Here is a 115,343-nt window from a genome sequence, read left to right as displayed (position 1 = left end):
TCGCGCACGTCGTCGGGCCGGATGCCCGCGAAGTCCAGCAGCGCCCCGTACATCATCCGCTCCCCCGCCCTGTCGGACACGGCGGGCAGTTCGGCCAGGTCGGCGACGACGTAGGAGTCCAGCAGGACCAGGCGCTCCACGCACTCACCCAGGCGCTGGAGTTCGGTGGCCATGGCGTGGGCGACCAGCCCGCCGAAGGACCAGCCGAGCAGTTGGTACGGGCCGTGCGGCCGGATCCGGCGGATCTCGGCCAGGTAGTCGGCGGCCATCTCCTCCACGCTCCCGGCGAGCAGGTCCGTCCCGTTCAACCCCCGATCCTGCAGGGCGTAGAGGGGCTGCTCGGCGCCGAGGTGCCGGGTCAGCGCCGCGTACATCCAGCCCACGCCGCCGGCCGGGTGGACGCAGAACATCGGGGCCCGTCCGCCCTCGACGCGCAGGGGCAGCAGGGTGTCGAACGCCGGGTGCACGTCCTGCGCGCCGATCAGGGCGGCCGACCGGTCCCCGCTCGACGCGGTGCCGGTGGCGGCCTCGTCGGCCGCACCCAGGTCGCTCACCGGGGTGTCGGGGGCCGCGACGACCGTACGCAGGACCGTCAGCAGCCGGTCCATCAGCGCACGGGCCTCGTCCGGGGTGAACGCCTCGGTGCGGTGCAGGAGGTTGACGTCGGTGCCCCCGTCGCGGGGCAGCACCATCAGGGAGAGCGGGTGGTGACCGGCGGACTCGGTGGTGGCCCCGTCGACGCGCACGCCCGGCAGGGCCCGCGCCGCCTCCGGGTCCGCCGCCGGGAAGTTCTCGTACACCACGGCCGTGTCGAAGAGTTCGTCGAGGCCGACGGCGTCGAGCAGGCGGGACAGCCCGAGGTGGCCGTGCGGCATCAGGCGGGCCTGCTCGGCCTGGACGCGGCTCAGCAGCGCGGCCACCGTCTCCTCGGGCCGCAGCCGCACCCGTACCGGGAAGGTGTTGATGAGGAAGCCGACGACGGACTCCACCCCCGGGAGGTCCGGGGACCGCCCCGAGGTGATCGACCCGAACACCACGTCGCCGCGGCCGGTCCGCTCGGCGAGCAGCAGCGCCCAGCAGCACTGGACGACGGTGTTGACGGTGACGCCCAGACGGGCGGCGGTGGCCGCGAGGCGGTCGGTCTCCGCGGGGTCCAGCCGGTGGATGAGCCGGTTCGGCCAGGTGGCGGCGGCGCCGCTGCCGGAAGGGGCCAGCAGGGTGGGTTCGACGCCGGTCAGGTGCTCGCGCCAGGCGGTCAGGGCCCGCTCCTGGTCGAGCCCGCCGAGCCAGGCCAGGTAGTCGCGGTAGGGGGTGGGTTCGGGCAGCGCGTCCCCGTTGTACAGCGCGAACAGCACGGGCAGCAGCAGTTGGTTGGACCAGCCGTCGAGCAGCAGGTGGTGGCTGACGATACGGAGCTGGAAGCGCTTCGAGCCGAGCCGCACCAGGGTGAACCGCAGCAGCGGGGGGTCGGCCGGGTCCAGGCGGGTGGCCCGTTCCTCGGCGGTCAGCCGCTCGCCGTGCTCGCGCCGGGCCTCGGGGCTCGATGCGGAGAGGTCCAGCTCGTCCAGGAGCAGTTCGCGGCCGCTCAGCACCTGTACGGCGGGCCCGGAGGGCGGCCGGACGAAGGCGGCGCACAGGTTGGGGTGGCGGCGGCCCAGGTCGCGGATCGCGCGCCGGAGTGCCGGTACGTCGAGGTCGCCGGTCAGGTCCAGGGCGAGGCGCATGACGAAGGCGTCCTCGCCGTCCCGCTGGGACCCGCGCGGGAACAGCAGCGCCTCCTGGAGGGGGGACAGCGGCAGCACGTCCCGGTGGCCTGGGTAGGCCGTGGCGAGCCAGCGGCGTCCCTCCTCGGTCAGGGGCACCGGTCCGGTCCCGGTGGCCCCGGACGGGCGGGGCCGGGGCGCGGCGGCCACCGCTTCTCGCGGCAAGGGCTCCCGTGCTTCGAACGTGGGCGGCACGGACGGGCCGGCGGCGTCGCCCCGGGGGCCGCCGGTGAGAGCTGCGGCCAGCCCGGCGGGGGTGGGGCTGACGAACACGTCCTCCGTGGACAGCGCCAGGCCCCGCCGACGCGCCTTCCGTACCAGCCGGATGGAGCGGATGCTGTCGCCGCCCAGCGCGAAGAAGCTGTCGTCGGCGCCGACGTCGGTGCGGTTCAGCACCTCGGCGAACACCTCGCACAGCACGTCGACCGCCTCCGGCCGGCCTGCCCGCACCACGGGCCGCTGCGGCTCGGCGGCCACCCGTCGGCGCAGCGCCTTCCGGTCGGCCTTCCCGTTGGGGGTGAGGGGAAGGCTGTCCAGCACCTCGAAGGTGGTGGGGACCAGTGCCGCCGGGACCTCGCGGGCCAGGGCGGCCCGTACGGTGTCGGGGTCCAGCCGCGCACCGGGGTCGGGCTGGAGGAAGGCGGCGAGGGTGTGGTCCCCCACGTCTCCGCCCTCGGTCGCGGGCACGGCGACCACGGCGGCCGAGGCCACCCGGGGCAGGGCGCACAGGCGTGCCTCCAACTCGCCGGGCTCCACCCGGTGGCCCCTGACCTTCACCTGGTCGTCGGCACGGCCCCGGTAGGTCAGCACCCCGTCCCGGTCCTGGACCACCAGGTCCCCGGTCCGGTACATGCGGGTGCCGTCGGCAGCGAAGGGGTCGGCCACGAAACGCTCGGCGGTGTGCCCGGGACGGCCCGCGTAGCCCCGGGCCACGCCGTCACCGGCCACGTACAGCTCGCCGACCGTGCCGGGAGCCACCGGACGCATCTCGCGGTCCAGCACGTGGCAGCGGTGGCCGTCCACCGGTGTGCCGATCGGAGGGTCGTCCTGCGCGTCGGGGTCGCAGCGCCAGGCCGTGGCGTAGACGGTGCACTCGGTGGGGCCGTAGGCGTTCCAGACGGTGGCCCCGGGGTGGCGGCGGTGGATGTCCCGAACCAGGTCGGCGGGGACCCGTTCCCCGCACAGCACGTAGTGGTCGGCCCGCTCGTCGACCCACTCCGCCTGCCGCACCCGGCGGTAGACGGACGGGATGGCGACGATGAGGGAGCCGGACCAGTCCTTCCGTTCGGTGAGGGCCAGCAGGTTGCGCACCAGGTCGACGGTGCCGCCGGCCACCAGGGTGGCAAGCAGTTCCACGACCGAGACGTCGAAGCTCGCCGAGGCGGCGCCGAGCACGCGTGACGAGGCGTCGCCGCCCAGCTCGCGCCGCATCCACGCGAGGAAGTCGAGGACGTTGCGGTGGGTGACCACGACGCCCTTCGGCCGCCCGGTGGAGCCGGAGGTGTAGCAGATGTACGCGGCGTTGCCGCCGGCCGCCGGGCGGGTCCCCGGAGGCGTCGCCCGCTCGGTCCCGGCGCCCTCCCCGGGGGTGGACGGGTCGTCCACCAGCACCACGTCGGGGGCTCCCGAGGGCAGCCGGGCCGCCGACGCGGTGGTGGCCACCACGTGTGCCGGGCGGCTGTCGGTGAGGAGGAAATGGGCCCGCTCCGGCGGGAGGGAGGGCTCCACCGCCACGTAGCAGGCGCCGGACTTGAGCACCCCGAGCACCGCGACGGCCAGCTCCACGCCCCGGTCCAGCCACAGCGCGACCCGGTCCTCCGCACCCACGCCCCGCGCCCGCAGGGTCCGCGCCAGCCGCTCGGCGCGCAGGTCCAGCTCCCGGTAGGTGAGCCGGTCCTCGCCCGCGCGCACCGCGACGAGGTCGGGAGTGGCGGCGGCCCGGTCCTCGATCGCCCGGTGCACGGTGGCGGGCGCCTCGGTCGCTGCCTCGGCCCGCTCGTCGCGGCGGCCGGGAACGGTCGTCGTGGGCGGGTGCGGGTCGCCCGGGGCCAGCAGGGCGGTCAGCGGGGTCTCCCGGCTGCCCTCGGCGGCGACGGCGCGCAGCACGTCCAGATAGTCGGCGGTGAGCGTGGCGGCGGTCCGCTCGGTGAACAGGTCGTCGCTGTACTCCAGGCAGGCCGTCATCTCGTCCTGGCCCTCGCGGTCCTCGGTGACGAGGGTGAGGTCGAACTTGGCGGTGCCGGGAGGCATCCCGCTGAAGAGGTTCTCCTGGGTGTGGCGGGTGTCGAAGAAGTCGGTCCGGGCGTCGCCCACGTGCTGCACGGGCGGGAGCTCCTGGTGCACGTAGAACACGTCGAACAGCGGCTCGCGGCCCAGGTCGCGTTCGCCCACCAGCGCGTTGACCACCCGGTCGAAGGGCACCTCCTGGTGTTCCAGCGCCTCCAGGACGACGCCGCGCACCTGTTTGACGAAGTCCCCGAACGAGACGGCGGAGCCCAGGTCGGCGCGGAGGGCGACGGTGCTGTTGAAGAAGCCGATGAGGCCGTGGACCTCGGGACGGGTGCGCCCGGTGGTGGGGCTGCCGATGACCAGGTCGCGCTGGTCGGTGTGGCGGGCGAGCAGCAGGTAGAGGCAGGAGAGCAGCACCGTGAAGAGGGTCGCGGACTCCTGCGCGGCGATCCGGCGCAGGCGTCGCACCAGGTCCGCCGGCACGGTGAAGGTGTGCAGCCTGCCGGTGTAGCTCTTGCGGGCCGGCCGGGGGTGGTCGGTGGGCAGCCGCAGCGGCTCGACCCCCGCCAGCCGCTGCTTCCAGTACTCCAGTTCGCCGCCGAGGGCGCCGGAGTCCAGGAGCTGCCGCTGCCAGTGGGCCCAGTCGCGGTACTGGACCGGCAGCGGGTCGAGGCGGGGTTCGCGGTTCTCCCGGTGCGCGGCGTACAGCTCGGGCAGTTCCCGCTCGAAGATCCTGGGCGAACCGCCGTCGTTGACGGCGTGGTGCATGGTCACGTGGACCACGTGCTCCTGCGGACCGGTGCGGATGACCTGCAGCCGTACGAGGGGGTCGTTCTCCACGTCGAAGCGGTGGTCCGCGGCGCGGCGCACCAGTTCGCGTGCGGCGGCCTGCGGGTCGGGGCGGTCGCTGACGTCCGAGAAGCGGAAGAACTCCGGGCCCAGTTCGGGCCGGACGCGCAGAGTGGGTACGCCGTCGTCGTCGACGAGGTTGGAGCGGAGCACCTCGTGCCGCCGCGCCAGCCCCTCCCACATGCCACGCACCGCGTCGACGTCCAGGTCTCCGCTGATCCGGCTGACCATCGGGAGGTTGTAGAGGGTCGTGTCGGGGTCGAGCTGGTGGTGGAACCACATGCGCTCCTGCCCGAAGGACAGGACCCGCTCGTCGGTGGGTGTCACCGGGGGGACGGTCGTCCGGCGGCCGCGGGAGAGCGCGTCGACGAAGCGGGCGAGATCGGCGACGCGGGGGTGGTCGTAGGTGTCGATGAGCTTGAGGCGGTGGCCGAACCGCTCGTCCACGCGCTGGACGAGCTGCATGGCGATGATCGAGTTGCCGCCCAGGGAGAAGTAGTCGGCCTCGGGGGTGACGGGCGTGCCCGCGCCGAGGAGTTCCTCCAGGGTGCGGCACAGCCACGCGGTGGTGTCCTCGGACTCCGGCGCCAACTGCTCGACGGGCCGGGGCGCTTCACCGGCCGGGAGCGGTCCGGTCCCGGACGCCGGTCGGTCGGCAGGCGTGGCGGTAGCGGTCTCCGGGACGTCCGGCGCCGGTGCGGCGGGCGGGACGGGCGGGGCGGCGGTGAGCGTCCGGGCCGGTGGGGCGGGGGCGGGCGTCGCCCAGCAGGGGATGCCGAGGACGGGGTGGCCCGGCAGCCGGTGGCGTCGCGGCGGGCGGGTGGCGTCGGCCGGAGTGGGGGCGACCGCCTGCCAGTCCAGGTCGACGCCGAGGCGGTACAGGGCGCCGAGGACACCCAGCACGCCGTGGCGCGCGTCCAGCGGAATCACCTCGACGGTGCCGCGCTCGTCGGAGCCGGGCTCCGCCAGGGTGTCCGCCCGCCCGGCGGCCGGGTCGGGCGCCACGCACAGCACCGGGCGGCCCCGGGAGCGCAGCTTCGCCACCTCGGCGGCGGTCCGCTCGGGCGGCGTACCGCCGTCGGCGCCCAGCACGGCGGCCAGGCTCACCCCGCAGCGGCGGAGTTCGGCGGCCGTCCCGGTGGCGGCCCTGCCCTCGGCGTCGGGCAGCAGGACGACGCGGGGCGGCCGCGCGGGGGCGTCACGGGTGCCGTCCTGCGCGAGCCAGGTCGCCTCGGCGGCCAGGCGCACCGCGAGTTCCTCGGTGTCCCGGGCCCGTACGGCGACGCGGTGGGCGTAGTGGTCGCGCCCCTGGTTGAGGGTGAACGCGATGTCGGCCAGCGGCAGGCGTCCCGCGCGCAGCGCGGTGGAGAGGCGGGCGCACAGCGCCGCCAGCGCCTCGGGGGTGCGGGCGGAGACGCCCACCAGGTGCGGCGCCGGGTCGTCCGCCGGGTCGTCGGGTTCCTCCGCGCCGTCCTCGGCGGGCGGTCGCTGCACGACGCAGTGGGCGTTGATGCCGCCGAGGCTGAACGAGCTGACCCCGGCCAGGCGAGGGGCCTCGCCCCAGGAGCGGTGGGCGCCGACGACCTCCACCCCGAGGTCGGCGGGGTCGACGCCGCCGGTCGCCCGGCGGAAGTGGACCGAGGGGTACAGCTCCCCGTGCTTCACGCCGAGGATGGCCCTGACCAGTCCCGCGACGCCCGCCGCATGGTCCAGGTGGCCGATGTTGGCCTTGACCGAGCCGATCGGCACAGGGGTGTCCCGGGTGCCGAACACCGCGGCCAGGCCCTCCAGTTCGACGGCGTCGCCCAGCGGGGTGCCCGATCCGTGCCCCTCCAGGTAGCCCGCGTGGACGGGGTCCACCCCCGCCGCGGCCCATGCCTTGCGGATGGTCCTGCTCTGTACGACGGCGCTGGGCGAGCTGATCGTGGCCACGGCGCCACCGTTGTGCAGGACCGCGCTGCCGCGCAGTACCGCGTGGATCGGGGCGCCGTCGGCCCGGGCCCGGGCGACCGTGGTGAGCAGCAGCACGGCCCCGCCCTCTCCGGGGACGGCGCCGTCGGCGTCCGCGTCGTAGGCCCGGCACCGCCCGCTGTCGGACACCAGCTCCGGCATCGCGTCGGCCTCCTCGGCCGGAAGGCCGCCGGGGCGCAGGCTCACCCCGCCGGCGAGCGCGTACCGGGCGTCGCCCGAGGCGATCTCGCGGCAGGCGTGGTGGACCGCGAGCAGGGAGCTGTTGCAACCCGTGTCGACCGTGTAGCAGGGGCCGGTCAGCCCCAGCACGTGCGCGACCCGGGCCGGTGTCCCGAAGGCCATGTTGCCCAGGGCGGCGAGCGTGCCCGGGTCCGCGGCGGCGGCACGGTAGGACGACGGGGAGGAGGTGAGGACGACGGCGGTGTCGTTCGCACCGAGGTGGCGGGCGGAGTATCCGGCGTCCTCCACCGCCTGGTGGGCCAGCAGCAGGGCGAGGCGCTGCTGCGGGTCCATCACCGCGGCTTCCCGGCGGGAGAGCCGGAACAGGCCGTGGTCGAAGGTGTGGATGTCCCGCAGGTGGCCCATGGGCAGATAGGCCGCCTCCGGGTCGAGTCCCGTCGCCTCGGCGCGGCCCTCGGGCAGGGGGCCGACGCTGTCGCGGCCCGCGCACAGATTGGCGCGGAACTCCGCCAGGTCGTCGGCGTCGGGAAAACGCACGGCCAGTCCCACCACGGCGATCGCGTCGTCGGGGATGTGGGTGGCGTCCTGGCCGGTCGCGTCGCCGTCCTGCCGCGTCCGTCGTTCTGTCGAGCCGCCGTTGTTCGGCACTGTGTCCCCCGCTGTCTCGCCCACCGGAGGTGGGGTCCGCTCTGCTTCGGTGTCGGGCCGTCTCACTGAGGTGTCGGGCGGGCGCCCGCCGCGAGGAGCGCGTCCGCCTGCTCCGGTACGCGGTCCAGGTCGAAGAGCTGGCCCACGCGCAGCGCGCCGGGCCAGCGCGTCTCGAGGCACAGGTGCAGTTCCACCACGCTGCGGGAGTTGCCGCCCGCGTCGAAGAAGCTGTCCTCGGGCCCGAAGTCCTCGTGCCGCAGGACCCGGGCCCACATCGTCGCGACCTCGCGGGACAGGGCTTCCCGCTCGTCCCCGCCCGGGCCCGAGGCCGGGCCGCCGCCGCTGCGCGGCGTGAGAAGGGCGAGCAGGGCGGCCTCGTCGACCTTGCCGGAGGGTGCCAGCGGCATCGAGCCGAGGGTGATGTACTCCTCCGGTACGGCGTCGGCGACGAGGCTCGTGCGGCAGTGGGCGATCAGTTCCCGCGGTCCGGGCAGTGCCACCGCGTCCTCGGCCGGGGTCCAGAACGCGACCAGCCGCAGGGCGCCGTCGTCTCCCGGGACCCCCAGCACGCCGGCCTGGCGGACCGCCGGGTGGGTCTCCAGGACGGCCTGGACACCGTGCCGTTCCACGCGGATTCCGCGCACCTTGAGCTGGCCGTCGGCCCGCCCGCGGAACTCGATCTCGCCCTCCTCCCCGATCAGGACGAGGTCCCCGGTGCGGTACATGCGCGAGCCCGGCCGCGAGGAGAAGGGATCGGCGACGAAGCTGCCCGCGGTCCGTGCGGGCCTGCGGGCGTATCCGCGGGTGACCTGCGGTCCGCCCACGTACAGTTCGCCTACGACGCCGGGCGGGCAGGGCTCCAGCCGCTCGTCGAGCACGTGGACCGAGGTGGCCCCGGAGGTGCGGCCGACGGGCACCGTCCGGGGGGAGTCGTCGCGCAGGGTGTGCCCGAGGACCGACACGGTGGTCTCGGTCGGGCCGTACTCGTTGCGGAGCCGGGTGGTGGGAAGTGCGGCGCGGTGCTGTGCGACGAGCGCCGGGGGCACGACCTCGCCGGCGACGACGACCTCCCGCAGATGGGCGCCGGCGCCCGCGAGGTGGGGCAGCATCAGCCGGTAGTACGAGGGCGGGCAGACCATCTGCGTGACCTGCCGCAGGAGGACCAGTTCGGCACAGGCCCGGGCGTCGCGCAGGGCGGTGTGGTCCGGCAGCACGGCGGTGCCGCCCGTGCAGAGCGCGCCGAAGGTCAGCATCAGCGCGCCGTCCCAGGCGAACCGGCAGGCCGAGAAGCGGATCCCGCCCGGCTCGTCACCGCGGGCGGCCACCAGCGCGGACAGGTTGTCCCGCCCCACGACGATCGCCTTGGGCTCCCCGGTGGACCCGGAGGTGGTGATGGCGTACGCCGGGGCGCCCGGCGGTACCTCCGTCCAGGGCCCGGGTTCGGTGGCCCCGCCCTGCGGGACGGACCGCCCGAACTCCGCCAGGTCGAGGACGGGCAACGGCACGGGCGCCTCGTCGGCCAGCCGCGCCACCGCCTCCCGTACGTCGGGGTCCGCCGCCCCGTCCCGGACCACCGCCCCGCACTCCAGATCGCGGGTCAGCGCGGCGAGGCGCTCCGCCGGATGGCCGGGCTCGGTGACGCACCAGGCCGCGCCCGCCCGCAGCGCGGCCACCATGCCGACCAGGGTGTCCGCGCTCTGGCGCAGGTGGAGCAGGACGGTCTGACCCGGGCGCACCCCGAGTTCCCGCAGCCGTGCGGCCAGCCTGTCGGTGGCCGCGTCCAGCTCCCGGTAGCTGAGCTGCTCCCGGCCCACCACCACCGCGGTGCGCTCGGGGTGGCGCCGCAGGGCGTCGCGCAGCTGGTCCACCACGTCGTGGGCGGTCATGGCGATCACCGGGTCTCGTAGGAGTGGAAGCCGTGGCCGCTCTTGCGGCCGCGGTGTCCCCGGTCGACGAGGTCCCGCAACAGGGCAGTGGGCTCGAAGCGGGGGTCGCCGGTGGTGTCCCGCAGGACGACGAGGGAGTCCAGCACGGTGTCCAGGCCGATCAGGTCGGCGGTCCTCAGCGGTCCCATGGCGTGTCCGAAGCAGTCGGTGAAGACGCGGTCCACGGTCTCGGCGTCGGCGGTGCCCTCCTCCACCCGCGCGGCGGCGTCGTTGATCATGGGCATCAGTACCCGGTTGGAGACGAAGCCCGGGGCGTCGCGCACCAGATGGGCGCGTTTGCCGATGCCTTCCAGCAGGCCGAGGACGGTCTTCAGGGTCTCCTCGGAGGTGCGGGCTCCCCGTACCACCTCGACCGCGTCCTTGAGGTGGGCGGGGTTCATGAAGTGGGTGGCCAGGACCCGGTCGGGGCGCCCGGTGTGACCGGCGAGGATCTCCACGGGGATGGCGGAGGTGCAGGAGGCGATGACGGTGTGCGGGGCGCAGGTGGCGTCGAGCGTCCGCAGGATCTGCTCCTTGACGGCCATCCGTTCGGGCCCGCACTCCACCACCAGGGCCACATCGGCGAGTTCGGCCGCCTCCGTCACCCATCGCACCCGCCCGAGGACCGCGGCGGGCGGAGCCTCGGGCGCGGGCCGGCGCAGCAGCCGGGCGGCCCGGATGCCGGCCCGCAGCCGGTGCTCGCCGTCCGCCAGGGCCGCCGGGTCCGGATCGTGGAGCGTGACCGGGTGGCCGGCCTCGGCGAAGCTCTGCGCGACCCCGGCCCCCATGGTGCCCGCGCCGACCACGCCGATCGGCACTCGGCGCGGTGCGGCCGGGACCGGCCCGCCCCGCTCGTCGGCGACGGCGCGGTCGCCGCGGCGGTCGGTGCTACTCATCGGAGCCTCCAGACGGGATGACGAGCCGTACGTGGTCGGGAACGGCGGGCGGAGCCGCGCCGGGCGGGAACTCCAGCACCAGCGGCTCGCCCTCCGCGGCCGGGCCGGAGCCCGCCCGCGGCCGGAACCCCGCGAAGCGCAGGTTGACGAGCATCGCCCGGTTCACGGGCGTGGGGACGAACTCGGCCTCGGGCCGACGTCCTTGGGCCAGGGCCCCGCGCACCACATGGCCGATCAGGGCCGGGCCGATGCCCCGGGACATCACCCGGCAGGAGAGCAGCAGCAGGCGCAGCACGGTCCGGTCCCCCACTTGTTCGGTGACCACCAGCCCGACGATGCCGTAGGAGCCGTAGACGTCCTGGAGCTGCGCCACCATGACCCGGTGGTCCGGTGAGCGGCTGAGCTGCCGCAGCTCCGCCAGGTCGTAGGTGCGGCCCGTGGTGTTGAGCTGGTGGGTGCGGACCGTCAGTTCGTGCGCCCGGGCGAAGTCCCCCTCGGTGGCCTCCCGCACGGTCAGTTCCAGAGCGAGGGAGGCGAGGAAGTCCCCCGGCGCCCCCTCGTACGTCTCCTGGGCCCGGCGGCGGCTGCTCTCCGCGCGGTACATCTCCCGACGCCTGCGGGACTCCTCCGTGAGGTGCTCGGGGCGGAACTCCGGCAGTTCGGGGAAGGACGGGATCCGCTCCGGCTCGTAACAGCGCACGCGGGGGTGGGCGGAGGCGACCTCGGCGCGCTCCACGGGGTCGTTGTCGACGAAGGCGAGGCTGTCGATGCCGATGCCGAGCACCTCGCTGACCCGCCGCACCGAGGCGGACTTGGCGCCCCAGCCGATCTCCACCGCCGTGAACAGCTCCGCCAGCCCGAGGCGCGCCAGGTGGGCGGTGGCGGTGGCGTGATCGCCCCGGCTCGCCACCGCGTGCAGCACACCCCGCTCGTCGAGGGTGCGCAAGGTGCTCAGGGTGGCCTCGGCGGGCCGGGGGTCGTCCCCCTCCAGCAGGGTTCCGGCCCACAGGGTGTCGTCCAGGTCCCACACCAGGCACTTGACCGTGGCCCCGGGGGTGTCCGCCGTCATGCCGTCGCTCCGTTCGCGCGGGGCGTCGCAGGGACACCGAGGTCCCGGAACAGCCGGTCGGCGATGTGCATCTCGGCCACGTGCTGTGCTCCTTCGATGATCTCCATCACCTTGGCGTCGCGGAAGAATCTCCCGACCCTGCTGTCCGGGGCGCACCCGGCCGAACCGAGGATCTGCACGGCGTCGCGGGTGACCGTCGCGGCCGCGTCGGCGGCGGCGTACTTGGCGAGGATGGTCTCGTGCACGGCGCGGCTCGGCTCGTCCGTCCGGGCCCGCGCCGCCCGCAGGCAGAGCTCGCGCGCACCGGCGGCGGCGACCGCCGAGCGGGCCAGGCAGGCGCGCACCAGTTGGTGGTCGGCGAGGGGCGTTCCCCCTTGTACGCGGGTCCCGGCGTGGGCGACCGCGTCCCGCAGGCCGGCCTCCGCCATCCCGACGCAGCCCCAGGCGACCGTGTGGCGCCCGTGGTCCAGGACGGTGGCGGCGACGTGGGACAGCCCGAGACCGACCGGGGCGACGAGGTGGTCGCGGGGTACCCGCACCGCGTCGAAGGCCAGGTGCGCGATCCGCGCGGCCCGCATACCGAGCTGTCCGGTGACGGGCTCCCTGGTCACCCCCGGCAGGTCGCCCTCCACCAGCACCGCCGCCAGGCCCCCCGGAGCCCGGCCCAGCACCAGGAAGACGTCGGCGAACTGCCCGCAGGTCACCCACCTCTTGCGGCCACTCACCACGAGGTGGTCGCCGTCCTCCTCGACCGTGGTGCCCAGGTGCGCCAGGGCGCTGCCCGCCTCCTGCTCCGTGGCCGCGAACCCGGCGACCACTTCCCCGGAGGCCAGCGCGGGAAGCCAGTTCTTCCGCTGCTGGGCGGTGCCCCAGCGACGCAGCCCCGCGGCGACCATGCCCTGCACGGTGACCAGCCCCCGGACCGAGCTGCACACGCCGCCCAACCGAGCACAGATCTCCCCCACTTGACGCGGGTCGGCGCCGGCGCCGCCGTACTCCGCCGGTACGTCGGGAGCCAGCAGCCCGGACCGGGCCAGGTCGCGCGCCACCTCGGCCGGCAGTCCTTCGGACCGGTCCCACTCCGCCGCCGGCAGCGCCCAGCGCCCGGCCAGCTCCTCGGCCGCCCTCTCCAGGGCCGTCGCGGTCTCAGGCGAAGGAGTCATCGCCGGGCACCAGCTCAAAGTGGCCCTTCTTGGCCCGCACGAACCGGGCGATCCGCGCCGCGGTGCGGAAGCTGTCGAGGTCCAGGTCCTCCACCTCGACGGTGACCGCGAAACGCTCCTCGACGAAGGTGACGAGTTCGAGCGCGAACAGTGAGTCCGCCAGGCCGAGGGCGAAGTAGTCGTCGTCCGGCTCGACGGGCCGCCGCAGGGCCTGGGTGAGGAACTCGGTGACCTGGTCGGTGATCTGGTTCACGCCGTGGACTCCTGGGGGCCTATCTGGACCAGCAGCAGGCTCCAGGCCGCCACCGGACTGACATTGATCAGCACGGCGTGGTCGCCGTCGGAGAGCCGGCCGTCCTCCAGGGCCGACCAGAGGTTGAGGAAGACGTCGTTGGGGCCGAGGTGACCATGGGTGCGCAGGTTCTCCCGGCAGGAGGGGAGAAGCGCGAGGTCGAGGGATTCCTCGGTGAAGGTGTGCCCGCCGACGGACAGGTTCTGGCTCACGAATCCGCGCATGTCCGCGCGGGTGAGCCCGTTGCGCCGCAGCAGCCGGTCCAGCAGGGACCTGAGCCTGTTGCGGGTCTCGACGGCGAGCCGGAAGGAGTAGGTGCGCCGGTCCGTGCACTCCTCGCGCCACTGCGACGGGTGCCGGTCCCGGTAGTCGACGTGGAAGAGGTCCCAGTACCGTCCGTCGGTCTCCTGCACCTGGTCGCGGATCCGGATCCGCCCCTCACGGCCCAGCAGCAGGGCCTGCCCGCCGTCGCCGTTGACGGTGACCGGGTGCCGGTAGCGGTGCTCGGAGACGGGCTTGCTCCCGTGGGCGACCAGCACCGGTCCCAGCTCCGGATCGGCGGCCAGCAGCCCCCGGGCGGTGAGCAGGGCCGGGGTCACCGAGACGCAGCCCAGTCCGCCCACGGTGAAGGTGAGCGCGTCGGTGGCGCCCAACAGTTCCTGGAGACGGGTGGCCTCGGAACTGAGCAGCGTCCCCGGCGCACGCTGCTCGACCACCAGCAGCGCGCCCAGATCGGCGGCCGCGACCCCGGTGTCCTCCAGTGCCCGGCGCGCGGCCCGTTCGGCCAGGGTGGTCGCGTCGGCTTCGTCCACCCCGACGGTGTCGATGCCCAACTGCGTACAGGCCGCCCGTTGTTCGGGGGGCAGCGCGGAGAGCATGGGCAGCTCCGCCACTTTCAGCGAGCCCGGGGGAAGGTAGGAGGCCACCGTCCTGACCGCGAGCGGCGCGAACGGCGCCCGTGCACCGGAATGGGTCACTGGCTCTCCCTCCGTGAGGTGGCTGGCTTTCGCCCTCAATTCCAGTCACGCCACCACACCCCTTCAAGGAGTTTTGGGCATGGTCGAACCGCGGCGGCGCGGGGAGGGGGTGCCGCTCCGGGCGCGTCGGCGACCGCCGCGGACGCGTGGCGATGCTCGGCCGCATCGGACGCCTTCCAGCCGTCGGCCTCGATGGCGCGGCCCCTTCCATGGGCCGTAAGGACCATCGAGTGACGCCGTTCGACGGATGCGGCGGAAGGACAACGGCATCCGATCACCCACCGGCAATTCATGTGCTTGAGCCACTGGCTACGACCCGTCAAGGGTGAACGTTCGCCGGACCGCCTCGCACAGCGGGGAGACAGCCGTATTCCGTGGTGCGTACGACATGTGTTTGAGTGCGGCCTCAGGAGCTGAACAGGCCGGGATTCTCACGAACGTATTCGGCCACCCCCGTAGGAGGTCGCCCGGTGACCTGCTCGACCCCTTCCGCCTTGCGGTCGTATCGATTCTCCGCGTGGAGGCGGGCCATGGTGGTGATGTGCTGGAAGGCATGGTCGGGCAACCCCAGCGGTCTGAGATCGTCGTCGATCCACTCCTGCAGGGGAATGTCGGTGTACCCGACCGGTCGGCCCAGAACGGTCGAGACCTCCGCCGCCATGGCGGCGATGTCCTCCGAACGCGGGCCGGTCAGCTCGTAGATCCTGCCGATGTGCGGGGCCGGGTCGGCCAGGATCTCCTCCACGACCGCGGCCACATCACTGGCTGCCACGGGGGAGGTCTTCGCCCGGCCGAAGGGCAGTCTGATGATTCCGTACTTCGCGATCGAGGAGAAGCCGGCACGGAACAGAGGGTTTTCCAAGAACACGGTGGGTCTGAGCTGCACAACGGGCAGGCCCGACCAGTCGAGGACCTGCTCCACCAGCCACTGCTGACGCTGCTGCACGGACTCGGAGCTGCTGGTGAGGTCCATCTCGGAGACAGTCAACTGCGACATGTTCACGAATGCTTCCAGGCCCCCGTGCGCACGCGCGACGGCCGCCGCCGTCAAGGCGGCCTGCAGATACTGCGCCGACACACTCATGCCGAAGTACATGCGTGCACAGCCGGCCAGGGCATCGGCTACGTCGCCCGCGCGCGTCAGGTCCCCGACGACGACCTCGGCACCGGTCGCACGCAGCGCCTGCGCCCGCCCGTCGTCGCGACGCACCATGGCCCGGACGGGCAGGCCACGTCGTCGAAGTCCCTCGACCACGGATCGTCCGACCGCGCCGACACTGCCCGCCGCGCCCGTCACCAGAATCGGCGGCACGCCGACTTCTCGGGTGCGGTTCATAGCCGCAGCCTGCGATGCGCACGACCACGGCGCAACCGGAGCCCGGCGCGCCCCGGTGCTTGGCGGACCCGGGCGGTGAGCACGCCGAGGTCCGATTCAGCATTCCCACGCCCGGCCGACACGCCTCCCGTCTCGGCGCTCGTCCGCCACCGCGCCGTACGACCGCGGCGATCCGGCGATTTCGGTCTTGCCGGTGGACCACCCGGTGGGCCTGCCGCCCGCGTCCGGGAGGTCCCGCTCGGCGGGCCGAAGCACAACATGGCGGCCCTGGAACGCGCCCGGCGGACGTCCGCACCCGCCTCGGTGAGGCTGCGGGCGACCAGTTCGCCCGCGAAGGGTTCAGCCGCAGAGCTCGCCGGCAGCAGCGGAACCGACCTCACCCGCCCGTGGCGAAGCCGGGGAAGAGCGTCATGCCGCCATCGACGTAGAGCGTCGCACCCACGACGTAGTCGAAGAGGTCGGAGGCCAGCGCCGCCACGGCCGTGGCAATGTCCTCCGGATCGCCGACGCGGTTGTAGGGGATGAAACGAAGCAGGTCGGCTTCGGCCTCAGGAGAATCCCAGGCGCTGCGGTTGATCGGGGTGCGGATCGCCCCAGGAGCTACGGCGTTGACCCTGATCTTGTGGGGTGCGAGTTCCTGAGCCAGGGTTTCCATCATCAGCATGACACCGCCCTTGGACGCCGCGTAGTTGACGTGCCCGGCCCAGGGAATCATCTGATGGACCGAGCTCATGCAGATGATCTTCCCTGCGGACTTGGACACCTCTGGTACGACGCCACGGCGCAGGAACTCCTTCGCCGCCTCGCGGGCGCACAGGAACTGGCCGGTCAGGTTGACGTCGAGGACCTTCTGCCACTGCGACACGGTCATGTCGATCGCGGCGGCATCGCGTTGCAGGCCGGCGTTGGCCACAAGGATGTCGATCGTGCCGAGTTGGCCGACCATCCTGGAGATCATCTCGACCACTTGGTCCTCTTGGGAGACGTCCGCCTCGTGCGCGTAGGACCGCACACCGAGATCCTCGATCTGCCGCACCACGTCCTGGGCCGCTTCGCCACCGGAGACGTAGTTGACCACGACGTCGGCGCCCATTCTCCCCAGGCCGATGGCCGTGGCCCTGCCAATGCCGGAGTTGGCTCCCGTGACCAGCGCCTTCTGCCCCTTGAGCAGCGGATGCGAGCTGCCCCGGCCCCCTTCACTGACACTGCTGCCCACCGGCTTCTCCTTCTCCGCGCTGATCTCACGGAACGGAAGCACCGGCATCAGGATCGGGTCGGGAGACGACGCCCGCACCTGGCCCGTCTGCAGCACAATTGTCAGGCGAACGGCTCAGCCCTTCCCGTCGCCCGCCCGCGGACGCCGTCCGTTGTCGTACGGAGCGTCCTCGGCGCTGATCGTCATGGTCCGTCCAAGGGGGCGTCGAAGTTCTCCGTGCGCTGCCGGTCGAGGGCATCGTCCAGCGTAGTGGCGGCCATGATCAACGACAGATGGGTGAACGCCTGCGGGAAATTGCCCAGTTGCTCACCGCTGGGGCCTATCTCCTCGGCGAACAGACCGACATGGTTGGCGTAGGTCTGCATCTTCTCGAAGGCGTATCGCGCCGGGCGCAAGCGCCCAGCACGGGCGAGGGCGTCCACATAGAGGAAGGTGCACAGGCTGAAGGTGCCTTCGGAGCCACGCAGTCCGTCGGGGGATGCCTCGGGGTCGTAGCGGTGGACAAGGCTGTCCGACACGAGGGTGCGTTCCATGGCGTCGAGCGTGGACAGCCAGCTCTCCGTCTTCGGAGTCAGGAAGCCGACCCGGGGGATGAGCAGCAGCGCGGCATCGAGGACTTCGCCTCCGTAGTGCTGCACGAGAGCCTGCTCCTTCTCGTTCCAGCCACGTTCCATCACCTGTTCGAGGATGGCATCACGAGAGGCGGTCCATCGCACCGTGTCGGCAGGACGGCTGTACTCGGCCGCCAGGCGCAGCCCCCGGTCGAAGGCCACCCAGGACATCACTCGGCTGAAGGTGAAGTCCTTGCGCCCGCCGCGGGTTTCCCACACGCCTTCGTCGGGCCGGTCCCAGGAGTCGGCGAGCCAGTCCAGTGTCCGGGCGACGTTCTTCCAGCCGTGATAGCCGGTCCGCATGGTGATCTCGCCGCCCTCGGCCAAGGCGTAGAGCGCCTCGCCGTAGATATCCAGCTGCAACTGATCGGCGGCGCCGTTGCCGGCCCTCACCGGATACGAGCCGCGATAGCCCTCGAAGTGCGTGAGCTCCTCCTCCGTCAGCCGAGGATCTCCGTCGACGCGGTACATGATCTGCAGCGGTTCGCCTCCGGTGCCCTCACGAGCTCGGAAACGGTCTCCCAGCCAACGGGTGAAGCGCGCCGCTTCTTCGACGTACCCGAGGTCGAGCAGGGCCCGCACCGACAAGGAGCCGTCGCGGATCCAGGTGTACCGGTAGTCCCAGTTGCGCTCCCCGCCGACCTGCTCGGGCAGCCCCATGGTGGCTGCGGCGATCGGAGCGCCCGTCGGGGCGTAGGTGAGCAGTTTGAGGGTGATGGCCGATCGGTTCACCACGCCCGGCCAGCGCCCGCGGTACCGGGAGCCGCGGACCCAGCGCTGCCAGAATTCCACCACGTCCCAGAACTGCCCGATCACGCCGTCCGGTGTCGGGGGAACCGGGGGCCGGCTGTCCACGGTGTCGACGGTGAACACCGCGGCGGCCACCTCCCCCGCGTTCAAGGTGACGACGCCCCGCACGTCCTTGCCGTCCGGCTGCAGGGGGAATGTGCTCTGCGCGTACGCGGTGACACCCGGGGCCCGGAAGGTGGCGGTGCCGTCGCGGAGGTCCAGCGAGTGGTCGGCCCGGCCGTAGTCGAACCGCGGCCGGCACTCCAGCACGAAGCGCATGCTGCCACGCACTGCCCGCACTCCGCGGATCAGCGTATGCCGGTCGGTGGCCCTGCCGGTTCGGCCCGGAGGCATGCAGTCGAATATCTCCCCGACCCCGTCGGGGGACAGGAACCGCGTCACCAGGACCGCGGTGTCGGGATAGTAGAGCTGCTTGCACGTGGCGTTCCCGGCCTCCGGAGCGAACAGGAAATGGCCGCCGCGATCATGGTCGAGCAGGGCGGCGAAAATGCTGGGCGAGTCGAACCGGGGGGCCGCGAACCAGTCGATGACCCCCTGCGAAGAGACCAGGGCAGCAGTCTCCAGGTCGCCAACGATGCCGTGGTCGGCGATCGGCGGGTAGCGGTCCATCGTCCTTTCCCCTTTCCGGGGTCCCTCCTCCACTGTCGCCCTGGTCTGCCGGGGATGCCAGGGATGGCACCGCACGGACCGGGTACGCGAGCGGCGCTCGGGATGTGGGATCGCCGACGCCCTGGCTCAAGAGGTGCGGGCGGCTGGGCACAGCCGCGTCGCCACGGGGTGCCCCCTTCCTTCCGATCGGGTCGAGGACGCTCCGATCGGGTCGAGGACGCTCGCCCCGGCCTCCGCCGAACGACGGCACTTCGAAGACACGGCTCCTCACCCGATCGGTGCCGATACCGCGCATGGAGGGCGACTCGGCGTAACGATGGCCGTGGTCCCTGGGTTCGGCGAGTGGCCCGCTTCGTCGGCCCCCGATCCCCCTACCCGTGAGGAGGCCGCCTTGGGACATGCGGTCGGCGATGTACTCGGCCTCGCGGCCGGTGTCACGATCAGCCCACTCCCTGTCGTGGCCGCCATCCTCCTTCTCACCACCCCACGGGGGCGTCTGAACGGCACCCTGTTCTCGGTCGGCTGGATCCTGGGCCTGGCACTGCTGGGGGCGATCATGCTCGTGGTGGGCGGCCCGGGCGACGCCTCCACGAACAAGCACCCGGCCACCTGGGTGGGGGCCCTGAAACTCGCCCTGGGCGTGTTGCTCGTCCTGTTCTCCGCACATCAGTGGCGACACCGCCCCACCGACCCCACAGAGGCTCGTCTGCCGAAGTGGATGACGGTGATCGACCGTTTCACTCCGCCCAAAGTGCTCGGGCTGGGGCTGCTGCTGTCGGCAGCCAACGCGAAGAACGGCCCCCTGACCATCGCCGCAGGCGCCTCGATCAGCGCAACCGGAATCTCCGTACCGCAACAGATCGGGGCACTCGCCATCTTCGTGTTCATCGCCTCACTCGGAGTCCTCGCACCACTGGCCGTCCATGTGTTCGCGGGAGAGCGCGCCAAGAGCATTCTCGGCACCTGGCGGAACTGGGCCGCCCAGCACAACGCGGCCGTCATGGCCGCCCTCTTCTTCGTCCTCGGACTCAAGCTGCTCGGCGACGGCGTCAGCATCCTCGCCACCTGAGTGGGCCGTGACCTGAGTGGCCGTGTGTGGGGGCATGCCCGCGCCGACGACTTCGAAGGGAACGAGGGCGCCTTCTCCGTCTGCTCCTTCCGGTGCGTCCGGGCGCTCACCCGCACCGGCGATCTGCGCGCGAGGAGACCAGCCGCACCGCGGAGCAACCGAACGTCTTCCCCGGGGCGTTCACACACCCGGGACTCACCGGCGCCGCGTTCTGCCTCGACGGGCCGCGGCCCGACGACCGACCCGGCAGCGCCCGGCGAGCGGTCGTCGTGCGAGCCCGCGACGCTCGGCTCATGCTGGAAGAAAAGGGGGCGCGGCGACAGAGGGAGTGGTGGGGATGCGAACCGTTGTGGACCTCACGCGCTGTCAGGGCTATGCACAGTGCGTTTTCCTCGCACCAAAGATGTTCGAACTGCACGGCGAGGAAGGATTGCTGTACGCCACAGCTGTCCCCGACGACCAGGTCGAACACGTGCGCCAGGCTGCGGCGGCCTGTCCGGTCCAGGCCATCCTCGTCGGTGAAGAGGTGAATCCCGATGGCCGCCGGTGATCTTCGGGAGGGCCGGATCGTACTCGTCGGTGCGTCCCTGGCCGGGCTGAGGGCCGCGGAGACGCTGCGCGAGGAGGGCTTCACCGGCTCCCTCACGGTGGTCGGGGACGAGCCCCATGCACCCTACGACCGGCCGCCGCTGTCCAAGCAGGTACTCCTCGGCCAAGCGACGGCGGACACCACCGAACTGCCTCTGCGCCGGGACCCGGACGCCGAATGGCGGCTGGGAACGGCTGCCACCGGGCTGGACCCTCTGGAGAAACGGGTGCTGCTGGCGGACGGAGAGTCACTGCCGTACGACCGGCTGCTGATCGCCACGGGAACCCGGGCGCGGCCCTGGCCCAACCCGGCGGAGGGCGCTCTGGACGGGGTGTTCACCCTGCGCACGCGTGAGGACGCCGCAGGGCTGGCCGAGCGGCTGGACGCCGGGCCGAAGCGGGTCCTGGTGATCGGTGCCGGTTTCACCGGCTCGGAGATCGCCTCGGCCTGCCGGGAACGCGGACTGGACGTCACGGTCGCCGAACGCGGCGCCGCCCCGCTGGTGGGCGCACTCGGTGGCACCCTGTCGAAACTCGCGGCCGTCATGCAGCGCAACCACGGCGTGGACCTGCGCTGCGGGGTCACCGTCACCGCCCTGCGCGGGAACGGCGGCTTCACCGGCGCGGACCTGTCCGACGGCACGCGTGTCGAGGCGGACGTGTGTGTCGTGGCGCTGGGGGCGGTACGCAACGTCGAATGGCTGGCCGACTCCGGACTGGCGGCGGGCCCGCGCGGGATCGCCTGCGACGCCGGGTGCCGCGCCTTCAACATGTACGGCATCGTCACCGACGACATCTTCGTGGCCGGCGACGTCTCCCGCTTCCCCCACCCGCTCTTCGGCTATCAGATGCTCTCCCTGGAGCACTGGGGCAACGCGGTCGAGCAGGCCGAAGTGGCGGCCCACAACATGATCAACCCGGGGCCCAGGCAGCGCCCGCACCTGGCCATCCCGACATTCTGGTCGACCCAGTTCGGGCTCAACATCAAGTCCGTGGGCGTACCGACCTTCTCCGACCACGTGGTCATCGCGCAGGGCTCCCTGGAGGCGCGTCGTCTGGCGATGGTCTACGGCTACCAGGGGCGGGTCACCGCCGCGGTCACCGTCGACATGGCCAAGTCGCTCGACTACTACCGGTACCTGATCGAGACCGCGGCCCCGTTCCCGCCCCCGCCCGGGGCGCTGGACCGTGCGCTCGCGGCCGACGTCCCGATTCCGTCCGACGTACCGGACCCGAAGGGGTTGTCCCACGGCCCCACCGTGGCGCTCACCGGATACCTGCCCGACCGCCGACTGACCGTGCTGCGGCCCCCGCGCTGACCCCGTCCAGTCCCCTGACGAGGAGCCACCATGGCCTCCGAGACTCTGCTGGCCCGGATAACCGACTACGCCAGCCGCCCCGACCCCTACCCGCTGTATGCGGAACTCCGCGCGGCCGGTCCCGTCGTACGGCAGGCGGACGACAGCTACCTGATCGGCACCTACCACGAGGTCGCCGCGCTGCTTCACGACCCACGCATGAGCGTCGACCCCCGTACCCGTGGCGAAGTGACACACAAGCCGCCGTTCCTGCGGCTCGACGACCCGGAGCACCACCGGCTGCGCACGCTGGCCATGCGGCCCTTCGGGCCGCCGCACAGCCCGGGCCGGGTCGACGCCATGCGCGGCGAGATCGACCGGCTCACCCAGGACCTGGTGGCGTCCTTCGAGGCAGGACGGCAGATCGATGTCGTCGACGACTTCGCCTACCCGCTGCCCGTCACAGTGATCTGCCGTCTCCTCGGCGTCCCCCGCGAGGACGAGCCGTTGTTCCGGGCGTGGTCCGATGCTCTGGTCACAGCAGCCGATGTCCGGCCCGGCCAGGACACCACCGAGGCGGACAAGGCCGGCGAGCAGGCACGGATCGAGATGGGCGGATACCTGGTCGGCCTCGCCGAACAGCGCCGCGGCGGTCCGGGCGACGACATGCTCTCCGCCTTCGTCAACGAGCCGGATCCCGAGCTGCGACTCACCCAGGAAGAACTCGCGGAAACGGCCGTACTGCTCCTCATCGCCGGACACGAGACCACCGTCAACCTGATCACCAACGGGGTACTCACCCTGCTGCGCCTGCCCGAGCACCTCGAGCACCTGCGCCGCGACCCCGGCCTGCTGCCGGGAACCGTGGAGGAACTGCTGCGCTACGAACCCCCCGTCCACATGCGCGAACGCATCCCTCACTCCGACATCGACGTCGCCGGCACCACGATCCCCAAAGGCGCGTCCGTCGTCCTCGCCCTGGCCTCGGGCAACCGCGATCCCATGAGGTTCCACGAGCCCGACCGGTTCGACCCCACGCGCCCGGACAACCAGCATCTCGGCTTCGGCAGCGGCATTCACCTGTGCTACGGCGGTCCCCTGGCCCGTATCGAGGCCCAGGCCGCACTCGGCGCGCTGCTTCCCCACCTGGGCGCGGCGCGTCTGGTCCAGGACCCGCCTCCCTACCGGCAGAACGCCATGCTTCGCGGTCCTCGGCACCTCCCCGTTCAGCTCTGATTCCGGCCCCTGCCCATGTGACGGCCCGTGCCCATCCGACGGCCCGTGCCCATCCGGCCGGGCGAGCTCGACGCCTGGGGCGCCCCGAGGGGTCGGGGCCGACAGGTGCCCGACGACCGTCAGAAGGCGTGCCGAGCCTCGACGAGGGGCCGGTGTGTCCACCGGGCCCCCCTGGCCCCCTCGTCGCGCCTCATCCAGACCAGGTGGCCGCCGCCCGCGTGCGCGGCCCGGGCGATGCGCTGCACCAGCTCTTCGCAGCGGTCCGAGGCCTCCCCCTCCGCGATGCCGTGGGCAGGGAGCCCGGCCCGCACGTCCTGGCGGATCACCTCCGGGCTGCTGAGGGTCACGTTCAGGAACGAAGGCTGCTTCGCGTCCCACCACACCTGCACGATGGTGTCGGCCCGCACCAGCCGTACGCCGAGAGCCTCGCTGCGCAGTTCCACCCAGACATCCGCGACCGCCATCAGCCCCGGCCTCCGGACGATCCGCCGGATCTCCGCAGGCCGATCGCTTCGGCGACGTCCGGGGCTTCGGCGACATCCCGGGGAGGGCTCCCGCACGGACGGCGGGCCTTCTCCGCGATCCCGCCGGGTACCCCGGGCTCGGGGCAGGGGACGGACTCGGTGAGCCCGGTCTCCGGCCGCGCCGACCGCCGCGGGAAGTGCTCCATGTCGACCGGCCCGCCCCGACGCGTCGTCCTCCACGGGTGCGCGTACCTCTGCGCCCGGTCCTGCGGGCGGCTCGCCTCGCCGTCGTGCGGACCGCTGGCCTCCTGCGTGCCGAGCCGTGGTCCTACCCTCACCCGCCGCAGCCGGTGGTGCCGCCCGGTGGAAGGCCGCCGGTGGACCCCGATCTCCGCGCCGCTGCCGCCGGAGTCCACCACCGGCCCCGGATCGGGACTCACCGCGTCCTCGGCGGCGGCTGCGGCTGAGGCCCGGTCGATGCCGCCGACCGGACCGCCGGTCCCCGGCCGCACGTGCCCGGCCCCGCCGCCGCGGTGCTCCGGCACGTCGAGCACCACTCCCGGCAGCGGCCCGCCCGGGGAGGCGAGCTCTCGCTCCCGCAGCTGCTGCGAGTCCCGGCCGTACCGGAGGAACTCCTCCCGCCCGAACTGCTGCCCGTGGTCCGTCATCGGCACCTCTCCCCATCTCTTCGTCGACCGGCCACGACCTCCCGTTCGTACCGACCGCGCAGGACCCTCGTGGCACTCCGGGCGCCCCGGGCGGCCGTCCCGATAGTCGGCGCCCCTCCCCCCGGTTCCCGGCGCGGACCGGGCCCGGATCAGCCCTGCGGGTGAACAGGTTCCCCCAGGAAGCGCGACGGGAGGACTCGTCTCGGCAGCGCTTCGAGGCGGCGGCGCGACTACCCGGTGATCGCGCGTGCCCTGCTGTTCGACTTCCCTACGCCGCGCGAGCTCGCCGCCGAGCTGATGCGGCGGTATGCCGCCGAGGCACTCGCTGTAGGCGCCGCGTCCGACGGCCCGGCACCGCCTGCGGGCGCCCGGAATCGACCGCCGGGCGACGGCGCGGGGGGCGATCCGCAGGCGGACGCTCGGCCGGGCGTCCGGGCGCAGGCCGTCGACGCACCACACGCCGAGGGAGCTGCGGACTCCCTGGGCGCGCTCTTCCGTACGGCGTGTGCCCGGGGACAGAACTGGGACGGCATGGCGCTCCTCACCATCGCCGCGCGCCTGCGCCCGGTCTTCGACGGGACCGGAGCGCCCGGTGCGACGCTCGAACCCGTCATGCGGGCGGCGGGCGGCGCGGGGGTGCGGCTGCTCTGCTCCCCCGCGCTCAGCGCGCTCTCCGGACCGCAGGAGTACGCGCGCCCCGGTGCCGGGCTGCGGGGGCTGCGGCCGGTTTCCGCGCTGCGGCACCCGGGATTCGAACCCCGGGAGGCTCTGCCCGCCACACTCGACGCCCTCGTCACAGCCCAGGCCGCCGCCGTCCGCGCAGCCTCGGCCGAAGGCCGCCCGGTCCTGCTGGGGCGGTCGGCAGGTGGCTGGGTGGCCCATGCCGTGGCCGAACGTCTGGAGTCCGGGGGCGCCGCCCCGGCGGCCGTGGTCCTCGTGGACACCTATCCCCCCGTCCACGCCGACCGGGGGCGGGCGCACTCGGCGATGACGTCGGACATGCTGCGCCGGGCGGCGGAATTCGCCTCCGCGGAGCCCGACCGGCTCACCGCCATGGCCCGGTACTTCGAGCTCTTCAACGACTGGAAGCCCGCGCCGCTCGCCTGTCCCACCCTGTACGTACGGGCCCGGGACCCTCTGCCCGGCACCGAGTCCGCGCCGGGCTGGAGCCTGCCGCACGCCGAGGTCCCCGTGCCCGGGGACCACTTCACCGTGCTGGAGGAACACGCCCGTACCACCGCACTCGCCATCCATCGATGGCTCGGCGGCCGGGTCTGAGGACGTTCCGGAGAGGCAGGGGTGCGGGTGCGGAACAGCTCCGTCCCACGCACCCCGCGCCGGCCGTCCTCACGACCGGTGCCCTTCGCCGCGCGCGCCACGACGGTCGACGGTGCAGGGAGGCGCAGAAGTCTCTTGTGCCCGGCGATCCTCCTGGAGTGGGCTGTCCCGCATGAAGAAGAGAAGCATCGCGGCACTGACCGCGGCCCTGACCGTGGCGCCCCTTCTGGTGGCGGGCGTGCCGGGGCAGCGTGCGGTGGCCGCGGACTCCGGTGCCGACGGCCCCTCGTCCCCCACCGAGTCGACGCTCCTGCGCGGAGTGGACCTGGAGACGGTGACGATCCCCGAATTACAGGCGCGCATGAAGCGCGGGTCCCTGACCTCCTCGGAGCTGACCCTGTCGTACCTGCGGCGGATCAAGGCCGTCGACCCGAAGATCAACGCGGTGCTGCGCACCAGCCCGACGGCCCTGCGCCAGGCTGCCGCCAGCGATGTCAGGCATCGCCTCGGGAAGGTCCGCGGCCCGCTCGACGGCATCCCCGTCCTGCTGAAGGACAATGTGAACACCCGCGACATGCCGACGACGGCCGGGTCCCTGGCACTGGCCGGAAGTCCGCCGGCCACGGACGCGGACCTGGTCGGAAGGCTGCGCGCGGCAGGCGCGGTGATCCTCGGCAAGGCCAACCTCTCCGAATGGGCCAACTTCCGCGCGGCGAAGCCGACGTCGGGCTGGTCGGCGGTGGGCGGGCAAACGAACAACCCGTACGTCCTGGACCGGAATCCGTGCGGCTCGTCCTCCGGTTCGGCCGCCGCACTCGCCGCGTCATTGGCGCAGGTGGCGATCGGCACCGAGACCGACGGCTCCATCGTGTGCCCGGCCGGGATGAACGGGGTCGTCGGCCACAAGCCCAGCCTCGGACTGGTCAGCCGGTCCGGCGTCGTCCCGATCTCCGCCGAGCAGGACACGGCCGGCCCCATGGCACGCAACGTCATCGACACCGCGATCACCCTCTCGGTGCTCAGCGGTCACGACGCCGCGGGCGCCGACGGTGCCTTCGGCCCCACGGACGCGGCCACGCGCCCCGACGGCCTGCGCGGCAAGCGGATCGGCCTGTGGCGGCTCCCCTCGCTCGGCGCCGAGGTGGACGCCCTGATGACCCGGACCGCGGCACGACTGCGTGCCGCCGGGGCCCAGGTCGTCGAGGTGACGCCCCCGTACCAGGACAGGCTCGCCGAACTCGAGTTCCCGGCCCTGCTGAGCGAGTTCCGCCGGGACATCGGCACCTACCTGGCCACCCGCAACGGACCTCACGACCTTGCCGAGCTGATCGAGTTCAACCGCACGCACCCGGCCGAACGGACCTGCTTCGCCGGCCAGGAGTTGTTCGAGCAGGCCCTGGTCGCGCCGCCGACCACGGATCCGCGCCACCGGGCGATGCGCGCCGAGCTGAAGGACCTGTCCCGGCGGTCCATCGACGAGACCATGGCCGCCCACGACCTGGACGCCATCGCCTCCCCGGCGAACCCGCCCGCCTGGACGACCGACTGCGCGCGGGGCGACAACGACGTGATCCCGTCCTCCACCCCGGCCGCCGTCGCCGGGTACCCCTCGCTGTCCGTCCCCGCCGGGTTCGTCGGCGAGTTGCCGGTCGGCCTGCTCCTGATGGCCGGCGACCACCAGGACGCCGGTCTGCTGTCACTGGGGGCGGCGGTGGAGCAGCGGCTGGACGCCTGGCGGGCACCGCGGTACCTGCCCTCGGTGACGTCCGACACCACCCGGTGAGGCGGTCGGTGACGGCTCCGCCGGCTGTCGGCCGATGCCGCCACCGTACCGCTCGCTCTTTCGGGACTCCGGTGACCGCTGCCGAGCGCGGCGGTTGCCGGAGCGTGCGTTCTGTGGCGAGCAGCCGGATGAGCCGTTCGCAGTTCCGGTGAACACTCCCACCAGTGGGACCGGGATGCGCGCGTTTCGGTGGGACGGAGGAAGCGAGACGGACCTCATGTCCAGAGCTGTTCGCCGAGAATCCCGGCGGGTGCGGCGCCGGGCAGGACGTAGGCCACGGCCGAGGCCCGGTGCTGGAGGAAGGGGTTGAGGGCGTCGCGGGCGGCCAGACGGTTCTGGACGCGGGTGAACTGGGCGGGGTCGCGCATGAAGGCGCAGAAGAGCAGGCCGCGGTCGGTCGGGCCGTCGTCGTAGCTGTAGCTGCGGCGGAGCATACGGGCGCCGCCGTCGAAGCGGGGGCTGGCGAGACGCACATGGGCGGTGGCGGGGATGACGTAGGAACCGTCGGGGTTCTTGGCGAAGATGTCCGGCTCGTCGTGCTCTGCGGTACCGCTGAGCGGGACGCCGTCGCGGGCGCGGCGGCCGATCACCTGGTCCTGCTGGTTCTCGGGGAGGGCCGCGAAGCCGGTCACATCCATGCGGATCCTGCGGTAGACCAGAACGGTGCCGTCGCGGTGGGCTCCGGACGGGCCCCAGACCCACTGCTCGGCCGCCGCGTGATCGGGGTTGGCGGTGCCGTCCTTGGAGCCGAACAGGTTGCGCGGGGTGATGCCCGGGGCCGTGTGGGGCATGAAGCCGGACTGGGTCCAGCGTGGTACGGCGCCGGCCGTGTGCGCGGCCCGGTCGGCGAGCTCGGCGACGACGGTGAGGGTCCAGCGGTCCGCCGCGCACAGTTGGACCAGGAGATCGCCGTCGCTGCGGTGCGGGTCGAGACGGTCGCCGGGGAAGGCCGGCAACTCGCCGAACGAGGAAGGGACGTTGAGGCCGAGCCGGGCGGCGAGGGCGGGGCCGATGCCGACCAGGGAGGTGAGCCGGGACGCGCCGCCGTCCTGGAGTCGCGGGTCCGGCGGGGTGTCGGAGGCTGCGGCGGCGAGCGTGCGGGTCAGCGCGCCGAGGACGCCTCGCAGGGTCTTCCGGTCGGTCGCGGCGGAGGTCCGCGGGAGGTCGAAGGAGAGCAGGTGTGTCGCCGGTTGCTGGGGCGCCATGACGCCCGCCTGTCGGGCGCCGTGGAAGGGAATCGCGCTCTCGGTCGGCGGGGCGCCGGGGGTGGCACGGTCGGCTGTCCGGTCCCCCCTCGCCAGTTCGTCGGCCGCCGCACCGATCCCGGCGGCGAGCACCGCTCCGCCGGCGAGCAGTGCCCGGCGCCGCCCGAAACGGGTTGCCGCGGGCCGGGATGAATCCTGCGCATTTCCCTGTTCGGTGGGCATACGCCTATTGGAGACGATAAAACAACTGCCATGCAAATCCTGTCTGCAGAAGGCCTGTTGATGCGTTGGGCTGTCCCGTCGGCGGTGTCCCGGGCGGCACTGCGTCTGTCGGTGCTGGTCGCCTCGGTCGCGATGGCGGCCACCGGATGCTCCGATACGGGGTCGACGTCCGCCGATGCGCGGCATCCGGCGGGGAGCGTGCTGCGCGTTCCGCAGGACTTCCCCTCGGTGCAGCAGGCGGTGGACGTCGCTCGTGAGGGCGAGACGGTACTGGTCGGCCCGGGTGTGTACCGGGAGAGCGTGCGCGTCACCAAGCCCCGCGTGGTGCTGCGCGGAACGGACCGCAACAAGGTGGTCTTCGACGGCGGTGTGCGTCTGGCCAACGGCATCACCGTGACCGGCGCCGGCTCGGTGGTCGAGAACCTCACCGTGCACGGCTACCTCGCCAACGGCGTGCTGTTCACCGGCGTCACCGACGAGCGGTTGCAACGGCGCGGCGCCGGCGGCTCCGCCTACGACCCGCTGGACACCTCCCGCTTCCCCGCCGTCCGGGGCTTCCGCGCGACCCGGGTGACGGCGTACAACAACGGCCTGTACGGCATCTACGCCTTTGACGCGCGCGACGGCGTGATCGAGGACTCCTACGCCTCCGGACACGCCGACTCGGGTATCTACGTCGGCCAGTGCAAGCCCTGCAACACCGTCGTCCGCGGCAACACGGTGGAGCGCAACGCGGTCGGCATCGAAATGACCAATGCCTCGGACGACCTGTCGGTGCTGGGCAATCTCGTCGCCCGCAACCGGGTCGGCGTCACGGTCAACTCCAATGACCTGGAGGCCCTCGCCCCGCAGCGCGGCGCGGTGATCGCGGGCAATGTGGTCGCCGACAACAACGCCGCCGACACGCCCCAGCAGGCGGACGGGGGCTTCGGCATCGGCATCGGCATCGGCGGTGGCACCGGGAACCGCGTACAACGCAACCTGGTTCAGGGCAATCGGGCGGCCGGAGTGGTCGTCACCGACCCGCCGGGGCATCCGGCTAGCGGCAATCGTGTCGAGGACAACCGCGCCACCGGCAACGGCGTCGACCTCGTGCTGGCCTCGGTCGATCCCGGCAACTGTTTCGCGGGCAACCGGCCGGCCACTCAGAGCCCGGACCGCCTGGAGCGTCGCGCGGGCTGCGGCAGCCGCGGCCGGGGCGGGCTGCCCACCGGCCGCACGGCGCCGGTGCAGGCGCCGCCCGGCATCCCGTTCAGCCAGGTGCCGGCCCCGCCCGCCCAGCCGTCCATGCCGGACCCGACAGCCCCGGGCAGCCCGGCCACCGGCCTGCCGGGGGCGGTCGACGCGGCCGCGTACCCGCTGCCGAAGAATGTGGACACCGTGCCGCACTCGAACTGAGAACGGTGTCCCGGCGGACTCGGTGCCCGCTTCGCCATGCCGCCCCGGAGGGTGGGTCGAGGAGGGCCGCCGGCAGCCGCGGAAGCCGAAGCTCGTGGGCACGGAGATGTCAGCCGGTGTTCCACGGCGTCTCGGGGAGCTTCGCGCGGCCGTCGCGTCCGGAGAACTCCACGGTGGTCGGCGTTCCCAGGCCCGAGATCCGCATCGTCACCCGCCGCAGGCCGCCGTCGGCGTCGACCCAGTACGTCAGCGGAGACCGTTCGCCGTCCGGCCCCGCTCCGGGCGTGGCGCCCTGGGCGCGTGGCCCGGCGAACCGGTCGTAGCTGCGGCCGTCGATGCGCTCGCGCTCCAGCCAGCGAGCTCCGGACTGCGCGAGCAGCAGCGGGTTGTCGGGACGGTCCGCGCCGAGCGCGACCAGCAACCGGAGCCCGGCGTCCAGGGGATCGGTCGTGTAGGAGCGCGTGGACCAGCCCGAGCGCGGGATGTGCTCGGCCTGCTGCCAGGGCGGGCTTTTGTCGCCCTCCCGCGCGGGGGCCAGGCCGAGGCCGCCGCTGTCCCAGACGATCAGGCCGTGGTCGAGCCGCCCGGCCGCGGGCCCGGCGGATCCGGAGGTCCCGGTGGAACCGGTGACCTGATAACTCCCCACGGCCCTGTGGGTCCGGTAGTCCACGACCCCCTTGACCCGCACCACCACTCCGCCGCCCTCGGTGGCGGTGAGGGTCACCGCCACGGGACTGGCCTGGTACAGGTTCAGCCGCGACAGCGCCAGCCTGGACGCCTCCTCCATCGTCACCGGCCGCTCGGTGGTGCCGTCGGAGAGGCTCCGGTAGGCGGCCAGGCCGCCCGCCGCGGCGCCGCACACCGCGAGCGCGATCAGTGTTCTGAACCAGCGGGTCCGACGCGGCGTACGGCCGCTGGTCTTCCTCTTCCGAGCCATGCAGTCGCTTTCTCTCGTCGGTCGGTCACACAGGAGGGCGGGCTCGCGAACCGCTGGTCCGCGAACCCGCCCGATCCGGCCCGGAGGGTCACCGGTACCGGCTGCCCCTCTCGGGGTCCAGGCCCTGTCTTCCAACTGCCGTCGTTCGGCCGGAGGCCGCGCCGCGCGTCGTCCGGTGCGTGCTCTCGGTGTGCCGGTCGGAAGCCCTCGTACTGGACGTACTCGGGTTTTCGGCCGGTGCGGCGAGAGGGCGTGCCGGGCGTCGCGCCGGGGCGAACGTTGCCTGATGCGGCACTAGCTGTACTGCGCCCTTCGCCTGCGCACCAGGACGACCAGCGCCGCACCGAGGACGGTGAGCGCGGCACAGCCGGCCAGGGCCAGCGGAACCATTTGGCTCATGCCGGTGGCTGCCAGACCCGAGTTGGGTGCGTGGCCCGGTGGACCCGGTTCACCCGGTGCGCCCGGCGCCCCCGGCGCCCCCGGTGAACCCGGTTTGCCCGGTACCGGTGTCGTCGGTGTCGGCGTCGGGGTGGTGCCGGGCAGCCGGTGGTTGACCGCTGTCACCGAGACCCCGGCGTCGAGATTGTCGGTGGTCAGCACCAGCGGCCCGAACACCGCCACGTCGGGTGCGGCGTACCCTGCGGGCGGGCTGACTTCCTGCCAGTAGTACGTGCCCGGTGCGCCGGTGCCCTGACAGACTCCGTCGGTCCCGGTCGTGCAGGGCTTGCCGACCCGCGTGTCCGGTTCCGCCCCGGTGGTCTGCAAGTCGTCGGAGCCGTTCGTCTCCTTCCACAGCTGGAACTTCGCCCGGGCCAGCGGCTTGCCGTCCTGGTCGTGCTTGACCAGGCGCAGCACTCCCTCCTGTTGTCGGAAGCCGAAGTCGTAGGTGTGGTCGTTCTCCCCCGGCCCGCCCGTGGTCAGCGCCCGCTCCGGGAACTTCGCGTCGCGCGGGACGATGCCCTTGGAGTCGATGAAGTGGTTGTCGCCCACATCCGCGTCCGTGGGCACCCACTGGTGCAGCGGCCCGTCCTTGGCGTAGTCGGCCGGATTGTCGAGGCGGATGGTGTACTTGGTCCTCGGGTGGAGGCCGCCGGTGACATTGGAGTCGTCGAAGTAGTACTCGCCGCGCGCCGTCGTCCTGGTCGTCCCCACGAGCTTGCCCGACTCGTCGTACAGGTTGACGGTCGCGCCCACGACCGGGCGCTGGCCCGGGTTCTGGATGCCCTTGCGCTCGGGGTCGTACCAGACCCGGTTGCCGATCTGGAGCGGGGCCTGGTCGCAGAGCACCTCCAGGTCGCCCATCGAGGCGCCCTTGCCGAACGGGGCCACGGTCCCCGGCGGGTTGAGCCGCAGGCCGAACTTCGGGTCCTGCTTGCCGTCACGCTGGAGGAACGATGTGCCGTACCCGAGGGCGGTGTGGTTGGGGTCGAAAGCGGAGGTCGCGATGGTGTTCTCGGCCTTGGAGAGCGCCATGCCGGCGAACGCCGTGTTGCGGTGACCACCCCAGCTGGTGTCGAAGAACCGGGTGCCCCGAGGGGACAGCCCGCAGCCGTTGTTGGTGTCCATCACATACATGTCGTTCGCCGGGCAGGCCTTGTTCAGGTCACCGCCCGACATGACGACGGCGGCGGAGCCGGGCGTGGGGCCGGCCGGTGCGCGGTCGCCGAAGCGGTCGCGGAAGGCCAGCAGCATCGTTCCGTCGGTCTCGAAGGCGATCTCGCCCAACTCCGGTTCGGGGTTGGCGATGGTAGAGGCGCCGCACGGACGGCCGTTCTGCGAGACCGGGTAGGTGTTCGTCCACGGGAACCAGCCCGCGCCGTCGCATGGGCCACCGCCGACCGTGGACTGGCGCGGGTAGTCCAGCGGCTGGTTCAGCACGGCCTTCTGGAAGGCGCCGGTGGCGAGGTCGAAGGGCAGAACCACCGCGCGCAGGTCCGAGACCTTCCCGGTGGACTCGCCCGAGCAGACCCCGCCCAGGTAGCCGGTGCCGTCCTGCATGCCCAGGCCGAAGGGGCGCCAGTCCCCGGCCGCCGGGCAGCCCGGGTCCGGGATCGCGTGGACGGCCTTCGGCGCCGCGGCGGTGGGCACGGTGGCGTCGTAGCGGTAGAGCTTGCGGTTGTTGAGGTTGACGACGAACAGGTCCTTGCCGTCATCCGTGATCTTGATGCCGCCCAGACTCTCCTTGCCGGGCACGGCGAGGAACGCGTCGTCGGTACCCGGGCCGTGGGCCGTCGTCCCCGCGTCCGGGACGACGGTGAACAGGGAGGTCTTCTTCCGCGCGGGGTCGGTCACGTAGATGCCCCCGGCGCCGCCCGGACCGTAGTCCGTGGTGCGCTTGGCCACCGCCGAGGAGAACACCCGCTTGTCGGCCTTGTTCCACGCGATGCCGAACAGCGTGCCGGTCTCGGCGTTGGTGGCGATGTTCGTGACGTTGACGTCGACGCCGTCCTGGCCGCGCGCGTCGTACGGGAAGGAGACCAGCGTGCGCTGGTTCCCGCCCTCGCGCGTGGTGGGCTGACAGGTCGTCATCAGCGGTGCGTTCTTCTGGCAGTAGTCACCCGGACTCCACAGCCCGGTGGTGTACGCCACGTCCTTCCCACCGGAGAGGTCGACGAACTCCTCGTTGCTGCTCAACTGGTTGGGCGCACCGTCCAGACCCTGGCGCGAGGCGAAGGCCGGGAACAGCACACCCGGTTTCGGATTCACCACCTGAACCCGGTACTTGCCGCTGGTGGCCTCGCCCGCCGCCGGAGTGAGTGTCACGGTGCCGTCGGCCGCCGTGACCCCCTCGGTGCCCACCCCGTCGTCGTCGGTGAGGGTCACCTTGACGCCCGCGATGCCCGGTTCCAGCGCGGGCTTCCATACGCCGCTGGTGTCCACGGCCCGGATCACCCGGACCGTCACCGATCCGTCGCCCGCCTGCGAGTACGCCGCAGGCGCCACGGCTAACGAGCCACTACCGATTCCCAAGGCGAGCACGGCCAGACAGCCAACGGTGCGGCGGCCGAGCATGCCCGGCCGCCGCCGACGCGGCTCGGGCGCGGCTCCCTTCACTTGTTCATTCTTAGATCTCATCCCCTGCTCTCAGCGTTCGGAAGGGCCTGATGCCCTGCTCGTGAGGGAGTACATAGAGATGCGGAGAACCGCCTCGCGAGCGATCTTAGAAGGGCTTTGGGCAAGATCGTGCCGGAATGACGAACTCGGCATACCGGTAGTTCGGTACGGTATACCGATAGTTCCGCACGGTCGCTGCTGGGACTGTCGTCATCGGGCGAGCATCGTCGCGGGCTCGGTAAAGGCCACGACGCCCTGCCCATAAGCGAGTTCGTCATCGGCAGGGCTGCGGCGGGCCCTCGCCACAGCGGACCTTGTGTCACGCCTACGGGCGGTGCGAGGACCAGCACCCTGCGCCTACCGGCCCGCCGTACTCGGTGATCTGCGTACCGGACCTCGAACACCGACGACACGGCCCAAGTGTGCGAGACCGTGTTCTGTGGAGTGGTGACGCCGAATCAGGAGGCCTTCGGGGAAATGAGGGCCGTACGGCATTCGCGCGACTTCGCACGGACCCTCGCGCCCCGCGCGAGGGGCTCGCCCTCTCGCGGTGGAGGCGGAGTCAACCAGGGCCATATGAAAGGGAGTTGCCGCTTCGCAACCGTCGCCCTCGAAGTCGTACCGACAGGTATTGCAATCGCCGCAGACATGACAAGATCTGGCCTGTCCTCTTGCCCTCCCCGCTTTCGGAGTCAACGATGCGTCGCAGTGTCCGGGCCGTGCTGGCCCTCTCCCTCGCCGGACTGGCGGTCATGGTCCCGGTCGGATCGGCACAGGCCGACACCGTGGTGAGGGTGTCCGTCCCCAGTGGTCTGCCGCTCAACGTACGGTCCGAGCCGCGCCTCGGTGCCCAGGTGGTCGGCAGCCTCGCCAACGGCAGCAAGGTGACGATCACTTGCTACGGCCGGGGCGACAGCGTGCAGGGCATCGGCGGTGCCACCAACATCTGGAACAAGGTGTCGAGCGGCGGCTGGGTCAGCGACGGCTTCCTGGAGACCGGCTCCAACAACCCGGTGGTGCCTCCCTGTTCCGGCGGCGCGCCGTTCAAGCTGCCCTACTCGGCCGGCCGGGCGTACACCGTGACCCAGACCCCGGGTTCGGGCTACTCGCACAACGACGACTACAACCGGCACGCCGTCGACTTCGCCACCCCCACCGGCACCCCCATCGTGGCCTCGGCCGCGGGCACCGTCTACTTCGAGGGCTGGAACGGCGCCGGCGGCATCATGGCACTGATCGACCACGGCAACAACCGGTGCACCCAGTACGCCCACCTGAGCTCGACGATCATCGACAGGGGTAACCGGGTGGCCCAGGGCCAGCAGATCGGCACCTCCGGCGCCACGGGGAACGTGTCGGGCCCGCATCTGCACTGGAACGTCGTGTACTGCGACAGCCAGCGCAGCCGCGAGATCCCCAACTCCGTGGAGACCGGCACCAACTATCCCACCGGTTCCGCGCCGGTGAGCCGCAACGGCTGACGATCCGCCGACCCCCGTGTCGGTCACCGAGTTGTCGTGGTGGAACGGATACGTGATCGCCGCCGGAGCCCGCCGCCCTTGCGAGGCGTGCCGGGTCGGCGGCCTTCTCCCGTCGGCGCCCCGACCGCTCGCGGGGCTTCTCCCCGGCGCGACTCACGGCCGCGTACACGTCGCGCCCGCTATTCCGCGGCCGGGACGAGGGACTGCTCGGTCCAGATGGTCTTGCCGCGCTGACCGTAGCGGCTGCCCCAGCGGGTGGTCAGCTGGGCCACGAGGTACAGGCCGCGGCCGCCCTCGTCGGTCCAGCGGGCCCGGCACAGCCGTGGCTGGGTGTTGCTGGGGTCGGAAACCTCGCAGATCAGCACGCTGTCGCGGATGAGCCGGAGGGCGACCGGGCCGCCCGCGTAGCGAATGGCGTTGGTGACCAGTTCGCTGACGACGAGTTCGGTGGTGAAGGCCAGGTGGTCCAGGCCCCAGGAAGCCAGTTGCCCGGTGACGGCTTCCCGGGCCTCGGTCACGATGGCGGGATCGGCGGGGAACTGCCAGACGGCTGTCGAGTCCTCCGGCAGCGCCCTGGTACGAGCGAGCAGCAGGGCCACGTCGTCGCGGGACGGGGCCTCGGCGGCCCGGGAGAGCAAGGACCGGCCGACCCCGTCCAGGGACGGTGATCCGCCGCCGTCGCACAGCGCCGCGAGACCGTCCGCCAACTGCGACACCCCGTCCTCGATGTCCTGTCCGCCGAGGGTCACGAGCCCGTCGGTGTACAGGGCGAGGACGCTGCCGGGCTCCAGCCTGAGGTTCGTGACCTCGAACGGCATGCCCCCCACCCCGAGTGGCGGGCCCGGGGCGATCTTGATCGCCCGGGTCGTGCCGTCGGGGCGGAGGAGTACGGGTGGTGGATGTCCGGCGCTGGCCACCGCGCACTGGCGGGTGACCGGGTCGTACATCGCGTACAGGCAGGTCGCGCCCACGGCGTCCCGCTGGGCGGGACCTGCCTCCTCGGCGAGCTGCTGGACCAGGTCGTCCACGTGTGTGAGCAGCTCATCGGGCTCCAGCTCGAGATCCGCGAGGGTCTGCACCGCCGTACGCAACCGCCCCATGGTCGCCGTGGCGTGCAGACCGTGACCGATGACGTCTCCCACCACGAGCGCCACACGCAGCGACGGCAGCGGGATCACATCGAACCAGTCGCCGCCGATGCCGGCCCCGCCCCCCGCCGGCACATAGCTGCCCGCCGCCTCGACCGCGGGGATGTCCCTGGTGGCACGGGGAAGCAGGCGCTGTTGCAGTGCCACGGCCGCGCGGTGCTCCCGGGTGTACCGGCGGGCGTTGTCCACACTCAGCGCGGCACGGGAGGCGATCTCCGTCAGCAGCTTCCGGTCCTCCTCGACGAAGGGATCGGGGTGGTCGGTTCGCCAGACCACCACGGCGCCGAGCAGCAGACCGCGCGCGAACAGAGGGGCGTAGAGGACCGAGTGGCCGTGCTCGGGGACGAACAGCGGGGCCAGTTCCGGTCCCAATTGCTCCCTCGCCTCCTGTACGGAGGCCAGGACGGTCTCGCCGCACCGCAGCTTCCGCAGAACAGGCGGGTCGGGCAGCGGGGGAACCGGCTTCCCCGGTTGCAGGAGGCTGCTCGGCACGGGGCCGGTGGCCGAAACGATCGCGGCGCGGCGCAGGTACCACAGTCCGGCGCCGGCCAGCTTGGGCGGCTCGTCGCCCTGGAACATGGCGTCCGCGAGTTCCACCCAGGCCATGTCGCCGAAGGCCGGGACGAGGACCTCGGCCAGATCCTGGGAGGTGCGGAGGACGTCCAGGGACGTGCCGATCCGCTCGGACGCTTCATGGAGCAGGTCCAGGTGTTGGTGGTCCCGCTGCCGGGCGGTGGTGGGCGTGAGCATCGTGGCGACACCTGTCGGGCACCCCTGCGCGTCCTCCAGCCGGAAGGCGGACAGGAACCACTGTCTGTCGGGCACCCGTGGGGCCCGCACCCGCTGCTCCCACCCGATCAACGGCACACCGGTGTCCAGGACTCGGCGCAGCGCCGACTCGACCTCGTCCGCGTTCTGCGGGGAGAGCACCTCCCACAGTCGGCCCCCGAGGAGCCCGGACGACCCGCCGGACGCCCTGGAGGCGGCGTTGCTGCGCTCCGTGCTCAGATCCGGACCGTGGATGCCGACCTCGATCCGGTTCTGGGCGAACAGTGCCCGCACAAGGGCGGTGTCCTGATTCCACATGTCCAGATGCCTGGCGGGGAGGGCCAGGACGAGGCACTCCGACGAGCCCTCCATCGGCACCGTCCGAAAGGCGACCTCGAACCGGTGACCGGAGCGGCTGCGGAGCGGCACCCGGCCCGTAGACGGGATCCCGGTGCCTCCGGGGCGGCCCTGGCACCGTCCGCCGGAGGGGTCGGCGAGCAGGTCGCACACCGAGGAGCCGCGGACCTCCTCGGCCGTGCGCTCCAGCAGGTCTGCGGCCGCCCGCGACCAGCGCAGCACGACGCCCCGGTCGTCGAGCACGGCCGTCGCGATGTCGTCGAACGAGAACGACCGACCCCAAGCGTCATCGGTGGATGCGCCCATCCCGCTGTCCTCGCCTCTGCGGAGTTACTTAAAGGTAAGTACATTGTGGACAATTCCGACGCATGCTGCTCCGTCAGCGGGAGCGTGAAACGTTCGTTGCGACTCCAGGCCGTGGCTGACTCGGCGATGACCAGCGACAACGTCGCCGGGGTTGAAAGCAGTCCATGAATGCGCCGAGCAGGTCGGGCGGCGTAACTACCCCACGGCCCTCGGTGCGGACCACCGGCGGACCGTGGCCGCCCTCGGTGAGGGGCGGGCGGACCGGGCCGATGATGGCGGCGATCCACGTCATATGCGGCTGGGGTATGTTCCGCGCTCGCGGTGGGCCGCGCTCGGGCCGTCCACGAGCCGGGCCGCCCGCCCTTCGGCCGTGCGAAGGTGTCCGAGACCGGGGCCGGCTCTCGGCCGGCCCTTGAGCCGCGCGAGTGATCCGCCTCGCCCGGCCATCGCCTGCATTTCGCCCGACCTGATCCAGGACCGGGGCGTGCCGGTCCTGGCGGAACACGCGAAGGCACCGGAGAACAGCGGAGCCATCGCCGTCATCCGATCGTGTAAGGGCGCATCATCTCGTTGTCCTCGTGTTCGAGCATGTGGCAGTGCCAGACGTACCGGCCCGGCCGGTCGAACGTCGCTTTCAGCCTCGTGACGCCGCCCGGGTAGGCGATCACCGTGTCCTTGAAGCCTCTCTCCCACGCTTCGGCGGGTTGCGCGGGGCGGCCGGCCGTCTGTCGGCCGAGGACCTGGAACTGCACCTCGTGGACATGGATCGGGTGGGCGTCCTTCGTGAAGTTGTGGATCTCCCATACCTCGGTCGCCCCCAGTGCCGGGTTCTCCGTGACGGGGTCGCCCCAGTGCATCGGCACGGCGGCGCCCTTTCGGTCCAGGGTGCCGAGCAGCATCCGCCGGGGACCGATGTGCGGCAGCGAGGCGGAGTTCTGCTCGCTGAGGGAGAGCCGCCGGACACGGCTCGCCTCCCCCAGCGGCTCGAACGGCGGAAGCGACAGCCGACCGGGAGGCACGGTCCTGTCCGGCGCCGTGAGTGTCCCCGTCACAAACTTCATGATCTGCCCGGTGGTGGCCGGGTCCGCGGGGGAGAAATCGGTCCCCGCCTTCCCGCCCTGGAACGCCGCGTCGGGCCCCTCGTTGATGAGGTACAGCTCCGTCCCGGCCGTGAGGGACGTGAAGTCGACGACGACGTCGGCGCGTTCGGCGGGAGCGATGAGCAGTTGGTCGAGCTGGACCGGCGCCGGGAGGAAGCCGCCTTCGCTGCCGATCTGCCAGAACGGAAGTGCGACACGCGCGGGCCTGTGGGCGAGCGGGTGGGTGGTGATCTTCAGGATCAGGTACCGCGAGTTGCACCCGTTGAGGAGCCGGAAGCGGTACCGACGGGGCTCGACGCGGAGAAACGGCCAGGTTCTGCCGTTGGTCACCATCGTGTTGCCGAAGAGCTCCGGATTCCAGATCGGGGGAATGTCGCTGCCCGGGATGTAGGGTCCGCCGAACCCGTCGAAATCGCGGCGCCCGGCCGGGTAGTGGAGGCTGCCGTCGACATGGAACGAGCGGTCCTGGACGACGACGGGTATCTCGTAGTACTTCCGCCCGGGCGGATCCCCGGGCCGGGGCGCGGGACCGGGCAGCACCCCTTCGGGAAGGTCGGCGGGACCTCCTCGCAGGAGGTAGAACCCGGCCAGCCCGGCGTAGACGTTCAGGCGTGTGACGCCCAGGGCGTGATCGTGGAACCAGAACGTCGAGGCCCGCTCCTCATTGGCGTACTGGAACACGGCCTCGCCACGATTCCAGACCTCGCCGAACCGCTCTTCGAACTTTCCCTTGAACTCCTCGTAGAAGGAGCCGACCTCGGCGTACCCCGCAGGAACGTCGAGCGCGTCGGGAAGGTACCAGGCCTCGGTGTAGCCATCGTTCTCCTCGGTGTTCAGCCCGCCGTGCAGATGCGTCACGATCGGCACGGGGCCGGTGTACGGTCCGGGCGTCGAGCGAAACACCGGACTCGCGTCCCGGCCCCGGGATCCACCCGGAGGGTTCGCCCAGTGCAGTGTGGGGTCGACGGGCAGCAGATGCGGCAGGTACCGGCCGTCATGACTCCGCAACTGGTTCCGCCACCTCACGCGCACGGGCGTTCCCGACCGGGCCTCGATGGTGAAAGCGGGGTAGTGGAAGGTGCCCGGATGCCCGGTGGAGCCGTATCCCCACACTGTTGTCGCGGGCAGACCGGGTGGCAGCACCTGCTGCCGGAACTGCCGCACGCCGATGACGTAGTTCTCGACCGGAGCACCGAGGGCGCCACGCATCGGCGGCATGACGGGCGGGACGACGAGAGGCTCGACGTACTTGCCCACCTCCCGAGGATCGAGGACGTCCCCTCGGGACGCCGTCCACAACCTCGGACGAGCGGTACCGGCCGGAAGGAGCGCGGCCATTCCTCCGACCGCCGCCTGGACAACCCTGCGTCTCGTGACCATCCGTACCCTCCGGTATGCCTCGGACCGGCCTCTTCACCGTCGTCCTCCCGGCCCGGCCCCGCGGCTCCCCGAAACCGACGGCACGTGCCGGGCTTCATCAGGCTGCCTCAGACGACCCGGGCGCGCGTTGCCGGAGTACTCCGGGCGAAGGACTCCCAGGCCCTGTCGTCGAAGTGCCGGCGGTCGGCCGGAGGCCGGACCGCGCGGCGTCCGGCGGGGCGATCGCAAGGCGGAGGCGTCCTCGTACGTCCCGTACGAGGACGCCTCCGAAAACACCGCGAGCCAGAGGTCTCCCCTGGTCGGGCGAAGCCGAGAGCCTGGGGATGTGGCAGGCGTCGCACGGCGGGTGGCAGTTCGATGGCAGGGCCCGACACCGTCGGCGCCCCTCTGCGCGGTACGGGCAGTTGCCGCGCGGGGCCGGTCCCGCCGGTCGGGTGTCGGCGCGAGCAGACCGGCACGACTGGCCCGATGGGGTGACCAACGCTCCGGGCCGTGCAGCGTCGTCGGCGGGGGCTCGACTCTGCGGGGTGCGCCCCCCGCACGGGCTCTCCTCACTCTGCTCGGGCAGGCGATCCGGCTGTGCTGTCACGGGGATTCGGCTCCCGAGGCCGCGGGGTTTGCGTTGCACGCCCCCGGCCAGGGTGGATTCGTCCGACAGCACACCGGCCACCCCGGTGTCACGAGAACAGCGGTTACCCGCGCACCTGAACCAGCGCGTGCGTGCCGCTCGTACGCCACGCGGCACCGGAGCGCTCGAGGGTGTCCGAGGTCGCCTGATCCAGACCGACGATCACGTCGGACTTCAGCGTGCGCAAGGCCGCGACGGCCCCCGGAAAGTGCGCGGTACGGACGGCGAAGGGCATGGTTGTGCCCCACAGTCGATCGCCCACCAGGCGGCGGTAGTTGAGGTCGCCCTTGAGGATGGTGAGCGTGACGTCCGCGAACTGCTTGCGGAGGTCTTCGGGCATCTCCTCGTACGGCAAAGGGGCACAGAAGAACGGGTGGGTGCGAACCTCCAGACGTCCCGTCGCCGTGGCCCTCCACAGTCGGCCGCCGATCCGGCCGGCTTCGCCCGGCGCCTCGGTGAGCCGTCGGAGGCAGTCGACCACGTCCGCCGTCATCGCGTCGGATACGTAGTACGGGTGGGGCTTGACGTGAAGCACGACCCGCTCGGCATGCCGGTGTTCGAGGAGGTGGTCGACGAGGATCAGGTCCGGGATCAGCTCGCGCCCCGCGTTGTCCGCCACCACGGCGGTGGTCGAAGACCCTCCGGCAGGCAGGAGCTGCCACAGCGACGCGCTGTCGTCGGCGACCAGCGCGGACGCGGCGGCCGCACCGGCCGTCGGCTCCCCCGCCGAGACGCGGAAGCCGAGATCCGCACGGTTGCCCCAGAGCGAGGCGCGGAGCAGGGCCGTGGCCCTCTCGTCGGTCGACGCGTCCGCGAGCGCGTCCAGGGCCCGCAGTTCCTCCTCCACCGCCTCGCCCCGCAGTTCGGCCCGTTTGAACGGCGCGAAGGGGTCGACTCCCTGCCACGGCCCGGTGCCGAAGTACCCGACCGCGCCGAGGAGCCTGCGGTAGAAGTAGCTCTCCGCCCACAGGAAGGGGACGTCGTACCAGGAGCGCCCGAAGTGCCCTCGCCCCCACTCCGCCCACTGCTCGCGGTCGTGGACCTCGGGGCCGAGCGGCTCCACGACGCCACCGGTGATCTCGTCCAGCAGGGCATCGAGGGCCTCGTGCTGCCGGCGTCCGTACGGGAAGGCCGCTCGTACCTGCCGGATGATGGCAGGGTGGCGCCCGGCAAGGACACCCCGGGCGAACGAGCCGGGCTCGTCGCTCTTGATGACCGGCGGTTCTGCCGCGACGGCCGGGCCGGGCCCCGCTCCGTCCCCGTCGCCTGCGGCGAGGGGGCCTCTGTCTCCCATGTGTCCAGCCCTTCGCGAATCGTCGGCCGAAGAGTCGGGACCCCGACCGTCGGCTCCTCCAGGTGTGCCACATGGGCTCGACCGCCGACAACACGGGGCGAGTTCCTCTCACGCGTCCGTTGCCCGAGCGTGTCCCGCGCTTCACGGGACCGTTGCCCTGCCGATGTCTTGCCATGACCACCCTGCGCAGCAAGGGACTTCGCGCCGCCTTGGGAAAGGTCGAGCTCAAGGGTGGGTTCGCACGGCGACGCCGGTGCCGCCCGTGCCCCCGCCCCACCGAGCACCGCGTACAGCCGCCCCTCCGCGGCGGCGACGTCGGCCGTCCCGTTCACCTTCCGCCGCCCGCCGGAAGGTGAACGGGGCACCGCACGGCGGAAGCCCCCGATCCGTACCGGAGTTCTGCCTCCGAACCCGGCTCCCGTTCCGCGTCGAACCTCGACGAATGACCGAGCAACACGGAAGAACACTGTCCCGCGTCATGGCGGCGCCGGCGGGGAAGTGAAGGTGAGCGGTGAAACCGCTCGACCCTGGACCTCTTGCTCACGGAGCGGGCCTGCGAACACCCGGTCGTCGGCGTCGTCCGCCGCCTGGGTCCCGGAGATCACGGAGCGTCTGTCCGCCTCGCTTCGAGGCTCATGAGAACGGACCACCACGAGAGCGGGGCCCGGCCGAGGCCGGTCAGCGCACTGCCTGACGATGCCGCTCGTCCAGCCAGTCGTACCAGTCCGGCATCCCCTCTCCCGTGGTCGCCGAGACCCTGAGCACCCGCAGGCCCGGGTTGACGGACATGGCGTACTTCTCGCACTGGTCGGGGTCGAAGTCGACGTACGGCAGCAGGTCGATCTTGTTGATGATCACGAGGTCCGCGACCGCGAACATATGGGGGTACTTGATCGGCTTGTCCGTCCCCTCCGTGACCGAGATGATCACGGCCCGACTGCCTTCCCCGAGGTCGAAGAGTGCGGGACAGACCAGGTTTCCCACGTTCTCGACGAGGACCAGCGATCCGGGCCTCGGGGCGAGGGCCGTGAGCGCGTCCCGCGTCATCTCCGCGTCGAGGTGACAACCCGCACCGGTATTGATCTGTACGACGTCACCGCCCGCGGCCCCGATGCGCTCGGCGTCGAGCGTCGTCTCCTGGTCCCCCTCGATCACCGCGACCGAACGACCCCGGCCCGTGAGCTCTCTGACGGTGCGTTCGAGGAGGGTGGTCTTGCCCGCGCCGGGTGAGCTCATCATGTTCACCGCCACGATGTCCCGTTCGGCGAGCCAGACACGGTTCCGTGCGGCCAGGTCCTCGTTCTTGGCGAGCACCCTCTGTTCGAGCGTGACGGTCTCCCCGTCGGGCGTGACGGTCCCGCCGCCCCCGGTCGCCCCGTCGGCGGCGGCCGACGGGGTGAGCGGCGCGGGTCCCCGCGCGAGGTCGTGGCCGTGCCCGTCGTGGCCGTGCCCGCCGTGGTCGTGGCCGTCGTGGCCGTGCCCGCCGTGGTCGTGGCCGTCGTGGCCGTGCCCGCCGTGGTCGTGGCCGTCGTGGCCGTGCCCGTCGTGGCCGTCATGGCCGCGTGTCTCGTGGTCATGACCGTGTCCGTCATGACCGCCCTGAGTGTGGCCGCCGTTCGGGTGCGCGTGCGGTCGGGTGAGTCCGGTGATCCGGGTACCTCCGCCGCTCTCGCCGCCACCGTCCGCACAACCGCAAGTACCGCACATGCCGTCAGCCCACTCTCATAGAGACGATCTGCAACTCCCGGCCCGACGTGACGTCCACGTCGGAACTGCCGCACGGACACAGCAATACAAGATCGTTCAAGAGGAAGTCGGTCTCACACGCCCGGCAGTGCGCCCTTCCGGGCACGTGATCGATCTCCAGGAGCGCGTCCTCCGCGGCCGTTCCCGCGGTCGTCAGGTCGAAACAGAACCGCATCGCTTCGGGCACCACGGCGGTCAGTATCCCCACCCTCACCCTGACGGCCCGTACCGGCCTTCCGTCGGCGCGCTCGCACACCGCTTCGACGATGCCCTGCGTGATGGACAATTCATGCATCAGCGCCTCGCTCCGCCTCACTCTCCGGAATTCACTCACGTGGACGCGACCACCGAGAGGAAAGAGATTCCCCGCCGGAGAATCTTATGTTGACAGGAGATCGCGGCTGCTCCTAGATGGTAACAATTCGCGTGACGCCGCATTCACCACATGTGGCAGCACTATCCCCACGTCCGAGACCACATTCCTCACGTCCGACAGCGAGCGGTTCGAAACCGGAAGGCAGCGGGCCATGCCGACAGAAGCAGCGATAAAAGCGGAGAACACTCTCATCCACGTGCTGTGGATCAACGCGGGGCTGAGCTGTGACGGGGATTCCGTCGCCCTGACCGCCGCCACGCAGCCCAGCATCGAGGAGATCGCGCTAGGCGCGCTGCCCGGGCTGCCGCAGATCGCCGTGCACTGGCCACTCATCGACTTCGAGAGCGGGCCGCACAAGGGCGCCGACGACTTCATGGAGTGGTTCTTCAAGGCCGATCGCGGCGAACTGGACCCGTTCGTCCTGGTCGTCGAGGGGTCGATCCCCAACGAGCGGCTGCACGACGAGGGGTACTGGTGCGGCTTCGGCAACGACCCGGCCACCGGACAACCCGTGACCACCAGTGAATGGCTCGACCGGCTGGCCCCCAAGGCCACCGCGATCGTGGCGGCCGGCACCTGTGCCACGTACGGCGGCATCCACGCCATGGCGGGCAATCCGACCGGCGCGATGGGGGTGCCGGACTACCTGGGCTGGGACTGGAAGTCCCGGGCCGGCGTGCCGATCGTGTGTGTCCCGGGTTGCCCCATCCAGCCGGACAACCTCTCGGAGACACTCACCTACCTGCTCTACATGGCCACCGACCAGGCCCCGATGATTCCCCTCGACGAGGCGCTGCGCCCGGTCTGGCTGTTCGGCAGCACGGTGCACGAGGGATGCGACCGGGCCGGCTACTACGAGCAGGGCGATTTCACAACGGAATACGGCTCACCCGAATGCATCGTGAAACTCGGCTGCTGGGGCCCCGCCGTGAAATGCAATGTGCCCAAGCGGGGCTGGATGAACGGCATCGGCGGCTGCCCCAATGTCGGTGGAATCTGCATCGGCTGCACCATGCCGGGATTCCCTGACAAATTCATGCCGTTCATGGACGAGCCACCGGGAGCTCGGCTCTCGTCGAATTCAGTGAAGCCGTACGGCTCGACGATGCGACGGCTCCGGGGCATCACCACGCACACGCTCGACCGCGAGCCCAAGTGGCGCAAGCGCGGCAAAAAACTGACGACCGGGGCCACGCGCACCTGGTGACCGCGTATTCATGAACCGGCCCGGCCGGAAACGCACCGACACGGAAGAAGAGGCGGCCCCATGACGGCGATCAGCCAGGGCAAGGACGAACTGGTGGAGATGGCGTGGGATCCCATCACCCGGATCGTCGGAAGTCTGGGCATCTACACGAAGATCGACTTCAAGCAGAAGACCGTAGCCGAGTGCCGCAGCACCAGCTCGATCTTCCGCGGCTATTCGGTCTTCATGAAGGGCAAGGACCCGCGCGACGCCCACTTCATCACGAGTCGGATCTGCGGAATCTGCGGCGACAACCACGCCACGTGCTCCTGCTATACGCAGAACATGGCGTACGGGGTGAAGCCGCCGCACCTCGGCGAGTGGATCGTGAATCTCGGCGAGGCCGCCGAGTACATGTTCGACCACAACATCTTCCAGGAGAACCTGGTCGGGGTCGACTACTGCGAGAAGATGGTCGCCGAGACCAATCCCGGTGTGCTCGAACAGGCCAACCGCACGCCTTCCCCGCACGCGGGGGACCACGGCTACCGGACCATCGGCGACATCATGCGCTCGCTGAACCCCTTCACCGGTGAGTTCTACCGCGAGGCCCTCCAGGTCAGCCGGATGACCCGCGAGATGTTCTGCCTGATGGAAGGGCGTCATGTCCATCCGTCCACGCTCTACCCGGGCGGGGTGGGCACGGTCGCGACCGTGCAGCTGATGACGGACTACATGACCCGGCTCCAGCGGTACGTGGAGTTCATGAAGAAGGTCGTGCCCATGCACGACGACCTCTTCGACTTCTTCTACGAGGCCCTGCCGGGCTACGAGCAGGTGGGAAACCGTCGTGTCCTGCTCGGCTGTTGGGGCTCGTTCCAGGACCCGGAGCACTGCAACTTCTCGTACGGGGACATGACTTCCTGGGGCCGGAAGATGTACGTGACCCCCGGTGTCGTCGTCGACGGGAAGCTCGTCACCACCGACCTGGTGAAGATCAACCTCGGCATCCGCATCCTGCTCGGCTCCTCCTACTACCGGGACTGGGAGGAGCAGGAGATGTTCGTGACGAACGACCCGCTCGGCAATCCGGTCGACCGGCGCCACCCCTGGAACCAGCACACCAACCCGCAGCCCCAGAAGCGCGATCTGGACGGCAAGTACAGCTGGGTCATGTCGCCGCGCTGGTTCGACGGCAAGGACTACCTCGCGCTCGACACCGGCGGCGGTCCGCTGGCCCGGCTCTGGGTCACCGCCCTCGCGGGCCTCGTCGACATCGGATACGTCCGGGCCACCGGCAGCAGCGTGAAGATCAACCTCCCGAAGACCGCGCTCAAGGGCCCGGTCGAGCTGGAGTGGCACATCCCGCGATGGAGCAACACCCTCGAACGCAACCGGGCGCGCACCTACTTCCAGGCGTACGCCGCCGCCTGTGCGCTGCACTTCGCCGAGAAGGCGCTCACGGAGATCCGGGCCGGCCGGACCCGGACGTGGGAGAAGTTCGAGGTGCCGGAGGAGGGCATCGGCTGCGGCTTCACCGAGGCCGTGCGCGGAGTGCTGTCGCACCACATGGTGATCAGGGACGGCAAGATCGCCAACTACCACCCGTACCCGCCGACCCCGTGGAACGCGAGTCCGCGCGACACGTTCGGGACGCCCGGGCCCTACGAGGACGCGGTGCAGGGCCAGCCGATCTTCGAGGAGAACGACCGGGAGAACTTCAAGGGCATCGACATCATGCGCACGGTGCGCAGTTTCGACCCCTGTCTGCCGTGCGGCGTGCACATGTACCTCGGCAAGGGCAAGAGGCTGGAACTGCTGCACTCCCCCACCCAGTCCGCGGGCAGTGAGTGACGTGGCGGAACCGCAGACGTCCCCGCCCCCGGCCTCCGAGCCCTGGCGGACGACCGGCGAGCGCATCGAGAGCCTGCTCACCGCGTGTGCGGCGGGAGGGACCGCGGCCCGTGAGCGCGGCGAGGAACTGGTCCGGCTCGTGACCGACTTCTACGGCGCCGGACTCGAACGGCTCCTCGACCTGGTCCACGCGCACGGCCGGTTGGACGACCCGCTCCTGGCCGCCCTCGCCGCCGACGACCTGGTGGCCGGCATGCTCCTGGTGCACGGGCTGCACCCGTACGGCGTGGAGGACCGGGTCGAGAGCGCGCTGGAGAGCGTGCGTCCGTATCTCGGCTCGCACGGCGGCGATGTGGAGCTGCTCGGGGTCACGGACGACGGAGCCGTACGGCTGCGGTTGCTGGGCACCTGCGACGGCTGCCCGTCGTCCTCCGCCACGCTCGCGCTGGCCGTGCGCGGCGCGGTCGAGGCGGCGGCACCGGAGATCACCACGATCGAGGTCGAGCCCGCGACCGGGAGCGCGGGGACCACCGCTGCTCCTGGGCCGTTGGTGGCGGTGGACTCGCTGTACTCCCGGCTGCGCGAGGCAGGTCCGCCGGACGGCGGCGGCGAGGACGCCGGCGCGGTCTGGGAACCGGTCCCGGCCCTGGTCGCGCTGGGCTCCGGCGAGGCCGAACGGCTCAGCGTCGGCGGATTCCCCCTGATCGCCTGCCGGATCGGCACCGAACTGTTCGCGTTCCACGACCGGTGTGCCCGGTGCGAGCGGCCCATGGAGGGTGCGACGCTGGCCCGGCGCCTGGGCGGTGGTCCGGGCGACGGAGTCCTGCGCTGTGCCGCCTGCCGCGCCCACTACGACGTCCGGCGGGCGGGCGCCTGCCTCGACGCGGACGCCGCCGGGGCGCATCTGGACCCGCTGCCCCTGCTGGTGGACGGGGCCTCCGCCTCGGTCGCCGTGCCGTCCGCACCCGTGGCCGCCCCGTGAGCGCGCCCGCGGGCCGTTCCGGGTCCCCGGCCGCGGTGCTGCTGCGGATCGGCCGTGACCGTCCCGAGCCGGTCACCGGCGAGCGCTGCGAGATGTGCGCGGCTCCGGCCGCCGAGGAGCACCGGCACGTGGTCGACCTGGAGAGCCGCGCCCTGATGTGCTGCTGCCGGTCCTGCCATCTGCTGTTCACGGACGAGGGGGCACGGCAGCGCTATCGCGCGGTCCCCGACCGGTATCTGCGCTTCGAGGGGTTCTCGCCGGACGCGCGGGCGTGGGACGCGTCGCGGATCCCGGTGGGCCTGGCCTTCCTGTTCCGCGACTCCACGCGGGACCGCACCGTCGCCTTCTACCCCGGCCCGGCCGGGGCGACGGAGTCCGAACTGCCGCTGGACGCCTGGGCGGCGCTGGTGGAGGCCGACCCCGCGTTGTCGACGGTGCGTCCCGATGTCGAGGCGCTCCTCGTCCGCCGGAACGACGGGGGTGGTCGTGAGGGCGTGTCCTCGTGCCACCTGGTGCCGATCGACGCCTGCTACGAACTGGCCGGCCGGCTGCGCACGTTGTGGCGGGGATTCGACGGCGGCCGGGAGGCGCACGCCGCGCTCGACGCGTTCTTCGAACGGGTCGACGCCCGCAGCAGACCGGTAAGCACGGAGCGGACGGCCTCCGGGCCCGCGGGCAGGGGTGGTCCCTCGTGAACGGGCCGGCGTCCTGCGGACTGGAGTTCTCGGTACGCGACATCGTCGCCGAGCCGTACACGGCGGTGCCGCAGCTGACCGCACGGTTGAGGATCGAGGACGGCACGGGCGAGCGGATCCACGCGATCGTGCTGCGCTGCCAGGTCCGCATCGAGCCGCAGCGCCGTCCCTACGACCGGGCCGAACAGGACGAGCTCCGGGGCCTGTTCGGCGGGCGGGAGCGGTGGTCGGGCACGCTGCGCCCGTTCCTGTGGATGCGGTGCGACACGACGGTGCAGGGGTTCACCGGCTCCACCGAGACCGACCTCGCGCTGCCGTGCAGCTACGACTTCGATGTCGTGGGCTCGCGCTATCTGCATGCGCTCGGGGACGGGGCGGTGCCGCTCAGTCTGCTCTTCTCGGGCACCGTCTTCACCTCGGGAGGAGGCCGCGCCGGATTCGGCGTACGGCAGGTTCCCTGGGACTGCGAGGCGCGCTATCACCTTCCGGTCGACGTGTGGCGTCAGGTGATCGCGTCCCACTTCCCGCATTCGGGCTGGATCAGGCTGGATCACGACGTCCTCGCCGACTTCGCCCGTTTCCGGGAGCGGCGCGGGCTGATCAGCTGGGACGAGACGGTCCGCATGTTGTTGTCGCAAGCGGGCGGCACCGCCGCCGATGACCTCGACGAGGTGGTCCAGTGACCCGGACGAATCCCACGGCTCCGGCGGATCACGATCCGGTGCGCCGGATCGCCGACGCGGTGCTGTACGAGGGCTATTTGCTGTACCCGTACCGCGCCGGCTCCCACAAAAACCGGTCCCGCTGGCAGTTCGGTGTGCTCGGGCCGCCCTCGGCGGCACCCACGAGCTTCGCCGAGGATCCGGGCATGGCGATGGAGTGTCTGCTGTCCGTCCCGCCCGGCCCGTCGCCCGCGGGCGACGTGGCGGTCCGGCTGCGCTTCCTCCAGCACCAGGTGCGTCAGGTGCGCAGGAGGGAGGCGGACGGCGGTCACACCGACGTCGATGAACTCACCGTGGACGGCGTGGCGTTCCTCAGCTGGGACGAGGCGGTGGAGCGGGAGGTGGACCCGGGGCCGGTCCCGTTGACCGGCTCGACCGATCGCCTCTGCTCCGTGCCCGGCGGCGAGGAGTGCGAACCGATCACGGACGCACGGGGAGTGACGGTAGGTCAGGTCGTTCGCCGCCGCGAGCCGCTGCTGGCCAGGGTCCGCACCCGTACGGCCGAGGACGACGGATTCCTGCGGCTGTCGGTGTCGGTGGACAACGAGCACGCCATGACGGCCGCCGACAAGGAGTCCGCCGTCCGTGCCTCGCTGCTCGGCACGCACCTGCTGCTGCGGGCCCCGCGCGGCGCGGAGTTCGTCTCCCTGCGCGAGCCGCCGGACGCGGCAGCCGCCGCGGCGTCGCGGTGCGAGCAGCGGCGGTGCTGGCCGGTCCTGGCGGGGCCGAAGGGTTCCGCGGACACGGTGCTCGGCGCACCGATCATTCTCTACGACCATCCGGAGATCGCCGAGCAGAGCCCGGGCGCCCTGTTCGACTCGACCGAGATCGACGAGCTCCTGACGCTCCGGATCATGACGATGACGGACGAGGAGAAGGCCGAGGCCCGGGCCACCGATCCCCGGGCCCGCGAGATCGTGGACCGCTGCGACGCGATGGCGCCGGAGGACCTCCGGCAGCTGCACGGCCTGATCCGGCCATCCGACGCCCCGGCGGCGTGCCGGGAGGTGCCCGTCGCGGACCGGTTCGGGAGGAGAACGGAGACCGCGCCGGACGGTCCTGCGGGCGGCGGCGCGCCGTGGTGGGATCCGACGGCCGCCGCCGACGCGCCGCCGGGGTCCGAGGCCGTCGTGATCGACGGGGTGCGCGTCGCCAGGGACAGCCTCGTGCGGGTGCGACCGGCCCGCCGCGCCGATGCCCAGGACCTCTTCTTCGCCGGTCGGGTGGCACGGGTCACGGCCGTGCTGCGCGATGTCGACGAACGCACGCACGTGGCCCTCGTCCTCGTCGACGACCCGGCGGCCGACCTGCACGAATGGTACGGCCGCTCCTTCTACTTCGCCCCCGACGAACTGGAGCCGCTGCCCGTCGGCGGTCCCGGACGGGGCGTCCCCGGTCCATCGGAGTCCCCAAAGGAGAACCCATCGTGAAATCGCTCGGACTGGTCACCACGGGGGTGGTCGCCACGCTCGCCGTGGTCGCCGTCGTCGTCGGCGTGCGGTCGATCCCCGACATCCGCAGATATCTCAGAATGCGCTCCATGTGAGTGCGTCACGCGCCGGGGAGGGGTTCTGACGTGTCCGCAGGAGTGCTCGTGGCCGGCGTCGGCAACCTCTTCCTCGGCGACGACGGCTTCGGCCCGGAGGTCGTGCGCCGGCTCACCACCGACTCCTGCGGCGAGCCGCTCCCGGCCGGGGTCCGGGTCGTCGACTACGGCATCCGGGGGATGCACCTCGCGTACGACCTGCTCGACGGATACGACGCGCTGGTGCTGGTCGACGCCTGTCCCGGCGGCGGAGAGCCTGGTGGGCTGACGGTTCTGGAGGTGGGTCCGGACGATCTCGGATCTGGTGAATTCGACGCACATGGCATGAATCCGGTTGCGGTGCTAGCAAATCTGGACCAATTAGGCGGTACGCTTCCGCTGACTCACGTCGTGGGGTGCACGCCCGCCGACGTCGACGAGGGCATCGGTCTCAGCGAGGCCGTCGCCGCGGCCGTCCCCCGGGCGGTGGAAACCGTACGGGCGCTGGTCCATCGGCTGTCCGCGGCCGCGCCCTGCCAGGAACCGGCCACCGCGCCCGACCCGCTCCGGAGGTCCTGATCATGTGTCTCGGCATTCCCGGACGCGTCGTGGAGATCGTCGAGGGATACGCGGGCCAGCTCGCCCTCGTCGACGTGGAGGGGGCCCGGCGCCGCGTCAACATCGGCATGCTCGACGCGCCGCCGGCCGCCGACGACTGGGTGCTGCTCCACATGGGCTTCGCCACACAGGTCATCGACGAGGCCGAGGCGGCGGCCGCGCTGTCGGGGCTGGAGTTGATGGGCAGTGGTCCCCGGGAGGACGGCGAGGCGGACCGTCGCCAGGAGCGGGTCCGCCGCCGTTTCGAGGTGCGCGGCGTGGTGCAGGGCGTGGGCTTCCGCCCGTTCGTCCACGTCACCGCCACCGGCCTCGGCCTCGTCGGCTCGGTGGCCAACACCGGCGACGGGGTGGTCGCCGAGGTGGAGGGGGACGCCGACGCGGTCGCGGAGTTCGGGCACCGGCTGCGGACCGGACCGCCGCCGCTCGCCATGGTGGAGTCGGTGACGGAGACCGACCGGCCGCTGTGCGGGGGCGAGGGGTTCACCATCGCGGACTCCGACGCCACCGGCCGGGCCCGCACGCTGGTCTCCCCCGACACCGCGACCTGCCGCGACTGCCTGGCCGAACTGCGCGACCCGGACGACCGCCGTCACCGTCACCCCTTCATCACCTGCACCCATTGCGGTCCGCGGTTCACGATCGTCACCGGCCTGCCCTACGACCGGGCGGCCACCACCATGGCGGACTTCGCGATGTGCGAGACCTGCCGCGCGGAGTACGACGACCCGCGCGACCGCCGCTTCCACGCCCAGCCGATCTCCTGCCACGCCTGCGGTCCGCGGCTCGAACTGGTCCAGAAGGACGGCCGGTCACCGCTGCACCGCGACGAAGCGCTGTGCCGCGCCCGGGAGTTGCTCGCCGCGGGACGGATCGTCGCGGTCAAGGGGATCGGCGGCTACCACCTCGCCTGCGACGCCCGTGACGAGGCGGCGGTCGACCGGCTGCGCCGCCGCAAACGCCGGGGCGGCAAGCCCTTCGCCGTCATGGTCGCCGACCTCGATGTGGCCGAGGAACTGGTGACCATGACCGAGGACGAGAAGCGCCTGCTCAACGGGGCCGTGAAGCCCATCGTGCTGCTTCCCCGCCGCTCGCGCGCGGGCGCCGTCGGGGTCGCGGACGCCGTGGCCCCGGGCAGCCCGGACCTCGGCATCATGCTTCCGTACACCCCCCTGCACGTCCTGCTCCTCGGCCTCGACGGCGACGCCCCCGGCCCCGACGCACTGGTGATGACGTCCGGCAACCGTTCCGGGGAGCCCATCGTCACGGACGACGCGAAGGCACTGACCGGGCTCGCCCCGCTGGTCGACGCCTGGCTGCGGCACGACCGGCCGATCCGGGTGCCGTGCGACGACTCGGTCAGCCGCTTCGTCGCGGGTGCCGAACTGCCCGTGCGCCGATCGCGCGGATACGCGCCGCTCCCCCTCCCCCTCCCCTTCGAGGTGCCGCCGCTGCTGGCCGCGGGCGCCGACCTGAAGAACACCTGCGCACTGGGTGAGGGCTCCCACGCCTGGGTCAGCCAGCACATCGGGGACATGGACGACCTCTCGACGATCGATGCCCTGTCCCGCACGGCCGACCATCTCGCGCTGCTGACCGGCGTCGAGGCCGAGCGGTTCGCCGCGGACCGGCACCCCGGCTACCGCAGCGGCGCCTGGGCCCGCACCCGCGCCGGGGCCCGTTGCGTGCACACCGTGCAGCACCATCACGCGCACATCGCGTCCGTGATGGGAGAGCACGGCCTCGGCCCCGAGGACGAGGTCATCGGCTTCGCCTTCGACGGCACCGGCCACGGCACCGACGGGGCGATGTGGGGCGGCGAGGTGCTGATCGCGGGGTACGCGTCCTACCGGCGGGCGGCGCACCTGGCATACGTGCCCCTGGCCGGTGGCAACGCGAGTGTGCTGCGTCCGTACCGGATGGCACTCGCCCACCTGCACGCCGCGGGTGTCCCCTGGGACGAGGGGATTCCGTCGGTCGCGGCCTGCCCGCGCGACGAACGCGCGGTACTGGACCACCAGTTGACGACGGGCCTCGGCTGTGTCCCGACCTCCGGCATGGGCCGGCTGTTCGACGCCGTGGCCTCGCTGGCGGACGTGCGGCACGAGGTGGCGTACGAGGCCGAGGCGGCGATCGCGCTGGAGGGGATGGCACGGGCGGCATCGGCCGAGCCCGCCGGGCACGCCTACGCCTTCGGTACGCGGGCCGCGGCGAAAGACGGCGAACCGCTGCTCGCGGACCCCGGTCCGGTGATCCGCGCGGTGGTGTCCGACGTCCGGGCGGGCGTGCCCGCGGAGGTGGTCGCGGCCCGTTTCCACACGGCCGTGGCCCTTCTCGTCGCCGGTCTCGCCGAGCTGTGCCGGAAGCGGACCGGGATCGGTGTGGTGGCGCTGGGCGGCGGCGTCTTCCAGAACGCCGTTCTCCTGGAGGAGACCCGGACCGCCCTGTCGGCGCGGGACTTCATCGTCCTGCGTCCGCGTCTGCTGCCGCCCAACGACGGCGGACTCGCCTTCGGGCAACTGCTGGTCGCGGCGTCGTCCCGCTGACGTCCGCGAGCGAATCCCACCCATGACCCGCAGGGAAGGAAGACACCATGTGTCTGGCAGTACCGGGGCGTGTGCTCCGTACCGCCGAGGTCGACGGCGTCCCGATGGCGGAGGTCGACTTCGGCGGCGTACGCAAGGAGGTCTGTCTCCAGTACGTCCCCGACGCGGTGAGCGGCGAGTACGTCATCGTGCACGTCGGCTTCGCGATCCAGCGGCTCGACGAGATCTCCGCCCGGGCGACCCTGGCCGACTTCGAGCGGCTCGGGCTCCTGGAGGAGGAGTTCGGCGACGGCCTCGAAGCGGCCGCCGCACAGCAGTCCCCGAAGGAAGGAGCCGACCGGTGAAGTACCTGGACGAGTTCAGCGATCCCCGGCTGGCCGAGCGACTGCTCGACCAGATCCACGCGACCGCCACCAGGCCGGCGGTGATGATGGAGGTCTGCGGTGGCCAGACCCATTCGATCATCCGGCACGGCATCGACCAACTGCTGCCCGACTGCGTGGAGATGATCCACGGTCCCGGCTGCCCCGTGTGCGTGACGCCGCTGGAGATCATCGACCGGGCCCTGGCCATCGCCGCCCGCCCGGAGGTCGTCTTCTGCTCGTTCGGCGACATGCTGCGGGTCCCGGGCAGCGGTCGGGACCTGTTCTCGGTGAAGAGCGCGGGCGGTGACGTACGCGTCGTGTACTCCCCGCTCGACGCGCTGAGGCTGGCCCGGGAGAACCCCGACCGGGAGGTCGTCTTCTTCGGCATCGGCTTCGAGACCACCGCCCCCGCCAACGCCATGACGGTGCATCAGGCACAGCGGCTGGGCGTGCGCAATTTCTCGCTGCTCGTCTCGCACGTCCTCGTGCCGCCCGCGGTGGCGGCCGTGATGGAGTCCCCCGACTGCCGGGTGCAGGCGTTCCTGGCCGCCGGGCACGTGTGCAGCGTGATGGGGACCTCGCAGTACCCTTCGCTGGCCGAGAAGTACCGCGTCCCCATCGTGGTCACCGGCTTCGAACCGCTCGACATCCTCGAAGGCATCCGCAGGGTGGTGCTCCAGCTGGAGGAGGGCCGTCACGAGGTGGAGAACGCCTACCCCCGCGCCGTGCCCGCCGCGGGGAACCTCCCCGCCATGGAGATGCTGCGGGACGTCTTCGAGGTCACGGACCGGACGTGGCGCGGCATCGGCATGATCCCCGACAGCGGCTGGCGACTGGCCGAGAAGTACGCCGGGTTCGACGCCGAACGCCGGTTCGACGTGGCGGCGATCCGTACGTCGGAGTCGCCGCTGTGCCGGTCGGGCGAGGTGCTCCAGGGGCTGATCAAGCCGCACGCGTGCCAGGCTTTCGGCAAGGAGTGCACCCCGAGGAATCCGCTGGGCGCCACGATGGTGTCCTCCGAGGGCGCCTGCTCCGCCTACTACGCGTACCGCCGACTGGAACTGGTCGACGCGAAATGACCGAGACGACGAAGCACGCCCCCGCCCCTGCCCCGGGCACCGGCCTCGACTTCGAGGGGTGGGTCTGCCCGGCCCCGCTGCGTGAGACGCCCGCGGTCGTGATGGGCCACGGCGGCGGCGGAGCGATGTCCGCCGAACTGATCGAGCACCTGTTCCTCCCGTCCTACGGCGCGGCGGCCGTCTCCGGGATGGGCGACTCCGCGGTGCTGACCGTCGGCGACGGCACACGGCTGGCCTTCTCCACCGACTCGTTCGTGGTGAAGCCGATGTTCTTCCCCGGCGGTTCCACCGGGGACCTCGCGGTGAACGGAACGGTCAACGACCTGGCGATGTCGGGCGCCGTACCGCTGTTCCTGTCCTGCGCGTTCATCCTCCAGGAGGGCACCGCCCTGACCGACGTCGGACGGATCGCACGCGACATGGGCTCGGCGGCCGGGGCGGCCGGGGTCCGGCTGGTCACCGGCGACACCAAGGTCGTCGACCGCGGCAGCGGCGACGGGGTCTACGTCACCACCTCGGGGATCGGTGTGGTCCCCGACGGCGTCGAGATCGGCCCGGATCGCGCGCGCCCGGGGGACGCCGTACTGATCAGCGGCGACATCGGGGTGCATGGCATCGCGGTGATGAGCTGCCGGGAGGGCCTGGAGTTCGGTACGGCGGTGGAGAGCGACACCGCGCCCCTGCACGGCCTGGTCGCCGCGATGCTCGCCACCGGGGCCGACGTACGCGTGCTGCGCGATCCCACGCGCGGCGGGGTGGCGGCCTCCCTCAACGAGATCGCCCGCGCATCAAACGTCGGCGTCGAGCTGGTCGAGCGCGAGCTGCCCGTGCCGGGCGCGGTGCGTGACGCGTGCGGTCTGCTGGGACTCGATCCGCTCCAGGTGGCGAACGAGGGGAAGCTGATCGCCTTCGTGCCCGCCGAGTCCGCCGACGCCGTGCTGTCGGCCCTCACGTCGCACCCGCTGGGCCGCGCGGCCCGCCGGATCGGCACGTGCGTGGCCGACCATCCCGGCATGGTGGTGGCCAGGACGGGCCTCGGCGGCTCCCGGGTGGTCGGCCTGCCGGTCGGCGAGCAGCTCCCGAGGATCTGCTGAGTGAGCGCGCACGGCGCCGCCCTGTTCGCCCGGTACGCCTACCCGCCCAACGAACTCGGCTACTGCGGCCCCGCCGACGCCTCCGCCCTGCTCCGTCCCGAGGACACCGCGGCCGTCGAGCGTCACGCCCGCCGGTTCGAGGGCGCCTGGTGCTACCTGGAACTGCTCGCCGAGGCGGCCGGGCTCCCCGACCCCCTGGACGAGCGGGTGGTCGAGGCGTACTGGATCGGCAACGAGCTCCTGGAACGCACCGATCCCGCCGTGCTGCTGGCCCGGCTGCGCGAACGCTTCCGCGGCCAGGAGGGAGGCACATGGCAGGACGCGTCCGGCCGTGCCCGCGCCCACCACAGCTTCCAGGTCTTCGAGGTGTACCCCTGGACGCGTCTCCTGGTGGCCTCGGGGCATCCGACGGCGCTGTCCGTCCTCGACCGGTGCCGCATCCGCACGGGCGTGGTCCGTTCGGTCGGCGGCGAGCGGGCCGAGGTCGAGTCCCGGCCGCTGCTCTGGACGGGCAGCCGTCTGGTCCACGGGGCTCCGCGCCGGGAGTCCGTACGCTGGTCCACAGGGGGCCGCTCGCTGGTCCCGGGGCTGGGCCCCGGGGATCTGGTGGCGCTTCACTGGGACTGGGTGTGCGACGTCCTCACGGAGCCGCAGGCGGCACGCGTCGAAGCGGCGGAGGCCCGTCAGCTGACGGCGCAGGGACTGACCGTCGGCTGACCCGCCCGTCGGCGGACGGGCGGCGGGAGCCGGGACGGGCGCGAGGGTCCTCCCGGGAAGGAGTGGGTGACGATGGTGGCCTTGGAGGCTGTTTCCGTACCCGTCGACGGATCGTTGATCGCCGGTGACCTGGCGCTCGGTCCGGAGGCGGGGGGTGTGGTGCTCTTCGCCCACGGCAGCGGCAGCTCGCGCCACAGCCCGCGCAATAGGGCGGTGGCCGCGTATCTGCGGGAGGCGGGGCTGGGCACGCTGCTCCTGGACCTGCTGACCGTCCGGGAGGAGCGGGAGGACGTGGTGACCGGGCAGTACCGGTTCGACATCGGGCTGCTCGGTCGGCGGGTGGTGGCGGCGGTGGACTGGCTCGCGGCCCGGCCGGACTCGGCGGGACTTCCGCTGGGTCTCTTCGGGGCGAGCACCGGGGCGGCGGCCGCGCTGCTGGCGGCGGCGGAGCGGCCCGGGCACGTCCGGTCGGTCGTCTCCCGCGGGGGCCGCCCCGACATGGCCGAGGAGGCCCTGGACCGGGTGCGCGCCCCGGTGCTGCTGATCGTGGGCGGCGCCGACCAGGAGGTGCTGCGGTTGAACGAGGAGGCGGCCGGGCGGCTGCGCGCTCCGCACCGGATCCACGTGGTCCCGGGGGCGACGCATCTCTTCGAGGAACCCGGAGCCCTGGAAGAGGTGGCCGAGGCGGCACGCCGTTGGTTCCTGCATCCGGGAGGGGAAGAGGAAGAGGGCTGAGACCGGGCGCGGCGGCCCGCTCCCGCCCGGCCGGGCCGCCGTGCACGGCGGCCCGGGTCGCGAAGGGCTGTGTCCGGGCCTTGTCGTGGCCCGGACACAGCCGTCTCAGGGCTTCGGGGGCAGCCGGCCTCTCAGGACTTCGGGGAGAAGCGCAGCCGTGTGGCCGCCAGGGCCCCGAGCGCCAGCAGCACGACGGACACCCACAGTCCGGACAGGTGGTTGCCCGTGGCGTCCTCGGCGTAGCCCATGATGTACGGGCCGACGAAGCCACCGGTGATGCCGACGGTGTTGAGCAGCGCCAGGCCGCCCGCGAGGGTCTTGCCCGCGAGCCGGGTGGCGGGGAAGTTGAACAGCAGGGGCTGGACGACGAAGAACGCCAGGCCGGTGAAGCAGAAGCCGAGCAGGGCGATCACGGGGCCCGCGACCGCGGCGACGACGAGCCCGGTGAACATCATCAGCAGGCCGACGACCACGAAGTTGCGCGAACGCCTGGGCGTGGTCGCGCGGGGCGGCACGAAGATGGCGCCGACCGCCGCGGTGAGCCAGGGCAGTCCGGTGAGCAGGCCGATGGTGAAGGGCGAGAGGTGGCCCCAGCCGCCGATGATGCCGGGCAGGAAGTAGACCACGGAGTACAGGGCGACCTGGTGCGTCCAGTTGGCGAAGATGGCCAGCAGCATCTGCTTGTCGCGCAGCACGGTCAGCAGGGAGCCGGACTCGTTGCCGGCCGCCTTGGCGCCCTCGTTCTGCTCGCGGGTGACCGCGTCCTGGACCAGCCGGGCCTCCTCGGCCGTCAGCCACGGCGCCTTGGCCGGGCCGTCGGGCAGGAACCGGAAGACGACGAACGCCAGGAAGACGCAGGGGACGCCCTCGATCACGAACATCCACTGCCAGCCGTGCCAGCCGCCGATGCCGTCCATCTCCATGAGCAGTCCGCCCAGGGGGTTGCCGACGACGCTGGCGATGGAGGCGCCCAGCAGGAGCAGGCCGATGGCCCGGCCGCGGGTCTCGGAGCGGAACCAGTACGTGAAGTAGAGCAGGATGCCCGGCAGCAGCCCGGCCTCGGCCGCGCCGAGGAGCAGCCGCATGGCGTAGAAGGACTTCTCGCCCTGCACGAAGGCCATGCACGCCGAGATGATGCCCCAGGTCAGCATGATCCGGGTGATCCACCAGCGGGCGCCCACCCGGTGCATGATCAGGTTGCTGGGCACCTCGGACGCCGCGTAGGTGAGGAAGAAAAGCCCGGCGCCCAGCCCGTAGGCCGCGGCGGAGATGCCGAGGTCGACCTCCAGGCGCTCCTTGGCGAGACCGATGTTGGTCCGGTCGAGGAACGACATGATGTAGGCGGCCAGCAACAGCGGCATCAGCCGCCGCAGGTTGCGGCGGTCCAGCTCGCCGAGCGCGTCGCTCGGGGTCTCGGATGGTGTGGCCGCATCTGGGGTGCGGGATCCGCGGATCAAAGACATCGGTGTCCTCTTGGGTTGCTCTGGCAGCCTACGGGCGCGGGCTGCGGCCGAGGCGGGCGGGGCCGGGGCCCGTGGCGACGGGGCCGGGAGAAGGGCGGCCCGTGGCAGCGGGGCCGACGGGCCGCCCGTGGGGCGATGGGGCCGCGGGCGGCCCGTGGGGCGTTGCCGTCACGGGCGGGCCCACGGCGGCCGGGAAGGGTTCAGACGAGGAGCCGGAGCGGGTTCTCCACGGCCTCGGTGAAGGCCGCGAGCCAGCGTGCCGCCACGGCGCCGTCCACCGGACGGTGGTCCACGGACAGGACCACGCCGAGCACTTTGGCCACGGTGACCGCGCCGTCGCGGACCACCGCCTCGTCGCGTGCCGCGCCGACCGCCAGGATCGCGGCCTGCGGCGGGTTGATGATGGCGGCGAACTCCTCGACCCCGTGCATGCCGAGGTTCGACACGGTGATCGAGCCGCCTTCGAGGTCGGCGGGGCGCAGTGCCCCGGAGCGCGCCTGTTCCGCGTATGCGCGGGTGCGGGCGGCGATCGCGGAGACCGGCAGGTTCTCGATGCCGCGCAGCACCGGGGTCACCAGTCCCGTCTCGGTGGCGACGGCGACCGACACGTCGACGGTGCGGAAGCGGCGGACGGCGTCCGGAGTCCAGATCGCGTTCATCTCCGGCACCTGGGTGTGTGCCGTGGCGACGGCCTTGATCAGCAGGTCGTTGACCGAGACCTTGACCGGGCTGACGGCGTTGATCCGCTGCCGCAGGGCGAGCAGTTCGTCCACGGCGCAGGTCGCCCGCAGGTAGAAGTGCGGGGTGTGCTGCTTGCTCTCGGTCAGACGCCTGGCGATGGCCCGACGCATCCGGCTGTGCGGGATGTCCTCGTGGTCGCCGGTGCCGGTGGTGGCGACGGTACCAGTGGCGCTGGTCGCGCCGGTGGTGCCGACGGGTTCGGCCGGGGCCGTCGGCTGCGCGGCGGCCGGGGCCTGCGGCGCCGCCCGGGGGGTGTTGCGGGCGGCGACGGCGGCCTCGACGTCCCGTCGTACGACGCGGCCGCCGGGGCCGGTCCCGGTGAGGACCGTGAAGTCCAGCCCGGCCTCCCGGGCCAGCCTGCGGGCCAGCGGGCTGCTGAAGACGCGCCCGCCGCGCTCCGGCTCGCCCGCCGCCGCGGCGGTGGGCCGCGGAGCCTCGGAGGCCGGGGAGGCGGTCGGCGCCGGGGAGGCGGCGGCCGGTTCCTCCGGCACGTCGCGGCGGACCGCCTGCGGGGCCTCGCCGGGCGCCGCGACGGCGACGCCCAGTTCCGCGAGCAGCGCGTCGAGGTCATCGGCCTGCTCGCCGACGGCGCCGAGCACGGCGATCGGGTCGCCGACCTCGATCTCCACACCGGCCTCGTAGAGCGCCTTGAGCAGCACGCCGTCACGCTCGGCGGAGACGTCCACCTCCGCCTTGTCCGTCTCGATGGAGACCAGCGCGTCGTCCTTCGTGAACGCCGCGCCCTCGGCCACCAGCCAGGCGGACAGCACCGCCGTCGGCGAGTCGGCGGCCACCGCGGGCATTCGGAACAGTTCAGCCATGATCAACCCTCCTGGGTGTCGTGTCGTACGGGGAGGGTCAGTTCTCGGTGACCCGCTGGAGCGCGGCCACGGCCTCTTCGGTCCGCGCGATGGCGGCCCGCTCCAGCACCTTGCTGATGCTGGGCGAGGACTCACCGGCGTGGACGCGCTGGACGGGCTGGTCGAGCCAGTCGAACCAGCGCCGCTGGATCTCGTCGGCCAGCCAGCCTCCGTAGGAGGTGCCGACGGGGCCCTGTTCGGCGATGAGCACGTTGTTGGTCTTGCGGATGCTGTCGCCCAGGGTTTCCCAGTCCAGGCTGGCGCGGTCCAGCCAGCGCAGGTCGATGACCTCGGCGTCCAGGCCCAGCTGTTCGACGGCCTCCAGGACGTAGTTGGTCATCGCCAGGTACGTGACGACGGTGATCTTGGATCCGGTGCGGCGCACGGCCGCCCTGCCCACGGGCAGGCAGTAGTCGAAGTCGTCGACCGGGCCCTGGCCGACCGTGTTGTACAGGTCGGTGTGCTCCAGCACGACGACCGGGTCCTTGCAGGTCAGCGCGCTGTTCATCAGGCCGACGTAGTCGAAGGGCGTGGACGGCGCGACGATCCGCCAGCCGGGGGCGGTGGCGAAGACGCCCGCCGGGTCCATGGAGTGCTGGGATCCGTACCCGGTGCCCATGGCGACCTTGCTGCGCAGGACGAGCGGTACCCCGGTCCCCTGCCCGTCGCCGCCGAACATGTGCCGGGCCTTGCCGATCTGGTTGAAGATCTGGTCGGCCGCGACCCACATGAAGTCGGCGTACATGAACTCGACCACGGGCTTGTAGCGGCCGTCGAGCGCGATGCCCCCGGCGAGGCCGGCGAAGGCGTTCTCGCTGATGGGCGTGCCCAGGACCCGGTCCGGGTGGGCTTCGGCCAGGCCCTTGGTGGCGCCGTTGGTACCGCCCTTGAGGCGGTGCACATCCTCTCCCATGACGACGACGGAGTCGTCCTCGGCCATGCGGTGGCCCATCACCTCGGCCACGACGTCGATGAACTTGCGCTGTTCCAGGCGTCCCTGGAAGGTGTCGGTGTCGGCGAGACGCACCCCGTCGAATTCGCCGAGGTCGCCGCGTATCCCGACGTCGCGGAAGGACGGGTCGGGCCATTCGGAGGGCTTGATGCGGCGGCTGCCCGGCTTGCCGTCGGGGTCGGGCTCCAGCAGTTCGTCGCCCACGGCGGCCATGAGCGCCTTGGCGCGCGCGGTGCACTCCTCGATCTCGTCGGCGCCGAGGATCCCGTTCTCGACCAGCTGCCGGGAGACGAGGGCCAGCGGGTCGCGGGACCGCCACTCCTTCTCCTCGTCCTTGGTCCGGTAGCCGAAGGCGCTGCCGGGGAACGGGCCGTTCTGGTGGAAGAACCGGTAGACCTCGGCCTCGACGATGGTGGGGCCCTTGCCCGCCCGCATGTGGTCCACGGCCTCGCTCATGGCCAGGTACACGGCGAGCGGATCCATGCCGTCCACGCGCCAGCTGGGGATGTTGAAGCCCAGACCGCGCGCCGAGAGCCGGGGCTCCGCCGTCGCCTCGTCCACGTGAGTGGAGACGGCGTACTTGTTGTTCTCGATGAAGAAGCAGACCGGGAGCTTCCAGGCTGCGGCGAGGTTCATCGTCTCCAGCACCGAGCCGATGTTGACCGCGCCGTCCCCGAAGTAGGTCACCGAGACCGCGTCGGTGCCGGCCTGCCGCGCCGACCAGGCGAACCCGGCGGCCTGCGGCACGCCGCCACCGACGATGGCGTTGGTGCCCATCGCCCCGGCCTCGGCCCACTGCAGATGCATGGATCCGCCCCGGCCCCGGCAGAAGCCCCTGGCCAGACCGCAGATCTCCGCCAGGCTGCGGAGCAGGACGGTGCGCACCTCCTCGTCGACGGGACCGCGCAGGTCGATGCCGCCGGGTGCGACGTACCCCAGCGCCTTCGCGAGGAACTGGTGGTGGCCGCGGTGCGAGCCGCCGACGAAGTCGGCGCCGGTCAGCGGGAGCACGGAGCCGACGGCGCCGCCCTCCTGGCCGATGCTGGAGTGCGCCGGGCCGTGCACCAGGCCCTGTCCCGCGAGGTCGAGGACGTACTCCTCGAAGGCCCTGATCAGCAGGGTCTGGGTGAACATCGAGGTCAGCAGCCGCGGATCCGCGCCGTGCCAGTCCTTCTTGGTCGCCGTCACCTCGGTCCAGGGGGACGCGGGGGCCAGTTTCCGGTGTGTGGGCATGAGCACTCTCCTGTGTGATTCGGTGAGCACTGTCGCAGCGAATGGATCCATAACCAATACCCGTTACTGGAACGTTACGTTCAAGTTTCCGACATTTCCATTGACTAGCCTCCTCACGGCGACGCAATGTGAGACCCATGGCAAGTAAATGGATCCATTCGGTAGCGAATCGGGGGCAGGCTCTCCCCGGCCGGGCCGACCCGGAACACCTCGGCCCGCCATACGCCCGCCCCGGCGGGAAGCGGTACGGATCGGGTGCGGCGGTACGGCTGTGGCAGCCTTCGGTCTGAACACGCCGTCGCACCGCCGCGCCGTGCCTCAACACCGCCGCACCGCACCAGGGAGAGCCATGTCACGGAAGCCGTCCACCGGATCCCGCACGCCGGGCGCCGGTTCGTCCGGGTCCAGCGCCGCCGCCGTCGCGAGCCAGCGCGTCGCGGACCACCTGCGTGCCGCCATCCTGAGCGGTGAGCTGCGCCCCGGCGCGAGGATCATGCAGGAGCAGGTCGCCGCGCAGCTCGGCGCCAGTCGGCTGCCGGTCCGCGAGGCACTGCGGATACTGGCGGCCGAGGGCCTGACCGTGGTCAAGTCCAACAGCGGCGCCTGGGTCTCCCGGATGGACATGGCGGAGTGCGAGGGCGTCTACAAGATCCGCGAACGCCTGGAACCACTCGCCCTGAGCGAGAGCATTCCGAACCTCTCGGCCGAGCAGGTCGCCGAGCTGGAGGCGATCGCGCGGCAGATCGAGCTCACCACCGACGTGGACCGCTTCCTGGCGCTCGACCGCGAGCTGCACCTGCTCACCTACGCCGGCTGCCGCGTCGCCCAGATCACCGACATGGTCGACCGGTTCTGGAACACCACCCAGCACTACCGGCGCGCCTTCACCCGGCTCGCGGGCGACAGCGGCTGGGAGCTGATCCACGCCGAGCACCGCCTGATCATCGAGGCGATCAAGCGACGCGACACCGTCGACGCCGAACGATTTCTCACCGGCCACCTCCGCCGCACCCGGCTGGAACTGGCCCAACATCCCGAACTGTTCAACGAGGACGACCATGACACCGACCACACAGCAGACGCAGCGGGCACAGGGAGCGCGGGGCACGTCCGAGGAGACGCGGCGCGCCCGGCCGACTGACGCCCGCCCCTTCGAGGGCCGGACCCTCCTCCTGTCGGGTGCGGGCGGCGGCATCGCCCGCGAGGTGGCCCGTCAGTTCCACGCCCTGGGCGCCAACCTGGTGCTGGGCGATCTGAACGCCACCGTGCTGGAGGAGTTCGCCGCGACGCTCGACCCGGCCGGCGGGAGCGTGATCACCCGGGTGCTCGACGCGGCATCGCCGCAGAGCAACAACGCGTTCGTCGCCGCCGCGGTCGAGGCGTTCGGCTCGGTCGACTTCCTCGTGCCGGCCGCCGGGATCTACCCCGAGCAGGCGGTCGCCGACATGACGGACGAGCAGTGGAACACCGTCATCTCGGTCAACCTGAACGGTGTCTTCTACCTCACCCGCGCCGTCCTGCCCCATCTCAACGAGGGCGGCAGCATCGTCAATCTGACGTCCATGGCCGGTCACCGCGGCAGCGTCCGGCACGCGCACTACGCGGCGACGAAGGGCGCGCTGCTCGCCTTCTCCCGCAGCCTCGCCTGGGAACTCGGCTCCCGGGCACGGATCAACATGGTGTCGCCCGGGATCATCGAGACCGCCATGACCCACGACTACGTGGCCGACCGCGGCGACACCGCGCTCGCCACCACTCCCCTGGGCCGTCTGGGCAGGCCGGAGGAGGTGGCCTCCGTCGTCACCTTCCTGTGCTCTCCCGCCGCGAGCTTCGTGCAGGGCGAGGTCATCCACGTCAACGGCGGCATGCACATGGCCTGATCAGGCAGGGCACACACCGGCGGGGGAAGCGCGCGAGCGGGAACGGAACGGACGAGAAGATGACGACACGAGCGGCGATCTACCCCGACCTGCGCGGCAGGTCGGTGTGCGTCACCGGCGCCGCGCGCGGCCTGGGCCTGGCGATGGCCGAGGCGTACGCACGCGCGGGGTGCCATGTGCTGATGCTGGACATCGACGGCGACGAACTGGAACGGATCCGGCCCGGGTTGGAGGCGGGACGGCCCGACCAGCTGATCGCGACGGCCACGGCCCGGGTGAGCGACGAGGACGCCGTGACGGAGGCGCTCGCCGGCTTCACGGCCCGGACGGGAGGACTGTCGGTGCTGGTCGCCAATGCCGGTGTGTCCGCCAACGCCCCCTCCCTCGATGTCGAACTCGCCCGCTGGAACACGGCGTTGGACGTCAACCTCACCGGCGTCTTCGTCTGCGCGCGGGCCGCGGCCCGCGTCATGCGCGAGGGCGAGGGGGGTGTCGTCCTGACCACCTCGTCGATGTACGGGGTGACCGCCGGGCCCGAGCGCGCGGCCTACTGCGCCACCAAGGCGGGCGTCGCAGCTCTCACCAAGGTCCTGGCCGTGGAGTGGGCCCCGTACGGCATCCGCGTCAACGCGCTCGCGCCCGGGTACGTCGAGACCGATCTGGTGGCCCGGCTCGCCGAGGACGGGCGGCTTGACACGGAGGCGCTGCGCCGCCGAACCCCGCGTGGCCGCCTCGGCCGCCCGGAGGACATCGCCCACCTGGCACTGTTCCTGTCGTCGGAGGTCTCCGCGAACATCACGGGTCAGGTGATGGTCAGCGACGGCGGCTGGACGGCCGACGGCTATGCCGTGACGCCCGGCTGACGTACCGTCACCTCGACTGGTCCGCCGAGAGGCCGGCCCGGGGCCCGCGGGCGCGGTACCGGGATCCTGACCGCGCGCCCCGGGCCCGGGCCGTCCTCCGCCGCCGGGTCAGGCGGTGACCTTCAGCAGCACGGCCCACTCCTCGACGGCGGGGCGCTCGGCGAGGTCCGCGACGGCTATGTCGGCCCCGTGGGCCTCGCGCCAGCGGCCGACCAGGGTCATCAGCCGGACGGAGTCGAGGCCGTAGTCGACGAGGTTCTCGTCGTCGGGGATGTCGTCGACGGACTCGCCGAGGACGTCGGCGATGTCGTTGCGCATCTCTTCCAGGGTGAGTGCCACGATGTTCAGATCCCTTCCAGGACGGTGTCGGTGGTGGTGACGACGGCGCACCGCCCGGCGGCCCACTTCAGGGCCATGGCGTGTTCCTCGGCGGAGAAGTCCGCCACGGCGTCGGCCACGACGAACGCCTCGATGTCCCGCATCCACGCGTCGCAGGCGGTCATCAGCACACCGATGTGGGCGTAGACGCCCGTGACGACGATCTGGTCGCGGCCGAACGCGGCGAGCCGGTCGGCCAGATCGGTGCGGGCGAACCCGCTGTACTTCCACTTGGTCACGACGGTGTCGTCCGGGCCGGGGGCGACGGCGTCGGCGATCGCCTCGGCCGTCGGGTCGGCGGGCAGGCCGGGTCCCCAGAAGTCCTGCTGCAGACCGCGCTGCTGCGGGGTCTGCCCGCCGGGCTGGGCGGTGTAGAGGACGGGGATGCCCAGCTCCCGGGCGCGCACCCGCAGGGCGGCGACGTTCGCCAGGAGTCTCGGGATCAGGTCCGTGCTCTCGTCGTAGGCGGAGAGGAAATAGTTCTGCAGGTCGTGCACGAGCAGGACCGCGCGGGCCGGGTCTACCTTCCAGTCGACCCGGTTCGCGGGCAGGTCGGCCGCGTCCGGCATGGGGTAGGAGGTGATCTCGGGCAGGGCCATGGGGTGTCCGTTCAGTCCTGTGCGGGGGCGGGTCGCCGGTGGTCGGCGCCTTCGGGGCCGGTGGGGGCCGGTCCGGCGGCTACCGCCGGTCCGGGGTCCTCGGGTGAGGCGGGCTCGCTCCGTACGGCGGCGGCCCGGAGGTCCTTCTTGGAGATCTTGCCGACGCCCGTCTGCGGGAACTCGGTCACGAACTCGACCCGGTCGGGCACCTTGTAGCCGGCCAGGCCCCGGCCGCGTACGAAGCGCTTGATCTCCACGGGCTTCAGCGGCCCGGCGCCGTCCCGCAGGATGACGTAGGCGAGGCTGCGTTCACCGAGGTAGGGGTCCGGTTCGCCGACCACGTTGGCGTCGTGCACGGCGGGGTGGGCGAGGATGTGGTTCTCGACCTCCTCGGCGGCGATCTTCTCGCCGCCCCGGTTGATCTGGTCCTTGGCCCGGCCCTCGACGATCAGGTGTCCGGTCGTGGTGCGGCGGACGATGTCACCGGTGCGGTAGAAGCCGTCCTCGGTGAACGCGCGGGCGTTGTGCTGGGGCGCGCGCCAGTAGCCGCGGATGGTGTAGGGCCCACGGGTCAGCAGGTGCCCGGACTCGCCCGGGGGCACGTCCTCGTCGGCGTCGTCGACGACACGGATCTCGTCGTCCGGGGAGATGGGCAGGCCCTGGGTGGTGACGACGGTCTCCGCGGGGTCGTCGAGGCGGGTGTAGTTGACCAGCCCCTCCGCCATGCCGAAGACCTGCTGGAGCGTGCAGCCGAGGGCGGGGCGGACCCGGCGGGCGGCCTGCTCGCTGAACTTGGCGCCGCCGACCAGCAGCACGTCCAGACTGCTCAGGTCGTACGCGGTGCCGGGGGCGGCCTCGGTCCAGACCAGGGCCAGCGGCGGCACGAGGCCGGTGATGGTGACCCGTTCCCGTTCGATCAGGGGGAACGCCGCCTCGGGGCTGGGCTGCGGGCAGAGCACGACCCGGGCCCCCGCGTACAGCGCGCCGAGCGTGCCCGGCGAGGAGAGCGGGAAGTTGTGGGCGGCGGGCAGCACGCACAGGTAGACGCTGTGCTCGTCCACCGCGCAGATCTCGTTGGAGCCGCGCAGCGAGTAGATGTAGTCGTCGTGGGTGCGCGGGATCAGCTTGGGGATGCCGGTGCTGCCGCCGGACAGCTGCAGGAAGGCCAGATCGCCGGGTTCGGGGCCGTCGACGTCGACGGGCTCGGCGTGCACCGCGTCCAGCGCCTCGAACGCGCCCGCGTCCGGACCGGCCACGAACACGTGGCGCAGGGTGGGGACTTCGGTGCGGACGGCGGCGGCCAGGTCTCGGTAGTCGTAGCCGCCGTGCACTCCGGCGATCACATAGGCGGCGGCCTCGGTGAACTCGCAGAAGTAGCGGATCTCGGTCTCCCGGTGCGCGGGGAGCGCGAAGACGGGCAGCGCGCCGATCCGGAAGAGGGCGAAGACCACTTCGAAGAACTCGGCGATGTTGGGGAGTTGCACCACCACCCGGTCGCCCTTGGCGATGCCCCGGGCCAGCAGCCCGGCGGCCAGCCGGTCGGCGCGGGCGTCGAGTTCGGCGTAGGTCCAGCGGCGGTCGGCGTCGCCCCCCGGGTCGACGACCGCGACGCGGTCGGGATGGGCGGCGGCCCGCTCGCGGAGCATGGCGCCAAAGGTCTCGCCGCGCCAGTACCCCGCGGCCCGGTAGCGCTCGGCGAACGCGGCGGGCCAGGTCGGGGGCGGGTCCGGGACGGTCGTCCGGGCCGCGGTCGGCGTCGGATCCTGGGCCGGGGTCGTCGCGGTCACAGCTGGGCCCCCACGGCGCCGAGGAAGGTGCGGAACTTGGCGGCGGTCTCGGCGGTCTCCGCGTCGGGCTCGGAGGCGGCCACCACACCGGCGCCCGCGTACAGGCGCAGCGAGGTCGGTCCGGCCTCGGCACAGCGGATGGTGACGACCCATTCGCCGTCGCCGTCGGCGTCGCCCCAGCCGACCATGCCGGTGAAGAAGCCGCGGTCGAAGGGTTCGCTCTCCCGGATGACCCGTCGGGCGGTGTCGGTGGGGGTGCCGCAGACGGCGGGGGTCGGGTGCAGCGCGCAGCCCAGTTCGAGGGCGGTGGTGTCCGGGGAGCGCAGGGTGCCGGTGACGGTGGTGGACAGGTGCCACATGGTGGCGGTGCGGACCAGGGTCGGTTCGGCGGGCACGGTGAGGCCGGTGCAGTGGGGGGCCAGGCTCTCCTGCACCGCGTTGACGACGACCGCGTGCTCGTGGAGGTCCTTGGCCGACTCCAGGAGGGCCGCGGCGCGCCGGACGTCCTCGGCGAGGTCGTCGCTGCGCGGTACGGATCCGGCGAGGGGGTTGGCGACCACGCGGGTGCCGTGCCGGGAGACCAGCAGTTCGGGGCTGGCGCCGAGCAGGGTGCGGTCGGGGCCGGTGGGCAGGGCGAAGGTGTAGCCGGAGGGGTCGCGGCGGGCCAGCCGCTGGAGCATCGCCGGGAGGTCGAACGGGCGGACGGCGTCGAGCCGGAGGGTGCGGGCGAGGACGACCTTGCTGAACTCGCCCTTCCACATGCGCTCGACGGCGGCGGCCACGGACGCCCCGTACTTTTCGGGCGCCGGCTCCTGGTGGACCGTCAGGTCGTCGGCGTCGGCCGGGGAGGGCGGGTCGGCGGGCAGGGCGACCAGCGGGTCGGCGGTCAGCGGCGGCGCGGTGTGCAGCACGTCCGGCACGGCGAGCGCGGCGGGGGCCTCCTGGTCGAAGGGTATGGCGCCCATGACGACGGGGGCGGCGTGTCCGGCGGCGCGGGCCGCGGCGAGGGTGGCGGCCACCCGCAGGGGCAGGGGACGTTCGTCGTGCGGCACCTCGCTGTGCACTCCCTCGCCGAGGAGCGTGCGTGTCGGGGTGCCGAGGAACCGGGCGCCCGGGACGAAGGAGTTGAGCAGTCCGGTGGCCACGCCCACGGCGGGGTGGGCCGGCTCGGCGGTGGTACGGGGTGCGGCGACCTGGGGTGCCGTCGACACGGTGGCTCCGTTTCTCGCACGTCCGACGGTGGGTGCGGGCGTGCGGTGCGGGTGAGCGGGGAGTGTGTGCGGGGAAGGGTGGGGTGCACGGGGTACGGACGGATCGGTGGCGGCCGCCGCGGTGGCCGTTCCGGTCAGCGGAGGGTGGCGCCGCCGTCCACGTAGAGCTCCTGCATGGTGATGTGGCGGGCCAGGTCCGACACGAGGAAGAGGACCGCGTCGGCGATGTCGGACGGTTCGGCGATCCGGCCGAGCGGGATGCCCGTGCGGTAGACCGCCGGGTCGCCGTCCAGGACCCGGGCCGGGGCATCCGGGTCCTGCCACAGCGCGCGCTGCATGGCCGTGTCGGTGGATCCGGGCGCGACCACGTTGCAGCGGACGCCGCTGCGGGCCAGTTCCAGGCCGAGGCACTTGGTGTACATCGCGGCGGCGGCCTTGGAGGCGGCGTAGGCGCCGAGACGGACCCGGGGCACGCCGGCGGCGTTGGAGCCGACGGTGACGATGCTGCCGCCGCCTCGGGCCACCATGCCGGGGGCGACGGCGCGGGCCGTGTGGAAGACGCCCGTGACGTTCACGGCGAAGGTGTCCGCCCAGTCCTGGTCGGACAGTTCGGCGGCCGGGCCCGGACGCAGGATCCCGGCCACGTTGACCAGGATGTCGAGCGGGCCGTGCCGGGTGGTGACCGTGTCCACCACGTCGCGCACGGCCGCGGCGTCGGTGACGTCCATGGCGTACGGCGTGATGACGCCCGGCTGCTTCGACCCGTCGGCCGTCGCGGTGGATCCCGCGAGCGCGGTGGACCCGGCGTGTTCGGCCGCGAGCGCCTCGACGCCCTCGGGACGCCGGTCGGTCGCCGCCACATGGACTCCCTGGGCGGCGAGCGCGCGGGCGACGGCGGCGCCGATGCCCTGCCCGGCCCCGGTGACCAGGGCTCGACGGTCGGCCAGGAGGCCGCCCCCGCCGAGGAGTTCGTGGCGGTCCCGGACCGTCGGTGCGGCGGTGGACGCGGAATCGTCGGATATGACGTCGGACATGCCTGACCCCCAATTCGTAAGGTAAGCCTAACCTTATTCAGCCTCGGTCGACAGCCACCCACGGCTCGGCGGCGACAGGGAGCGACTCCACCCTCATATGGTTAGGCTAACCTCACTTCATGCAGATGTGGGATTCCGATACCCGAAGGCCCCACGGCCAAGTGCGCGAGAACACGGGGACGTTGACGGCCGAGGCCGACGAGGCCCCTGCCGCCGTGGCCGAAACCGGACCGGGGCGCCGCCCTTCGGCCGACCGGTCCCGTCGCCGTACCTGGCTGGTCGTCGCCGGGTTCGCGGTCGTCGTCGTGCTGCTCTGCGGCGTCTCGCTGTGCGTCGGCGCGGGCGAGGTCGGCGCGGGCGGAGCGCTGGACTATCTGCTGAATCGTCACGGCGCCCGGACGGACAGCCGGCTCGCCCTGGTCATCGGCGATCTGCGACTGCCCCGTACGCTGACCGCCGTTCTGGTGGGTGCCGCACTCGGCATCGCCGGAAGTCTGCTCCAGGCCGTCACCCGCAATCCGCTGGCCGAGACCGGGCTGCTGGGCGTCAACGCGGGTGCCTCGCTGGGCGTGGTCGCCGGGATCGGGCTGCTGGGCCTCGATTCCGGCTACGCCTATCTGGTGTGCGCGTTCGTCGGCGCCGTGACCGCCAGCGGGCTGGTCCTGCTCATCGCCGGGCGGGGCCGCGGCGGCTCCCCCATGCGGCTGGTGCTCGCCGGCTCCGCGCTGGGCGCGACCTTCGGCGGGCTCACCAGCGTCGTCGTGGTCAACTCCGCCGAGACCTACGACCGGTTCCGGTTCTGGGTGCTGGGCTCCCTCGCGGGCACGGAAGGCTTCGGCGAACTGTCCCGCCTGCTGCCCGTGCTCGTCGTCGGGTTCGTGGTCGCGCTGCTGGTGACCCGCCCGCTGTCGGCGCTCGCGCTCGGCGACGACCTTGCCCGCAGCCTCGGCCACCGGCCGTCGGTCATCCGCACGACGGTGGCGGTGGCGGTGACCCTCCTCACCGCCGCGGCCGTCGCGCTGGCCGGCCCCATCTCCTTCCTGGGGCTCCTCTCCGGATTCGTGGCCCGCGCCCTGGCCGGTACCCGGGCGGCGGCGCGGCTGGTGCTGGCCGGGCTCGTCGGTGCCGCGGTGCTGACGGTCGCGGACGTGGCGGCCCGGGTGGTGTCGCGCCCCTTCGAGGCGCCGGTGTCGGTGATCGTGGCGCTCATCGGCGCACCGGTCCTCATCGGCATCGTGCGCTCGCGGCAGCTGGCCGCGATGGGCATGACCGAACCGGCCGCCGACACCGCCCCGCCCGGACGGGGCCGGACACCGCTCCCCGCCCGTCTGGCGGGAGTTCTGCCGCGTCGCCGTCCGGGCCACGAGGCGGACGGGACGGCGGACACCACCACGTCCGGGCCCGCGAACACGACCGGGACGACGGCGCAGGACGGTCCGGCGGCGACCAAGGCCCTTTCCGCGGGGACGGCCGTGCTGCGGCGCGGTCCGTTCTCGCTGCTGGTGCACCGCCGGCCGGCCCTCGCCGTGCTCGCGCTCGCCGCGCTGGCGGTGGCGGCCGTGGTGTTCTCGGCGTACGCGGGCCAGAGCGACATGGGCGTGGGACGTACGTTCCGTGCCGTGTTCGGTCAGGGCGACCGCTTCGACGTGCTGCTCGTGCAGAAGTTCCGGCTCGGCCGGATCGTCGCCGGGCTGACGGCCGGGGCGGCCCTGGGACTGGCTGGCTGTCTGACCCAGACACTGGCCCGCAACCGGCTCGCCACCCCCGAGCTCCTCGGCGTCAACGACGGTGCCACCGCGGCCGTCCTGCTGTCCGTGACCCTCAGCGCCACCGGCACCTTCGGCGCCTGGTGGGCCGGACCCCTCGGCGCCCTCGCCGCCGTCGTCGTCGTGACGACCGTCTCCGGCGGGCTGGGACAGCGCGGCTATCGCGTGCTGGTGGTCGGCCTCGCCATGTCGGCACTGGCCTCCGCCGTCACCCAGGTGGTGCTGTCCCGACGATCCCTCAGCTCGGCAGGTTCCCTGTACGTGTGGACCTCCGGGAGCCTCAACGGGCGCGGCTACTCCGTCGCGGTGCCCGTGCTGATCGGGCTCGCCGTCCTCGTTCCCGCGGCCCTCGCCGCGGCCCGGCACCTGTCCGTGCTGCGCTTCGACGACGCGACGGCCGCCTCCGTGGGCATCCGCCCGGACCGGGTCCGGCTGGTGTGCATGCTGCTCGCCGTGGCCCTGGCGGGTCTCGCGGTGGGCGTGTGCGGGCCGGTGGCCTTCGTCGCGCTGGCCTCCCCCGTCATCGCCGCGCGGCTCGCCGGTCCGCTCAGGGTGCCGTTGATCGGGTCCATGCTGACCGGAGCGGTGATGGTGGTGGCCGCCGACACCGTGGGGCGCATCGCCTTCTCCGGCTCCGAACTCCCGGTCGGTGTGGTGACCACCGTCCTCGGCGGTCCCTTCCTGTTGTGGGTGCTGCTGGGCCGTTCGGCCGCCACCCGCGTCTGAAAGCCTGTCGGGTGACCTCCGACCGGGCGGCCACGCTCCGGCACGCACACCTCCGTCGTTGCCGCAATGCCCTCGTGGCGCCTTCCTCAGGCTCTCGACCCCGTTCGAGCAGGGGAGACCCCGCCCGAGGAGACCCCGGCGCCTTGGAATCGCACGCACCATGCCGTGCCCGCTTTCCGATCGAAAATCACCCGACACTCCGGACATGGGTCGGCGACCCGCCGGATCCACGCCCCCCGAGGCACGTGCTCCCGGGCCGGCCCCCTCCCGACCGACGTACGAAAGGCGGACGACCGTGACCGCTCTCCCCAGCCCCGTCCTGAGCGCCCTGCGCGACGGGGTCCGGGCCCGCATCCCGGGCGCCGAGGCCGAGTTCTGGCTGCGCGCCGAGCGCAGGAGCACACCGCTCGTCGAGCCCGACCCCGAGGGCGACCCGGCGTACCGCCTGGTCACCTTTCTCTGGCGGGACGACCCGGACCGGCCCGCCTCGGACGTCCTGCTCCTGGTGCACACGGTCACCGACCGCGACCGCCACTCCGGTGACCTGACCCGCCATCTGATGCGCCGTGTCGACGGCACGGACGTCTGGGCGCTCTCCCACCGGTTGCGCGCCGACCACCGCGCCTCGTACCAGTTCCTGCCCGGCCACGGCACCCGCGAGGAGCTGCTGCGCACCGACCGGGTCTCCTGGCGGGCGGCCCTGGACCGGGCACTGCCGGACCCGCTGAGCGGTGCGGCCGTCCTGCCCGCGCACGGCGGACGCGAACCCGCCTCGGTCCTGTCCCTGCCCGACGCGCCGCCGCAGCCCTACGTCGATGCCGACGGTGACGGTCCTCCCCCGCCGCGCGGGAGGACCCTGGAACGCGAGGTGGCCGGACGGCGGGTGACCGTCCATCTCCCGCCGGGGCACGGCCCGTCGGCGACGCCGTACACGGTCGCCGTGCTGCTCGACGGGGAGATGTGGGGGCCGGTGCTGGACGTCGGCGGGATGCTGGACCGGATGCACGCGCAGGGGGCCCTGCCGCCCACGGTGGCCCTGCTGGTGGACACGATGGACCGACGGATGGACGACCTGAGCTGCAACGGGGCGTTCGTGGACTGGCTGGCGGACATCCTGCTGCCGTGGGCCGAGGCCGAGTTCGGCGCGACGGCCCGTCCGGAGCGGACCCTTGTCGCCGGGCAGAGCGCGGGCGGGCTGACCGCCGCGTTCGCCGCGCACCGCCGCCCCGACCGGTTCGGTCTCGCCGTGTCGCAGTCGGGGTCCTTCTGGTGGCCGGAGAACGATCCGGAGCGGGGGGAGGAATGGCTCACCCGGCAGTACGCGAGCGGCGAACGGCGGCCCGTCCGGCTGTACTTGGAGGTGGGTCTCCAGGAGTGGATGCTGCTGGCGGAGAACCGGCGGCTGCGCAATGTCCTGCGGGCCCGTGGTTACGACGTCGTCTACCGGGAGTTCAACGGCGGTCACGACTACGCCTGTTGGCGGGGCGGCCTGGCCGACGCGCTGTCGGTGCTGCTGGGGCGCGCGGGCGACTGACGGCGCGCCTGCGGCGTACGACGACGCGGGGCGGGGGTACGCCGCACACCGTACGCACCACGGGTCGCGCGCCGCACACCGGGCACCCGTGCCGTGCGGCCCGCGCCGTAAGGCGCCTCGTGCGCCCAGGCCCCCGTCCACGCCTCCGCCCTCTCCCCGGGCATGCCGACGGCGCCCCGCGCATCCCGCCGCGTGGCGCCTTCGGTCCGTCCGTCAGGGCGCGGTGTCGCGTTCCCGGGCCTCCGCTCCCCGGGGCCGCTCCGGTGGTTTCGCGCCGCCGGCCGGTTCCGGTCCCGACTCCCCGTCCTCCGCCATGTCCTCGTCGAGCGGCGGCGGTGGGGACGCGGCGCGCGGAAGCCGCAGGGCGAGCAGCGCCGACAGCGCCACCAGTACGGCCGAGGCCCATACCGCCGTACGGAAGGGCCCGGCGTCCATCGCCGTCCCCGCCGGGTGCGCGCCGCCGCCGACCAGCGCCGCGCACAGCGCGATGCCGAGCGCGCCGCCCAGGGTGCGGACGATCTGGAAGAGACCCATCGCCTGGCCCATGTCGGGCGGGGTGATGGTCTCGAACCCGGCCAGCTGCACGGTCAGCACGGCCGTGCCGAGCACCAGCCCGATCAGGAGCATCAGGGCCCGCACCGCCCACGCGTTCTCCGCCGTGCCCGGCACCGCCAGCGCGCCGAACACCACGGCCGCCGCGACCAGCGCGGCCACGGCCAGCCGGCGCGGGCCCAGACGCGGCAGCAGCCGGTCCACCGTCTGCGAGGCCAGCATCAGGCCCAACGCCTCGGGGAAGACGCTCAGCCCGGCGTCCAGCGCGGTGCCGCCGAGCGCCGCCTGGAACAGCAGCGGCACCACGAACAGCACGCCCATGAGCCCGGCGGCCGTGAGGGCGGCCAGCGCGGCGGCCGGGCCGTAGTACCGGTCGGCGAACAATCGCAGCCCCAACAGCGGGGCGGGGGCTCGGCGTTGCTGGACCACGGTCGCCACCAGCAGCGCACCGCCCGCGACCGCGCAGCCCGCGATGACGGGGTCGGACCAGCCGCGCGCCGGACCGAAGCCGAGCGCGTAGGTGAGCAGCCCCAGGGCGGGCGTCGCCAGCCAGAACCCGGCCCGGTCGAACGGCCCCGCGGTGCCCTCCACGTGCTCGCGCAGCCCGGCCGCACCGAGCAGCACGGCTGCCACGCCGACCGGCACGTTGACGAAGAACAGCCAGTGCCAGGAGAGGTGTTCGGTGAGCAGACCGCCGAGCGGCGGGCCGAGGGCGGGCATCAGGGCCGTCGGCACGATCAGCACCTTCGCCAGCCCGGCCCGCTCCGGCGGGGTGAACGCCCGGAACAGCAGCGTCATCCCCACCGGGGTCAGCAGGCCGCCGGCCAGCCCCTGCACCGCCCGCGCGACGACCAGCACGGGCAGGTTCCAGGCCAGTCCGCACAGGGCGGAGGCGGCCGTGAAGACGGCCAGCGAACCGAGGAAGACCCTCTTGGTGCCGTACCGGTCGCCGAGCCAGCCCGCCACCGGCAGCGCGAGCGCCAGCGCGACCAGGAACGCCGTCTCGACGGTGTTGGCGGCGCCGACGGGCCGTCCGAAGTCCTCGGCGATGGTGTAGAGGGCCGGGTTGACGATGGTGGAGTCGAGGCCGTTCATGCACATCGCGGCCACATAGACGAGGACCACGGCGAGCCGCGGACCGATGCGCGGCAAGGACGGCCGACGGCCCGGTCCGGTACGGGACTTCGGACCGGTACGGGAGTCGGACGCGGTCACCGGGTCAGCAGTCCGGTGTCGTGCGCGGTCACCCACTCCAGTGCCTCCTGACGCGGGCACGGACCGTGCACCGCGGTCCAGCCGGCCGGCAGGTCGGCGAAGTCCGGCCACAGCGAGTGCTGACGCCGTTCGTTGACGAGGACGAGGAAGGTGTCGGCCTCCCCGTCGGCGTCGAAGGGGTTGACGGGGGCGTCGTCGTTCACAGCCATCGTGGTGTCACTTCTCCAGGTCGGTCAGGCGGTCGGCGACCACGCGGGCGATGTGCGCGATCGGTTCGGGCAGGGTCATGTCCTTGTGGGAGCAGGCGATGTCCGTGCTGTCGATGCGCCCGCCCACGTACGGGGCCCAGGTGTCGGGGGTGAGCTCGTCGTCGATCGTGTCGACGGTGGCCCGGAAGAACAGCACGTCGCCGTCGAAGCGCCGGTGGTCGAAGCCCCGCACGAGGTGGTTGGTGTTGAGGTAGATCTCCGCCAGTGCCTCCAGCGTCGGGGCGTTCAGCGCGGCGAGCGGGCTGCCCTCGCGCTGGAGCACCTCGATCACGTGGGCGGTGGTGAGTTCCTTGCCGTCCAGGATGTCGGGGCCGTAGCCGCCCATCGCCAGCAGGGACTCCATCGCCTCGGCGTGGTCGGGCACGGGCAGCTCGCGAAAGCCCTCGGCGGGGTAGGCGTCGAGCACGGCGAGCAGTTCGACGGCCTCGCCCCGGTCCTGGAGGTGCGTGGCCATGGCCTGCGCGATGATGCCGCCGGTGGACCAGCCGAGCAGCCGGTACGGTCCGGCGGGCTGCACCTCCCGCATCCGGGCCACGTAGTGCGCGGCGAGCTCCTCCAGCGTCGCGGGCAGCGGTTCGCCCGAGGTGGCGGGGCCGACGCCCTGTGCCTGGAGGCCGTAGATCGGCACGTCGGCGGGCAGGTGGCGGATGAGTCCGGCGTAGCACCAGCTCAGCCCGCCCGCCGGGTGGACGCAGTACAGCGGGGCGCGGTCGCCCTCACGGGCCGGGCGCAGCGGCAGGAGCACGTCGAGCGGGTCGTCGCGGCGTCCGCCGTCCACCGCCGCTTCGAGCGCGACGCCCAGGGCGGCGGGAGTCGGGGAGCGGAAGACGGTGCCGATGGAGACGTCCGCGCCGAGGGCGGCCCTGACGCGGGCCGCGAGGCGGACGGCGAGCAGCGAGTGGCCGCCGAGGTCGAAGAAGTTGTCGTCGACGCCGACCCGTTCCGCGCCGAGCACCTCGGCGAAGATCGCGCACAGCTGTTCCTCGCGCGGTCCGCGCGGGGCGCGCGAGTCGGTGGCGGCGGGGCGGCCGGGGGCCGGCAGGGCCTTGCGGTCCAGCTTGCCGTTGCCGGTCAGCGGAAGCCGTTCCAGGGCGACGACGGCGGACGGGACCATGTGGACGGGCAGGTCGCGCGCGGCGTGCTCGCGCAGCGCCGCGGCGAGATCCGCGCCCTCCGGGGCGTCGGGCGCCGGTACGGCGTAGGCGACGAGCCGCTTGTCGCCGGGGACGTCCTCGCGGACCGCGACGGCCACGTCCGCGACCCGCGGGTGGGCGGCGAGGACCGCCTCGATCTCGCCGAGTTCGATCCGGAAGCCCCGGATCTTGACCTGGTGGTCGGCGCGGCCGAAGTACTCCAGGGTGCCGTCCGCCCGCCTGCGCGCGAGGTCGCCGGAGCGGTACATCCGGGCGCCGCTCTCCCCGAACAGACGGGCGTAGGGGTCGGCGACGAAGCGGGTCGCGGTCAGGTCGGGCCGGCCGAGGTACCCGGCGGCCACGCCCTGCCCGGCGACGTACATCTCCCCCGTCACGCCGGGCGGCACCGGCTGGAGCCGTTCGTCGAGCACGTAGACACGCAGGTCGGGGAGGTTGACGCCGATGGCGGAGGAGGTGGCGGCGGCTGCCGTGGCCCGGTCCAGCGGGAAGTGGGTGACGTGCACGGTGGTCTCGGTGATGCCGTACATGTTGACCAGCCGGGGCGCGTCGTCGGCGTGCCGGGCATACCAGTCGTCGAGGCGGCCCGGTTCCAGCGCCTCGCCGCCGAAGACGACGTGGCGCAGGGCGAGTTCGTGTCCGGGTTCCTCGCGGTCGGCGGCGGCCAGCTGGTAGAAGGCGGACGGTGTCTGGTTGAGGACCGTCACCCGTTCCGCGGCCAGCAGCCTCAGGAAGGCGCCCGGGTCGCGGCTGGTCAGGTGGGGTACGACGACGACCTTGCCGCCGTACAGCAGGGCGCCCCAGAGCTCCCAGACGGAGAAGTCGAAGGCGTAGGAGTGGAACAGGGTCCAGGCGTCGTCCGGTCCGAAGCCGAACCAGTGGTCGGTGGCGGTCAGCAGCCGGGTGACGTTGTGGTGGGTGACCACGACGCCCTTGGGCCGGCCGGTGGAGCCGGAGGTGTAGATGATGTACGCCGGGTCGTGGGGGGTGAGCGGCCGGACCCGGTCCTTCTGGCTCAGCGGGGTGCCGTCGTACGCCGCGGCGGCGTCGCCGTCCACGGTGATCAGCGGCAGATCGTGCTCGGGCAGTCCGGGCGCGGTGGCGGTGTCCGTGACGACGGCGGCGGGGTGGGCGTCGGCCAGCATGTACGCCAGCCGGTCGGCCGGGTAGTCGGGGTCGAGCGGCAGGTACGCGGCGCCCGCGAGGGAGACCGCGAGCAAACCGGTGACCAGGTCGAGGGAACGGGGCAGGGCGAGGGCGACGACGGAGCCGGGGCCGATGCGGCGGTCGGTCAGCAGCCGGGCCAGCCGGTGGGCGCGCTCGGAGAGTTCGGCGTAGGTGAGGGTGGCGCCCTCGTGGCCGACGGCGATCCGGTCGGGGTGCCGTCGGGCGGCCTCCTCGTAGCGGTCGGCGAGCGTGGCGGGGGTGGTCACGGCCGGGGCGGGGTGCTCGCCGTCGGCCGCGGCGGCGGGAAGGTTGGCGTCGACGAGAGCGCGGTGGCGTTCGTCGGCGCTCAGCAGCGGCAGCAGGCCGAGCGGGGTGTCCGGGGCCTCGGCGGCGGCGGTGAGCAGCCGCCCGAGGCGGTCGGCCAGGGCCTGGGCGGTGGAGCGGTCGAACAGGTCGGTGCGGAACTCCAGGAAGCCGCCGATGCCGCCGCCCGCCAGTTCGCCCGCGTTGAGGGTGAGGTCGAACTTGGCGGTGCCGGAGGTCATGGTGGACAGCCGGGCGGTGGCGCCGGGGCCGAGCGGGAACGCGGCGTCCGGCACCGACTGCCAGGCCAGCATGGTCTGGAAGAGGGGGTGGCGGGCCAATGACCGGGGCGGGTTGAGGGCTTCGACGAGGTGGTCGAAGGGCAGGTCGTCGTGGTCGAAGGCGGCCAGCGCGGTGGTCCGCGCACGCGCCAGCAGTTCCCGGAAGCTGGGGTCGCCGGAGGTGTCGGTGCGCAGGACGACCGTGTTGGTGAAGAAGCCGACGAGCGCGGCGGTGGCGGCGTCGTCGCGTCCGGCGACGGGGGTGCCGAGCGGGATGTCGGTGCCGCAGCCATGCCGGGTGAGGAGGGCGGCCAGCCCCGCCTGCACGGCCATGAACACGCTGGCGCCGGCGGCGCGGGCGAGCCGGGCGAGCGCGGCGTGGGCGGCGGCGTCCACCGCGAAGGGGACGGTGTCGCCGTCGGTTCCGGCCACGGGCGGACGGGGCCGGTCGGTGGGCAGGTCGAGCTGGTCGGGCAGCCCGGCCAACGCCCCCTTCCAGTAATCCAGTCGGGTGGTGGCGAGCGGGGTGGGCGCGGCGGGGGTGCCGAGCCGGCGCAGCTGCCGGGCCGTGTGGTCGGCGTACCGCAGGGGCAGCGGGGTGAACTCCGGTGCCCGGCCCCGGAGTCGGGCCCGGTAGGCGGTGGCGAGGTCGTCGGCCAGCGGGGTGGTGGAGGCGCCGTCCCCGGCGATGTGGTGCAGGACCAGCAGCAGGGTGTGCCGGTCGTCGGCCTCGGTGAACAGGGTGGCGCGCAGCGGGATCTCGCGGGCCAGGTCGAAGGTGTGGCGGGCGGCGGCCGTCAGGTCCTCGCCGTCGGCGGCGCGGTGCGGTCGAGGCCGGGCCGCCGGGTCGTCGGGGGCGAGGACGTGCTGGCGGGGCAGGCTGTCCGGGCCGTCGTCGGGGACCGGATAGACGGTCCGCAGGGTTTCATGGCGTGCCGTCAGGTCGGCCATGGCGGCGATGAGCGCGTCCTCGTCCAGCGGTCCCTCGACGGTGAGGACGAGCGGGATGTTGTACGTCGGGCTGGGCCCTTCCAGCCGATGCAGGAACCACAGCCGCTGCTGGGCCGGTGACAACGGCGCCTCGCCGGGGCCGGGTTCGGGAGCGGGCGCCGCTTCGCCGGCGGCCTCGGCCTCGAGGGCGTCGGTGTCGCGGGCGCGGGTCAGGGCGGCGAGCGCGGCCGGGGTGGACGCGCGGAACACGTCGGCCACGGAGGCGGGTACGCCGAAGGTCTCGCGCAGCCGGGCGGCGAGCCGGGCCGCGAGCAGTGAGTGGCCGCCCAGGTCGAAGAAGGAGGCGCCGGGCGCCGCGGCCGATTCCAGGCCGAGCAGGTCCGCGAAGAGTCCGGCGACGACGTCGGTGTGAGGGTCGTCGCCGGCCGTGCCGGGCTCCGCGGGCGGCGGGGCGAGCGGGGCGGGGTCGGGCAGGGCGCGGTGGTCGAGCTTGTCGTTGGGGGTGCGGGGCAGCTCGTCGAGGAGCGTCACGGCCGCCGGGACCATGTGCGCGGGCAGCGCGGCGGCGAGATGGTCGCGCAGGACGGCCGGGTCGGTGTCCGCACCGGGACGGGGCACGGCGTAGGCCAGCAGCCGCTTGCCGCCTGCCGCGTCACGGGCGATGACGGCGGCCCGGTCGACGGCGGGGTGCGCGGCCAGCACGGCCCGGATCTCGCCGAGTTCGATCCGGAAGCCACGGATCTTCACCTGGTCGTCGGTGCGGCCGAGGAACTCGACGGTGCCGTCGGCGCGGCGCCGCACCAGGTCGCCGGTGCGGTACATCCGGCCGCCCGGATCGCCGTGCAGGGCGCCGAAGGGGTCGGCGACGAACCGCTGCGCGGTCAGGTCGGGCCGTCCGAGGTAGCCGCGGGCGAGGCAGGCACCGGCCACGTAGAGCTCGCCGGCGACGTCGTCGGGGCACGGCCGCAGGGCGGTGTCGAGGACGTAGAGCCGGGTGGCGCGCACGGGGCTGCCGTCGGATCCGGGGCCGGTCCAGTGGCAGGCGTCGACGGTGGTCTCGGTGGGTCCGTACAGGTTGAGCGGGTGGACGCCCTCGGTGGCGGCGAGACGGTCCCACAGCGGCGCGGGGACGCTCTCGCCGCCGACGACGAGCACGGCGGGCTTGTGGTGGCCGTCGCCGAGCAGACCCTCGGCGAGGAGGGCCTCGGCGTAGGAGGGGGTGACGTCGAGATAGTCGACGTGGTGCTCGTCGACGTAGGCGGTCAGCGCGGCCGGGTCGCGGTAGGTGGCGTCGTCTAGCAGGTGCAGTTCGTGGCCGTGGACCATCCACAGCACCGGGTCCCAGGAGGCGTCGAACGCGAACGAGGCGCTGTGGGCGACCTTGAGCCGGGCGCGTCCGGTGCGGGCGACCGCGGGGGCGATGTGGTCGGTGCCGTGGCCGGCGTACAGGTTGGCGAGGGAGGCGTGGGTGACGACCACGCCCTTGGGACGGCCGGTGGAGCCGGAGGTGTGGATGATGTAGGCGGCGTCGTCCGGGCGGGGCGTGGCGGCGGGACGGTCGGCGGGCGCCTGCGCGAGGGCGGTGAGCGTCCGGGGGTCGTCGAGGGCGATCACCGGCAGTCCGTGCTCCGGGAGCCCGGCCAGGGCCTCGGCGGTGCCGAGGACACAGGTGGGGCGGGCGTCCTCCAGGACGGCGAGGGTGCGGGCGGGCGGGTGGCCGAGGTCGAGTGGCTGGCAGACCCCGCCCGCCTTGAGGACGGCGAGCAGGGCGGTGACCGTGCCGGTGGAGCGCGGCAGGGCGAGCGCGACCGGTGTCTCGGGGCCGACGCCGTGGGCGGCGAGGTGGTGGGAGAGCCGGTTGGCGGCGGCGTCCAGTTCCGCGAAGGCGAGGGTGTCGTTGCCGCAGCGGACGGCGGTCGCGTCCGGGAGGCGTGCGGCACGTACGGCGAACTCCTCGGGCACGGTGGCGGTGTGGGGCGGCTCGGAGCGGCCCGCGGTGACGCGGCGTGTCTCGTCGCCGGTGAGCAGGTCGAGGGCGGCGACCGGGCGGTGCGGGTCGGTGAGCAGCAGTTCGGTCAGCCCGTCCAGGCAGCGCCGGAAGGTGGCCGCGTACCGCTCGGCGTCGGCGCCGGTGTAGCGGTCGGTGTTGGCGTCCAGCACGAGGGCGAGGCCGTCGTCGGGGCCGGGCCAGGCGCCGAAGGCGAGGTCCTCGACCGGCCCCGCGGCGAGGTTGCGGACGGTGCCGGTCGGGCCGCCGAAGTCCAGCGTGCCGCCGTCGTGGGGCTTGATGTTGACCATCGGACCGGTGAGCGGGGCGACCGGGGCGGTCAGGCCGAGGTCGCGGCGCAGGTCGGCCTGCGGGTAGCGCTGGTGGCGGCGGACCTGGCGGATCTCCAGCACGATGCGGCGCAGCAGTTCGGCGGCGGTGTCGCGCGGGCGGACGGCGACGCGCAGCGGGAGCACGTTCACGGCCATGGCAGGGGTGCGCAGGGCGGCCGGACCGCGGCGGTTGGTGACGGGCAGTCCGAGGACGACGTCCTCGGTCCCGGTGAGCCGGTGCAGATGGACGGCGGTGGCGGCGACGACGAGTTCGGCCCAGGTGGCCTTGGCGGCCCCGGCGGCACGGGTGAGGCGGTCCAGCGCGCCGGCGGGAAGGTCGGCGACGTGCCGCAGCGAGCCGTTGCCGGTCGCGGTCCCGTTGCCGTTGCCGTTGCCGGTCACGGTGGGCGGTGCGAGCGTGACGGGGACGGCGCCGGCCATCCGCCCGGTCCAGAACTCCCGGTCGATGGCGTACTGTTCGCCCGCCAGATAGTCCCGCTCCTCGTCGACGATCTCGCGCAGCGGGGCGAACCGGCACTCCGGCGCCGTGTCGCCGTCGGCCGCGTACAGTTCCGCGACCCGGCGGCCGATCAGGGTCAGCGCGTAGGCGTCGACGGCGATGTGATGGACGCGCTGGTACCACCAGTACCGCCTGTCGCCGACCCGCAGCAGCGCCTGGCCCATCAGCCCGTCCTCGGCCGCGAGGTCGGCGGGCCGGGACAGGTCGGCGCGGATGCGGCGTCCGGCCTCCCCGGCGGGGTCCGCGAGGTGCCGCAGATCCGCCCGGTGCAGCCGGAACACGTGGTGCGGGTCGGCGTACTGGGCGGGCGTGCCGTCCTCCTCGGCGAACCGCAGCCGCAGGGTCTCGGCCTCCTCGACCGTACGGCGCAGGGCGCGCTCGAAGCGGTCCTCGTCGAGGGCTCCCTCGATCTCCACGATGTCGGCCGTGTGGAACTCGGTGCCGCCCGGGGCGAGCTGCCCCGCGTAGTGGATGCCGCTCTGCGCGGTGAGCAGGGGGAACGACTCCGGACGCTCGTTCATGTGGGGAGAACTCCTCGGTTGTGAAAGCCTTGCCGCGCACTGGACCGCCAACGACTTAGGCAAGCCTAAGCTAAATACTTGCACCGCGTGCCCGCCGTGCGAACTTCACGACGGAGGGCGGCGCGATCACACCCACCGGAGGAGGAGCCGATGAGCGACCCGCACGACGACACCCCCGCACCCGCCCCCCAGGACGTCAAGTCCCGCATACGGGAACGGATCGAGGAGCGGCGCGATGCCCTGCTGGACCTGAGCCGCCGGATCCACGGTCATCCCGAGACCGCGTTCATCGAGCACCGTGCCGCCGCCTGGTGCGCCGAACTGCTGGGCGACCAGGGCTTCGCGGTGACCGCCCCGGCCCATGGACTGGACACCGCCTTCGAGGCCGTCACGGGCGGCGGCCCGCTGACGGTGGCGGTCGTCTGCGAGTACGACGCCCTGCCGGAGCTCGGGCACGCCTGCGGCCACAACCTCATCGCCGCCGCAGGGATCGGCGCCGCGCTCGGCCTCGCCCCGCTGGCGGACGAACTCGGCCTGCGCGTAAGGGTGCTGGGGACACCGGCGGAGGAGCGGGGCGCGGGTAAGGCGCTGATGCTCCGCCAGGGCGCCTTCGACGGCGTGGACGCGGCCATGATGGTGCACCCGTGCCCGTTCGAGATGGCGGACTTCCGTTCCTTCGCGCTCGGCACCCTCTCGGTGACGTACACCGGCCGCGCCGCACACCCCAGCCTCAACCCGCACGAGGGTCGCAATGCCGCCGACGCACTGACCGTGGCCCAGGTGGCCATCGGGCTGCTGCGCCAGCAACTGCCGCCGCAGTGGCGGGTGCACGGCATCACCACGGAGGCCGGCAGCGCGCCCAACGCGATCCCCGACCGGGCCCGCGCCGAGTACGAGTTGCGGGCGCTGGCCGCCGAGGACCTGACCGAACTGCGCGACCGGGTGGAGGCGTGCTTCCGTGCGGGCGCGCTGGCGACCGGCTGCGAGGTGGCCCTGGAGCGCCCGGAGCCCGACTACCTGGACTTCCGCGGCGACCCGGGGCTGCTCCGGCTGTGGACGGCCAACGCCCGTGCGCTGGGCCGTCCGGAGCCCGTGGAACGGCCGCCGTTCGCCTGCACCGACATGGGCAACGTCTCGCACGTGGTGCCGTCCATCCACCCGGTGCTCGACATCAGCGACGGCTCCTCGGGCCCGCACGAGGCCGCCTTCGCCGAGGCGGCCGTATCGGCCAGGGCCGAACGGGCGTTGCTGGACGGGGCGACGGCGATGGCCTGGACGGCCGCCGACCTCGCATGGGCCCGCCGGTCCGGACACCGGCCCGCCTGACGGACGGCGGCGGGCCGGGGGCACCCACGGACGCGCAACAGCCACGGGCGCCGCGGAGCACCCACGGGGTGCGGGACTCCCGCCCCGCACCCCGCACCGTCCGGCCGCGCGACCGGAGGGGGCGTCAGGAGGCGCCCAGCGCCTTGCTGATGTCGTTCATGACCACATCGGCCGCGAGCGGGCCGCCGCGGGTCGACCAGACGGAGCCGTCGACCGTCACCGCATGGCCGGTCTTGACGGCCCTCAGCTCCTTGTAGGCGGGCTTGGTCTCGACTTCCTCGAGCGCCTTCTCGCCGTCGGAGGTGAGGGTCGAGAGGAACAGCCAGTCGCCGTCGATCTCGTTGATCTTCTCCAGGCTCAGCGACGGAGTGTGCGCGTTGCCGTCCTTGTTCTGCGCCTCGGGCCGCTTCAGCCCCATCTCCAGCGCGATGCCGCTGGCGAACTGCTTGTTCTCCATCCAGCTGGGGCCGTCCGGGTTCCAGCGGACGATGGACACCTCGGCGCCCTTGTTCGCGCCGAGCTTCTCGCCCACGGCCCGGGCGGCGTTCTCGTGCTCGGTGATGACCTCGTTCGCGGCGTCGAGCTTGTTGACGGCGTTGCCGATGCCCCGGAGCGACAGCTTCCAGTCGTCGGTGGGCGCCGTGGTGACGAGCGTGGCCGGGGAGATCTCGCGCAGCTGCTTCAGAACCTGCTCGTCCTGCATGTCACCGGCGAGGATCAGGTCGGGCTTGGCGGCGACGACCTTGTCCATCACCGGCTGGAGCAGATTGCCGACGATGTCGATGCCCTGGACCTTGTCGGCGAGGTAGGCGGGCGGCTTGTCGAGACCCTGCCCGTTGGTGATGCCCACCGGCTTCAGGCCGAGCGCGAGGACGGCGTCCAGGTCCTCCTGAGTGAGCGTCACGATCCGCTTGGGATCGGCCGGAACCTCGACGGCCCGGCCGGTGGCGTCCTTGACGGTACGGGTGGCCGATGCCGCGGACTCCTTGCCCGCATCGCCCTTGGCGTCGTCGGAGTCCGTCCCGCAACCGGTCATGAGCAGCGTGGCCGCCGCCGCCACCGCGGCGGCCCGGACCGCGCGGCGCGACAGCAACAGGGAAGGACGACTGGGCAGGGTCATGGGGGCTCCATGGTTCACGGGGACGTGCAAACAGTGCGGGGGCAGGCCGACGACTCGCGATCGCCTCACCACCCGGCCGCAGGGACTAAGGTTAGCCTTACCTCACACCTTTCGGGCAAGGGGATGTCCCGCTCGCGCGGCAGCCGACGGGAGCGACCCGCCGGACACCGCCACCGAACTCGCCGGCCTCCCGGTCGCGGACCGCCGCCCGACTCCGCGACGGGCCGCGTCACCAGCACCGAGGGCGCGACGGAACGGACCTGTCGAGCGCCCGCACGGACGACCTGGCGATCCGTTTCGGACTTTCCCGCTCCGCACGGCCGCGTGCGCCCCGAAGCCCCGTCGACGGCTCTATGCTTCTACACGCCTGTAGAGCGCGGATGTCCGTCCCAGTGTTCCGGACATCCGCGCAACCTCGTACGCGTGTAAGGGAGTGGACGCCTCGATGGTGTTCAAACGACTGCTCGGCTCACTCGGTGTGGGCGGCCCCACGGTCGACACGGTCCTCGATCCCGGGGCGGCCGTGCCGGGCGGCACCCTGTCCGGTCGGGTCCACCTCCAGGGTGGCAGCGCCGGCTTCGACATCGAGCACATCGCGCTGGAACTCGTCGCGCGGGTGGAGGCCGAGTTCGAGGAGGGGGAACGGGAAGGCGTGGTGGCCTTCGAGCGTTTCACCGTCGGCGGCGGCTTCCGGCTGCACGAGGGCGAACAGCGCGCCGTGCCCTTCGCCATCGCCCTCCCCTGGGAGACGCCGATCACCGAACTGTACGGGCAGGCCCTGGGCATCGTCCTCGGTGTCCGTACCGAACTGTCGGTGGCCGGCGCCAAGGACAAGGGCGACCTCGACCAGCTCGCCGTGCGCCCGCTGCCGGCCCAGGAGGCCGTCCTGGAGGCGCTGGGGCAGCTCGGATTCGGCTTCAGGTCCGCGGACCTGGAGTACGGCCGCATCGGCGGCACCCACCAGCAACTCCCCTTCTACCAGGAGATCGAGCTGACTCCGGCGCCGCAGTACGCGGACCGGGTCAACGAGATCGAGGTGACCTTCCTCGCCACTCCGGGAGGCATGGACGTGGTCCTGGAGGCCGACAAGCGCGGCGGCCTCTTCTCCTCCGGGCACGACGCGCTCACCCGGTTCACGGTCGCCCATGACACCGTCCACCAGCAGGACTGGCGGGCACTGGTCGACGGCTGGCTGCGGCAGTTGGTCGAGCACCGCTCCGCGTACGCGCCCGCCCCCGCGTACGGCGCCCACGGTCACGGTGACCCGTACGCCCCGCACCACGGCGGCGGTTACGGCCATGACGGCGCCCACCATCACGACGCCGGTCATCACCACGACGGCGGTCACCGCTCCGGACCGGGCATCGGCACCGCCGTCGCGGCGGGCGCGGCCGGGCTCGCGGTGGGCGTCGTCGGCGGCATGGTCGCCGCCGAAGTCGTCGACGAGGTCGGGGACTTCTTCGAGGGCGACGAGGACGGGGGTGACGACTGATGCTCGGATTCAGCGAGCTCGCGATCATCCTGATCGTGGTCATATGCGTCCTGGGCGCCAAGAGGCTCCCCGAACTCGCCCGGTCCGCGGGCAAGTCGGCCCGCATCCTCAAGGCCGAGGCGAGGGCGATGAAGGAGGAGCGGCCCGCCGGATCGCCCGCGGAAACCGGGGCGGACGCCCATGGCAGTCGCGTCATCCGCGGGGAGACCGTCGCCCGGACGGGGCCCGAGGGATCGAAGCCGGACACGGGGCACGCCCCGGAACCCACGTAGGGCGGACCGGCCGGGCGGGGTCCGCGCCCGGCCGGTCCGCCCTACCCGGCGCGCATCGGCGGCCGGTGGTGTCCGGCGGGCACCGACGGCGGCGACAACCCCCTCCCGGCCGGTCAGTCCTCCGGGACCGGGCACCGCCGCTCCGGGTCCTCCCGGTCGGCGGGGAGCCAGGGCGCGAAGATCTCCGGTAGCCGGTCCAGGTCCGCGGCCGTGAGGGTGACGAGGCGGATGCCCGCCTCCCGCGCCAACTCGGTCTTGCGCTGCACCTTTTCGTAGTACGACCGCTGCTCCATGAGCCCCAGCGCCTCCACGAACGTGCCGTCGCCGAGCCGCCAGTCGGCCCGCAGCCCCGTGGTGTTCAGTTCGAGGTGGCGGGGGTAGTGCGGTTCGGGTTCGTGCTCCACACCCCGGTGGTGGAAGAAGTCGTCGATGTGCCGCTCCAGCATGGAGCGGCACAGGTGCCCGTCGGTGGCGACGGTCAGCGTGCCGCGCGCCCGGCGCACACCGTCGTCGAGCACCCCCGCCAACTGCAGCCACTGCACCCAGGATCGCGCCGCGCGGGCGGGACGGGCGGTCAGCAGCCCGGTGACCGGGCGCGGAATCAGGAACCGGCACAGCATGGCCTCGTCGACCGCCCGGGGATCGGTGACGGTCACCCGGTCGAGCTGCGCGAGCGACGGCGGCCCCGAGAACTCGATCCGGACCAGGCGCCGCAGGGCGTGGATGACGGCGTCGGTCCACGGCCCGTCCGTGCCGTTGTCCCTGAGCACGCCGCGCCGGGCGAGCCGACAGCACCCGAAGCAGTACGCGAGCCGGTCGCGCGCCTCCAGGGCCGGCCGCCCGCAGAGCCTGCACGGCGCCGTCCGGCCCGGCACGACGGGCGCGCCGAACATCGCCTCCAGTTCCCGCCGGTAGTACGGGTCCTCGCCGCCCGCCGGGCCGGTGGCGCGTTCCGCCACGACGGACGGGTCCGCCGTCCGCGCGTTGAGCCACTGCCGGTGGGGCCGCGGGACGATTTCCAGTGCCCGGGACGTGAGCAGGCAGGGCGAACGGAACGGCCCGGCGTCGCCCGCCCCCGACGCGGCACGGCGGTTCAGCCGCTCGGTCTCCGCGTCCGGCGCCGCCCAGGTCACCCACGACGGCTCGACACCGTGCCGGCGCAGCAGCACGGTCATCGGTTCGGCGTACGGGCGGGCGTGGACGGTCAGGATTCCCGTGGCGGGGTCGTAGGTACCGGCCTGCGGCAGGTCGCGCACGGCCACCGCGTCCTCGATCAGCCGGATCGACCAGATCTCTCCGGGAAGCACGGTGGCGTCGGGGTACGCGTCCAGTCCCGCGAGCGCCGACGGCTCCCCCGGTTCGACGCCGTGCCGGCGCAGCGCGGCGAGCGCCTCGGGGCGCGCCCGTTCGTCGATGAGTGTCAACGGCCCGTCCGGCAGGCGGTACTCCCCGACCTCCAGCCCGGTGCGGTCCAGTACGAGGACCTTGTGCGTGCCGTAGACGGTACGGCTGACGGCCCGCAGATCCTCGTACGTGTGGGGGCGTCGGCGGTAGCGGTCCCAGGCCCGCAGCTCGGCCTCCGCCCGTTCGTCGCGGAGGGCCTGCGCCCGGTCCCGGGCGGTCTCCGGCCCCCGGGTGCCGGACGCGGCCCGGGCCGCGAGAGCCGCGCGCAACTGTGCGGCCAGGCGCCCGTGGAGAGCTTCCCGCAGGCCGGAATCCGCCGCCTCGGCGGCTGGCTCCGGGATGTCCGCCGACGTCCCGGTGGACACGTCGGCGGGCACACGGGCGGCAGGCCCGGCGGGCGCGTCGGTGCCGGAGGGTGCCCTTTGCGGATCGGTGTCCGCGGCTCCGGGCCCGGCTTCGAGGAAGTCCGTGACCAGCGAGCGCAGTTCGTCGGTGTCGGGCAGGTTCAGCCGCACGCGCCCGATCCAGTGGCCCGCGGCGAGCTGCTCGGCGCGCGTGAACGGCCGGCGCCGGTCGGGGAGCCGGTCCTCCTCCCCGTCGGAGGCGTGGTCGTCGTCCTCCTCGTACTCGTACGCGTCGACGCGGTTCAGCTCGATCCAGCCGTGGCAGCCCACGGCGGCGTCGGCGGCCTCGGCGAGGCGGTGGATGTCCGCCCCCTGGTGGTGGAGGAAACTGTCGTACAGGTAGCCCATGTGACGGTCCAGCACCGAACCGCCCTGCCGGGGCGGCGCGGCGACCGAGACGGCCCTCCGGTCGTACGAGTTGTCCGGCCGCGGCACCAGGCTCACCACGACGGGGACCAGCGCGTCGCACTTCACGCCCGCGGGGGCCGGGACCATGCTCCCGCGCCGTCCCAGCCGGCCGAGCACGAACGTGCGCAGCGCCTCCACCGAGTCGTCGAAGACGGCGAAGGCCGTCGACACCTCGGGGTCGCCGGGCGGGATCACCACCATCGCCTCGTCCCGCAGGTATTCGATCGGCTCACCCTTGTACATGCGGGGATTATGCCAGCGAAGTATGACAAGCCGTTGATGAGGTGGGATACGAACGAAAGTACGAGCGCCGGGAAGGCGCCGGGGGTGAACGGCGATGCCGGGGGCGGCTCCGGACAGACGTTCATGAGCGCTTCACCAGGAAGTCGACCGGGTCGCACCACCGACTGACCCGCGGACCCTACCGTCGTCGGTACAGACCGGTTATCAAGCCGTTACACGACCGGTCGGGCAGCCCGGGCGCCGAACCCGGGCCAGAGACACAGAGAACAGGGACCCCCGTGAGACTCACCCCTCTCGTCGTCGCGACGTCCGTCGCGCTCGTCGCGCCGACCGCCGCCCAGGCGCACTCCCCCGCCACCGCGTCCCCCGCCGTTCCCGCCGCCCCCGGTGTCAGCGTTCCGGGCGGACGCTACGAGCACCCGGTCGAGCTGAAGTTCCGCGCCGAGCGCGGCACCACCGTCCGCTACACCCTCGACGGCACGACCCCCACCCGCGACAGCCTCGTGTACTCCCCCGGGCGTCCGCTGCGGATCACGAAGGACACCAACGTCACGGCGGTGGCGTTCCACGGCAACCGGGGCAGCGTGCCGGTGTCGTACGGGTATCTGATCAAGTCCCGCGAGAAGCCGCTGGCCGAACTCGTCGTCATGTCCGACGTGCACGTCGGCAGCCACGTGAGCGCCGACAAGAAGTACGAGAGCTTCTTCGACACCATCGGGTCCATCTTCCCCCGGCCCGACGCGATCCTGTCCAACGGCGACATGATCAACGACAACGGCGACGGCAAGGGCCCCGACCACCGGATCGTCTCCGAGATCTTCCGGGCCAACCTCGCCCGCAAGGGCATGAAGAACACCGAACTGCTGATCTCCAACGGCAACCACGACGCGAGCCTGGCCGCGATACGCGCCGGGTACCCCCGGGAGTGGTTCCCCGACTCGGGCGGCGGCTACTACGAGTCCGTGGTGAAGGGCCTGCACATCCTCACCGTCAACACCGAGACCTACAACTCGGATTCGGCCCAGCGTGCCTGGCTCAAGGAGCGGCTGACCGCGATCGCCGCCGACCCTGCCAACACGGGCAGGCCCGTCCTGGTGCAGGGTCACCGGCCCACCACGGGCACCACCATGGACGGTCAGCAGGCGGCGAACCCCCGGCTCGCGGAGGACCTCGGCGCCTTTCCGCAGGCCATCCTGTTCTCCGGCCACTCCCACCTGAACATCAACGACGACCGTTCGATCCACCAGCGCGACTTCACGTCGGTCAACGACGGTTCGATGAGCTACGTCGAGATGGACCACGGCTACCAGATGGTCACCGCCGACGGCCTGGCCGACCGGTTCGAGTCGCCGACCGCGCAGGCCCTCTTCGTCGAGGTCTACAAGGACCGCACGGAGATCGCGCGGGTGAACATGGCCGCGGACAAGCACGACATCTACACCGGCGGCAAGTGGACGGCCGACTGGCAGCCGCCGTACGCCAGCGCCGGCACCCTGAGCGGGGACACCTGGACGGTGCGCCTGAAGGGTTCGACGAACCAGCAGATCAAGGACAACTTCCGTTACACGGCCGCCACCCGGAACACCGTGGCGCCGAAGTTCACCACCCACCGGCCGCTGTCCCGGGTGACCGACGAGAAGGGCGGTACGGCCCTGCGGATCGCACAGGCCCGGGACGACCAGATGGTCCACCACTACGAGGTCGACATCACCGACGCCTCGACGGGCGCCTCGGTCGTCTCGTCCAAGGTCCTCTCGGACTTCACCTTCATGCCCCGTCCGAACAGCCTCGACATCCCGGTGCCGGGCGCGGTCGCGGGCAAGCGGTACGTGGCCCGGGTCGTCGCGGTCGACGCGTACGGGAACGCCTCCCCGGCCGCGTCGCTGACGTTCCGCAAGTAACGCCGCCGGGCCGGGCGGCTGCCTCCCCGGGCCGCCCGGCCCCTCTTCGCGCGCCCGGCCCCTGCGAGCGCGCCCGGCCCCTCTTCGCACGCCCGGCCCCTCCGAGCGCGTCCGGCGCCGCGGGCGGACGGGGCGTCAGGTCGTGTCGGGGTAGATCACGGCCCGCCGCCCCCTGGCGCGTCTGCCGACGACGGCCGCCGCCGCGACCGCGCTGCCCACGAAGGCCAGGGCGACCGTCCACGGCCGGTCGAAGACATGACGGGTGGCGTGGTCGAGCGAGTACCGGCCGGGGCCGGCCAGACCGATCGCCGCGGCGGTGAACCCGAGGAAGGCCGGGTACTCGTAACCGCCGCCCTGCGCGAAGAAACCCGCCGGGGCGTGGACGGCCACGGCCCCCGCCATCGCCCCGGCCGCCGCCGCACCGGCCGCCGCCGCACCGGCCGCCGGTGTCGCGAGGCCGAGGGCCAGCAGCGCTCCGCCGCCCGCCTCGCCGAGCCCCGCGGCGACCGCGCTGTGCTTCGGCGGATGGAACCCCATGGCCTCCATCGCGGCGGTGGTTCCCGCGATGCCTCCGCCACCGAACCAGCCGGCCAGTTTCTGGGTGCCGTGCGCGGCCAGTACCGCGCCGGTGCCGACGCGCAGGGCGAGCAGACCGAGGTCACGCCGGTCGGGACGGGACATGGCACTCTCCGCGGGGCTCGGGGCTCGGGGTTCGGCGTCCGGCAATCCGGAGCGGGGCCGGCGGCTCCCGGAACGGGACGGCCGCCCCGCCTCCCACTCTCCGTGGTGCGGGCCGCCGGTGTGACCCGGGACTACGCCGCCCGGGGGACGCGCCGGACCGCTCCGCGACGAACGCCATTATGCAACTTGTTGCACAATGACATCCCGGTGGTCTACAACTGGCGCAACGACACCGCGCGAGGAGCCGCCGCATGAGCCCGTACCCGAATCTGCTGAGCCCGCTCGATCTCGGGTTCACCACCCTGCCCAACCGGGTGCTGATGGGGTCCATGCACGTCGGCCTGGAGGAGGCCGAGGGCGGCTTCGAGCGGATGGCCGCCTTCTACGCGGAACGCGCCCGGGGTGGCGTCGGCCTGATCGTCACGGGCGGCATCGCCCCGAATGCCCGGGGCTGTTCCGCGCCCGGCGGGGCCAGGATGACCACCGAGGCGGAGGCCGAGCGGCACGCGGTGGTCACCTCCGCCGTGCACGCGGCGGGCGGCCGGATCGCCATGCAGATCCTGCACTTCGGCCGGTACGCGCACCACCCCGATCTGGTGGCGCCGAGCGCGCTCCGGGCGCCGATCAGCCCCTTCACACCGCACGCCCTGACCGACGACGAGGTCGAGAAGACCGTCGAGGACTTCGTCCGGGCCGCCGAGCTGGCGCGGCACGCCGGGTACGACGGCGTCGAGATCATGGGTTCCGAGGGCTACCTGATCAACGAGTTCGTCGTCGCGGCCACCAATCACCGCACCGACCGCTGGGGCGGCTCGTACGAGAACCGGATGCGGTTCCCGGTCGAGATCGTGCGCCGGGTCCGCGAGCGGGTCGGTGACGACTTCATCCTGATCTACCGGCTCTCGATGCTGGATCTGGTGCCCGACGGCTCCTCGTCGGAGGAGGTCGTGCGTCTGGCGCGCGCGATCGAGTCGGCCGGGGCCACGATCATCAACACGGGGATCGGCTGGCACGAGGCCCGCATCCCCACCATCGCCACGTCCGTGCCGCGCGGCGCCTACACCTGGGTGACCGAGCGGCTGCGCGGATCCGTGTCCGTGCCGTTGATCACGAGCAACCGCGTCAACACGCCCGAGCTCGCGGAGGAGATCCTGGCCTCGGGCCGGGCCGACATGGTCTCGATGGCCCGGCCGTTCCTGGCCGACCCCGATTTCGTGGCGAAGGCGGCCGCGGGGCGCCCCGAGGCGATCAACACGTGCATCGGCTGCAATCAGGCGTGCCTGGACCACGTGTTCGGCGGCCGGGTCACCTCCTGCCTGGTCAATCCGCGCGCCTGCCACGAGACCGAACTCGTCCTCTCGCCGACCCGGACGGTCAGGCGGCTCGCGGTGGTGGGCGCCGGACCCGCCGGGCTCGCCTGCGCCGTCACGGCGTCCGAGCGCGGCCACCGGGTGACCCTCTTCGACACGGCGGACGGGATCGGCGGACAGCTCGACGTGGCGCGCAGGGTTCCCGGCAAGCAGGAGTTCGACGAGACGCTGCGCTACTTCCGTACCAGGCTCGCGGAGGAGGGGGTCGAGCTGCGGCTCGGCACGCGGGCCACGGCCGAGATGCTCGAAGGCTTCGACGAGGTCGTCCTGGCCACCGGCGTCACGCCCCGCTCCCCCGCGATACCGGGCCTGGACCATCCGAGCGTGGTCGGCTACCTCGACGTCCTGCGCGACGGGGCGCCGGTCGGCGACCGTGTCGCGATCATCGGGGCGGGCGGGATCGGCTTCGACGTGGCGGAGTTCCTGACCGACCCGGGCGACGGCGCGAGCGCCGACCCCGAGGCGTTCTTCCGGCGATGGGGCGTCGACACCGCCCTCCGGGAACGGGGCGGTCTGCGGACCGCCGAACGCGCGGCACCTGCGCGCACCGTCCACCTCGTCCAGCGCAGGCCCGGCAAGGTCGGTGCGGGGCTCGGGAGGACGACCGGCTGGATCCACCGCACCGAGCTGCGGCACCGGGGCGTGACGATGATCGCGGGCGCCGCCTACGACCGGATCGACGACGAGGGCCTGCACCTCACGGTCGACGGCGAGCGGCGCGTCCTGCCGGTCGACACCGTGGTGGTCTGCGCGGGCCAGGAGCCGCGCCGCGAGCTGTACGAGGAACTGCTCGCGGCAGGCCGTCGGGTGCATCTGATCGGCGGCGCGGACGTGGCCGCCGAGCTGGACGCCAAGCGCGCGATCCGCCAGGGCACCGAGGTCGCGGCCGCGCTCTGACGGAGCCGGCTGCGCCATGAGCGGGCGGGAGGGCCCGGGCGGCACTCCCTAGGATGCACCCCATGTCACTCCCGCACGCGATCCTGACCGCCCTGCTCGAAAAGCCCTCGTCGGGGCTGGAGCTGACCCGCAGGTTCGACCGGTCGATCGGCTACTTCTGGTCCGCCACGCACCAGCAGATCTACCGCGAGCTGGGGAAGCTGGAACGGACCGGGCAGATCCGGGCGCTGCCGTCGGAGCAGCCGGCCCGTGGTCGGAGGAAGGAGTACGAGGTGCTGCCCGCGGGCCGTGAGGAGCTGGCCGCGTGGGTGGCCCGCTCCGAGGACCCCAGACAGGTCCGCGACCCGTTGCTGCTGCGGATCCGGGCGGCGGCGGTCGTCGGCGCCCCGGGGCTGGACGCGGAGCTGCGCCGCCATCTGGAGCTGCACCGACGGCAGCTGGCGGAGTATCTGGAGATCGAGGAGCGGGACTTCCCGCCCGGGCGGGATTCCGAGCCGGACCGCTTGCGGCATCTGGTGCTGCGCGGGGGGATCGATCTGGAGAACTTCTGGATCGGGTGGCTCACCCGGGCCCTGGGCGAGAACGAGCGCGAAGGGCCGGGTACGGCCCCGGCGGTGCCGGACGTCCGGGACGGCGTCGGCCGGTCCGGCACGCGGCGTGCGCCGCGGCCGGACGCCTCACACCCCTGACGAGGCGTACGGGGGCTCGGTACGGGCTCCCGGTACGGGGGCGTGGACCTCGGGCGCGACGGGAGCGGCGGACCGGGGCACGGCTGCGGGCGCCGGCGCGCCGCCCGAAGCGCGCCGCGGACGCCGCGTCGGCGCCGACCGCACGCGGCGCAGCGGCAGGACCGCGCACGCCACCGCGAGGAGGGCGCCGACCACGATCGAGTCAAGCCAGTAGTGGTTGGCGGTGCCGACGATCACCACAAGCGTGACGAGCGGATGCAGCAGCCACAGCCAGCGCCACCGGGTACGGGAGGCGGCGATCAGCCCGGCGGCCACCATGACCGCCCAGCCGAAGTGGAGCGAGGGCATCGCGGCGAACTGGTTCGCCATCGTGTCGGTCGCCGGGTCCGCGCCGTACACCGACGGTCCGTACACCTGGCCGGTGTCGACGAGTCCGGCCTCGGCCAGCAGCCGGGGCGGGGCGAGCGGGAACAGCAGATGGAGCGCGAGCGCGGCGCCGGTGAGCGCGGCGAGGACCCGGCGCGACCACACGTAGTGGCGCGGGCGGCGCCAGTAGAGCCACGCCAGGAACAGGAGCGTGGCCGGGAAGTGCACCACCGCGTAGTAGGTGTCGGCGAGACGGACCAGCGTCACGTCGTGCAGCAGCAGGCCCTGGACCATGCCCTCGCCGGGCAGCCGCACGGCCCGTTCGAGGTCCCAGACACGACCGGCGTTGTGGAACGCCTCCTCCACGTGACCGTTCGCGACCCGTCGGCCGAGTTTGTAGAGAGCGAAGAACCCGACGACGAGCAGAAGCTCGCGGACGAGCGACGGCCGGGCGAAGCCCTCCGGCTCACGGTCCGCGGGCCCGCTACCGGCATGCATCACCCGGCGCCCCTTTGCTGACGAAGCTGTGTCTATCGGCGGCGTGGTCGGACGCACGCCAAATCGATACGCCAGTGTACCGATACGATTGCGTATCGGTACGCGTGCGTTTCGGTAGACTGGCGTATCGATGGACCTCGTCGCAGCCGGCCGGGAGGACACCGCAATGACGTCGCAGCGCACCGCGCACGCACCGGCGCACCCGCCGCGCCGCTCGAAGATCACGCCGGAGCGCGCGCGGGAGTTCTACGCGGCCGTGCTGGACATCCTCCGGGAGTCCGGGTACGAGGCCCTCACCATGGAGGGGGTCGCGGCGCGGACGCGCTGCGGCAAGTCCACCCTCTACCGGCAGTGGGGTTCGAAGCCGGAGCTCGTCGTGGCGGCGCTGCGCGGCACCCGGCGGTCGGAGCTCCCGCACGTCGACACCGGCACGCTGGCGGGGGACCTCCGCGAGGCCGCGCGCGTCATCGGCGCGGGCTCGGGCCGCGAAACCCAGCTGATGCATGCGCTCGGCCACGCCGCACTGCAGAACCCCGACCTGCTGTGCGCGCTGCGCGAGGCGCTGATCGCGCCGGACATCGCGGCGATCGAGGCCATGGTGCGGCGCGGCGCGGCGCGCGGCGAGATCCCGGCGGACAGCGCGGCGGCGGAGTACGTCTCCGCGCAGCTGCTGGGCGTGCTGCGCGCACGGCCGCTGCTGGACGGGAGGTTCGCGGACGAGGCGTATCTCGTCCGCTTCGTGGAGAGCGCCGTGCTCCCCGCACTCGGACTGGGCGCCCCCGGTGCCCCGGTCCCCGAGGACGTGGGCCGTCGCCCGAGCGGATGACGACGGCCCACTCGCGCCGCACCGTGGGGACGGGGGCGGCGTACGAGCCGGGCGGCCGGTGGTTCCCCCGGGAGCCACCGGCCGCCCGCGTTCCGGCGGCGCTCCTCGTTCCACGGCACCTCGCGTTCCCCGCGTGCGTCCCCGGCGCCCCTCGCTCACCGAACAAACGATTGGTAGATTGCCCTCGATCGGCGCTCCCCATCGGCATCGGCAGAGGCGGACGGATCATGGACAGCGACGGACCCTTCGACTTCTCGGGACGGGCGGTGATCGTCACCGGCGGCACGAGGGGCATCGGTGCCGCGATCGCCGGGGCATTCCTCACCGCCGGGGCCCAGGTGCTGGTCTGCGGGCGCACCGAACCCCCCGAACCGCCGCGGGGCGGGGGCCGCCGGGCGCATTTCCTGTCGGCGGACGTGCGCGATCCCAAGGCCGCGGGAGCGCTGGTCGACGGGGCGGTGGAGCGGTTCGGCCGGCTGGACGTTCTCGTCAACAACGCGGGCGGCTCCCCCGACTCCGACGCGGCCACCGTGTCGCCGAGGTTCGTCGAGAAGATCGTCGCCCTCAATCTGCTGGCTCCGTTCTACGTGGCCCAGGCCGCGAACCGGGTCATGCGGGAGCAGCGCACGGGCGGCTCGGTCATCAACATCGGCAGCGTCTCCGCACACACCCCGCAGCCGGGCACGGCCGCCTACTCCGCGGCGAAGGCCGGCCTCCTCGCGCTGACCCGGGCGCTGGCCCTGGAGTGGGCGCCGAAGGTGCGCGTCAACCACATCACCACCGGCCCGGTCCGCACCGAAGGCGCGGCGTCGGTGTACGGGGCGGACGAGGGCGCCGCGGTGGCCGGGGTGATCCCGATGCGGCGCATGGCGGTGCCGGACGACGTGGCGCACGCCTGCCTGTATCTCGCGGGCGGCCCGGCCCGGTACGTCAACGGCGCCGACCTGGCGGTGCACGGCGGGGGCGAGGTACCGGCCAGGTTCCTCGCCGTCCGGGGCGACCCCCCGGGCAGGTTCCCGGGCGACTCGGCGGGCGGCTTCCCCGGCGCATAGGGCACATCGCCACCCGCCCTCACGGATGCGCGGCAACGATCATTCTCGTCCGCTTGACGATATCGACTCCACCCCCTTATCGTCTCCATGACGAAATCTAGGGGGTTCTCCACATGGCCGACATCACCCGGCGTCTCGGCTGGTGCCATCTGCGTTCCGCGCCCACCGCCCACATCCGCCACCACCGGCGCGGACGGCTCGCCCACGACGGTCCGGGGCTGAGCTTCTGGTACCGGCCGCTGACCGCCGCTCTCTCCGAAGTACCGGTGAACGACCGCGAGTTGGCGATGGCCTTCCATGCCCGCACCTCGGACTTCCAGGACGTCACCGTGCAGGCCACCGTGACGTACCGGATCAGCGACCCGGCCGAGGCCGCCGCCCGCCTGGACTTCTCCATCGACCCGGACACCGGGGCCTGGCGCGGCGCACCGCTGGAGCAGATCGCCACCCTGCTCACGGAGACCGCTCAGCAGCACACGCTGGACGTGCTGGCCCGGACGGCACTGGCGGAGGCGCTGGTCGACGGCGTCGCGGCCGTACGCGACCGGGTCGCGACCGGGCTCGCCGCCGAACCCCGGCTGCCCGCCACGGGGATCGACGTGGTCGCGGTCCGGGTGGTCGCCATCCGCCCCGAGGCAGAGGTGGAGCGTGCCCTGCGCACCCCCGCCCGCGAGCAGATCCAGCAGGAGGCCGACCGGGCCACGTACGAGCGCCGTGCCGTGGCCGTGGAACGGGAACGGGCCATCGCCGAGAACGAGCTGGCCAGCCAGATCGAACTGGCCCGACGCGAGGAGCAGTTGGTCGAACAGCGGGGCACCAACGCCCGGCGCGAGGCAGAGGAGAACGCGGCGGCCGACAAGGTGCGCGCCGAGGCCGAGGCGGCGCGCAAGGTGCGGCTGGCCCGCGCGGAGGCCGAGGCGGCACGCGAGGTCGGTGCCGCCCGCGCCGAGTCGCAGGCCGCCTGGCTGCGGGTGCACGGCGAGGTGGACGCCGCGACGCTGCACGCCCTGACGGCGACGAGGCTGGCGGAGAACCTGCCGCGCATCGACAGCCTCACCCTCTCCCCCGACGTGCTCACCGACCTGATCGGCAGGTTCGGCAGGATCGGCCGGGAGCCGCGGGCATGAGTCTGGCGCCGCGCGCGGTGCTGGTCCATCGCACCACGGAGTACGAGGAGTTGCTGGCCCGGCACGGTACGCACGGCCAGGCCGAGTTCTGCCTCTCCAGCCGGGGCCGGTCGATCGGCGAGGTGGTCGCGCGGCACCGGCACACCGGGCGGGCGCTCGACGACGTGGCGGCGGCCGTGCCGTTGCAGTGGCGGCGGTCCCGGGTGGAACGCGCCGATCTCGACCGTTTCCTGTTCGGCCCCGAGGACGTGGTGGTGGTCGTCGGACAGGACGGGCTGGTCGCCAACACCGCCAAGTACCTGTCCGGCCAGCCCGTCGTGGGCATCGACACCGATCCCGGGCGCAATCCGGGGGTGCTGGTGCGGCACCGCCCGTCCGACGCGGCCGCCCTGCTCCGCGCGGCCGTGTCGCCGGGCGGCACGACGGACGACCTGACCATGGTCGAGGCGGTCGCCGACGACACCCAGCGCCTCCTCGCCCTCAACGAGATCTACCTCGGGCCGCCCGGCCACCAGACCGCCCGGTACCGGCTCGGCCCCGACGCGCCCGGCGGGCCCACCGAGGCGCAGGCCTCCTCCGGGGTCCTGGTCGGCACCGGCACCGGCGCCACGGGCTGGATCCGTTCGCTGTGGCAGGAGCGGAGCAGCGGGCTGCGGCTCCCCGCGCCGGCCGACGCCCGGCTGCTCTGGTTCGTCCGCGAGGCGTGGCCGTCGCCCGCGACCGGCACCTCACTGGTCGCGGGCGAACTGGAGCGGGGCCACGGGCTGCGGCTCACGGTCGAGTCCGACCGGATGGTGGTCTTCGGCGACGGGATGGAGGCGGACGCGCTGGAGCTGACCTGGGGTCAGTCCGTACGCCTCGGCATCGCCGCCACGTCGCTGCGGCTGGCCGTCTGAGGCCGCGCCCCCGGGACGCGCCCCGGGGGGCGCAGGCCCGTACGACCGGTCACCGCGTGCGTGATCACCGCCCGTTCACGGGGCCGCGGGCGATGAACGTAGGCTTGCCCCCCGGCACCACCGATGGACACCGGGCACCGCGGCGCCCCGCGCTCACCTGCCCGAACGGTCCCGCGCACGCCCCCGAGGAGCACCATGCACACCACCCCCGCCGACTCCCCCGCCCGCGACTCCCGCCCGCCGGTGGCTCAGGCGGCGCTCGGCGTGGGCATCGTCGTGCAGGACGCCCGGGGGCGCGTACTGCTCGGCATGCGCCACGGCGGCACCTGGGAGCTCCCCGGCGGCAAGGTCGACCCGACGCACGAGTCCATCGCCGAGGCGGCCGTACGCGAACTGCGCGAGGAGACGGGACTGGAGGTCGGCGTGGACGACGTGACGGTCTACGCCATGCTCCACGACGTGGTGGCAGGGATCAACCGGGTGTCGATGGCCGCCGCGGTGACGCTGGAGTCGGGAAGCCCGCGGGTGACGGAGCCGCACTTGATCAGCGCCTGGGAGTGGACCGCGCTCGACGCGCTGCCGGAGCGGATGTTCGGTCCCTCGGCCCAGGTCCTCGCCGCCTGGCGCCCCGACCTCGCGATCGAGCACCCGCCGGCGCACCGGCTGGCGATCGCGACCACCGCGGCCGACGCCTAGTGCCGCTCCCGGCAACATTTGCCCCGTCGCGGCGTTCGGTGCGGTGCATCGCAAGGCGGAGGCTCGCCCCCGTACGGGACGTACTCGGGTGATGCGACAACGCGGCGAGGTGCCGTGCCGGGCGTCGCGAGCCGGTGAACCTCTCCGGCCACAGCACTATTTTTTTTTCCTGGCTCGGCCGACGACCGCACCGGCCCGCTCCGCCCGCCGGGTGCCGGGGCCGGCATCGCTCAGCCGGGCCCCGGGCCGGAGCCGCGGCGCACGACGGCCAGGACGGCCATGTCGTCCTGCTGGCCGTCGCCGGTCCACCGGGCCACATCCGCGATCACCGCGCGGACCAGGTCGTCCGCGTCCATGGGACCGGCGCCGGCGAGCACTGGCGAGGCGCAGGGGTCGTAGAAGGTGCCTGTCCGGTCGCGCGCCTCGGTGACCCCGTCGGTGATCAGGAGCAGCAGCGCACCGGGCGGCAGCGGGACGACGTCGGTGCCCGTGGCCCCGTCGGGTGGTGCGACCGCCCCGAGGCCCATGCCCAGGGGGAGCTGCGGGGCGGTGGCGTCCAGCCGTACGACCGTGCCGTCGTGGATCAGGTAGGGGCCCGGATGGCCGCGGTTGACCAGCCGCACCAGCTCACCGCCGCCGGGCACCTCGGCCAGCACCGCCGTGGTGAAGTCCTCCTGGGCCAGATCGTTCCCGCCGCGTTCGGCCTCCCGGCTGAGCGCGACGTCCAGCCGCCGGGCCAGCTCGGCGAGGGTGGGGGCGTTCTCGGCCTCCTGCCGGAACGCGCCGATGGCCACCGAGACCGAGGCGACGGCCTGCACCCCCTTGCCCTTCACGTCCCCGATGATCATGCGGACGCCGTAGGGGGTCTCCTGCACGGCGAAGAGGTCGCCGCCGATCCTGGCCTCGGCCTGCGCGGCGGTGTATCCGGCGGCGACGCCGAGGGGTCCGGCTCGTCGTGGCGGGTCCGGCAGGACCGCGAGCTGTACGGCCTCCGCGATGCCCCGGGCCCTCGCGAGGTCCCTGCCCTGGCGCCGCAGCAGGAGGTTGACCCCGAGGGCCAGGACGCCGATCAGGCCGACCACGGCGAAGTCGACGGAGCTCGCCGAGACGGGGCGACGCTGCGCGAGATCCAGCAGCGCCGAGAAACCGCAGGCCACGGCAGCGACGACGGCGCAGGCCCGGAACGACAGCATGGCACCGGCGACCAGCGGGGCCGCGGCCAGCAGTGGGAGCCCCATGTACGGTTCGGGTGCGAAGACGTTCAGCAGCACGCCCACCACCAGGGCGGGCACGGTGAGCAGCCAGCCCACCCAGACCGGTGGGCGGCGTCCCGCCGTCACGCGCGCTCCCCGCGCTTCTCCCAGCACATCCAAACACCCCGAAACGCCCCGAAATGTTCTGAATCAAAACGTATCACTCCGGAGATCCGCGAACGTGCCGCCGGGAGCCGCGCGGGCTGTGCACCGGTGCCAGTACGCCTGCCGGGCCGCCCGCCGGCCGGACGCGGCGGATCCGGATCAGCCCGCCGGGCGGCCCGGCAGGCGCGCGCCCGCTCCCGCCCCGACGGCGCGGCCGGCCATCCAGTGGCCGACCAGGTCGCCGTAGAGCGGACTCGTGGCGAGCAGTTCGCCGTGCGTGCCGACGGCGGTCCGCTCCCCGTCCAGCACCAGGATCCTGCGGCCCCGCAGAGCCGAACAGAAGGCCACCGCCCGGCGGGCCGGCATCACGCTCAACACGGCGAAGCACTAACGACCTCGTCCACGATTGTCAGCGGCATCGCGGTGTCCGGGACCTCCGCCTCCGGCGTTGTCGTCAGTCCCCGACGCTCCTTCCCCAAGCTCTCAGCTGCGTTCGAGCAGGGGAGGCCCCATCCGACTCCCTCCTCCGCCTTGGATTCGAAGGCCCCAGACGCCGCTCCTTCCTCCACTGCCAATCGTGGACGAGGTCGTAACTGACCGGGTCAAGACCAAGTACCAGGACGCCGGGCGGCCGACCTCCACCACGATCGACCTGGCACTACGGGTCCGGGAGGACGGTTGGGCCCACCCGGGCGTTCGTCCGTGACCTCGGTCCGCCCCCGTACCGGGGTCGAGGGGAAGGCGGAGCGCTCAGACCGGAAGGGTGCCGATCCGCCGGCGGGCGCCGTCGAACAGCATCGTGAGGCGCTTCTGCCGGTGCGCCTCGCCGGCGCGTTCGAGGTGGCGGCGTCCGTACGCGGAGCGGTCGAGGAGCAGCGAGGCGGCGAGGTTCTTCGCGACGACGGGCGGCACCGCCCACGGCGACGTGATGGGCAGACGGAGGTCTTCGAGCCCCTTCCTGCCCAGGAAGTACCTCAGCATGCTGAGCAGACGCGCCCGCGCGTACGCCGCGCGGAGTGCGTTCAGCCGCCCATGGTCCAGATGGCGCACGCCTTCGACGATCGCCGCGGTGAGGTCGCCGCCCGCCGGTGTCTGACCGTCCTGGGCGAGGAGCACGTGGTAGTTGAAGACGTTCTGCTCGCGTTCGGTGTCGAAGAGCCAGTCCTCGTTCACCCCCAGCAGCAGGCCGACGTACTTCCACAGGTGCATCACGGCGAGGGAGTCCGCGGCACTCACGTGCCGGCCGAGGAAGCGGGCCCCCAACAGGAGCGTGCTGTTGAACAGGCCCAGTGTGGCCGCCTGATCGGACTGGTTGACCGGCAGACCCCATTCGCCCACGTCCCAGCGCCCGTTGGTCTCGAAGCGGTCGTTGATCAGCGCGTGCATCGCCCGCACGTGAACCGTGAGCCTGAACCCCTCCCCATCCCTCCTCAGCCCGCCCGGACGGGTGATCGCATGGGTCCATGTCTCCGTCTCCCCGAGCCGTCTCATGGCCGTCGAACCCGACAGAGCACCCGTCGCGACCAGCAATTCGGCGGGCCCGCCGAACCGGTAGCCGCCGATCAGCGACAGTTGCAGCAGAACGTCCGTCGTGGTGCGGCCCAGGCGGCGGACCACGCCGGCGCCCCGCTCGATCAGATCGAAGTCCACCCACGGGGGCACGTCGTCGACCAGCGCGAAGAACCGCACGAGTTCCGGCGGCGCGTCGGGGACGGCCCGGACGCCTTCGTCGAGTGCCTTCCTGAACTGCGCCATGGTGACCCGCCCGGTACCCGAGCAGCCGCGTCTGCGCATGGCCCGGGCCAGTTCCGCCCCGGGCTCGTCACGGGCGTACATGCGCCGACCGATCAGATCGAGCAGGTCCTCGTCGATGTCGTGGACGCCCGCGACGCGGCGCAGCACCCTGCCTATGCGGAGACTACGCTCCGGAGCCCTGCGGAAGCGGCGTGGATACGGCGACGCCGCTCGTGCCTCTTGTGCATGGGATGGCATCACGTTTTGATGCTGACACGACCAATTACTCGCGTTCAATTCGCGTTTTCCGGAGGGAAGGGTGACCCTCGGCTCGCGGCATCCGGCCAGGAGAACGCCCGACAGGACCATTCCCGCGCCGTGGTCGAACGGATCCTTGAGCAGCTGCCGCGCGCCGCCGTCCGCAGCGGGCCGACTTCGTGAGGCGCATCGACGACCTGGTCACCACCGCGCTCCTGTTCCGGCATCGTCCCGCCGACCGGCCGGTGGACTCGATCGCCTGGGTCCTCGTGCGCACCATCGAGTCGGTGACCGTCGGATACGGAGGGCTGTGACCAGCACTTCCGAGACCCGCCCCAGTGCTTCGGCCGGCACCGGAGCGGTGCGGTCGGCGAAGGTGAGTCCTCACGCGGCGGAACGATCAAGCTGCGGAAGACTTCGTCGGCGACAGGGGAAGGGGCCGTCATGGTGTGCGATGGTGCTGCCGCGGCCATCGGTGCCCCATGGTCGGCGCATCCGCAAGTGATGGTGGGGAACCGGAAGCGGTCTGCAGCATCGGTGCGTACTGGCTCACCGGGAGTGTCTGGCCGATCGTCGTCGCGTTCGGTGCGGTCCTGGCCGTGCTGGTGGCAGGTGTCGTCCGGCGGCGGGGGTGAGCGGGCGGGCCGGCACGACGGATCACAGCCGACGATCGGCACAGCACGCTGCCGCGCACGCCGAGAGCCGCCCAGGTGAACCCTTTGGCGAATCCCGTGCCGAGGACGACAATCCGCAGGACTCAGCCCAACGCCCTGTCGAGGTTGAACGCGGCGCTGATGAGTGCCAGGTGAGTAAAGGCCTGGGGGAAATTGCCCACTTGTTCGCCGGTGCGGCCGATCTCTTCGGCGTACAGCCCGACGTGGTTGGCATAGGTGAGCATCTTCTCGAAGGCGAGCCGGGCCTCGTCCACACGGCCGGCTCGTGTGAGCGCCTCGACGTACCAGAACGTGCAGATCGAAAATGTCCCCTCCTCACCTCGTAGTCCGTCCGGACTGCTGTGGGGGTCGTAGCGGTAGACCAGGGAGTCGGACACCAGCTCCTCGCCGAGGACGTCCAGAGTAGAGAGCCATTTCGGGTCGGTCGGAGAGATGAACTTGGCCAACGGCATCATGAGGACGGCGGCGTCGAGGACGTCTTCGCCCTCGTGCTGGACAAATGCCTTCCGCTCGGTGGACCAGCCCCGCTGCATGATGCGCCGGTAGATCGCGTCGCGGGCGTGGGCCCATCGGGGCATGTCCGCGGGCAGACCCCGATGGGTCGCGATGCGTATCGCTCGTTCGATCGCGACCCAGCACATCAACTGCGAGTACAGGAAGTTCTGAATCTTGCCACGGGTCTCCCAGATGCCCTCGTCCGGCTGGTCCCAGTTGTCACAGACCCAGTCGACCAGGGTGCCGACGGCGTCCCAGTGTTCACTGGACAGGGGCTGACCCCACTTGTCGTAGAGGTAGAGCGAGTCGATGAGGGCTCCGTAGATGTCCAGTTGGAGCTGGTTGACGGCGTTGTTGCCGACCCGGACGGGGGCCGACCCCAGGTGACCCTCCAGGTGGCGGAGCTCCTGCTCGGGAAGTTCACTGCGACCGTCGATGCCGTACATGATCTGCAGCGGGCCGCCGGAGCTCTCCTTCAGGGCGATGTTTCCGGACAGGAAGCGCACGAAGGCCTCGGCCTCGTCGGTGAAACCCAGCCTGAGCAGCGCGTAGATACAGAACGCCGCGTCCCTCACCCACACGTATCGGTAGTCCCAGTTGCGCTCGCCGCCGACCTGCTCGGGCAGGCTGGTCGTAGGGGCAGCCACGATGGCGCCGGTCGGTGCGTAGGTGAGGAGCTTGAGGGTGAGCGCGGAGCGGTGCACCATCTCCCGCCAGCGCCCCCGGTAACGGGAGTGCGACAGCCACGCACGCCAGTACCGCACCGTGGCGCCGAACAGTTCCTCCGCCTCCAGCACGGGACAGGACCGCGGCTCCACCCTGCCGCCTATCCTGTCGAGCGCGAAAACCGCGGCCTTGCCCTCGTCCAGCGTGAAAACCGAAACAGCGTCCCGACCGTCGATTTCGACAGGAACGCTGGACGTCAGTGCCATCGTGAGATCCGGGGAGTCGAACACTGTGTGGCCCTGTTGCATACTCACTGTGTGCGTACGCCGGCCGTAGTCGAACCGGGGAGCCACGCGAGCGGTGAACGGCATCGACCCGCGCACACAGAGAACCCGCCTGATCAGACGGTGGCGGCCGGCCTCGCGCGAGTCGTCGACGATCGGCATGAAGTCCTGGACCTCGCCGACACCGTTGTCCGCGAAGAACCGGGTGATCAAGATGTTGGTATCGGGAAAGTAGAACTGCTTCGTCCGAGCGGGTACGTCCGGTGCGAGCTCGAACGCCCCACCGCGGTCGGCGTCCAGGATCGCCGCGAACACGCTGGGCGCGTCGAACCGCGAGCAGCAGTACCAGTCGATGGTGCCGTTCGTACCGACGAGAGCGGCGGTGCGCAGGTCGCCGATCAGGCCGTGCTCGGCGATGGGCATGTAGCGTGGCGCATCGGCCCTGCAGGGGCGGAGGCTGTCACCAGTGGTCATGTGACCTCCCCGGCGCTGGGGAGCGGGAGCGGTTCGCTTAAGGCTACCTCCGAGCCCTTGCGGGCAGCGAACGCGCCATCCGCCCACTGCCGCACGAGCCCCTCGATGCTCTTCTGTCTGCGGGTGCCGAAGATGCAGCGGGCGCTGAGACCGCGATGCGGGCGTTCCTCCGCGTCCGGGCCCGCGCGAAGTACGCGGTAGCCACCAGCCGGCGCGCCCGTCCTGCCCGCGCCCTGCCACGCCTGTCGGGCTCCCGGGAAGCATCCCGATCGCAAGCCCCGGCCGCGCCGCCGGGCGACCCGCACCCGCCCGCACGACGTCCGGCACCTGTTCGCCGCCGTCCCGGCGCACAGGCCGAGGATCTCCCGCCGGCCCTCGACCGTGACGGCCAGCGCCACGTGGACGGGTCGGTTGGCGACGGCGCCGTCGCGGATCCTCGCGTGGATGGCGTCGGTGAAGACCCATGGATGAACGACGCCGTTGCGGGAGTGCCGCCGTCGATGCCCGCCGGATCGTGGATCGGGAGTTGCACCGAACGATTTACAGTCCCGTACCAGGAGGTCGACGCCGCCCGTACGGCCGATCGCCAACGGCACTCCCGGAACGACGGTTCACGGAAGAACTGCAGTCCTGGATCACACACGAAGAGAAGAATGCGCGCGAAGGTTCGTTTGCACCTTTCGGAGCCTCCGGAGCTTCATCGTTCACCGCACGTCCGCCACGACGCTGAAAACTTTTCTTGAAAAATGACCGATATGCGGCTTCGACTTAACCGGATCGCGACCTGACCAGCCTTGACGTGCCACACGGGCAGTTGGAATCGTCAGCAGCGGCGCTGCCGAATCATGCGGCTGCCTTGAACTGGCTTACTCCCACGCGAGGTTGTCGCTTCATGCCCGGCGCACTGCTCACTCCTGCTTCGCCTGCTCGTGCAGCTCCGTCAGCACACCTCAGGCTCGTACACCGGAACGGTTTCGCGCAAATCATTTTCTGACCGTCCGAGGATCCGCACGTCCCGTCCGAGCGCTCACGACCCGGTACCCGGTCAACGCGGCCAAGTGTCCAGTCGCACACCGGATGTGCAGACCGATACGCCCCATATCACGAAAGGCCGGCTAACAGTGCTGCGTTACCTCGCCCGCAAAGCAGTCGGCTGGTTTTTGATGATCGCCATCGCGACCAACCTCACGTACTTCCTCGCTAACGCATTCCTCAAACCTGCGTCGAACTACACCGCGTTGCGACCGCCTCGAACTCCAGCCCAGATCAACCATTCGCTGGCGCTTTACAATCTCAATCCGGACAAACCGATCATGGATCGGTGGTGGCACTGGATATCTCGGATCGTGACTCACTTCGATTGGGGCCAGTCGCCGACCGGGGGCAGCGTCAACGACCAGGTCGCCTATCGGATCTCCGTCAGCGGCCAACTGGTCCTGGGCGCGACGATCCTGTCCATCGTCATCGGAGTCGGGCTGGGCGTCTACACCGCGTCGCGCCAGTACAAGGCCGCCGACCGGCTGTGGCAGGGGCTCTCCGTGCTCTCCTTCAACACGCCCTCCGCGGTGGCCTCCCTCGCGGTGGTGCTCGCGGCCATCGCGCTGAACCAGGCCCTGGGCAGCACGCTGCTGCCTGTCGCCGGAGCGCAGAGCCCCGACGTCACCGGGTTCTGGTCGGTCTTCGGCTCCAGAGCGACGCACGCGATCCTGCCCACGATCTCGCTCACGTTCATCTCCTATGCCGGATACCACCTGTTGCAGCGATCGCTGCTGCTGGACAACATCAACTCCGACTACGTCCGTACCGCACGGGCCAAGGGATTGACGCGGAAGCAGGCCATCTACCGGCACGGGCTGCGGACCTCGATCATCCCCGTCGCCACTCAGGTCGCGTTCGCGATGCCGGCACTGTTCACCGGCGCGGTGATCACGGAGACGGTCTTCGCCTGGCACGGAATGGGTGAGTACTTCACCAAGACCATCAGCACGAACGACGTGCACGGCGTCGTCGCTGTCGCAGCCTTCGGTGCCCTCATGACGGCCATCGGCGCGATTCTGGCCGACCTCGTCATCGTGGCCCTCGACCCCAGGATCAGGGTGAGCTGACGTGGCCATCAACATGCCCGGTGCCGGACCCGACGCCGAAGAGGTGCGCCCCGACAAGGCTGAAGCGCAGGAACCGGGGAAGACCGGCCCCGGTGGCAAGCGCCTCTCCCCGTCCAAGCTCTACATGCGGCGCTTCGCGCGCAACAAGGCGGCGCTCGGCGGCCTGGTCCTCTTCGCCCTCCTCGTGTTGTTCTCGCTGTTCGGCCGGTACCTGACCCACTGGGACCACGTGGAGGCGGACTTCACCGCGCTCTCCGTCTCCCCCGGAGTCGGCGGCCACCTGCTGGGCACCAACGGCGCGGGCAACGACGTCTACGCCCAGCTCGTGCACGGCCTCGGCAGATCGCTGATCATCGCTGTGACGGTGTCGCTGCTGACCACCGCCATAGCCGGACTGTTCGGCACCACCGCCGCCTACTTCGGCGGCAAGGTCGAGCGGGCGATGCTCGGTCTTGTGCACTTCCTGCTCATCCTGCCCTCGTTCCTCATCATCGCCCTGGTCGGTACGCACTACCGCGGCGAGTGGCAGGTTCTGGTCGTGGTCCTCACGCTGTTCGGCTGGATGCTCACAGCCCGGGTGATCTGGTCCCTGGCCACTTCCCTGCGGGAGCGCGAGTACGTGATGGCGGCCCGCTTCATGGGCGTCAGCCCGATGCGCACCATCGTCCGCCACCTGGTACCGAACATCGGGTCCTTGCTCATCGTGACGTTCACCCTCGGTGTCGCCTCGACCGTGCAGGCCGAGACGGCGCTCTCCTTCATCGGTTTCGGCGTCAAGCAGCCCGACGTGTCGCTGGGCTCCATGCTCGCCGACGGGCAGAACACCCTGTCCACCGCTCCCTGGCTGTTCTACCTGCCCGCAGCCGTGGTGGTGCTGCTCACCGTGGCGATGGCGCTGATCGGCGACGGTCTGCGGGACGCCCTCGACCCCACCTCGCAGTCTGGAGGCCGCGCATGATCGAGCAGCGCGCTGTCACGACCAAGCCCGACAGCCGGCAGCCCCTGCTGTCCGTACGTGACCTGAAGGTGGCCTTCCCGTCGGAAGCAGGCCGGGTGGAAGCCGTCCGCGGCGTCTCCTTCGACCTGCACCGCGGCAAAACCCTGGGCATCGTGGGCGAGTCGGGGTCGGGCAAGTCCGTCACGTCCATGGCCGTCATGGGGCTGCTGCCCGACTACGCCGCGGTCACCGGCGAAATCATGCTCGGCGGGAAGAACCTCCTCGACCTCGACGACCGACGGATGTCGAAGGTGCGCGGTCGGCGCATCGGCATGATCTTCCAGGACCCGCTCTCGTCACTCACTCCGATCTTCAGCATCGGAGCCCAGATCGTCGAGGCCCTCCAGATCCACCAGGACATCTCGTCCGCGGCCGCCTGGAAACGGGCCGTCGAACTGCTGGACCTGGTCGGCATCCCCAACCCCGACCGCCGCGCCAAAGGGTTCCCGCACGAGTTCTCAGGCGGTATGCGGCAGCGGGCCGTCATCGCCATGGCGATCGCGAACGACCCCGACCTGATCATCGCCGACGAGCCGACGACCGCTCTCGACGTCACCGTGCAGGCGCAGATCCTCGATGTCCTCAAGACCGCCCAGCGCGAGACCGGGGCCGCGGTCATCATGATCACCCACGACCTCGGGGTGGTGGCAGGCTCGGCCGACGACGTCATGGTGATGTACGCCGGTCGGCCGGTCGAGCGTGCCGGGGTGGACGAACTCTTCTCACGGCCGCGCATGCCGTACACCATCGGCCTGATGGGTGCGATTCCTCGACTGGACGACCGCGACAGGGACGCCCTGACCCCGGTCCCGGGGACTCCGCCGCTCCTGGTGGACCTTCCCGACGCCTGCCCCTTCGCGGCGCGTTGCCCCGTGGTGCAGGACGCCTGCCGGGAGGCCGAACCACGCCTGCTGGCGATCGCCGAGGGCGACACCGGCGACGAGCACTCGGTCGCCTGCCGGCGTGCCGCGGAGATCAACGACGGCGCCATCGGCGGCCGGCCGATCTACCCCGTCCCGGTCGGCAGGGAGAACCGAGCCACGGCCGTCCCCCGCGAGGACCGGCCGAAGGTCCTGGAACTCTCCGGTGTCACCAAGACCTTCCCGCTCACCAAGGGCGGCCTGCTCAAACGCAAGGTGGGCACCGTCTTCGCCGTCAACGGCATCGACCTGGACATCCGCGAGGGAGAGACGCTCGGGCTCGTCGGCGAGTCGGGGTGCGGCAAGACCACCACACTGCTGGAGGTCATGGGACTGAAGCCGCCCGAGCAGGGCAGCATCGCCGTCTGCGGCCAGGACACCGCGGACCTGAAGCGGAAGCAGGACATCAGCTCCGTCCGCCGCAAGATCCAGATGATGTTCCAGGACCCCATGGGGGCACTGGACCCCCGGATGACGGTCTTCGACATCCTCGCGGAACCCCTCCGCGCGGTCGGTGAACGCGACAGGAAGGTGCTCGGCACCCAGGTGGCGGAGCTCATGGAGCTGGTGGGGCTCGACCCCGAGCACCGCGACCGCTTCCCCGCGGCCTTCTCCGGCGGGCAGCGGCAGCGCATCGGCATCGCCCGGGCGCTCGCCACGAAGCCGCAGCTGCTGGTTCTCGACGAGCCGGTCTCGGCTCTCGACGTCTCGGTTCAGGCCGGCGTCATCAACCTGCTCAACGACCTCAAGGCCGAGCTGGGCCTGTCCTACCTCCTCGTCGCCCACGACCTGTCGGTGGTGCGCCACATCTCCGACCGCGTGGCGGTGATGTACCTGGGGCGGATCGTCGAGATCGGCACCACCGACTCCCTCTTCGACGACCCCAGGCACCCATACACCAAGGCGCTCCTCTCCGCGATCCCCCTGCCCGATCCGGTCGCGGAACGCACTCGGGAACGAGTCCTGCTCAAGGGCGACCTTCCCAGTCCGACCGACGATCAGCCGGGTTGCCGGTTCGTCACCAGGTGTCCGCTCCACTTGGCGCTGTCGGAGCCGCAGAAGGAGCGGTGTCGCGGGGTCACTCCGCAGCTCACTGGGAGGGGAGACCGGGACCACCGCGACGCATGCCATTTCGCGGACACGACCACGTCTGTCGACAACTGAGCTGAAAGGCTGTCATGAGAAGAATCCCTCTGAGCGGGTTGGCTTTCGCCGCCGCCGCTTCCCTCGTCCTCTCCGGGTGCAGCGGTGGTGACACCGACAACTCCGGGCAGGAGAAGTCCAAGGGCGCCACCTCGGAGAACGAGGTGCTGACCTCGTACAACCCCCAGCCTGCGAGCAACCTGAAGCAGGGGGGCAAGCTGACGCTTCCCATCGTGGAGATTCCCGATCAGCTCAACCCCCTGCAGGGCAACGCATCGCTGTACACATCGAAGATCGCCTGGTTCTACCAGCCGCAGCTGTCCTTCAACGACCCCAAGGGCAACATCACCTACAACGAGGACTACCTCACCGACGTCAAGCAGACGACGGTGGGCGGCAACACCCAGGTCACGTACGACATCAACCCGAAGGCCAAGTGGAACGACGGCCAGGACATCGACTGGACGACGTTCCGGGACACCTGGAACGCGCTCAACGGGAAGGACAAGGAGTACGACGTCGGCTCCACCGACGGCTACTCCAGCATCGCCTCGGTCAAGAAGGGCAAGGACGCCAAGCAGGTGATCGTCACCTTCGACGGCCCGTTCGTGTACTGGAAGTCCCTCTTCACCGGGGTCGTCAACCCGCACATCGCCAAGTCCGAAGCCTTCAACAAGGCTTACGTGAGCGACCCCCACGCGGAGTGGGGGGCCGGCCCTTACACCATCTCCAAGTTCGACGCCAAGGGCGGCACCGTCTCCTACAAGCCCAACCCCAAGTGGTGGGGCGCCAAGCCGCATCTGGACGAGCTCACCTTCGTACAGATGGAGGAGAGCGCCAGTATCAACGCCTTCAAGAACGGCCAGATCGACGCGGTGGAGGCAAATAACGCCGAGCAGCTCAACCAGGTGAAGTCGGTGAAGGGGACCGAGCTTCGCCGCGGCACGACCACCTCCAACAACCTCATGGTCTTCAACAGCACCTCGCCTCAGTTGAAGGACCCGGCGGTGCGCAAGGCCCTGATGGAGGGAATCGACCGTTCCCAACTCGCGAAGATCTCGTTCCAGGGACTTGGCTACACCGAGCCCCTGCCCGGATCCTTCAATCTCTACCCCTTCCAGAAGGGGTACCAGGACAACTTCGGCAAGCTCGTGAAGTTCGATGCCGCCAAGGCGAAGAAGGACCTGGATGCCGCGGGCTGGAAGGTCGGCTCGGACGGTGTGCGTGCCAAGGACGGCGAGAAGCTGGAGCTGACCTTCCCCACCATCGGTGACAGGTCCACCACCAAGGCCCGCGCCACTGCCCTCGCCCAGATGATGAAGGACATCGGCGTCAAACTGGACATCGAGGCTCACCCCTCCGCCGACTTCAACAAGGTGTTCACCAAGCGCGCCTTCGACATCTTCGGGATGGGCTTCATTTCGAGCGACCCGAACGGAATGCTCTACATCTGCCAGATGTACTGCTCCGACTCCACTCTCAACGTCTCCCGCTCGGTGCCGAAGAGCATGGACAAGGAGGTCAAGGCCGTCACCAACCTGCCGACCTTGGAAGAGCAGTTCGATGTCGGCAACAAGGTCGAGCTGGAAGCCATGGAGACCTACGGCATCATGCCGACCCACAACGGCCCCACCATCTGGGCCGTCAAGAAGGGTCTCGCCAACTACGGGTCGGCCCAGTTCTACGGCAACTACGGCGTCATGGGCCCGCCCCAGCTGATCGGCTGGCAGGCGAAGTAGCCGCCCTGCCGGGGGCTCCGCCGCATCGATGCGGCGGAGCCCCCGGCCTGTACTGGGCTCTGTTGCGTAGTCGGTGGTGACGGCAGGCTACGGGTGTCGTCGACGTCCT

Annotated in this window: 83 protein-coding genes and 1 pseudogene (1 of these 84 only partly in view); 44 read left to right on the top strand and 40 right to left on the bottom strand. The window is 72.2% G+C overall.

Annotation, left to right across the window (positions count from 1 at the left end; genetic code table 11):
• The 10 genes from ACFYY6_RS15700 to ACFYY6_RS15655 form a co-directional block, all read right to left on the bottom strand.
• Positions 1-7,664, bottom strand: the 5' portion of a protein-coding gene (locus ACFYY6_RS15700; protein WP_389193551.1) for an amino acid adenylation domain-containing protein. Its footprint begins 367 nt before the window's first position; only the first 7,664 of its 8,031 coding nucleotides appear in the window; it begins with the start codon at positions 7,662-7,664; its stop codon lies off the left edge, out of view.
• Between the two features lie 38 nt (positions 7,665-7,702).
• Positions 7,703-9,526: a non-ribosomal peptide synthetase gene (locus ACFYY6_RS15695; protein ID WP_386607474.1), complete on the bottom strand. Its 1,824-nt coding sequence runs from the start codon at positions 9,524-9,526 to the stop codon at positions 7,703-7,705.
• Between the two features lie 5 nt (positions 9,527-9,531).
• Complete coding sequence (locus ACFYY6_RS15690; protein WP_389193548.1) at positions 9,532-10,461, bottom strand: 3-hydroxyacyl-CoA dehydrogenase family protein; 930 nt, start codon at positions 10,459-10,461, stop codon at positions 9,532-9,534.
• Positions 10,454-11,530, bottom strand: coding sequence for an HAD-IIIC family phosphatase (locus ACFYY6_RS15685; RefSeq protein ID WP_389193545.1), 1,077 nt, complete (start codon positions 11,528-11,530; stop codon positions 10,454-10,456). The genes ACFYY6_RS15690 and ACFYY6_RS15685 overlap by 8 nt, the downstream gene beginning before the upstream one ends.
• Complete coding sequence (locus ACFYY6_RS15680; RefSeq protein ID WP_389193542.1) at positions 11,527-12,693, bottom strand: acyl-CoA dehydrogenase family protein; 1,167 nt, start codon at positions 12,691-12,693, stop codon at positions 11,527-11,529. Before ACFYY6_RS15680 ends, ACFYY6_RS15685 begins: the two co-directional genes overlap by 4 nt.
• Positions 12,677-12,946 (bottom strand): acyl carrier protein, encoded by a 270-nt coding sequence (locus ACFYY6_RS15675; RefSeq protein WP_351524235.1) that lies wholly within the window; start codon positions 12,944-12,946, stop codon positions 12,677-12,679. The genes ACFYY6_RS15680 and ACFYY6_RS15675 overlap by 17 nt, the downstream gene beginning before the upstream one ends.
• The gene (locus tag ACFYY6_RS15670) at positions 12,943-13,878 is read right to left on the bottom strand and encodes a 3-oxoacyl-ACP synthase (RefSeq protein ID WP_389193636.1); all 936 of its coding nucleotides are present in this window, start codon (positions 13,876-13,878) and stop codon (positions 12,943-12,945) included. The genes ACFYY6_RS15675 and ACFYY6_RS15670 overlap by 4 nt, the downstream gene beginning before the upstream one ends.
• A gap of 490 nt (positions 13,879-14,368) precedes the next feature.
• A complete protein-coding gene (locus tag ACFYY6_RS15665) occupies positions 14,369-15,298 on the bottom strand; it encodes an NAD(P)H-binding protein (RefSeq protein ID WP_386607472.1) in 930 nt (309 codons plus the stop codon).
• Positions 15,299-15,674: 376 nt separating this feature from the next.
• The gene (locus ACFYY6_RS15660; RefSeq protein ID WP_351524240.1) at positions 15,675-16,469 is read right to left on the bottom strand and encodes an SDR family oxidoreductase; all 795 of its coding nucleotides are present in this window, start codon (positions 16,467-16,469) and stop codon (positions 15,675-15,677) included.
• A 227-nt stretch (positions 16,470-16,696) separates the two neighbouring features.
• Positions 16,697-18,544: a glycoside hydrolase family 15 protein gene (locus tag ACFYY6_RS15655; RefSeq protein ID WP_386607470.1), complete on the bottom strand. Its 1,848-nt coding sequence runs from the start codon at positions 18,542-18,544 to the stop codon at positions 16,697-16,699.
• 391 nt (positions 18,545-18,935) lie between these two features.
• Here ACFYY6_RS15655 and ACFYY6_RS15650 point away from each other — a divergent pair, with 391 nt between their 5' ends.
• The 4 genes from ACFYY6_RS15650 to ACFYY6_RS15635 all read left to right on the top strand — a co-directional run bounded on the left by ACFYY6_RS15650 (position 18,936) and on the right by ACFYY6_RS15635 (position 22,735).
• Positions 18,936-19,613 (top strand): GAP family protein, encoded by a 678-nt coding sequence (locus tag ACFYY6_RS15650; protein WP_389193539.1) that lies wholly within the window; start codon positions 18,936-18,938, stop codon positions 19,611-19,613.
• 337 nt (positions 19,614-19,950) lie between these two features.
• Complete coding sequence (locus tag ACFYY6_RS15645; RefSeq protein WP_351524231.1) at positions 19,951-20,163, top strand: ferredoxin; 213 nt, start codon at positions 19,951-19,953, stop codon at positions 20,161-20,163.
• Positions 20,150-21,520: an FAD-dependent oxidoreductase gene (locus ACFYY6_RS15640; protein ID WP_351524230.1), complete on the top strand. Its 1,371-nt coding sequence runs from the start codon at positions 20,150-20,152 to the stop codon at positions 21,518-21,520. The genes ACFYY6_RS15645 and ACFYY6_RS15640 overlap by 14 nt, the downstream gene beginning before the upstream one ends.
• Positions 21,521-21,550: 30 nt before the next feature.
• The gene (locus tag ACFYY6_RS15635; RefSeq protein WP_389193536.1) at positions 21,551-22,735 is read left to right on the top strand and encodes a cytochrome P450; all 1,185 of its coding nucleotides are present in this window, start codon (positions 21,551-21,553) and stop codon (positions 22,733-22,735) included.
• A gap of 119 nt (positions 22,736-22,854) precedes the next feature.
• Here ACFYY6_RS15635 and ACFYY6_RS15630 read toward each other — a convergent pair whose 3' ends face one another.
• Positions 22,855-23,199 (bottom strand): hypothetical protein, encoded by a 345-nt coding sequence (locus ACFYY6_RS15630; protein ID WP_351524228.1) that lies wholly within the window; start codon positions 23,197-23,199, stop codon positions 22,855-22,857.
• Entirely contained in the window at positions 23,199-23,867 is a 669-nt protein-coding gene (locus tag ACFYY6_RS15625) for a hypothetical protein (RefSeq protein WP_389193533.1), read from the bottom strand. The genes ACFYY6_RS15630 and ACFYY6_RS15625 overlap by 1 nt, the downstream gene beginning before the upstream one ends.
• Positions 23,868-24,104: 237 nt before the next feature.
• Here ACFYY6_RS15625 and ACFYY6_RS15620 point away from each other — a divergent pair, with 237 nt between their 5' ends.
• Complete coding sequence (locus tag ACFYY6_RS15620) at positions 24,105-25,145, top strand: thioesterase domain-containing protein (RefSeq protein ID WP_389193530.1); 1,041 nt, start codon at positions 24,105-24,107, stop codon at positions 25,143-25,145.
• Between the two features lie 172 nt (positions 25,146-25,317).
• Positions 25,318-26,928, top strand: a complete 1,611-nt coding sequence (locus tag ACFYY6_RS15615) for an amidase (RefSeq protein ID WP_389193527.1) — start codon at positions 25,318-25,320, stop codon at positions 26,926-26,928.
• A gap of 215 nt (positions 26,929-27,143) precedes the next feature.
• Here ACFYY6_RS15615 and ACFYY6_RS15610 read toward each other — a convergent pair whose 3' ends face one another.
• Positions 27,144-28,355 (bottom strand): Dyp-type peroxidase, encoded by a 1,212-nt coding sequence (locus ACFYY6_RS15610; protein ID WP_388649100.1) that lies wholly within the window; start codon positions 28,353-28,355, stop codon positions 27,144-27,146.
• A 30-nt stretch (positions 28,356-28,385) separates the two neighbouring features.
• On the opposite strand from ACFYY6_RS15610, the gene ACFYY6_RS15605 reads away from it, so the two are divergent.
• Positions 28,386-29,753 (top strand): right-handed parallel beta-helix repeat-containing protein, encoded by a 1,368-nt coding sequence (locus ACFYY6_RS15605; RefSeq protein ID WP_389193524.1) that lies wholly within the window; start codon positions 28,386-28,388, stop codon positions 29,751-29,753.
• A gap of 109 nt (positions 29,754-29,862) precedes the next feature.
• Here ACFYY6_RS15605 and ACFYY6_RS15600 read toward each other — a convergent pair whose 3' ends face one another.
• Positions 29,863-30,690: a hypothetical protein gene (locus ACFYY6_RS15600; RefSeq protein WP_389193521.1), complete on the bottom strand. Its 828-nt coding sequence runs from the start codon at positions 30,688-30,690 to the stop codon at positions 29,863-29,865.
• Between the two features lie 294 nt (positions 30,691-30,984).
• Positions 30,985-33,633, bottom strand: coding sequence for an SdrD B-like domain-containing protein (locus ACFYY6_RS15595; protein ID WP_351631643.1), 2,649 nt, complete (start codon positions 33,631-33,633; stop codon positions 30,985-30,987).
• 809 nt (positions 33,634-34,442) lie between these two features.
• Here ACFYY6_RS15595 and ACFYY6_RS15590 point away from each other — a divergent pair.
• A complete protein-coding gene (locus ACFYY6_RS15590) occupies positions 34,443-35,225 on the top strand; it encodes a peptidoglycan DD-metalloendopeptidase family protein (protein WP_351631640.1) in 783 nt (260 codons plus the stop codon).
• A 179-nt stretch (positions 35,226-35,404) separates the two neighbouring features.
• Here ACFYY6_RS15590 and ACFYY6_RS15585 read toward each other — a convergent pair whose 3' ends face one another.
• From ACFYY6_RS15585 to ACFYY6_RS15565, 5 genes are all read right to left on the bottom strand, one after another.
• On the bottom strand, positions 35,405-37,804 hold the full coding sequence (locus ACFYY6_RS15585; protein WP_389193518.1) for a SpoIIE family protein phosphatase: 2,400 nt from the start codon (positions 37,802-37,804) through the stop codon (positions 35,405-35,407).
• A 539-nt stretch (positions 37,805-38,343) separates the two neighbouring features.
• Positions 38,344-40,161, bottom strand: coding sequence for a multicopper oxidase family protein (locus ACFYY6_RS15580; RefSeq protein ID WP_389193515.1), 1,818 nt, complete (start codon positions 40,159-40,161; stop codon positions 38,344-38,346).
• 815 nt (positions 40,162-40,976) lie between these two features.
• Positions 40,977-42,206 carry a damage-control phosphatase ARMT1 family protein gene (locus ACFYY6_RS15575; protein WP_389193512.1) on the bottom strand — a complete coding sequence of 410 codons (1,230 nt, stop codon included), beginning with the start codon at positions 42,204-42,206 and terminating at the stop codon, positions 40,977-40,979.
• A 678-nt stretch (positions 42,207-42,884) separates the two neighbouring features.
• On the bottom strand, positions 42,885-43,913 hold the full coding sequence (gene hypB, locus ACFYY6_RS15570) for a hydrogenase nickel incorporation protein HypB (RefSeq protein WP_351520895.1): 1,029 nt from the start codon (positions 43,911-43,913) through the stop codon (positions 42,885-42,887).
• A 4-nt stretch (positions 43,914-43,917) separates the two neighbouring features.
• On the bottom strand, positions 43,918-44,238 hold the full coding sequence (locus tag ACFYY6_RS15565) for a hydrogenase maturation nickel metallochaperone HypA (RefSeq protein WP_351520897.1): 321 nt from the start codon (positions 44,236-44,238) through the stop codon (positions 43,918-43,920).
• A gap of 241 nt (positions 44,239-44,479) precedes the next feature.
• Between ACFYY6_RS15565 and ACFYY6_RS15560 the strand changes: the two genes are divergently transcribed.
• From ACFYY6_RS15560 to ACFYY6_RS15495, 14 genes are all read left to right on the top strand, one after another.
• Positions 44,480-45,535 (top strand): hydrogenase expression protein HypE, encoded by a 1,056-nt coding sequence (locus ACFYY6_RS15560; protein ID WP_351520898.1) that lies wholly within the window; start codon positions 44,480-44,482, stop codon positions 45,533-45,535.
• Positions 45,536-45,595: 60 nt separating this feature from the next.
• On the top strand, positions 45,596-47,368 hold the full coding sequence (locus tag ACFYY6_RS15555; RefSeq protein WP_389193509.1) for a nickel-dependent hydrogenase large subunit: 1,773 nt from the start codon (positions 45,596-45,598) through the stop codon (positions 47,366-47,368).
• Between the two features lies 1 nt (position 47,369).
• Positions 47,370-48,350, top strand: coding sequence for a NifU family protein (locus ACFYY6_RS15550; protein ID WP_389193506.1), 981 nt, complete (start codon positions 47,370-47,372; stop codon positions 48,348-48,350).
• Positions 48,347-49,045, top strand: a complete 699-nt coding sequence (locus tag ACFYY6_RS15545) for a DUF5947 family protein (protein WP_351633291.1) — start codon at positions 48,347-48,349, stop codon at positions 49,043-49,045. Before ACFYY6_RS15550 ends, ACFYY6_RS15545 begins: the two co-directional genes overlap by 4 nt.
• A complete protein-coding gene (locus tag ACFYY6_RS15540) occupies positions 49,042-49,728 on the top strand; it encodes a DUF6084 family protein (RefSeq protein WP_351520905.1) in 687 nt (228 codons plus the stop codon). The genes ACFYY6_RS15545 and ACFYY6_RS15540 overlap by 4 nt, the downstream gene beginning before the upstream one ends.
• Complete coding sequence (locus ACFYY6_RS15535; protein WP_386607458.1) at positions 49,725-51,197, top strand: hypothetical protein; 1,473 nt, start codon at positions 49,725-49,727, stop codon at positions 51,195-51,197. Before ACFYY6_RS15540 ends, ACFYY6_RS15535 begins: the two co-directional genes overlap by 4 nt.
• Positions 51,194-51,313, top strand: coding sequence for a DUF6893 family small protein (locus ACFYY6_RS15530; protein ID WP_384412561.1), 120 nt, complete (start codon positions 51,194-51,196; stop codon positions 51,311-51,313). The genes ACFYY6_RS15535 and ACFYY6_RS15530 overlap by 4 nt, the downstream gene beginning before the upstream one ends.
• Before the next feature lie 30 nt (positions 51,314-51,343).
• The gene (locus ACFYY6_RS15525) at positions 51,344-51,871 is read left to right on the top strand and encodes a hydrogenase maturation protease (RefSeq protein ID WP_386607457.1); all 528 of its coding nucleotides are present in this window, start codon (positions 51,344-51,346) and stop codon (positions 51,869-51,871) included.
• Positions 51,872-51,873: 2 nt separating this feature from the next.
• Entirely contained in the window at positions 51,874-54,453 is a 2,580-nt protein-coding gene (gene hypF, locus ACFYY6_RS15520) for a carbamoyltransferase HypF (RefSeq protein ID WP_386607456.1), read from the top strand.
• A 47-nt stretch (positions 54,454-54,500) separates the two neighbouring features.
• On the top strand, positions 54,501-54,797 hold the full coding sequence (locus ACFYY6_RS15515) for a HypC/HybG/HupF family hydrogenase formation chaperone (protein WP_351520911.1): 297 nt from the start codon (positions 54,501-54,503) through the stop codon (positions 54,795-54,797).
• Positions 54,794-55,897: a hydrogenase formation protein HypD gene (gene hypD, locus ACFYY6_RS15510; RefSeq protein WP_351520913.1), complete on the top strand. Its 1,104-nt coding sequence runs from the start codon at positions 54,794-54,796 to the stop codon at positions 55,895-55,897. The genes ACFYY6_RS15515 and hypD overlap by 4 nt, the downstream gene beginning before the upstream one ends.
• Entirely contained in the window at positions 55,894-56,991 is a 1,098-nt protein-coding gene (gene hypE / locus ACFYY6_RS15505; protein WP_389193500.1) for a hydrogenase expression/formation protein HypE, read from the top strand. Before hypD ends, hypE begins: the two co-directional genes overlap by 4 nt.
• Entirely contained in the window at positions 56,992-57,708 is a 717-nt protein-coding gene (locus ACFYY6_RS15500) for a DUF6390 family protein (RefSeq protein ID WP_389193497.1), read from the top strand.
• 72 nt (positions 57,709-57,780) lie between these two features.
• Entirely contained in the window at positions 57,781-58,443 is a 663-nt protein-coding gene (locus ACFYY6_RS15495) for a dienelactone hydrolase family protein (protein ID WP_389193493.1), read from the top strand.
• Between the two features lie 131 nt (positions 58,444-58,574).
• On the opposite strand, the gene ACFYY6_RS15490 is transcribed toward ACFYY6_RS15495, so the two are convergent.
• From ACFYY6_RS15490 to ACFYY6_RS15480, 3 genes are all read right to left on the bottom strand, one after another.
• On the bottom strand, positions 58,575-59,906 hold the full coding sequence (locus ACFYY6_RS15490) for an MFS transporter (RefSeq protein WP_351520918.1): 1,332 nt from the start codon (positions 59,904-59,906) through the stop codon (positions 58,575-58,577).
• Between the two features lie 200 nt (positions 59,907-60,106).
• Positions 60,107-61,468 carry a 2-oxo acid dehydrogenase subunit E2 gene (locus ACFYY6_RS15485; protein WP_386607451.1) on the bottom strand — a complete coding sequence of 454 codons (1,362 nt, stop codon included), beginning with the start codon at positions 61,466-61,468 and terminating at the stop codon, positions 60,107-60,109.
• A 37-nt stretch (positions 61,469-61,505) separates the two neighbouring features.
• Positions 61,506-63,692: a thiamine pyrophosphate-dependent enzyme gene (locus ACFYY6_RS15480; RefSeq protein WP_351520921.1), complete on the bottom strand. Its 2,187-nt coding sequence runs from the start codon at positions 63,690-63,692 to the stop codon at positions 61,506-61,508.
• A gap of 349 nt (positions 63,693-64,041) precedes the next feature.
• On the opposite strand from ACFYY6_RS15480, the gene ACFYY6_RS15475 reads away from it, so the two are divergent.
• The 3 genes from ACFYY6_RS15475 to ACFYY6_RS15465 are packed head-to-tail and all read left to right on the top strand — an operon-like array spanning position 64,042 to position 66,435.
• Positions 64,042-64,833, top strand: a complete 792-nt coding sequence (locus ACFYY6_RS15475; protein ID WP_389193490.1) for a GntR family transcriptional regulator — start codon at positions 64,042-64,044, stop codon at positions 64,831-64,833.
• Entirely contained in the window at positions 64,751-65,572 is an 822-nt protein-coding gene (locus ACFYY6_RS15470) for an SDR family NAD(P)-dependent oxidoreductase (protein WP_389193487.1), read from the top strand. The genes ACFYY6_RS15475 and ACFYY6_RS15470 overlap by 83 nt, the downstream gene beginning before the upstream one ends.
• A gap of 59 nt (positions 65,573-65,631) precedes the next feature.
• Entirely contained in the window at positions 65,632-66,435 is an 804-nt protein-coding gene (locus ACFYY6_RS15465; protein WP_351520924.1) for an SDR family NAD(P)-dependent oxidoreductase, read from the top strand.
• A gap of 108 nt (positions 66,436-66,543) precedes the next feature.
• Here the strand turns inward: ACFYY6_RS15465 and ACFYY6_RS15460 are convergent, their stop codons facing one another.
• From ACFYY6_RS15460 to ACFYY6_RS15440, 5 genes are all read right to left on the bottom strand, one after another.
• Complete coding sequence (locus tag ACFYY6_RS15460; protein WP_073781272.1) at positions 66,544-66,774, bottom strand: phosphopantetheine-binding protein; 231 nt, start codon at positions 66,772-66,774, stop codon at positions 66,544-66,546.
• Between the two features lie 5 nt (positions 66,775-66,779).
• Positions 66,780-67,412 carry an isochorismatase family protein gene (locus ACFYY6_RS15455; protein WP_388649066.1) on the bottom strand — a complete coding sequence of 211 codons (633 nt, stop codon included), beginning with the start codon at positions 67,410-67,412 and terminating at the stop codon, positions 66,780-66,782.
• A gap of 11 nt (positions 67,413-67,423) precedes the next feature.
• Positions 67,424-69,199, bottom strand: a complete 1,776-nt coding sequence (locus ACFYY6_RS15450) for a (2,3-dihydroxybenzoyl)adenylate synthase (RefSeq protein WP_389193483.1) — start codon at positions 69,197-69,199, stop codon at positions 67,424-67,426.
• On the bottom strand, positions 69,196-70,410 hold the full coding sequence (locus ACFYY6_RS15445; RefSeq protein WP_351633261.1) for an isochorismate synthase: 1,215 nt from the start codon (positions 70,408-70,410) through the stop codon (positions 69,196-69,198). The genes ACFYY6_RS15450 and ACFYY6_RS15445 overlap by 4 nt, the downstream gene beginning before the upstream one ends.
• A 134-nt stretch (positions 70,411-70,544) precedes the next feature.
• On the bottom strand, positions 70,545-71,444 hold the full coding sequence (locus ACFYY6_RS15440; protein WP_351633258.1) for a 2,3-dihydro-2,3-dihydroxybenzoate dehydrogenase: 900 nt from the start codon (positions 71,442-71,444) through the stop codon (positions 70,545-70,547).
• 161 nt (positions 71,445-71,605) lie between these two features.
• Between ACFYY6_RS15440 and fhuB the strand changes: the two genes are divergently transcribed.
• Positions 71,606-73,936 (top strand): Fe(3+)-hydroxamate ABC transporter permease FhuB, encoded by a 2,331-nt coding sequence (fhuB, locus tag ACFYY6_RS15435; protein WP_389193479.1) that lies wholly within the window; start codon positions 71,606-71,608, stop codon positions 73,934-73,936.
• A gap of 295 nt (positions 73,937-74,231) precedes the next feature.
• Positions 74,232-75,470 carry an enterochelin esterase gene (fes, locus tag ACFYY6_RS15430; protein ID WP_351633255.1) on the top strand — a complete coding sequence of 413 codons (1,239 nt, stop codon included), beginning with the start codon at positions 74,232-74,234 and terminating at the stop codon, positions 75,468-75,470.
• 213 nt (positions 75,471-75,683) lie between these two features.
• Here the strand turns inward: fes and ACFYY6_RS15425 are convergent, their stop codons facing one another.
• The 3 genes from ACFYY6_RS15425 to ACFYY6_RS15415 are packed head-to-tail and all read right to left on the bottom strand — an operon-like array spanning position 75,684 to position 84,719.
• Positions 75,684-77,174: a DHA2 family efflux MFS transporter permease subunit gene (locus tag ACFYY6_RS15425; RefSeq protein ID WP_389193633.1), complete on the bottom strand. Its 1,491-nt coding sequence runs from the start codon at positions 77,172-77,174 to the stop codon at positions 75,684-75,686.
• A gap of 59 nt (positions 77,175-77,233) precedes the next feature.
• Positions 77,234-77,446 (bottom strand): MbtH family protein, encoded by a 213-nt coding sequence (locus tag ACFYY6_RS15420; protein ID WP_351520932.1) that lies wholly within the window; start codon positions 77,444-77,446, stop codon positions 77,234-77,236.
• Positions 77,447-77,453: 7 nt separating this feature from the next.
• Positions 77,454-84,719: an amino acid adenylation domain-containing protein gene (locus ACFYY6_RS15415; protein WP_389193476.1), complete on the bottom strand. Its 7,266-nt coding sequence runs from the start codon at positions 84,717-84,719 to the stop codon at positions 77,454-77,456.
• Between the two features lie 150 nt (positions 84,720-84,869).
• Between ACFYY6_RS15415 and ACFYY6_RS15410 the strand changes: the two genes are divergently transcribed.
• Complete coding sequence (locus tag ACFYY6_RS15410) at positions 84,870-86,045, top strand: M20 family metallopeptidase (protein ID WP_389193473.1); 1,176 nt, start codon at positions 84,870-84,872, stop codon at positions 86,043-86,045.
• A 124-nt stretch (positions 86,046-86,169) separates the two neighbouring features.
• Here the strand turns inward: ACFYY6_RS15410 and ACFYY6_RS15405 are convergent, their stop codons facing one another.
• Positions 86,170-87,165, bottom strand: a complete 996-nt coding sequence (locus tag ACFYY6_RS15405; RefSeq protein WP_389193470.1) for an ABC transporter substrate-binding protein — start codon at positions 87,163-87,165, stop codon at positions 86,170-86,172.
• Between the two features lie 445 nt (positions 87,166-87,610).
• Here ACFYY6_RS15405 and ACFYY6_RS15400 point away from each other — a divergent pair, with 445 nt between their 5' ends.
• On the top strand, positions 87,611-88,657 hold the full coding sequence (locus ACFYY6_RS15400; RefSeq protein ID WP_351523289.1) for a sporulation protein: 1,047 nt from the start codon (positions 87,611-87,613) through the stop codon (positions 88,655-88,657).
• Entirely contained in the window at positions 88,657-88,929 is a 273-nt protein-coding gene (locus ACFYY6_RS15395; RefSeq protein ID WP_389193467.1) for a twin-arginine translocase TatA/TatE family subunit, read from the top strand. The genes ACFYY6_RS15400 and ACFYY6_RS15395 overlap by 1 nt, the downstream gene beginning before the upstream one ends.
• A gap of 113 nt (positions 88,930-89,042) precedes the next feature.
• Here the strand turns inward: ACFYY6_RS15395 and ACFYY6_RS15390 are convergent, their stop codons facing one another.
• Positions 89,043-91,388, bottom strand: coding sequence for a hypothetical protein (locus ACFYY6_RS15390; RefSeq protein ID WP_389193464.1), 2,346 nt, complete (start codon positions 91,386-91,388; stop codon positions 89,043-89,045).
• 278 nt (positions 91,389-91,666) lie between these two features.
• Between ACFYY6_RS15390 and ACFYY6_RS15385 the strand changes: the two genes are divergently transcribed.
• Entirely contained in the window at positions 91,667-93,289 is a 1,623-nt protein-coding gene (locus ACFYY6_RS15385) for a chitobiase/beta-hexosaminidase C-terminal domain-containing protein (RefSeq protein WP_389193461.1), read from the top strand.
• 135 nt (positions 93,290-93,424) lie between these two features.
• On the opposite strand, the gene ACFYY6_RS15380 is transcribed toward ACFYY6_RS15385, so the two are convergent.
• Positions 93,425-93,970, bottom strand: coding sequence for a DoxX family membrane protein (locus ACFYY6_RS15380; RefSeq protein ID WP_389193458.1), 546 nt, complete (start codon positions 93,968-93,970; stop codon positions 93,425-93,427).
• A 251-nt stretch (positions 93,971-94,221) separates the two neighbouring features.
• Here ACFYY6_RS15380 and ACFYY6_RS15375 point away from each other — a divergent pair, with 251 nt between their 5' ends.
• Both ACFYY6_RS15375 and ACFYY6_RS15370 read left to right on the top strand, forming a co-directional pair.
• Positions 94,222-96,237 (top strand): NADPH-dependent 2,4-dienoyl-CoA reductase, encoded by a 2,016-nt coding sequence (locus ACFYY6_RS15375; RefSeq protein WP_351523281.1) that lies wholly within the window; start codon positions 94,222-94,224, stop codon positions 96,235-96,237.
• Positions 96,238-96,299: 62 nt separating this feature from the next.
• Complete coding sequence (locus tag ACFYY6_RS15370) at positions 96,300-96,926, top strand: PadR family transcriptional regulator (RefSeq protein ID WP_351523279.1); 627 nt, start codon at positions 96,300-96,302, stop codon at positions 96,924-96,926.
• Here the strand turns inward: ACFYY6_RS15370 and ACFYY6_RS15365 are convergent.
• On the bottom strand, positions 96,915-97,790 hold the full coding sequence (locus tag ACFYY6_RS15365) for a phosphatase PAP2 family protein (RefSeq protein WP_389193455.1): 876 nt from the start codon (positions 97,788-97,790) through the stop codon (positions 96,915-96,917). The genes ACFYY6_RS15370 and ACFYY6_RS15365 overlap by 12 nt on opposite strands.
• 166 nt (positions 97,791-97,956) lie before the next feature.
• Here ACFYY6_RS15365 and ACFYY6_RS15360 point away from each other — a divergent pair, with 166 nt between their 5' ends.
• From ACFYY6_RS15360 to ACFYY6_RS15340, 5 genes are all read left to right on the top strand, one after another.
• The gene (locus ACFYY6_RS15360; protein ID WP_351523275.1) at positions 97,957-98,616 is read left to right on the top strand and encodes a TetR/AcrR family transcriptional regulator; all 660 of its coding nucleotides are present in this window, start codon (positions 97,957-97,959) and stop codon (positions 98,614-98,616) included.
• A 227-nt stretch (positions 98,617-98,843) separates the two neighbouring features.
• Positions 98,844-99,668 (top strand): SDR family oxidoreductase, encoded by an 825-nt coding sequence (locus ACFYY6_RS15355; protein ID WP_351635082.1) that lies wholly within the window; start codon positions 98,844-98,846, stop codon positions 99,666-99,668.
• Positions 99,669-99,781: 113 nt separating this feature from the next.
• Positions 99,782-100,795, top strand: a complete 1,014-nt coding sequence (locus tag ACFYY6_RS15350; RefSeq protein ID WP_388649036.1) for an SPFH domain-containing protein — start codon at positions 99,782-99,784, stop codon at positions 100,793-100,795.
• Positions 100,792-101,691 (top strand): hypothetical protein, encoded by a 900-nt coding sequence (locus tag ACFYY6_RS15345; protein WP_389193452.1) that lies wholly within the window; start codon positions 100,792-100,794, stop codon positions 101,689-101,691. The genes ACFYY6_RS15350 and ACFYY6_RS15345 overlap by 4 nt, the downstream gene beginning before the upstream one ends.
• Positions 101,692-101,886: 195 nt before the next feature.
• Positions 101,887-102,387, top strand: coding sequence for an NUDIX hydrolase (locus tag ACFYY6_RS15340; RefSeq protein WP_389193449.1), 501 nt, complete (start codon positions 101,887-101,889; stop codon positions 102,385-102,387).
• 230 nt (positions 102,388-102,617) lie between these two features.
• Here the strand turns inward: ACFYY6_RS15340 and ACFYY6_RS15335 are convergent, their stop codons facing one another.
• A complete protein-coding gene (locus tag ACFYY6_RS15335; protein ID WP_389193446.1) occupies positions 102,618-103,727 on the bottom strand; it encodes a PP2C family protein-serine/threonine phosphatase in 1,110 nt (369 codons plus the stop codon).
• A gap of 177 nt (positions 103,728-103,904) precedes the next feature.
• On the bottom strand, positions 103,905-104,123 hold the full coding sequence (locus tag ACFYY6_RS15330; protein ID WP_351523293.1) for a hypothetical protein: 219 nt from the start codon (positions 104,121-104,123) through the stop codon (positions 103,905-103,907).
• Between the two features lie 199 nt (positions 104,124-104,322).
• On the opposite strand from ACFYY6_RS15330, the gene ACFYY6_RS15325 reads away from it, so the two are divergent.
• On the top strand, positions 104,323-104,451 hold the full coding sequence (locus tag ACFYY6_RS15325; RefSeq protein WP_351523267.1) for a hypothetical protein: 129 nt from the start codon (positions 104,323-104,325) through the stop codon (positions 104,449-104,451).
• Positions 104,452-104,495: 44 nt separating this feature from the next.
• Here ACFYY6_RS15325 and ACFYY6_RS15320 read toward each other — a convergent pair whose 3' ends face one another.
• A complete protein-coding gene (locus ACFYY6_RS15320; protein ID WP_388649030.1) occupies positions 104,496-105,647 on the bottom strand; it encodes an oxygenase MpaB family protein in 1,152 nt (383 codons plus the stop codon).
• Between the two features lie 269 nt (positions 105,648-105,916).
• Between ACFYY6_RS15320 and ACFYY6_RS15315 the strand changes: the two genes are divergently transcribed.
• Positions 105,917-106,051, top strand: coding sequence for a hypothetical protein (locus tag ACFYY6_RS15315; protein WP_351523264.1), 135 nt, complete (start codon positions 105,917-105,919; stop codon positions 106,049-106,051).
• A gap of 443 nt (positions 106,052-106,494) precedes the next feature.
• Here the strand turns inward: ACFYY6_RS15315 and ACFYY6_RS15310 are convergent, their stop codons facing one another.
• Both ACFYY6_RS15310 and ACFYY6_RS15305 read right to left on the bottom strand, forming a co-directional pair.
• Positions 106,495-108,330: a glycoside hydrolase family 15 protein gene (locus ACFYY6_RS15310; protein WP_351523263.1), complete on the bottom strand. Its 1,836-nt coding sequence runs from the start codon at positions 108,328-108,330 to the stop codon at positions 106,495-106,497.
• A 338-nt stretch (positions 108,331-108,668) separates the two neighbouring features.
• Positions 108,669-108,788, bottom strand: a pseudogene (locus tag ACFYY6_RS15305) (transposase); the annotation flags it as partial.
• An 888-nt stretch (positions 108,789-109,676) separates the two neighbouring features.
• Between ACFYY6_RS15305 and ACFYY6_RS15300 the strand changes: the two are divergent.
• The 4 genes from ACFYY6_RS15300 to ACFYY6_RS15285 are packed head-to-tail and all read left to right on the top strand — an operon-like array spanning position 109,677 to position 115,234.
• Complete coding sequence (locus ACFYY6_RS15300; RefSeq protein ID WP_351523261.1) at positions 109,677-110,435, top strand: ABC transporter permease; 759 nt, start codon at positions 109,677-109,679, stop codon at positions 110,433-110,435.
• 1 nt (position 110,436) lies between these two features.
• On the top strand, positions 110,437-111,393 hold the full coding sequence (locus ACFYY6_RS15295; protein ID WP_351523259.1) for an ABC transporter permease: 957 nt from the start codon (positions 110,437-110,439) through the stop codon (positions 111,391-111,393).
• Positions 111,390-113,516 (top strand): dipeptide ABC transporter ATP-binding protein, encoded by a 2,127-nt coding sequence (locus ACFYY6_RS15290; protein WP_389193441.1) that lies wholly within the window; start codon positions 111,390-111,392, stop codon positions 113,514-113,516. The genes ACFYY6_RS15295 and ACFYY6_RS15290 overlap by 4 nt, the downstream gene beginning before the upstream one ends.
• Positions 113,517-113,530: 14 nt before the next feature.
• Positions 113,531-115,234, top strand: coding sequence for an ABC transporter family substrate-binding protein (locus ACFYY6_RS15285; RefSeq protein ID WP_351635070.1), 1,704 nt, complete (start codon positions 113,531-113,533; stop codon positions 115,232-115,234).
• Positions 115,235-115,343: the final 109 nt, after the last annotated feature.

The organism is Streptomyces sp. NPDC001750, assembly GCF_042892615.1.
In the GTDB taxonomy this organism is placed as follows: Bacteria; Actinomycetota; Actinomycetes; order Streptomycetales; family Streptomycetaceae; genus Streptomyces.
This window is presented reverse-complemented; position numbering and strand designations above follow the sequence as displayed.

Coding starts and splice junctions, on each gene's coding strand:
- ACFYY6_RS15695 (WP_386607474.1), bottom strand. CDS start 9,526: ATGACCGCCCACGACGTGGTGGACCAGCTGCGCGACGCCCTGCGGCGC.
- ACFYY6_RS15690 (WP_389193548.1), bottom strand. CDS start 10,461: ATGAGTAGCACCGACCGCCGCGGCGACCGCGCCGTCGCCGACGAGCGG.
- ACFYY6_RS15685 (WP_389193545.1), bottom strand. CDS start 11,530: ATGACGGCGGACACCCCCGGGGCCACGGTCAAGTGCCTGGTGTGGGAC.
- ACFYY6_RS15680 (WP_389193542.1), bottom strand. CDS start 12,693: ATGACTCCTTCGCCTGAGACCGCGACGGCCCTGGAGAGGGCGGCCGAG.
- ACFYY6_RS15665 (WP_386607472.1), bottom strand. CDS start 15,298: ATGAACCGCACCCGAGAAGTCGGCGTGCCGCCGATTCTGGTGACGGGC.
- ACFYY6_RS15655 (WP_386607470.1), bottom strand. CDS start 18,544: ATGGACCGCTACCCGCCGATCGCCGACCACGGCATCGTTGGCGACCTG.
- ACFYY6_RS15645 (WP_351524231.1), top strand. CDS start 19,951: ATGCGAACCGTTGTGGACCTCACGCGCTGTCAGGGCTATGCACAGTGC.
- ACFYY6_RS15640 (WP_351524230.1), top strand. CDS start 20,150: ATGGCCGCCGGTGATCTTCGGGAGGGCCGGATCGTACTCGTCGGTGCG.
- ACFYY6_RS15635 (WP_389193536.1), top strand. CDS start 21,551: ATGGCCTCCGAGACTCTGCTGGCCCGGATAACCGACTACGCCAGCCGC.
- ACFYY6_RS15630 (WP_351524228.1), bottom strand. CDS start 23,199: ATGGCGGTCGCGGATGTCTGGGTGGAACTGCGCAGCGAGGCTCTCGGC.
- ACFYY6_RS15625 (WP_389193533.1), bottom strand. CDS start 23,867: ATGACGGACCACGGGCAGCAGTTCGGGCGGGAGGAGTTCCTCCGGTAC.
- ACFYY6_RS15615 (WP_389193527.1), top strand. CDS start 25,318: ATGAAGAAGAGAAGCATCGCGGCACTGACCGCGGCCCTGACCGTGGCG.
- ACFYY6_RS15610 (WP_388649100.1), bottom strand. CDS start 28,355: ATGCCCACCGAACAGGGAAATGCGCAGGATTCATCCCGGCCCGCGGCA.
- ACFYY6_RS15605 (WP_389193524.1), top strand. CDS start 28,386: ATGCAAATCCTGTCTGCAGAAGGCCTGTTGATGCGTTGGGCTGTCCCG.
- ACFYY6_RS15600 (WP_389193521.1), bottom strand. CDS start 30,690: ATGGCTCGGAAGAGGAAGACCAGCGGCCGTACGCCGCGTCGGACCCGC.
- ACFYY6_RS15590 (WP_351631640.1), top strand. CDS start 34,443: ATGCGTCGCAGTGTCCGGGCCGTGCTGGCCCTCTCCCTCGCCGGACTG.
- ACFYY6_RS15585 (WP_389193518.1), bottom strand. CDS start 37,804: ATGGGCGCATCCACCGATGACGCTTGGGGTCGGTCGTTCTCGTTCGAC.
- ACFYY6_RS15575 (WP_389193512.1), bottom strand. CDS start 42,206: ATGGGAGACAGAGGCCCCCTCGCCGCAGGCGACGGGGACGGAGCGGGG.
- hypB (WP_351520895.1), bottom strand. CDS start 43,913: ATGTGCGGTACTTGCGGTTGTGCGGACGGTGGCGGCGAGAGCGGCGGA.
- ACFYY6_RS15560 (WP_351520898.1), top strand. CDS start 44,480: ATGCCGACAGAAGCAGCGATAAAAGCGGAGAACACTCTCATCCACGTG.
- ACFYY6_RS15555 (WP_389193509.1), top strand. CDS start 45,596: ATGACGGCGATCAGCCAGGGCAAGGACGAACTGGTGGAGATGGCGTGG.
- hypF (WP_386607456.1), top strand. CDS start 51,874: ATGTGTCTCGGCATTCCCGGACGCGTCGTGGAGATCGTCGAGGGATAC.
- ACFYY6_RS15515 (WP_351520911.1), top strand. CDS start 54,501: ATGTGTCTGGCAGTACCGGGGCGTGTGCTCCGTACCGCCGAGGTCGAC.
- hypE (WP_389193500.1), top strand. CDS start 55,894: ATGACCGAGACGACGAAGCACGCCCCCGCCCCTGCCCCGGGCACCGGC.
- ACFYY6_RS15495 (WP_389193493.1), top strand. CDS start 57,781: ATGGTGGCCTTGGAGGCTGTTTCCGTACCCGTCGACGGATCGTTGATC.
- ACFYY6_RS15490 (WP_351520918.1), bottom strand. CDS start 59,906: ATGTCTTTGATCCGCGGATCCCGCACCCCAGATGCGGCCACACCATCC.
- ACFYY6_RS15485 (WP_386607451.1), bottom strand. CDS start 61,468: ATGGCTGAACTGTTCCGAATGCCCGCGGTGGCCGCCGACTCGCCGACG.
- ACFYY6_RS15480 (WP_351520921.1), bottom strand. CDS start 63,692: ATGCCCACACACCGGAAACTGGCCCCCGCGTCCCCCTGGACCGAGGTG.
- ACFYY6_RS15475 (WP_389193490.1), top strand. CDS start 64,042: ATGTCACGGAAGCCGTCCACCGGATCCCGCACGCCGGGCGCCGGTTCG.
- ACFYY6_RS15470 (WP_389193487.1), top strand. CDS start 64,751: ATGACACCGACCACACAGCAGACGCAGCGGGCACAGGGAGCGCGGGGC.
- ACFYY6_RS15465 (WP_351520924.1), top strand. CDS start 65,632: ATGACGACACGAGCGGCGATCTACCCCGACCTGCGCGGCAGGTCGGTG.
- ACFYY6_RS15455 (WP_388649066.1), bottom strand. CDS start 67,412: ATGGCCCTGCCCGAGATCACCTCCTACCCCATGCCGGACGCGGCCGAC.
- ACFYY6_RS15440 (WP_351633258.1), bottom strand. CDS start 71,444: ATGTCCGACGTCATATCCGACGATTCCGCGTCCACCGCCGCACCGACG.
- ACFYY6_RS15420 (WP_351520932.1), bottom strand. CDS start 77,446: ATGGCTGTGAACGACGACGCCCCCGTCAACCCCTTCGACGCCGACGGG.
- ACFYY6_RS15415 (WP_389193476.1), bottom strand. CDS start 84,719: ATGAACGAGCGTCCGGAGTCGTTCCCCCTGCTCACCGCGCAGAGCGGC.
- ACFYY6_RS15410 (WP_389193473.1), top strand. CDS start 84,870: ATGAGCGACCCGCACGACGACACCCCCGCACCCGCCCCCCAGGACGTC.
- ACFYY6_RS15405 (WP_389193470.1), bottom strand. CDS start 87,165: ATGACCCTGCCCAGTCGTCCTTCCCTGTTGCTGTCGCGCCGCGCGGTC.
- ACFYY6_RS15400 (WP_351523289.1), top strand. CDS start 87,611: ATGGTGTTCAAACGACTGCTCGGCTCACTCGGTGTGGGCGGCCCCACG.
- ACFYY6_RS15395 (WP_389193467.1), top strand. CDS start 88,657: ATGCTCGGATTCAGCGAGCTCGCGATCATCCTGATCGTGGTCATATGC.
- ACFYY6_RS15390 (WP_389193464.1), bottom strand. CDS start 91,388: ATGTACAAGGGTGAGCCGATCGAATACCTGCGGGACGAGGCGATGGTG.
- ACFYY6_RS15380 (WP_389193458.1), bottom strand. CDS start 93,970: ATGTCCCGTCCCGACCGGCGTGACCTCGGTCTGCTCGCCCTGCGCGTC.
- ACFYY6_RS15375 (WP_351523281.1), top strand. CDS start 94,222: ATGAGCCCGTACCCGAATCTGCTGAGCCCGCTCGATCTCGGGTTCACC.
- ACFYY6_RS15370 (WP_351523279.1), top strand. CDS start 96,300: ATGTCACTCCCGCACGCGATCCTGACCGCCCTGCTCGAAAAGCCCTCG.
- ACFYY6_RS15365 (WP_389193455.1), bottom strand. CDS start 97,790: ATGCATGCCGGTAGCGGGCCCGCGGACCGTGAGCCGGAGGGCTTCGCC.
- ACFYY6_RS15360 (WP_351523275.1), top strand. CDS start 97,957: ATGACGTCGCAGCGCACCGCGCACGCACCGGCGCACCCGCCGCGCCGC.
- ACFYY6_RS15355 (WP_351635082.1), top strand. CDS start 98,844: ATGGACAGCGACGGACCCTTCGACTTCTCGGGACGGGCGGTGATCGTC.
- ACFYY6_RS15350 (WP_388649036.1), top strand. CDS start 99,782: ATGGCCGACATCACCCGGCGTCTCGGCTGGTGCCATCTGCGTTCCGCG.
- ACFYY6_RS15345 (WP_389193452.1), top strand. CDS start 100,792: ATGAGTCTGGCGCCGCGCGCGGTGCTGGTCCATCGCACCACGGAGTAC.
- ACFYY6_RS15340 (WP_389193449.1), top strand. CDS start 101,887: ATGCACACCACCCCCGCCGACTCCCCCGCCCGCGACTCCCGCCCGCCG.
- ACFYY6_RS15310 (WP_351523263.1), bottom strand. CDS start 108,330: ATGACCACTGGTGACAGCCTCCGCCCCTGCAGGGCCGATGCGCCACGC.
- ACFYY6_RS15290 (WP_389193441.1), top strand. CDS start 111,390: ATGATCGAGCAGCGCGCTGTCACGACCAAGCCCGACAGCCGGCAGCCC.
- ACFYY6_RS15285 (WP_351635070.1), top strand. CDS start 113,531: ATGAGAAGAATCCCTCTGAGCGGGTTGGCTTTCGCCGCCGCCGCTTCC.